The sequence below is a fragment of the Desulfuromonas svalbardensis genome (assembly GCF_055389415.1).
The window spans coordinates 516726-632068 of the sequence record NZ_AP042416.1 but is presented as its reverse complement, the minus strand read 5'-3'; the positions used below and the strand labels follow the sequence as shown (position 1 = coordinate 632068).

General features: G+C 45.5%; 89 protein-coding genes, 1 tRNA gene and 1 pseudogene (2 of these 91 cut by a window edge). 51 read left to right on the top strand and 40 right to left on the bottom strand.

The genetic code is table 11. From position 1 onward, the window contains the following. From ACZ5KY_RS02865 to ACZ5KY_RS02845, 5 genes are all read right to left on the bottom strand, one after another. Positions 1–20: the start of a type I restriction endonuclease subunit R gene (locus tag ACZ5KY_RS02865; protein ID WP_464242398.1), read on the bottom strand. Its footprint begins 2926 nt before the window's first position; the window shows 20 of its 2946 coding nt (coding positions 1–20); its start codon is at positions 18–20; the stop codon falls past the left edge of the window. A 114-nt stretch (positions 21–134) separates the two neighbouring features. Then, positions 135–1151 (bottom strand): virulence RhuM family protein, encoded by a 1017-nt coding sequence (locus ACZ5KY_RS02860; RefSeq protein ID WP_464242397.1) that lies wholly within the window; start codon positions 1149–1151, stop codon positions 135–137. A gap of 14 nt (positions 1152–1165) precedes the next feature. Next, positions 1166–2371 carry a restriction endonuclease subunit S gene (locus ACZ5KY_RS02855; protein WP_464242396.1) on the bottom strand — a complete coding sequence of 402 codons (1206 nt, stop codon included), beginning with the start codon at positions 2369–2371 and terminating at the stop codon, positions 1166–1168. After that, a complete protein-coding gene (locus ACZ5KY_RS02850; RefSeq protein ID WP_464242395.1) occupies positions 2368–3948 on the bottom strand; it encodes a type I restriction-modification system subunit M in 1581 nt (526 codons plus the stop codon). Before ACZ5KY_RS02850 ends, ACZ5KY_RS02855 begins: the two co-directional genes overlap by 4 nt. Before the next feature lie 397 nt (positions 3949–4345). Continuing rightward, positions 4346–4421 (bottom strand) — tRNA-Phe (locus ACZ5KY_RS02845). A gap of 442 nt (positions 4422–4863) precedes the next feature. Here ACZ5KY_RS02845 and aroF point away from each other — a divergent pair. The 8 genes from aroF (at position 4864) to ACZ5KY_RS02805 (ending at position 16810) form a co-directional block, all read left to right on the top strand. Continuing rightward, the gene (aroF, locus tag ACZ5KY_RS02840; protein WP_464242394.1) at positions 4864–5892 is read left to right on the top strand and encodes a 3-deoxy-7-phosphoheptulonate synthase; all 1029 of its coding nucleotides are present in this window, start codon (positions 4864–4866) and stop codon (positions 5890–5892) included. 19 nt (positions 5893–5911) lie between these two features. Continuing rightward, positions 5912–6211 (top strand): hypothetical protein, encoded by a 300-nt coding sequence (locus tag ACZ5KY_RS02835; RefSeq protein WP_464242393.1) that lies wholly within the window; start codon positions 5912–5914, stop codon positions 6209–6211. A 181-nt stretch (positions 6212–6392) separates the two neighbouring features. Then, positions 6393–7979, top strand: coding sequence for a phosphoglycerate dehydrogenase (gene serA, locus ACZ5KY_RS02830; RefSeq protein WP_464242392.1), 1587 nt, complete (start codon positions 6393–6395; stop codon positions 7977–7979). A gap of 154 nt (positions 7980–8133) precedes the next feature. Further along, the gene (locus ACZ5KY_RS02825) at positions 8134–9273 is read left to right on the top strand and encodes a patatin-like phospholipase family protein (protein WP_464242391.1); all 1140 of its coding nucleotides are present in this window, start codon (positions 8134–8136) and stop codon (positions 9271–9273) included. A 13-nt stretch (positions 9274–9286) separates the two neighbouring features. Beyond that, a complete protein-coding gene (locus ACZ5KY_RS02820; RefSeq protein WP_464242390.1) occupies positions 9287–11671 on the top strand; it encodes an acyl-CoA dehydrogenase in 2385 nt (794 codons plus the stop codon). A gap of 33 nt (positions 11672–11704) precedes the next feature. Continuing rightward, the gene (locus ACZ5KY_RS02815; RefSeq protein WP_464242389.1) at positions 11705–13033 is read left to right on the top strand and encodes an acetyl-CoA C-acetyltransferase; all 1329 of its coding nucleotides are present in this window, start codon (positions 11705–11707) and stop codon (positions 13031–13033) included. Continuing rightward, the gene (locus ACZ5KY_RS02810; RefSeq protein WP_464242388.1) at positions 13030–15003 is read left to right on the top strand and encodes a 3-hydroxyacyl-CoA dehydrogenase NAD-binding domain-containing protein; all 1974 of its coding nucleotides are present in this window, start codon (positions 13030–13032) and stop codon (positions 15001–15003) included. The genes ACZ5KY_RS02815 and ACZ5KY_RS02810 overlap by 4 nt, the downstream gene beginning before the upstream one ends. A 13-nt stretch (positions 15004–15016) precedes the next feature. Then, positions 15017–16810, top strand: coding sequence for an AMP-dependent synthetase/ligase (locus tag ACZ5KY_RS02805; protein ID WP_464242387.1), 1794 nt, complete (start codon positions 15017–15019; stop codon positions 16808–16810). 95 nt (positions 16811–16905) lie between these two features. Here the strand turns inward: ACZ5KY_RS02805 and ACZ5KY_RS02800 are convergent, their stop codons facing one another. The 7 genes from ACZ5KY_RS02800 to ACZ5KY_RS02770 all read right to left on the bottom strand — a co-directional run bounded on the left by ACZ5KY_RS02800 (position 16906) and on the right by ACZ5KY_RS02770 (position 24365). Continuing rightward, entirely contained in the window at positions 16906–17589 is a 684-nt protein-coding gene (locus tag ACZ5KY_RS02800) for an NAD(P)/FAD-dependent oxidoreductase (protein ID WP_464242386.1), read from the bottom strand. A gap of 138 nt (positions 17590–17727) precedes the next feature. Then, positions 17728–18567, bottom strand: a complete 840-nt coding sequence (locus tag ACZ5KY_RS02795) for a 1,4-dihydroxy-6-naphthoate synthase (RefSeq protein ID WP_464242385.1) — start codon at positions 18565–18567, stop codon at positions 17728–17730. 6 nt (positions 18568–18573) lie between these two features. Next, positions 18574–19341 carry a futalosine hydrolase gene (mqnB, locus tag ACZ5KY_RS02790; RefSeq protein WP_464242384.1) on the bottom strand — a complete coding sequence of 256 codons (768 nt, stop codon included), beginning with the start codon at positions 19339–19341 and terminating at the stop codon, positions 18574–18576. Next, on the bottom strand, positions 19338–20426 hold the full coding sequence (locus ACZ5KY_RS02785; RefSeq protein ID WP_464242383.1) for a hypothetical protein: 1089 nt from the start codon (positions 20424–20426) through the stop codon (positions 19338–19340). The genes mqnB and ACZ5KY_RS02785 overlap by 4 nt, the downstream gene beginning before the upstream one ends. Positions 20427–20590: 164 nt before the next feature. Next, positions 20591–21565: a methylmalonyl Co-A mutase-associated GTPase MeaB gene (gene meaB / locus ACZ5KY_RS02780; RefSeq protein WP_464242382.1), complete on the bottom strand. Its 975-nt coding sequence runs from the start codon at positions 21563–21565 to the stop codon at positions 20591–20593. Positions 21566–21650: 85 nt separating this feature from the next. Continuing rightward, positions 21651–23786 (bottom strand): methylmalonyl-CoA mutase, encoded by a 2136-nt coding sequence (scpA, locus tag ACZ5KY_RS02775; RefSeq protein WP_464242381.1) that lies wholly within the window; start codon positions 23784–23786, stop codon positions 21651–21653. A gap of 42 nt (positions 23787–23828) precedes the next feature. Then, entirely contained in the window at positions 23829–24365 is a 537-nt protein-coding gene (locus ACZ5KY_RS02770) for a cob(I)yrinic acid a,c-diamide adenosyltransferase (protein ID WP_464242380.1), read from the bottom strand. A gap of 530 nt (positions 24366–24895) precedes the next feature. On the opposite strand from ACZ5KY_RS02770, the gene ACZ5KY_RS02765 reads away from it, so the two are divergent. The 6 genes from ACZ5KY_RS02765 to ACZ5KY_RS02740 all read left to right on the top strand — a co-directional run bounded on the left by ACZ5KY_RS02765 (position 24896) and on the right by ACZ5KY_RS02740 (position 34935). Continuing rightward, entirely contained in the window at positions 24896–25456 is a 561-nt protein-coding gene (locus tag ACZ5KY_RS02765) for a helix-turn-helix domain-containing protein (protein WP_464242379.1), read from the top strand. A gap of 200 nt (positions 25457–25656) precedes the next feature. Further along, positions 25657–27381: an acyl-CoA carboxylase subunit beta gene (locus ACZ5KY_RS02760; protein WP_464242378.1), complete on the top strand. Its 1725-nt coding sequence runs from the start codon at positions 25657–25659 to the stop codon at positions 27379–27381. 69 nt (positions 27382–27450) lie between these two features. Next, positions 27451–30321 (top strand): biotin/lipoyl-containing protein, encoded by a 2871-nt coding sequence (locus tag ACZ5KY_RS02755; protein ID WP_464242377.1) that lies wholly within the window; start codon positions 27451–27453, stop codon positions 30319–30321. 136 nt (positions 30322–30457) lie between these two features. Continuing rightward, entirely contained in the window at positions 30458–30862 is a 405-nt protein-coding gene (gene mce / locus ACZ5KY_RS02750) for a methylmalonyl-CoA epimerase (protein WP_464242376.1), read from the top strand. 120 nt (positions 30863–30982) lie between these two features. After that, on the top strand, positions 30983–32323 hold the full coding sequence (locus tag ACZ5KY_RS02745) for a hypothetical protein (RefSeq protein ID WP_464242375.1): 1341 nt from the start codon (positions 30983–30985) through the stop codon (positions 32321–32323). Positions 32324–32553: 230 nt separating this feature from the next. Then, a complete protein-coding gene (locus tag ACZ5KY_RS02740) occupies positions 32554–34935 on the top strand; it encodes a peptidase U32 family protein (RefSeq protein ID WP_464242374.1) in 2382 nt (793 codons plus the stop codon). Positions 34936–35023: 88 nt separating this feature from the next. Here ACZ5KY_RS02740 and ACZ5KY_RS02735 read toward each other — a convergent pair whose 3' ends face one another. From ACZ5KY_RS02735 to ACZ5KY_RS02725, 3 genes are all read right to left on the bottom strand, one after another. After that, positions 35024–36352 (bottom strand): ammonium transporter, encoded by a 1329-nt coding sequence (locus tag ACZ5KY_RS02735; protein WP_464242373.1) that lies wholly within the window; start codon positions 36350–36352, stop codon positions 35024–35026. 277 nt (positions 36353–36629) lie between these two features. Continuing rightward, on the bottom strand, positions 36630–38225 hold the full coding sequence (locus tag ACZ5KY_RS02730; RefSeq protein ID WP_464242372.1) for a DUF445 family protein: 1596 nt from the start codon (positions 38223–38225) through the stop codon (positions 36630–36632). A 30-nt stretch (positions 38226–38255) separates the two neighbouring features. Further along, on the bottom strand, positions 38256–39989 hold the full coding sequence (locus ACZ5KY_RS02725; RefSeq protein WP_464242371.1) for a cation:proton antiporter domain-containing protein: 1734 nt from the start codon (positions 39987–39989) through the stop codon (positions 38256–38258). Between the two features lie 105 nt (positions 39990–40094). Here ACZ5KY_RS02725 and ACZ5KY_RS02720 point away from each other — a divergent pair, with 105 nt between their 5' ends. Further along, the gene (locus ACZ5KY_RS02720; RefSeq protein ID WP_464242370.1) at positions 40095–40685 is read left to right on the top strand and encodes a nitroreductase family protein; all 591 of its coding nucleotides are present in this window, start codon (positions 40095–40097) and stop codon (positions 40683–40685) included. Between the two features lie 55 nt (positions 40686–40740). On the opposite strand, the gene ACZ5KY_RS02715 is transcribed toward ACZ5KY_RS02720, so the two are convergent. From ACZ5KY_RS02715 to ACZ5KY_RS02665, 11 genes are all read right to left on the bottom strand, one after another. Continuing rightward, the gene (locus tag ACZ5KY_RS02715; RefSeq protein ID WP_464242369.1) at positions 40741–41259 is read right to left on the bottom strand and encodes a nitroreductase family protein; all 519 of its coding nucleotides are present in this window, start codon (positions 41257–41259) and stop codon (positions 40741–40743) included. A 317-nt stretch (positions 41260–41576) separates the two neighbouring features. Beyond that, on the bottom strand, positions 41577–41954 hold the full coding sequence (locus ACZ5KY_RS02710) for a hypothetical protein (RefSeq protein ID WP_464242368.1): 378 nt from the start codon (positions 41952–41954) through the stop codon (positions 41577–41579). 290 nt (positions 41955–42244) lie between these two features. Further along, positions 42245–43558 (bottom strand): sigma-54 interaction domain-containing protein, encoded by a 1314-nt coding sequence (locus ACZ5KY_RS02705; protein ID WP_464242367.1) that lies wholly within the window; start codon positions 43556–43558, stop codon positions 42245–42247. A gap of 106 nt (positions 43559–43664) precedes the next feature. After that, complete coding sequence (locus tag ACZ5KY_RS02700) at positions 43665–44462, bottom strand: class I SAM-dependent methyltransferase (protein WP_464242366.1); 798 nt, start codon at positions 44460–44462, stop codon at positions 43665–43667. 82 nt (positions 44463–44544) lie between these two features. After that, on the bottom strand, positions 44545–45819 hold the full coding sequence (locus ACZ5KY_RS02695) for a YifB family Mg chelatase-like AAA ATPase (RefSeq protein ID WP_464242365.1): 1275 nt from the start codon (positions 45817–45819) through the stop codon (positions 44545–44547). An 809-nt stretch (positions 45820–46628) separates the two neighbouring features. Next, a complete protein-coding gene (locus ACZ5KY_RS02690; protein ID WP_464242364.1) occupies positions 46629–48317 on the bottom strand; it encodes an ApeA N-terminal domain 1-containing protein in 1689 nt (562 codons plus the stop codon). Between the two features lie 262 nt (positions 48318–48579). Continuing rightward, positions 48580–52677: an NACHT domain-containing protein gene (locus ACZ5KY_RS02685; protein ID WP_464242363.1), complete on the bottom strand. Its 4098-nt coding sequence runs from the start codon at positions 52675–52677 to the stop codon at positions 48580–48582. Between the two features lie 208 nt (positions 52678–52885). Beyond that, positions 52886–54034: a patatin-like phospholipase family protein gene (locus ACZ5KY_RS02680; RefSeq protein WP_464242362.1), complete on the bottom strand. Its 1149-nt coding sequence runs from the start codon at positions 54032–54034 to the stop codon at positions 52886–52888. Further along, the gene (locus tag ACZ5KY_RS02675) at positions 54031–56304 is read right to left on the bottom strand and encodes a ThiF family adenylyltransferase (RefSeq protein ID WP_464242361.1); all 2274 of its coding nucleotides are present in this window, start codon (positions 56302–56304) and stop codon (positions 54031–54033) included. The genes ACZ5KY_RS02680 and ACZ5KY_RS02675 overlap by 4 nt, the downstream gene beginning before the upstream one ends. After that, a complete protein-coding gene (locus tag ACZ5KY_RS02670; RefSeq protein ID WP_464242360.1) occupies positions 56295–57437 on the bottom strand; it encodes a ComEC/Rec2 family competence protein in 1143 nt (380 codons plus the stop codon). The genes ACZ5KY_RS02675 and ACZ5KY_RS02670 overlap by 10 nt, the downstream gene beginning before the upstream one ends. 315 nt (positions 57438–57752) lie before the next feature. Continuing rightward, on the bottom strand, positions 57753–57986 hold the full coding sequence (locus tag ACZ5KY_RS02665) for a tyrosine-type recombinase/integrase (protein WP_464244616.1): 234 nt from the start codon (positions 57984–57986) through the stop codon (positions 57753–57755). Between the two features lie 319 nt (positions 57987–58305). Between ACZ5KY_RS02665 and ACZ5KY_RS02660 the strand changes: the two genes are divergently transcribed. Then, positions 58306–58806, top strand: coding sequence for a hypothetical protein (locus ACZ5KY_RS02660; RefSeq protein ID WP_464242359.1), 501 nt, complete (start codon positions 58306–58308; stop codon positions 58804–58806). 446 nt (positions 58807–59252) lie between these two features. Here the strand turns inward: ACZ5KY_RS02660 and ACZ5KY_RS02655 are convergent, their stop codons facing one another. Then, a complete protein-coding gene (locus ACZ5KY_RS02655; RefSeq protein ID WP_464242358.1) occupies positions 59253–60476 on the bottom strand; it encodes an SIR2 family protein in 1224 nt (407 codons plus the stop codon). An 83-nt stretch (positions 60477–60559) separates the two neighbouring features. Here ACZ5KY_RS02655 and ACZ5KY_RS02650 point away from each other — a divergent pair, with 83 nt between their 5' ends. The 3 genes from ACZ5KY_RS02650 to ACZ5KY_RS02640 are packed head-to-tail and all read left to right on the top strand — an operon-like array spanning position 60560 to position 62987. Next, on the top strand, positions 60560–60844 hold the full coding sequence (locus tag ACZ5KY_RS02650) for a helix-turn-helix domain-containing protein (RefSeq protein WP_464242357.1): 285 nt from the start codon (positions 60560–60562) through the stop codon (positions 60842–60844). A gap of 12 nt (positions 60845–60856) precedes the next feature. After that, positions 60857–62422, top strand: a complete 1566-nt coding sequence (locus ACZ5KY_RS02645; protein ID WP_464242356.1) for a B12-binding domain-containing radical SAM protein — start codon at positions 60857–60859, stop codon at positions 62420–62422. Next, positions 62397–62987, top strand: coding sequence for an AAA family ATPase (locus tag ACZ5KY_RS02640; protein ID WP_464242355.1), 591 nt, complete (start codon positions 62397–62399; stop codon positions 62985–62987). The genes ACZ5KY_RS02645 and ACZ5KY_RS02640 overlap by 26 nt, the downstream gene beginning before the upstream one ends. A 75-nt stretch (positions 62988–63062) precedes the next feature. Here ACZ5KY_RS02640 and ACZ5KY_RS02635 read toward each other — a convergent pair whose 3' ends face one another. Further along, a complete protein-coding gene (locus ACZ5KY_RS02635; protein WP_464242354.1) occupies positions 63063–63194 on the bottom strand; it encodes an IS3 family transposase in 132 nt (43 codons plus the stop codon). 583 nt (positions 63195–63777) lie between these two features. Continuing rightward, positions 63778–64764: an endonuclease/exonuclease/phosphatase family protein gene (locus ACZ5KY_RS02630; RefSeq protein ID WP_464242353.1), complete on the bottom strand. Its 987-nt coding sequence runs from the start codon at positions 64762–64764 to the stop codon at positions 63778–63780. A gap of 409 nt (positions 64765–65173) precedes the next feature. Here ACZ5KY_RS02630 and ACZ5KY_RS02625 point away from each other — a divergent pair, with 409 nt between their 5' ends. Then, a complete protein-coding gene (locus ACZ5KY_RS02625) occupies positions 65174–65857 on the top strand; it encodes a DNA-binding protein (RefSeq protein ID WP_464242352.1) in 684 nt (227 codons plus the stop codon). A 21-nt stretch (positions 65858–65878) separates the two neighbouring features. On the opposite strand, the gene ACZ5KY_RS02620 is transcribed toward ACZ5KY_RS02625, so the two are convergent. After that, the gene (locus ACZ5KY_RS02620) at positions 65879–66115 is read right to left on the bottom strand and encodes a helix-turn-helix domain-containing protein (protein ID WP_464242351.1); all 237 of its coding nucleotides are present in this window, start codon (positions 66113–66115) and stop codon (positions 65879–65881) included. 120 nt (positions 66116–66235) lie between these two features. On the opposite strand from ACZ5KY_RS02620, the gene ACZ5KY_RS02615 reads away from it, so the two are divergent. After that, on the top strand, positions 66236–66436 hold the full coding sequence (locus ACZ5KY_RS02615) for a hypothetical protein (protein WP_464242350.1): 201 nt from the start codon (positions 66236–66238) through the stop codon (positions 66434–66436). 318 nt (positions 66437–66754) lie between these two features. On the opposite strand, the gene gmtX is transcribed toward ACZ5KY_RS02615, so the two are convergent. From gmtX to trxB, 5 genes and pseudogenes are all read right to left on the bottom strand, one after another. Beyond that, entirely contained in the window at positions 66755–67402 is a 648-nt protein-coding gene (gene gmtX, locus ACZ5KY_RS02610; RefSeq protein ID WP_464242349.1) for a gamma-mobile-trio protein GmtX, read from the bottom strand. After that, on the bottom strand, positions 67399–71364 hold the full coding sequence (gene gmtZ, locus ACZ5KY_RS02605; RefSeq protein WP_464242348.1) for a gamma-mobile-trio integrase GmtZ: 3966 nt from the start codon (positions 71362–71364) through the stop codon (positions 67399–67401). The genes gmtX and gmtZ overlap by 4 nt, the downstream gene beginning before the upstream one ends. Beyond that, positions 71361–72722 (bottom strand): gamma-mobile-trio recombinase GmtY, encoded by a 1362-nt coding sequence (gene gmtY, locus ACZ5KY_RS02600; protein WP_464242347.1) that lies wholly within the window; start codon positions 72720–72722, stop codon positions 71361–71363. Before gmtY ends, gmtZ begins: the two co-directional genes overlap by 4 nt. 133 nt (positions 72723–72855) lie before the next feature. Continuing rightward, a pseudogene (locus ACZ5KY_RS02595) lies at positions 72856–73047 on the bottom strand (magnesium chelatase domain-containing protein); the annotation flags it as partial. 124 nt (positions 73048–73171) lie between these two features. Further along, the gene (gene trxB, locus ACZ5KY_RS02590) at positions 73172–74101 is read right to left on the bottom strand and encodes a thioredoxin-disulfide reductase (RefSeq protein WP_464242346.1); all 930 of its coding nucleotides are present in this window, start codon (positions 74099–74101) and stop codon (positions 73172–73174) included. 158 nt (positions 74102–74259) lie between these two features. On the opposite strand from trxB, the gene ACZ5KY_RS02585 reads away from it, so the two are divergent. Continuing rightward, entirely contained in the window at positions 74260–74628 is a 369-nt protein-coding gene (locus ACZ5KY_RS02585) for a hypothetical protein (protein ID WP_464242345.1), read from the top strand. A gap of 172 nt (positions 74629–74800) precedes the next feature. Here ACZ5KY_RS02585 and ACZ5KY_RS02580 read toward each other — a convergent pair whose 3' ends face one another. Continuing rightward, on the bottom strand, positions 74801–75592 hold the full coding sequence (locus ACZ5KY_RS02580) for a carbon-nitrogen family hydrolase (protein WP_464242344.1): 792 nt from the start codon (positions 75590–75592) through the stop codon (positions 74801–74803). A gap of 466 nt (positions 75593–76058) precedes the next feature. Here ACZ5KY_RS02580 and nhaD point away from each other — a divergent pair, with 466 nt between their 5' ends. The 14 genes from nhaD (at position 76059) to ACZ5KY_RS02510 (ending at position 90687) form a co-directional block, all read left to right on the top strand. After that, the gene (gene nhaD, locus ACZ5KY_RS02575) at positions 76059–77438 is read left to right on the top strand and encodes a sodium:proton antiporter NhaD (RefSeq protein ID WP_464244615.1); all 1380 of its coding nucleotides are present in this window, start codon (positions 76059–76061) and stop codon (positions 77436–77438) included. A gap of 81 nt (positions 77439–77519) precedes the next feature. Then, positions 77520–78665 (top strand): radical SAM family heme chaperone HemW, encoded by a 1146-nt coding sequence (gene hemW, locus ACZ5KY_RS02570; protein WP_464242343.1) that lies wholly within the window; start codon positions 77520–77522, stop codon positions 78663–78665. Between the two features lie 181 nt (positions 78666–78846). Further along, entirely contained in the window at positions 78847–79884 is a 1038-nt protein-coding gene (gene hrcA, locus ACZ5KY_RS02565) for a heat-inducible transcriptional repressor HrcA (protein ID WP_464242342.1), read from the top strand. Positions 79885–79933: 49 nt separating this feature from the next. Then, positions 79934–80521, top strand: a complete 588-nt coding sequence (gene grpE / locus ACZ5KY_RS02560; protein WP_464242341.1) for a nucleotide exchange factor GrpE — start codon at positions 79934–79936, stop codon at positions 80519–80521. 51 nt (positions 80522–80572) lie between these two features. Beyond that, positions 80573–82486, top strand: coding sequence for a molecular chaperone DnaK (dnaK, locus tag ACZ5KY_RS02555; protein WP_464242340.1), 1914 nt, complete (start codon positions 80573–80575; stop codon positions 82484–82486). A gap of 95 nt (positions 82487–82581) precedes the next feature. Continuing rightward, the gene (dnaJ, locus tag ACZ5KY_RS02550) at positions 82582–83703 is read left to right on the top strand and encodes a molecular chaperone DnaJ (RefSeq protein WP_464242339.1); all 1122 of its coding nucleotides are present in this window, start codon (positions 82582–82584) and stop codon (positions 83701–83703) included. A gap of 137 nt (positions 83704–83840) precedes the next feature. Further along, positions 83841–85814 carry an ABC transporter substrate-binding protein gene (locus ACZ5KY_RS02545; protein ID WP_464242338.1) on the top strand — a complete coding sequence of 658 codons (1974 nt, stop codon included), beginning with the start codon at positions 83841–83843 and terminating at the stop codon, positions 85812–85814. A gap of 8 nt (positions 85815–85822) precedes the next feature. Beyond that, entirely contained in the window at positions 85823–86929 is a 1107-nt protein-coding gene (locus tag ACZ5KY_RS02540; protein WP_464242337.1) for a YeeE/YedE thiosulfate transporter family protein, read from the top strand. Between the two features lie 10 nt (positions 86930–86939). Then, a complete protein-coding gene (locus tag ACZ5KY_RS02535; protein WP_464242336.1) occupies positions 86940–87173 on the top strand; it encodes a sulfurtransferase TusA family protein in 234 nt (77 codons plus the stop codon). A gap of 12 nt (positions 87174–87185) precedes the next feature. Next, a complete protein-coding gene (locus tag ACZ5KY_RS02530) occupies positions 87186–89894 on the top strand; it encodes a sensor domain-containing protein (protein WP_464242335.1) in 2709 nt (902 codons plus the stop codon). Position 89895: 1 nt separating this feature from the next. Then, on the top strand, positions 89896–90036 hold the full coding sequence (locus tag ACZ5KY_RS02525) for a hypothetical protein (RefSeq protein WP_464242334.1): 141 nt from the start codon (positions 89896–89898) through the stop codon (positions 90034–90036). 73 nt (positions 90037–90109) lie between these two features. Beyond that, positions 90110–90274: a sigma 54-interacting transcriptional regulator gene (locus ACZ5KY_RS02520; RefSeq protein WP_464242333.1), complete on the top strand. Its 165-nt coding sequence runs from the start codon at positions 90110–90112 to the stop codon at positions 90272–90274. Next, positions 90258–90431 (top strand): AAA-type ATPase lid domain-containing protein, encoded by a 174-nt coding sequence (locus tag ACZ5KY_RS02515; protein ID WP_464242332.1) that lies wholly within the window; start codon positions 90258–90260, stop codon positions 90429–90431. The genes ACZ5KY_RS02520 and ACZ5KY_RS02515 overlap by 17 nt, the downstream gene beginning before the upstream one ends. 133 nt (positions 90432–90564) lie before the next feature. Beyond that, positions 90565–90687, top strand: a complete 123-nt coding sequence (locus ACZ5KY_RS02510) for a helix-turn-helix domain-containing protein (protein WP_464244614.1) — start codon at positions 90565–90567, stop codon at positions 90685–90687. Between the two features lie 93 nt (positions 90688–90780). Here the strand turns inward: ACZ5KY_RS02510 and ACZ5KY_RS02505 are convergent, their stop codons facing one another. Then, positions 90781–93684 carry a putative bifunctional diguanylate cyclase/phosphodiesterase gene (locus tag ACZ5KY_RS02505; RefSeq protein WP_464242331.1) on the bottom strand — a complete coding sequence of 968 codons (2904 nt, stop codon included), beginning with the start codon at positions 93682–93684 and terminating at the stop codon, positions 90781–90783. A 12-nt stretch (positions 93685–93696) separates the two neighbouring features. Continuing rightward, positions 93697–94566: an ethylbenzene dehydrogenase-related protein gene (locus ACZ5KY_RS02500; protein WP_464242330.1), complete on the bottom strand. Its 870-nt coding sequence runs from the start codon at positions 94564–94566 to the stop codon at positions 93697–93699. Positions 94567–94876: 310 nt separating this feature from the next. Here ACZ5KY_RS02500 and clpB point away from each other — a divergent pair, with 310 nt between their 5' ends. The 7 genes from clpB to ACZ5KY_RS02465 all read left to right on the top strand — a co-directional run bounded on the left by clpB (position 94877) and on the right by ACZ5KY_RS02465 (position 104762). Next, positions 94877–97474, top strand: a complete 2598-nt coding sequence (gene clpB, locus ACZ5KY_RS02495) for an ATP-dependent chaperone ClpB (RefSeq protein WP_464242329.1) — start codon at positions 94877–94879, stop codon at positions 97472–97474. 86 nt (positions 97475–97560) lie between these two features. Then, the gene (locus ACZ5KY_RS02490; RefSeq protein ID WP_464242328.1) at positions 97561–98334 is read left to right on the top strand and encodes an amidohydrolase family protein; all 774 of its coding nucleotides are present in this window, start codon (positions 97561–97563) and stop codon (positions 98332–98334) included. Positions 98335–98415: 81 nt separating this feature from the next. Next, positions 98416–98979, top strand: a complete 564-nt coding sequence (locus tag ACZ5KY_RS02485) for a LysE family translocator (protein ID WP_464244613.1) — start codon at positions 98416–98418, stop codon at positions 98977–98979. A gap of 186 nt (positions 98980–99165) precedes the next feature. Beyond that, complete coding sequence (gene uvrB / locus ACZ5KY_RS02480) at positions 99166–101160, top strand: excinuclease ABC subunit UvrB (protein ID WP_464242327.1); 1995 nt, start codon at positions 99166–99168, stop codon at positions 101158–101160. 182 nt (positions 101161–101342) lie between these two features. Continuing rightward, positions 101343–102203: an NAD(P)-dependent oxidoreductase gene (locus ACZ5KY_RS02475; protein ID WP_464242326.1), complete on the top strand. Its 861-nt coding sequence runs from the start codon at positions 101343–101345 to the stop codon at positions 102201–102203. Between the two features lie 73 nt (positions 102204–102276). Continuing rightward, positions 102277–102972, top strand: a complete 696-nt coding sequence (locus ACZ5KY_RS02470) for a response regulator (protein WP_464242325.1) — start codon at positions 102277–102279, stop codon at positions 102970–102972. A 5-nt stretch (positions 102973–102977) separates the two neighbouring features. After that, on the top strand, positions 102978–104762 hold the full coding sequence (locus ACZ5KY_RS02465) for a HAMP domain-containing sensor histidine kinase (RefSeq protein ID WP_464242324.1): 1785 nt from the start codon (positions 102978–102980) through the stop codon (positions 104760–104762). Between the two features lie 23 nt (positions 104763–104785). Here the strand turns inward: ACZ5KY_RS02465 and ACZ5KY_RS02460 are convergent, their stop codons facing one another. Then, on the bottom strand, positions 104786–105694 hold the full coding sequence (locus ACZ5KY_RS02460; protein WP_464242323.1) for a putative 2-dehydropantoate 2-reductase: 909 nt from the start codon (positions 105692–105694) through the stop codon (positions 104786–104788). Positions 105695–105716: 22 nt separating this feature from the next. Next, positions 105717–106610 (bottom strand): tetratricopeptide repeat protein, encoded by an 894-nt coding sequence (locus ACZ5KY_RS02455; protein ID WP_464244612.1) that lies wholly within the window; start codon positions 106608–106610, stop codon positions 105717–105719. Positions 106611–106812: 202 nt separating this feature from the next. Here ACZ5KY_RS02455 and ACZ5KY_RS02450 point away from each other — a divergent pair, with 202 nt between their 5' ends. The 8 genes from ACZ5KY_RS02450 to ACZ5KY_RS02415 form a co-directional block, all read left to right on the top strand. Then, positions 106813–107301 carry a CarD family transcriptional regulator gene (locus ACZ5KY_RS02450; RefSeq protein WP_464242322.1) on the top strand — a complete coding sequence of 163 codons (489 nt, stop codon included), beginning with the start codon at positions 106813–106815 and terminating at the stop codon, positions 107299–107301. A gap of 98 nt (positions 107302–107399) precedes the next feature. After that, a complete protein-coding gene (ispD, locus tag ACZ5KY_RS02445) occupies positions 107400–108098 on the top strand; it encodes a 2-C-methyl-D-erythritol 4-phosphate cytidylyltransferase (RefSeq protein ID WP_464242321.1) in 699 nt (232 codons plus the stop codon). Between the two features lie 44 nt (positions 108099–108142). After that, entirely contained in the window at positions 108143–108652 is a 510-nt protein-coding gene (gene ispF, locus ACZ5KY_RS02440) for a 2-C-methyl-D-erythritol 2,4-cyclodiphosphate synthase (RefSeq protein WP_464244611.1), read from the top strand. Next, positions 108649–110316, top strand: coding sequence for a glutamine--tRNA ligase/YqeY domain fusion protein (locus ACZ5KY_RS02435; RefSeq protein ID WP_464242320.1), 1668 nt, complete (start codon positions 108649–108651; stop codon positions 110314–110316). Before ispF ends, ACZ5KY_RS02435 begins: the two co-directional genes overlap by 4 nt. 203 nt (positions 110317–110519) lie before the next feature. Next, positions 110520–111968 (top strand): cysteine--tRNA ligase, encoded by a 1449-nt coding sequence (cysS, locus tag ACZ5KY_RS02430; protein ID WP_464242319.1) that lies wholly within the window; start codon positions 110520–110522, stop codon positions 111966–111968. Positions 111969–112114: 146 nt separating this feature from the next. After that, positions 112115–112561, top strand: a complete 447-nt coding sequence (locus tag ACZ5KY_RS02425) for a CBS domain-containing protein (RefSeq protein WP_464242318.1) — start codon at positions 112115–112117, stop codon at positions 112559–112561. Between the two features lie 182 nt (positions 112562–112743). Next, positions 112744–113598 carry a putative metalloprotease CJM1_0395 family protein gene (locus ACZ5KY_RS02420; protein ID WP_464242317.1) on the top strand — a complete coding sequence of 285 codons (855 nt, stop codon included), beginning with the start codon at positions 112744–112746 and terminating at the stop codon, positions 113596–113598. A gap of 14 nt (positions 113599–113612) precedes the next feature. Next, positions 113613–115343, top strand: the 5' portion of a protein-coding gene (locus ACZ5KY_RS02415; protein ID WP_464242316.1) for a transporter substrate-binding domain-containing protein. Its footprint extends 42 nt past the window's final position; 1731 of the gene's 1773 nt are visible here — the first part of the coding sequence; the start codon lies at positions 113613–113615; its stop codon lies beyond the right edge, outside the window.

Genomic DNA, 115343 nt, shown 5'->3' with positions numbered 1-115343 from the left:
TGTTCTGGTTGGTGAGCCATAATTCTTTGTTCCCCCTACGGTTTTTTATCTGAAAATGTCTACCGAATGTCTAAAAAATATCTAAATGATAGGTTTAGACATTCAAAACACTCATTTTTATTGAATAAAATTAACTACTTATTGGTCTCGTTTTGTTTGCCGATGATCGATTCGATCTGAACGAGGTCGTGAATGTCTGCGTCCGTAGCCGCCTGTGTTAAGCGCGACTGCTGGTAGTTATCGTATTCCAACTCGGCACGTTCTTTCGCTATCTGATGCGATACTTTGCCCGCATGAGTCAAAATGTCACGATCATTCAGGGCTAAAAAGCCATCCAGTTTTTTTGTCCAATCGGCCATGTTCATGGCAATGCGGCGCATCGCTTGACCCTCGGCAAAAATAAGATATTGTTCCACCAAATTGTTCAACGCTTCTAGCTCGGGCTGCGTCAGGTAGTTTTTAGCATTCACCACATCTGCCTTGCGCACCTTGGTGCTGCGCCAATTGGTTAACCCCATATTGGTTTTATTGCTGTCGGCACGGTGATGAATAATTTCTGCCGCTGTTTGCCCCGTGATAGCCCAATGGATTTTGTTCTGCACTGTTTTAAAGAAATTAATGCTGATATCCAAGGTGGGGTCATAATCAACGCTGGTGGCGTAAATATCGGTAATTTTTTGGTAAAAGCGCTTTTCAGAAGTGCGGATGTCCTGAATGCGGCGCGTTAATTCGTCAAAATAGTCAAACGGTTGGTCAGGGTTTTTTAGCCGCTCATCATCGAGCACAAAGCCTTTCACAATCAATTCACTTAACTGGCGGGTTGCCCATTGGCGAAAACGGGTTGCCGTATGGCTATGTACCCGATACCCGACCGAGATGATGGCATCGAGGTTGTAATGTTTTAGGGTTCGTTTAACCTGCCGCTTACCTTCTGTTCGAACTACTAAGAAATCCTTAGTAGTTCGATTTTGCTCCAACTCACCGTCGTTATAAATGTTTTTTAGGTGCATTAGCACGTTTTCAGCGGTGGTGCAAAACAGTTGCGCCATCAGGCTTTGTGTCAGCCAAACAGTTTCGTCTTGAAAGCGAACATCTAACTTGGTTTCGCCATTTTCTGTCTGGTAGATAATAAATTGGGATTGATTCTCCAACGCAGTCACCTCCATTAGACAAACATCTGCTGTAGTAGCCCTTTTTTAAATTGTTCAGTTTGCTCAATTTGTTCGGCAACATGGGCGATTTTTATGTCGAGTGATTTTGCAAAAGAACCGATTTTTTTTTGTTCAGCATCGCACGGTATTGCTAATCTGATTTTTTTTAGTTCGTTAAAGGACAGTACTACTTGCGATGTACCGACGGCATAACGCCCAAAAACATTCTTGTAAAAGCGAGTAAGTTCGATGAAGAAATTTGTCTGGTCATTTTTCATTTTAAAAACAGGATAATATGTACTGATTATGCCAGTTTTTCCGAGGGTGTTAGCATTGAAAAAAAATTGCCTATCATCACTTCTAGAGCGGTAGGTGATAAAGCCTTCTGGGATGATATTAAATCCACAATTCGACTTTTCGCTAATTCTTCCTTCAGTGTAGTAGTCGGATTGTTTCATCAAACCAGTTCTAGCCGAGGTAAAGACTTCATATTCATTCTCAGCTTTTGATTTTTCTTTATATTCTTGGAATAAAGATTTCAATCGTGTTTCATTCCAATCAGGAAACGCATTGCCGTTGTCACCCTTAAAGCGCATTTTCTGGCTGAACAGTTGTTGCATTATCCCTTTTTTGTACTGCTGTAATAAGGTGTGTTTTTCCTTGAGTTGGCTGATTTTTTTGTCGATTGCAGAGAGGAAATCGGCGATTTTATCAACTTCACAGTCGCTCACTGGTATCTTGAGCTTTAGTAGCTTTAATTGGGTGGAATACAAATGAATGACAGATATGCCCTGTGCATAACGAGCAATATCTGTTTTTTTGCAATTATTTAAGTAATAGGCAAGGAAAGTACCATTCAAATCGGTACGTAGTATGTTGATGTCACCACCAAGGGCTACTCCATGTTTTTTAACGCAAGAAGCGGTGGAAATGTCTATTGCTGTTTCACCAGATGCTGGAATGATGACATCATTAGCTTGGCTTAGAAATAAAGCATCCTTACTAATATCAGTCCTAGATTTTATATCGAAAATAAGTTCACAGTAATGCGTGTATAGCTCACCATATCGAATACACTCTAGCTTGCCATTTTTTGTAATATCCGCTTTTGGGAGCCCTTTTCCTTTATGGAAAGTTGTAATTTCCCCGAGGGATTTCCTTATCCAAGATTTAGAAAATTCAGGGAACCGTAAAGATGGTATTGATTGCCTCTTGTTCATTTTGCCACCTTAAATGGTGCATCAATACCTAGTTCTTTACAAAAACTAGCAATAGTCTGATCTGTTGTCTGCATCTCTTGCTCAACTTTATCCAATTGCTCCGTTACTGCGGATAATTCAACCGCTTCTTCCTCTTCAAACGTATCGACATAACGGGGAATGTTGAGATTGTAGTCATTCTCTTCACCAATCTCATTCAGGCTGGCAACATAGGCAAACTTGTCGCTGTTTTCGCGTTTATCTACCGCAGATAAAATGCGTTGCAAATCTTCTTCACGCAGGTAGTTTTGGTTGGTGGCTTTGCCAAAGTGGTTGCTGGCATCGATAAAAAGCACATTGTCACTATGCTGACGCTGTTTTTTTAGCACCAGAATACAGGTGGGGATCGAGGTGCCGTAAAACACATTGGCGGGTAGACCAATCACCGTATCGAGACAGTTTTTCTGCTCAATCAGGTAGCGGCGAATATGCCCTTCGGCTGCACCACGAAACAGCACACCGTGGGGCAGGACTACGGCCATGGTGCCGTCTTCAGCTAGGTGATGCACCATGTGCTGAACAAAGGCAAAGTCGGCCTTGGAGGCTGGGGCCAATCTACCGTAATCGCCAAAGCGGTCATCTTGCATGAAGCTGGGCGAGTTGCTCCACTTGGCGGAAAAGGGCGGGTTAGCCACCACCGCTTCGAAGCGTTTATCTAAATGCTGTGGTTGTTCAAGGGTGTCATCTTGCTGAATATCGAAGCTACGATAATGCACTCCATGCAGAATCATATTCATCCGCGCTAGGTTGTAGGTACTGGGGTTTTTCTCTTGGCCGTAGAAACGACCGACAGCATTTTCTGCGTTTAACTCTTTGACAACGCGCAGCAGCAACGAGCCTGAGCCACAGGTGGGGTCGTAGACGTCACGCAACCGTTCTTTACCTCGGGTGACCAGTTTGGCAAGCAGCTTGGAGACCATGGGCGGGGTGTAAAACTCACCGGCTGTTTTACCCGCACCGCTGGCAAATTTTCCAATCAGGTATTCGTAGGCATCACCGAGAACATCAATTTCGGTTTCGCTGTGTAAAAAGTCGATGGCATCAAGATGTTCCAACACCTTGGCAATGATGTCATTACGTGCGTTAGGAGTTTTGCCGAGTTTGTTTGAGGTGAGGTCAATATCGTCAAATAGGCCGTTAAAGTCATCTTCGCTGGCAGCACCCATGGTGCTCTGCTCAATATGGCTGAGTACATCGCTTAATTCATCAAGAATAAAGCCGCCGTTTTTACCTTTTTCCGCTAATACATGAAACAGCTCTGCCGGTTTTAAAAAGTAGCCCAAGTGGTCAATGGCCTCGGTTTTCATTGCCGCAAGGTAGGATTTTCCATCATCGGTACTGTCATCTAAAGTGTCAAAGGCGATGCCATCTTCTCTAAGCAGCTCGTCAGCGTATAAATCCATCCGTTCGGAGAGGTATTTGTAAAAAATAAAGCCCAAAATGTAATCGCGAAACTCATCGGCACTCATGTTGCCACGCAAGGCATTGGCAATATTCCACAGTTGTTTTTCTAATTCTTTCTTGTGTTGCTGGACCATGTTGGTTTCCTTGCATAGTGTCGAATTTTGATTTTATAAGTCGAGCCGCATAATAGCACTCCAGCCGGTGCATTGGCATAATTTTAAGAACTTGTAGCGTCTGTTAATTCTTTTAGTCGGGACCATTGCAACAGAGTTAGTAAAAACCTCTGGAGATGATGCAAACAAGTGAAAGAATGTATGAAGCTCGACTTAGCTAGACAGGTAATGGTGTTATTGGCGTGGGATATGGCGACCGTCTTATCTTATCGTAGGTGTAGCTAAGTCGGTAAGCGTAACGCTGAGCTGCTAGAGCGGAGGTTGCTGAGGGGGCGGTAGTGGTGAAGTGGTTACATCAATGGTTACAGCACAAACAAAACAAGGGGTCAGCGAATAATCGCTAACCCCTTGGAATATATGGTGCCCAGACATGGAATCGAACCAAGGACACGAGGATTTTCAGTCCTCTGCTCTACCGACTGAGCTATCTGGGCATTGCGGAAAGAGTTATAACTCGCTGGCGTAGCTGTGTCAAGGGGTAATCTCACTTTTATGACAGAGGGGTGATATTTTTGTTGCAAGGCGTATCAAGCTGATTTACAGTGACTTCACTTGAACGACTAACAAACAGGAATTAACAAACTTATGTGCCATAATTTTTCCAGCTTTTTTAACTTTAACTTTTGGTGCGACTCATTTTTGTCGTCTGCCCGGGGTGGAGGTTTGCTGGTTTAACCATAAGCGAATTTTCAAAAATAGACCACGGGCAGACGTTAGACTTTCCGTGGTCTTTCTTTTTACACTTTTAATGGGGTGTGAACATGAATAGAAAAAGGCCGTCGGAAATTCTGACGGCCTTTTTGTTTTTACAAAAAGTGGGGATGGCCCAGTTCCGTGGCAGAACTTTAGTTCATGCAGGGGAAATAGGAGAAGACAATGATTATTGTAATGAAGCAGAAGATCTCGAAGGAACTGACTAAGGCTGTCGAAGCGCGTGTTCGTGAACTGGGTTATGAGCCACATGTGATTCATGGTGAAAAACGTGATGTGGTGGGTGCGGTCGGTGACGAGCGCGGTAAGATGGTGTTGCAGTCCATTGAATCGATGCCTGGCGTTGAGAAGGTGGTGCCGATTTTGAAACCGTATAAGTTAGCCAGTTTGGAAGTTTGCCCCGAGCCGAGCAAGGTGGAGTTGGCGCCAGGGTTGTTTATTGGTGGCGAAGAGCTGATTGTGATGGCTGGTCCCTGTGCTGTGGAAAGTGAAGAGCAGATTATTGCGACGGCTAAGGCGGTTAAGCTTGCCGGGGCAAAAGTCCTGCGCGGCGGTGCCTTTAAGCCACGTACCAGCCCTTATTCCTTCCAAGGTCTCGAAGAGGAAGGCCTTAAACTTCTCTGTAAGGCGCGCGAGATAACGGGTCTGCCAATCATCACTGAGGTGGTGAATCCACGTGATGTCGAGTTAGTGGCAGACTATGCTGATATCTTACAGGTGGGTGCGCGTAACATGCAAAACTTTGCTCTGTTGAAGATGTTAGGCAAGCTGGATAAGCCGATTCTACTTAAGCGCGGCATGTCAGCGACCATTCAAGAGTTCTTGATGAGTGCTGAATATATTTTGGCTGAGGGTAACCGGCGGGTGGTGCTGTGCGAGCGTGGTATTCGTACTTTTGAAACCGCGACACGCAACACCTTAGACCTTTCTGCTGTACCAGTACTCAAAGAGCAGACTCACTTGCCTGTTGTGATTGATCCATCTCATGCGACGGGGCATGTTAGCTTGGTGCCATCTATGAGTTATGCTTCGGTTGCTGCTGGATGTGATGGTTTAATCATTGAGGTGCATCCTGATCCTGAAAAAGCAGCCAGCGATGGCCCGCAGTCGTTGCGTCCAGAGGCCTTTGCCGTTATGATGAAAAAATTAAAAGCATTTGCTGAGGTGGCTGATCGTACGTTGCCGAACGCTTAATTCTCGTTGAGGGGTTGTTATGTATTTTGTTCCATTGTCGCAGTTAGAAAGTGTCGAGTTGATGGTCCACGCCTTGCGTGCCGCTTCGGGTGAGGTGGATTGTAAGCAGTGCCCCGTACGCAGAGTGTGTATGAAGCAGTGTTTGACCATTGCCGATTCGGTGCAATCGATGATTGACAACGGAACGTTACCAGCGTTGGATACTGAAGCTGAGCCAGAGCAGCACGCGCCGTTTCATGATGATCCCGCGCCAGAGCCGAAGAGCAAACCAGCGAAAAAGCCGACCGTGAGAAAAGGTCATCTTGAAGTGGTGAAATGATTTAGGATAAAAAAGCGACAGCCTGCTACCGACGGCTTTGTTGTTTAATCATTATCTTATGCAATACTGACAATTGACACAACGAAGGTAATCAATTTAGAATGCGCCGTTCACTGTATATTAGTGGGACAGCAGCTGTACTTTACTACACTCCGGTCAGTCGGGCCGGGAAGGAGCAACCATGAAGGTTATTATTACTGATGAGATCTCAGAAGCGGGATTACAAGCGCTGCATGAGGATGAACGTATTGAAGTTGATGTAAAACTTGGAATGACTGTCTCGGAGCTTCACCAAGTGATTGGTGGTTACGACGCGATCATTACCCGTAGTGGTACCTCCGTCGATGCCGCGTTGGTCGATTGTGCCACTAACCTGAAAATGGTCGCTCGTGCGGGTGTTGGCATCGATAATGTCGATGTCGATTATGCCAGCAGTAAGGGGATCATTGTTGTTAATGCCCCACTGGGAAACACCAACTCGGCTGCTGAGCACACCATGGCTCTGCTATTGTCGCTATGCCGCCACGTTCCTGTTGCCAATGCCAGCCTTAAGAGTGGCGCGTGGCAACGGGCACCGTTCACTGGCCGTGAATTGAAACACAAAACCATGGGCGTAATTGGCCTGGGTAAAGTTGGTGGTCGTGTTGCCTTACGTGGTAAAGCATTTGAGATGGACGTGATTGCCTATGACCCCTATATCTCTGAAAAACGGGGTACAGATCTTGGCGTTAAACTGGTGAGCTTGGAAGAGCTGATCCGTTATGCCGATGTTCTTACCGTGCATACACCACTGAATGATGAAACGCGTGGCATGATAACATCTGATCATTTCAGCCAAATGAAAGATGATATCATCGTTATCAACTGTGCGCGTGGTGGCATCATTGAAGAAGAAGCGATGCTGAAAGCATTGGAAAGCGGTAAAGTTGCTGGGGCGGGATTTGATGTGTGGAGTGCTGAGCCTCCTGCAAGTGAAACCCTTAAAGCCTTGATCGCTCATCCTAATATGGTGGTCACCCCTCACCTTGGTGCTAACACCTTTGAAGCGCAAAAGAATGTTGCGGTGGACGTGAGCCGTGAAATCATCAATTACATCGATGGTAAGCCGCTGGAAAATGCGGTTAATATTCCTAAATTTGATCCCGACTTGATGGAGCAAATGAAGCCATTTGTTGAGTTAGTTGGCAAGCTAGGCGAATTTATTAGTCAACTTGCTCCAGCAAACCCTGAGAAAATTACTTTTGAGTACAACGGTAAGCTGGCTCGTTTCGATTGCGCTCCATTGACCGTGTGTGGTTTGGCAGCGTTGTTGAATCGTCAGACTGAAGTCGATGTCAACATGGTGAACGCTCGCTTGACGGCGCGTAACATGGGTATTGCTGTGGAGGAGACACGAACCACTGAGTCGAATTCATTCTCAAACTTAGTCACCATCACCCTGTCATCGGCTTCGAGTACACGCACGATTGCTGGAACCATGTTTGATGGCACGGCTAAGATTGTTAAAATGCGTGATTACACCACCGATTTTCAGCCCGAAACACATATGTTGGTGATCAATTACGCAGACCGCCCAGGTATGCTGGGTAAGATTGGTACCATCCTCGGTGAGGCCAATGTCAATATCGGTAACATGAATCTTGGTCGTCGTGAAAAAGCGGGCGAAGCAATGGTGGTCTTCTCCGTTGATACCCCAGTTGATGACGCGACTCTTGAAAAAATCACCACGGCGTGTGATGCGCGCTTTATTAAGGCAATCCGTATGTAATACCACTGTACTCGGTGTACATATTAGCTAAAAGAGGCGACCTGCTATGATGCGGGTCGCCTTTTTTTGTTTGGCCTGAGTATTTAGTCTAGCGCGCCATTTACAGAGTTTTAAAACATGCTAACCTTAAATAGTAATCATTATTTGGGGGCGTATGGAAATTCAACAGGATGGTGAAAATAAAACAGCATTGGTTCTCGCTGGTGGTGGAATTCTTGGCGTTGCTTATGAAGTTGGTGCGCTCGCCGCATTGGATAAGCTTTTTGTCCGCCCGTTTGATAGCCGTTGTTTTGATCAGTATGTTGGTATCAGTGGTGGTTCTATTGTTGCTGCACTGATTGCCAATCAGGTGGCTGCTGGTGAAATTTATCGCGCCATGGCCAACAATGAAAAATCGGTGTTCAATTTTAGTCGTCGCGATATCTACGGCTTTGAAGGCTGGCGATTGTTAAGCGTTTTTGCCAGACTAATCCGCCACTCACCGGATATCCTCCACAGTTTTTATCGTAATCGCTGGTCGTTTAGACCCAATGATCTCTGGCATATGATTCAGGAACAGCTCCCTGCGGGGGTGTTTCAGATCAATAAGTTAGAACAATTCTTGCGGGCCTCATTTTATAAACAGGGGTTACGAAACGATTTCTCATCCCTACGCAACGATTTGTACATTCCAGCTTACGATCTTGATCGTGGTGAACGGCAGGTCTTTTGCCGTGATCAGCAAAGCTCCGTCTCGGTAACCATTAGTCAAGCGATTGCCGCGTCCTGTGCGATCTCATTTTTTTTCGAACCCTATCGAATTAATGGTCGTGATTACATTGATGCTCTAACTGGCCGAGTTGCCCATTTGGATATCGCCATTGAGCGCGGCGCGAAACTCATTGTGCTGATCAATCCACGAGTGCCAATGAAAAATGATAACGAACTGTTTTGTTTACCCACTCTGACATCAGGGCAATGTTCAAAAGTTTCAAGCCTTGGTGCAAGCTTTGCTTGGGAGCAAGCACAGCGGATAGAGTTGAAAGAGAAGTTGGATTTAGCTCTCGAAAACTGTCGGCTGAAACACCCTGAGGTCGATATTGTTGTCATCGAGCCGGGCAGTGATGAATCATTGATGTTTTTCCAAAATCCCATGGGTAATGCCGTTCGCAATCAAATTATGCAGCATGGATATATCACAACGTTAAGTAAGCTTTATCGAGAATACAGTACGTTACAGCCGTTGCTGGCCAAGCATAATATTCAAACCAGCGATCGATATCTGTCTGATCAGCCACCGGCCGTGCTGACTTAATCTGGAGGGTGTTATGTGGATTCTGTTTGTTTTGTTGTTTATCTGCGGTGGATTATTACTTGTATATGAGGCCTCACGTTGGTTGCATGCTGCCTTCGCGCTGGTTTTTGTTGGCTTGTTTAGTCTGATCTATCCCGGCTGGTTAGCATGGCCATTGATTGTCGTAGCACTGTTTATCGCATGTGTGGTGCTGGTCGACCCAATGCGGCAAATGTTAGTGAGTGGGCCAGTATTGAAAATATTTCGTAAGGTAAAGCCGCGACTGTCAGCGACTGAGCAAGCAGCGTTAGATGCCGGTGATGTGTGGTGGGATGGCGAACTGTTTAGTGGCCGGCCACAATGGGAACGCCTGTTGGCAACTCCGCCAGCTAGCCTTAGCGCAGAAGAGCAGGCGTTTGTTGATGGCCCCGTTGAGGAGTTGTGTCAGAAACTCGATGATTGGCAGATCTACCATGAATTGCATGATCTACCACCTGAAGTATGGCAGAGCATCAAACAAAGTGGTTTGTTTGGCATGATTATTCCCAAACGCTATGGCGGCTTGGAGTTGTCAGCGATGGCAAATTCGGCGGTGATCACCAAGTTGGCAGCGCGGAGCTTAACTGCTGCGGTAACGGTGATGGTGCCGAACTCCCTCGGACCTGCCGAGTTATTGCTCCATTACGGCACTAAGGAGCAGCAGGATAACTATCTACCGCGTTTAGCGACAGGAGAAGAGATTCCGTGTTTTGCTTTAACGGGACCACAGGCAGGCAGCGATGCCGCCTCGATCCCTGATTGCGGTGTTGTTTGTCATGGAGATTGGCAAGGTCAGCAGGTGGTGGGGATTCGGTTAAACTGGGAAAAACGCTACATTACCCTTGGCCCCGTGGCGACAGTTCTCGGTTTAGCATTTCAACTCGATGATCCTGATCAAATACTCAGTGACCAACAAACTCGTGGAATTACCTGCGCGCTGATCCCGACTGATACCGCAGGCATCGAGATCGGTACTCGCCATAATCCATTGAACGTGCCGTTTCAAGTCGGACCCAATTGGGGCCGCGACGTGTTTATCCCGTTGGAGATGGTGATTGGCGGCGAACAGGGGATCGGTCAGGGCTGGAAGATGTTGATGAATTGCTTGGCGGCAGGTCGGGCGGTGTCGTTGCCAGCATTGAGTACCGGAGCGGCGAAGTTAGTGACTCGATACAGCGGTGCCTATGCACGGGTGAGGCGGCAGTTTGGTTTACCTATTGGTCGTTTTGAAGGGGTCGAAGAGCGTTTGGCGGTGGTTGCCGGAACCTGCTGGCAGATGGATGCCGCACGCCGATTGACCTGTGCTGCGATCGATCAGGGGGCCAAACCGGCAGTCATATCAGCACTGGTGAAGCAGAACTTGACCGAGAAGATGCGGTTGGTGGTGAATCATGGCATGGATATCGAGGGTGGTAAGGCGATCTGTCTGGGGCCAAAGAACCATATTGGCCATGCCTATCAGGGCATTCCCATTGGTATTACGGTAGAGGGCGCAAATATCCTCACCCGTTCGATGATCATATTTGGCCAAGGATCGATCCGTTGCCATCCGTGGGTTCTTAAAGAGATGGCGGCCGCTGATTTAGAAGGTAAAGAAGCGGTGGTTGCTTTTGATCAGGCCTTCTTTGGCCATGTTCTGTTCAGCCTGCGCAATGCTGTATCGGCGCTGTTTTATGGTTTGACGGCGGGGTATTTAATCGGAGTTCCCGATTCCTCCTATCGGCGTTGGTATCAATGTGCCAGTCGTTTCAGTACCGCATTTGTGTTCACCAGTGATGTGTTGATGGCCACTTTTGGTGGTGGGTTAAAGTTACGCGAAAAACTTACTGGCCGCATGGCCGACATCCTGAGCGAATTATACTTGATCTCGGCGGTGCTGAAATATGGTGAAGAGCGTGGCTGTCCTGATGATGAGCAGTCACTGGTGGAGTGGAGTTGTCGCACCAGTTTGCGCCATATCCAAACGACGTTGTTGGAGATATTCGATAATTTACCCAGCCCTCTGGGCTGGTTACTACGGGCGCTTATTTTTCCTGTTGGCGCGCACTTCAAGGGACCAAGCGATCAACTCGGCCATAAGGTAGCAGCGATTATTTTAGCCCCCGGACCGGTACGTGACCGTTTAACGGAAGGATTAGCAGAAGCTGTTGACGAGGCAGACCCGTTAGCACAGTTGGAAAACGCGTTGCATTTGGCGGTAGCGGCAGATCCGCTAGAGAAGAAATTGCGCGATGCCGTCAAGCTCAAGCGTTTGACTAAACGAGAGTTAACTGATCTGCAGCGGGCGGTGGATTTACAGATTATCACTGATATTGAAAGAGAGTTGTTGATTAAGGCGCGTCAAGCGCGTGATCAAGTGATTCAGGTCGATGCCTTTTGATGTTGATATTACGCGTGTTAGAGGAGAATTTCGATGACAGTAGCCATGATAGATAAGAGATCGCAGTCCTTAACTGGGCGCACGGTTTATGTGGTCGATGGCGCACGAACGCCATTTATTAAGGCACAGGGTCGGCCTGGTCCGTTCAGCGCAGCGGATTTAGCCGTTGCAGTCGGTAAAGGGTTGTTGCAACGCCAGTCGTTTGCCGCCCCGCAGCTCGATGAAGTGATTGTCGGTTGCGTGATTCCTAGCGCAAAAGAGGTGAATGTCGCCCGGGTGATTTCACTGCGCTTAGGCTGTGGTGAACAGGTTCCTGCCTGGACGGTGCAACGCAATTGCGCCTCAGGGATGCAAGCACTGGCGACGGCAGCTGAACGAATTGCTGCGGGCTATTCGGATCTTATTTTAGCTGGTGGTACCGAATCAATGAGCCATGCACCGGTGATGCTTAATCCGCACATGGTTAATTGGTTAGCTGATTGGCGACAGGCGCGTCAGTTGACCTCGCGGCTGAAGTTATTGGGTCAGTTGCGCGCTAAACATCTGTGCCCTGAATTTGCGTTGTTGCAGGGCTTGACCGATCCGACCTCTGGCTTAGGGATGGGCCAAACGGCTGAAAACTTAGCCAGTCGTTTTCAGATTAGCCGCGAACAAATGGATCAGTTCTCTCTTGAAAGTCATCAAAAGTTAGCGACGGGTATTGACAGTGATCAATACTCAGAAATTATACCACTTTATACCGCGGATGGTCGCTGCATTAGCGCTGATGAAGGGCTGCGTCGCGATGGTGATACGGCAAGTTTAGCTCGCTTAAAACCAGCATTTGATCGTCCCTTCGGTCGTATCACCGCTGGTAATAGCGCGCAAATAACCGATGGAGCTGCTCTGTTACTGCTGGCCAGTGAAGATGCCGTTGAGCGTTACCAGTTACCAATTCTCGGCCAAATTGTTGATTGTGCTTGGGCTGGGTTAGCTCCCGAACAGATGGGGTTAGGCCCAGTGTACGCCATGGATCAGTTATTGAGTCGCCAAGCTAATCTTGTTGATATTGATCTGTGGGAGATTAATGAAGCCTTTGCCGCCCAGGTGTTGGCGTGTCTTGTTGCGTTGGCTGATGAGGCCTGGCAGCACCAGCATCTCGGTCAAGTGACGGTTGTGCCACCGATTGATCGGCAGAAACTTAATGTCGATGGTGGTTCAGTTGCCATCGGTCACCCTGTTGGTGCCAGTGGCGCGCGCATTGTGCTCCACCTTTTGAAGGCTTTGCACCAGCGCGGTGGTGGCAACGGTGTCGCTAGCCTGTGTATCGGTGGCGGTCAAGGCGGTGCGATGTTAGTCAGCACAGATGGAGGGCGATCATGAAGGGACTACATTATGACCACTGGCAATGGCAGTTAAGCGATCATTTGCTGACCTTGACCCTCGATCGCGCTGATAGTGCGGTCAATACCCTGTCGCGCGAGGTGTTGCAGGAATTGGGTGATATTATAAATATCATCACCGATCACGATATTGACGCCGTAGTGTTTACCTCTGCCAAGGAGGGTGGTTTTATTTTTGGTGCGGATATTAGTGAATTTAGCGATTTTGATGACTCAAGTGAAATACTGAACTACGTGTTACAGGGACAAGAGATTTTCTCCCGGATAGAACGGCTCAAGATGCCAACTTTTTGTGTGGTTGAAGGGCCGTGTCTTGGCGGCGGTCTCGAGCTTGCCCTCGCTTGTCGTTATCGCATCGCTGTTGAAAACAGTGCCACCGTTTTCGGCTTGCCTGAAGTCCGTTTAGGGATTCATCCCGGCCTGGGTGGTACGGTGCGGTTGATCAAACGGCTTGGGCCGCTGGCCGCCCTGAGCATGATGTTGAGTGGTCGGAGTCAACGCGCACGGCAGGCGGTCAAAAGTGGTTTGGTTGATGTAAGTGTGCCACGGCGGATGCTGAATGAGGCCGTGTGTCAGTTGGTTGCCAAACCGCCCCAGCAAAAACAACCGTCGTGGTGGTGTCAGTTACCCAATCAGGGCTGGTTGCGGCCATTGGTTAGCGTGGTATTAAAACGCAGTGTGGCTAAGCATGCGCCACGGCAGCATTACCCTGCACCCTATGCGTTGATAGATCTATGGCGTTGCTACGCTGGTGATCCTGAAGTGATGTATTTGGAAGAGGCACGCTCGGTGGCGAAATTGATCAGCTCGCCCTGTTCACGTAATCTGGTGCGGGTGTTTTTTTTACAGACTCGGATGAAGCAGGTAAAGCAAGAGTCGGCAACGATCAAGCGGATTCACGTGGTTGGCGCGGGGACAATGGGCCGAGATATCGCAGCGTGGTGCGCCTTGCAAGGGTTGCAGGTGACCATTCAGGAACCTAATGCTCAGGTGTTAGCAGCAGCACTGGCAACGGCGAATAAATTGTTTGCTAAAAAGCTCCGTTCGCCGTCATTGCGCCGTGCCGCAGCCGACCGTTTAACTGCCGATCCGTTCGGTGATGCGGTGTCGTTGGCCGATGTTGTCATTGAGGCCATTGTTGAAGACGCGGCAATCAAAAAGCAGGTCTATGCCCAGTTAGAGCCTAAGCTTAAGTCGGGAGCGATTCTGGCCAGTAACACCTCAAGTATTCCGTTGGAGGAGCTAGCCGCTGATCTCGAACAACCGCAGCGTTTTGTCGGCATCCACTTTTTCAATCCTGTCGCCAAAATGCCGTTGGTCGAAGTGGTGCAGGCTAAGAAAAGTTCAAAGTTAGCGTTGGCAACGGCGACCGCATTTGTTCAACAGATTAAACATCTGCCGCTGCCAGTGAAAAGCGCACCGGGTTTTCTCGTTAATCGAATTCTTATGCCGTACCTGATGGCCGCTGTTGAACTGGTTGAACAGGGCTACCGCCCACAACAGGTTGATAGAGCTGCCCTCGAATTTGGCATGCCGATGGGTCCGTTGCATTTAGCCGATACCGTCGGCATTGATATCTGTTTGTCGGTGGCCAAGGTGTTTGCCGAGCATTTTGATCGCCCTATTCCTGCGGTATTGGAACGGATGGTCGCAGCGGGCAACCTTGGTGTTAAGAGTGGTCGCGGATTTTATCCCTATCGTCGTGGTCAAAGACCTAAAGATCGCTGGCAATGGAAACGTTGGCGACGAGCAGGACGGGATGAAATATTAACCCGTTTACTCGATCCTCTTTTTTCTGAGGCGGATCGTTGTTTGGCCGAACAGGTGGTCAGTGATAGTGATTTGATTGATGCTGGAATGATTTTTGGGACAGGTTTTGCACCCTTTACTGGTGGCCCGATGCACTATCGGCAATCCCCCTCTTCATTACCAAAGACGGAACCATCATGATAGGAGATTGGCGATGAAAAGACAGGATCTGATTTCGATAGAGCAGGCCCAAACTCTAGCTGGGCTGTTTTGTTGCCGTGTTGAACACAGTTCTAATACGGTGGCCTATCGCTTTTACGACACAGCGCAAAACAATTGGACTCAGTACACTTGGAAACAGGTACAGCAACAGGCTGCACGGTGGCAGCACGCGATGCTGTCTGACGGGTTAAAGTGTGGTGATCGCGTTGCCGTGATGCTCAACAACAGTATCGAGTGGGTGCTATTTGATCTGGCAGCTACGGGACTCGGTTTGGTCACCGTACCGTTGTATGTTAATGATCGGCCAGAAAATTTTGCTCACATTCTTCAAGTCACGGGTGCACGTTTACTGGTTAGTGATGGCTCAGAGCAATGGCAACGCATTGAGAAGCTTGGTGATCGTATCGACGGTGTTGAACGAATTGTTACCTTGCGTACCGTATGTGAAGTTGATTGCGATCCGCGCTTACGTCAGTTGGATGATTGGTTGGTGGACGACAGCGCAGAGTATCAATCAGACCCCGTCGATTCAAACAGTTTGGCGACCATTGTTTTTACCTCAGGGACGACTGGGCAACCGAAAGGGGTGATGCTCAGTCATCGTAATCTACTCACCAATGCTGCGGCGGGTTTAATGCAGGTGCCTATTTACCCTGATGATCAGTTCTTATCATTTCTACCGCTATCGCATATGTTTGAACGTACGGCGGGATACATGATTCCCATTATGGCTGGCGCGTGCGTCGCCTTTGTCCGCTCTATTGACCAGTTGGCTGAAGACCTTCAGCAGATTCGACCGACTGTTCTGGTTGCAGTGCCACGTATTTTTGAGCGTATCTATAATAAGATGACCTTGAAGTTGGCCGATGAACCGTGGCGCGCGCAGAAAATTTTTAAATTGGCAGTATGGGCCGGTTGGTATCATTTTCAATATCATCGTCATCAAAGGCCGTGGGGCATTCAGTTGTTGATCTGGCCCTTGTTAAAGAGCTTGGTGGGACGAAAACTTGAACAACGTCTGGGTGGTCGGTTGCGCTTGGCGATTAGTGGCGGGGCGCCGCTGGCGCCAGTCATTGCTCAGACATTTATTGGCCTCGGGTTAAATGTGTTGCAGGGGTATGGCTTGACGGAAACCAGTCCTGTGATTTCCGTTAATACGTTGGAGGATAACTGTCCACTAAGTGTCGGTCGGCCACTTCCTGGTGTCGAGGTGAGAATTGGTGCCCATGATGAACTGTTGGTCCGTGGTGATAACCTGATGCTTGGTTATTGGCAAAGTGAAGAGAATATTATTGATGATAGGGGTTGGCTGCATACTGGTGATAAAGCGCGTATTGATGATCAAGGGCGAATTTTCATTACCGGTCGCCTAAAGGAGATCATTGTTCTCTCTAGTGGTGAGAAGGTCCCACCAGAGGATCTTCAATTAGCGATTGCCGTCGATCCACTATTTGAACAGGTGTTGGTGTTGGGTGAAAATAGGCCATTTCTAAGTGCCATTATTGTTGTTAACCCTAGCCAGTGGCGTTTGCTCAGTGGCAAGCTTGGTTTTGATGGCGATAATTCACAGGCGTTAAATTCAGCGCTTGCCCACAAGGAGATCTTGCAGCGGATTGGCTATCGTTTAAAAGAGTTTCCCGGTTACGCTAAGGTGAATCGAGTTTATGTGTCACTGACACCGTGGAGTATTGATTCAGGCCTCATTACAGCGACCCTAAAAGTGCGCCGCCAACCGATTATTGACCAATTTTCTGAACAGATAGAGCAGATGTATGTTGGCCATTGATTGGGTGTTCCGCTGGCAAGGATAGGTATTTTTAAATAAAAAAGCCCCGCGACCGTTAGGTTGCGAGGCTTTTTTTGTTTGTGGCTATTTTTCAATTAGGCAGGAAGATCGCCTTCAAATGTGTTAAGAACTTCCACTTTAAAGGCGTCGAAACCCATTTTGTCGATGAATTTTCCTAAACGACCTTTTTGATCGTTTTTAACAAACCATTTTACGACATGGTCAACGAGAGCCGTTGCTTGAGCTTGCTCAAGTTTATCGACAAGTAAAAAGGAGAGACGCGGTGCTGCGCCACCATTGCCGCCAACGCGAACGCTCCACCCTTTTGGGGTGCCGATGAGGCCAACATCTTTGATGCACACTTCAGAACAGTCATTGGCACAGCCTGAAACACCCATCTTGAATTTCCACGGTAGCTCCAAACCGTGATATTTCTTATCCATCTCTAAGCCAACGGTAACCGAATCTTGCTGGCCGCGTTTACAAAAAGTGGTGCCGGGGCAAATTTTGATCGAGCGCACACACATGCCGATGGCTGCGCCAACAGGTTGATCGAGATCTGTCCAGATCTCATCAAGTTGCTCCTCTTTGAGGCCGACAATCGCAATGCGTTGCGCGCTGGTTAATTTAATGCATTGAGCGTTGTATTTGTCAGCGACATTAGCGATGTTGCGTAATTGATCCGCCGAAGTAAGACCACCGGGAATATGGGGTGCAACAGCATAGGTTTCTTTGTCACGCTGTAGAATAGCACCTTTTTCTTGAATATCTTTTTTCATAACGTCCTCACTTTTGTCATAGTTTCATATGAAATTCAGTTTGCTTTTCCCATACCTCGGCACGATTGTCAAGGCTGTGCCCGTGTAACTGCGGCTGTTTTTGTCACGTTATATGATAAATGGTTGTCGTTTCAGTGCTTATGAATTAAATAAAGGCAGTGAACATTTAGGGATTAATTGTTGTTTCTCAGCACGCGCTAACAGCTCTTGAACCGCAGCAATCCCTTCATCGCCGAGATCAATTGAGAATGAATTGACATACAACTGAATGTGGTTGTGGGTGACGGTGTCGGAGAGTTCCTGAGCATGACTGCGGATGTAGTGTGTTGCAGCATCGGGATGCTGTTGGGCATAGCGTACGCTGGCACTGAGTGCTGAATCGATCGTATTGATCATCTCACTGGGGAGCTCGCGACGCGCTAAAATTCCACCGAGGGGGATAGGTAGACCGGTGAGTTGTTCCCACCATTGACCAAGATCGAGAACTCGATGGAGCCCTTGTTGTTGATAGGTAAAGCGAGATTCATGGATAATAACGCCCGCATCGGCTTCACCTCGATCTAATGCTGGAATGATTTGATCGAACGGGAGGCATTTTACCTGCTTAAAACCTTCACCATGAAGTTGTAGTAGCAGATGTGCGGTCGTTAGTTCACCAGGAATAAGAATGGTTTTGTCACGTAATTGTTCAATTGAGCAAGGTTGCTTGGCTACCAGTAGTGGCCCGCAGCCGCGGCCGAGTGCACCACCAGAGCGCAGCAATACGTAGCGATCACGTAAATGACCTAACGCATGGTACGAAATTTTAGTCAGATCAAGAGCGCTCGCCATCGCCAGCCGATTGAGGGTTTCAACATCCTCAAGTCGTTCGCTAAAAGAGATTCCGTCGCAAGGGACGAGGCCGTGAATCAAGGCGTTAAAAATAAAGGTATCGTTAGGGCAAGGAGAGTAGCCGAGGGTGAGCGTGGTGTCGGTCATATTAGGTTACTCTTTCTCTGGTGCAAAGCAGTGGATCACATAAAGGGCAGCGTGTTGAGCGCGCGTCATAGCGCCGACAAGGTCCCACTGCGCCATATTGCGATCTTCGACCATATTTGAAATAGCGCGAACCTCACTAAATGGGGTCTGATATTGAGCGCAGATTTGTGCTACGGCTGCGCCCTCCATGTTTTCAACAATACCTTGAGTCCGTTGGTAGAGCTGCTGGCCAGATAACGCCGTGCCGCTACAGGTAGAGACGGTAACAAAACTGCCTGTTTTGCATTGGAGTGAGTGCTGCTGTGCGTAAGGTGTAAGAACCGTATTGAACCGCTCAACCATTGTGCCGGTTGTCGGAAATCGGTTGAAAAAGCGTTGTTCTCCACATTGAACGATGGCAAAGCCGAGTTGCTCCATGTCGACAAAGCCCGTCGGTGTCAATACCCCCTCATCACCCATGATCTCTTCACTGGCAATGGCAAGATCGCCGAGTTTCAATCCCCCTTCAGGGTAGGCACCAGCACAACCGATCATCAACACATGACTCACCATAAAGTGGTTAAGTAGCAATGTTGTCGCCGCTGCAGCCGCTGCTTTGCCGATACCGCAGCAGGCAATTGCTAGATTTTGCGAGCCAATGAGTCCAGTGTGGACATTAAGGTGACCACATTGAATCGTTTGTGGTTGAATGAGGGCGCTGACAAGCTGATCGCTCTCAGCGGCAACTGCTGTCAGGATTAGCAGAGTCGGTTCCGTGGTTACTGGTGTCATCATTTGGTTGCAAACCAGCCGCTACGAATCAGGTCTCGGCGCAGTGTCACGCCTTGTTTGCGGGTCACGCCCCAGCGCCAAAAGGTTTGATCTGAGCGAGTTTCTGATGAACTATCGGGAATGTGACGCGATTTTTCAACCAGTTGATGTTTGAAAATCGTATCGGCACCATCAATAAACTTCAATAGTTTGGTGCGAATGACCTCTTCTGACTTGTCGGTGACGGTGGCAATGATATCGCGAACCTGTAGTCCCGATTCATAATCCTCTAGGGTTCCTTCAAAGCCTTGATTGCATTCTTTGACAAACTCTTTCCAATCGAGAAGCAGATGGATAAATTCATCATCACTTGACCAGTTCAGTTCAGCTTGCTGTTCAAGCAGATCTGAAATGTAATCCTGTTCTTTGCCCGAGAGGTAAAACTCTTCACCCGAAGTTGTGGATTGCATCTCAAACAGTTCCACCAGATCGCCGCAGTAGTTGACATAGTCAAGTTCTTCGGGGCTAAATTTTTTCAGATCATGGGGGAGCTGGCGAGAGTTAAGGCTAACGAGTGAAAGGTGGTCGTGGGCAAAGTCGGCTGGGAACAGCAGTTCATCCTTAAAGCGTAAGCCGTATTGGGTGAAGATGTTCATGGCGCGAATGTGGTTAGCGGTGAAACAGGTGAACGCTTTCTCTTCAGAGTAGAACAGTTCAGCCCCTTGGCGACTATTAGCCATACCAAAGCCGACAAAGCCATCGTGAATTAAACGACTTAAGTAGGGGGCGAGAATCTCAAGAATCTCGGCTGTTTCCATATAGGGCGAATAGAAAATCGTTGGCTCAGCAGGGGTGTCATCATCGACGTTGGTTATTCTGTCGGGATAATATTCAAGAACGAAAAAACTTTCATCTGTTAACAGCACAGCACAATCGTTGATGAGGTCGGGGAGTTTTTTAATGTCGATCAACGCGGCGAAGCGAAATGCATCTTTACACTCCTCAACGCGAGAGTAGCAAAAGCCTTGCTGAATATTGTATTCAGCTCTATTTTTTTCAGCTTCCCATACGCGTAAACCGCCGGGCTGTGGAAATGATAAAAGTGCCACTTGAAGTGTCTCAATCTATAAATTAAATGTGTCGTTATTGTTAAAGTGATGAGGAACAAATTCCATGCGCCAAGATAAGTCATTACGCAGTTGAAAGTCAACTGATGGCTCTGGTTGGCGAGGAAACTGAAAGTGGCGGATTATCGGTGGAGAATGTTGTGGTGCTAATGGCGGCGAAAGCGCTCAAGGAGGCGGTTGCAGGCGGCACTCGGGGTGGTGATGCCGTCGAGGACGGCTTGTTCTACTTGGGGTAGAAGGGGCTGAACATTTTTGTCGTGGATAAAAAGATCTTTTAGGTTGTCGTGAAGCATGGCCCACATCCATTCGCGGGCTTGTTGGCGTCGTTTTTCGTCGAATTCATGGTGTTGCTTCATGGTCGATTTGTACTCTTGTAGCATCTGCCAAACGGTATCGATCCCTTGATTGTGTAACGCACTACAGGTGTGGACGGGAACGGTCCAGTTTGCACTGCGTGGTCGTAAAATGTGCAGAGCGTTGCAGTATTGTTGTTTGGCGAGGTTGGCGCGGGTGATATTGTCACCATCGGCTTTATTGATGACGATAGCATCGGCGATCTCCATTACCCCTTTTTTGATCCCCTGTAATTCATCGCCAGCACCTGAGAGTTGCAGCAATAGAAAAAAGTCAACCATGGAGGAGACAGTGATCTCCGATTGACCAACGCCGACAGTTTCGACAATGATGATATCGTAACCGGCTGCTTCACATAGCAGCATGGTTTCGCGGGTTTTGCGGGCGACACCGCCGAGGGAATCGCCTGCGGGTGAGGGGCGAATGAAGGCGTTGTGGTCGCGGGAGAGGTCTTCCATGCGGGTTTTGTCGCCAAGGATACTGCCGCCTGAAATTTGTGATGATGGATCGACAGCCAGCACTGCAACCTTATGACCTTGTTGAGTGAGATGGAGACCAAAGGCTTCAATGAACGTACTTTTTCCCGCGCCAGGGACACCGGAGATGCCGATTCTCAGGCTGTTGCCCGTATCGGGGAGAAGTTGGTCGAGTAGAGGGGCGGCTTGTTGGACGTGTTCAGGCTTGCGGCTTTCGATGAGGGTGATCCCTTTAGCGAGGGCGCGAAGTTGGCCGTTGCGAATTCCCGTTGCAATCTGTTCGATATTCATGCCGCTGCCTTATTAGAAATGCCGATTGAAAATTGTCTTTTAAGATTAAAGTAGCCGGACGGTGTAAACACCGTCCGGCTGAATTTTATCGTTTTTCGAGAATGGCTGCAAGAGTTTCGCGAGCCGATTTGGTGATGGGCGTGCCAGGGCCAAAAATACGTGCGGCACCCGCAGCAAAAAGTTCATCATAATCTTGACGAGGAATAACCCCACCACAGACAACGGTGATATCATCCGCTCCTAATTTTTTCAATTCAGTAACCAGCTGTGGCACTAAGGTTTTATGCCCAGCGGCTAGGCTTGAAACACCTACGACGTGAACATCGTTCTCAACGGCCATTTTAGCCGCCTCTTCTGGAGTTTGGAACAGTGGGCCAACATCGACATCAAAACCAACATCCGCGTAGGCACTAGCAACCACTTTAGCGCCACGGTCGTGACCGTCCTGACCCATCTTAGCGATGAGAATGCGCGGGCGACGGCCCTCTTGCTCAGCAAAATCAGCAATCATTTTCTTCAGTTCAGTGAAGTCTTGATCATTTTCACACACCGATGCGTAAGCTCCTGAAACGAGTTTTATTTCAGCCTTATGGCGACCAAAGATCTTTTCCATGGCATCTGAAATTTCACCGACAGATGCGCGCAGACTAGCGGCCTTGATGCACAGGTCAAGTAAGTTACCGGCGCTATTCTCGCTCGCTTTGGTGATGGCGTCAAGTGCTGCTAGACAGGCGACCTCATCGCGGTTTTTACGCATGGTGTCAAGGCGCTTGATCTGTGATTCGCGTACGGCAGTGTTATCAATGTCGAGAACATCGATGGGGTCTTCTTCTGTCATCTGGTACTTGTTGACACCAACGATCACGTCGCGACCACTGTCGATAGAGGCTTGTTTTTTAGCTGCCGACTCTTCAATGCGTAGCTTAGGCATCCCCGACTCAATGGCCTTGGTCATGCCACCAAGTTCTTCGATCTCTTTGAGGATCACCCGTGCTTCTTTGATCAGCTCTGCTGTCAGCGATTCAACATAGTAAGAACCTGCGAGAGGATCGACCACATTGGTGATGCCGGTCTCTTCCTGAATCACCAACTGGGTATTACGAGCAATACGTGCCGAGTGGTCAGTGGGTAGAGAAATCGCCTCATCCAATGCATTGGTGTGTAACGATTGTGTGCCACCAAGAACTGCCGCCATTGCTTCAACCGTGGTGCGGATAACATTATTGTAAGGATCTTGCTCGGTTAAGCTCCAACCTGATGTCTGGCAGTGGGTACGCAGTGTTTTGGACTTAGGGTTTTGCGGATTGAACTGCTCCATCATCTCTGACCACAGGTAACGGGCAGCACGGAGTTTAGACGCTTCCATGAAAAAGTTCATGCCGATGGCAAAGAAAAATGAAAGTCGTGGCGCAAAAGCATCAATATCCAAGCCTTTTTTTATGGCTGCTTTGACGTATTCCAAACCGTCAGCCAAAGTAAAGGCCAACTCTAGCGCATTGTTGGCTCCTGCCTCTTGGATATGGTAACCCGAGATGGAGATAGAGTTGAATTTAGGCATCTTCTGACTGGTGTACTCGATGATGTCAGAGATGATTTTCATTGAAGGCTCAGGTGGATAGATGTAGGTGTTGCGCACCATGAACTCTTTGAGAATGTCATTTTGAATGGTACCAGCGAGCTTCTCTTGACTAACGCCTGATTCTTCAGCGGCAGCAATATACATGGCTAGAATGGGTAGGACTGCGCCATTCATGGTCATCGAAACTGAGACCTTATCGAGAGGGATATCGCCAAAGAGAATCTTCATATCTTCAATGGAGTCAATCGCTACGCCAGCCTTGCCGACATCACCAACAACACGCGGATGATCGGAGTCGTAACCACGGTGGGTTGCGAGGTCAAATGCTACCGATAAGCCTTGCTGCCCAGCGGCAAGATTGCGTTTGTAAAAAGCGTTAGACTCTTCAGCGGTAGAAAATCCCGCATACTGACGAACGGTCCAAGGCCGACCCGCATACATTGTAGCAACAGGGCCACGCAGGTAGGGTGGTAGGCCAGGCAGGGTGTTGAGGTGTTCAAGCCCTTCGATATCGGCAGCTGTGTACAACGGTTTGACACAGATCCCTTCGGGGGTATCCCATTTAAAATCAGACAGATCGTCTGTTTTTTTCTCTTTTTTGGCCTTGGCTTCCCATTCGGCCAGTGTCGGTTTGTTCGACATGGACTTTCCTTTCAGTGATAATGACATTACAAAAAAGTGAGTTTATGATTCGATTCCGATGCGAGCAGGCTGCCCAGCATCGTAATAGTGTTTAATGTCGCGCATCTCAGTAACGAGATCGGCCGCATCAATAAGTTGTTGCGGTGCATTACGGCCTGTGAGGACAAGCTCGGTATGAGGGGCCTTTTCGTCAATGAGGTTGAGAACATCATTGAGCTTAACTAAATTAAAATGGAGCGCATTAATAATCTCATCGAGAATAAGAAGGTCAAAATCTCCTGTGCTAGCGAGTACCGTTGCCTTTAGTAATGCTGCTTGAGCTAGATCGATATCTTCTTGTGCAGGATTTTTAAGTGATACAAAGCCTCGCCGCCCCACTTGCTCAACTGTCCAGTTTCCTCCCATGCGCTGCGCGCTGTGCATTTCTCCATAGTCTGGATCGTATTTCATGAAATGCATGATGTGGAGCGTTAAGCCACGGCCTGCAGCGCGGAAAGCAAGACCGAGCGCAGCGGTGGTTTTTCCCTTGCCGTTTCCGGTATAAATTTGCACACGGCCTTGTTGAAGTGCTGGAGTCATGACAGTTTAATTCTCATCCGTTGCTTCGGGTTGCCTTTATGTATTTGAGAGCACGTTTAAGATCAAATACAAAACAAGGGTTTAGCTGGTAAAATGCTTTTTTAAAATTGCTAAAAAGTTTTAGTGCGATGAAATATATCAGTGCTAATCACTCATTGTCAAGATCGATGACTTTGCCTTTGCGATGGATTTTTACCGTTTGAATGGTTCGTGATGACATTTTTTTGATGTATACACGCGAAATTTTCATAGAAGTGAGTGAACACGAAGATCTCCTGTTGCGGCGAGTTTGCGTCATTCGTGAGCTGTACCGCCCTGTGTGCTATGTGTACTTTTATGCGATTTGGGGCGTTCAGCCTGTAGCATAACGTGCTGAAAGTTAAGAGAAAGGCTGCTTTTTGCTCAAGATTTTTGAGATTTATTATGGGTAAAGGTTTTTATTGCTGATAAATAATTGAGTTGACAATTTTAGTCGCTTTGTTTTATATAATCTTGGGAATAAAACTGTTTTCTATTTTTGGGAGTGTGGTTTGGAGTACAATATTGGTGCGAAAATAAAAGAGCTTCGAAAGGCGCGTAAATTGACGTTGCAATCTGTGGCGACCGAGACGGGCTTTTCTCCAGCGTTGATTTCCCAAATCGAAAACAATAATGTTTCCCCTCCTATTGCGACCCTCTCAAAGCTTGCTCGCTTTTTCGATGTCAAAATCAGCCATTTTTTTGAAGAGGAAGAGGAAGTTCGTCGTTATGAGGTGGTTCGTGTTGAGGATCGCCGTGTTGTCAGCCGTGTTATCTCGAAAGCGGGCAAAGGGCATGGTTATACGTACGAAGCGTTATCTGTTCATAATCTCAACAAAAAAATGGAACCTTTTGTCGTTAGCGTGTCAGAGCGTAGTGATGACGAGACCATGTACAGTCATGAAGGTGAAGAGTTTATTTTAATTATTAGTGGTACCGCCGAGGTGCTTCTAGATGAAGAACGAATCAAGCTTGAAGCTGGGGATGCAATCTATTTTGACTCCTCCATGCGTCATCGACTCCTATCTTATGATGGTAGTGAAGTTCAGGTCTTGGCGATTGTGACACGTTAGACCCTATATTGACGCGCGTATAGGCTCAACCTAAACCCTCTGTCGAGTGGTTAAGGTGAATTGAAGTATTTCATGCATGCTCGGTCCGAGCATAAAATTTATCAAGTAGCTTAGTTTTATCGATAGAAGGTATAGGCCGGTTAGTGGCGAACGGGTGTTACTTTCCGAAATATCATTTTAATCAGTAAGGGGATGACGAAATGTCAAACAACGTATGTAAGCCTTCATTGACAAACCCTCTCGCACCTAAAGAGAATGTTGAATTTAACATTCCTGGCGAAATTGCGGGTCAAACAGGTGGTTATGAAGAGGTTATGAAGGAGGGGCACGATCTGATCGAGCGTCCAGTGAGATCAGTACCTGTTGGATCAATTGAAAAACAACACTTCAAGCAACGGATGACCGTTTGGGAGCGGATTAAAGTTCTCACTCAGAGTGAACCCAATATTTTATTCCAAAACTGGGGTAAAAACCTTGATGGTGCGTCGCTGGTCACAGGTATCTTAAATGTCGATGGCCGTGATGTGGCTGTTTATGGACATGATTTTACTGTTCGTGCCGGCTCCATTGATGCAACCAACGGTAGCAAGCTTGCTAAGCTGTTTAATATGGCGGGTGAAAAAGGGATTCCCGTTATTGGTATGAACGACTCGGCTGGTGCGTTTGTTCCTGCGGGCGTTGGTGGCTTGGATGGTTATGCTGAAGCTTTTACGGCGCTACGTAATATTAGTGGTGTTGTACCGAGTATCATGTGCATGTTTGGCTTTAACGCGGGTGGTGGTAGTTATCTGCCCCGTCAAGGTAGTTTCGTTATCCAACCTGAGAACACCTTCTTTGGCCTCACTGGCCCAGGCGTTGTTAAGTCCGTTCTCGGTGAAGATGTGACTCCCGATGAGTTAGGTGGGCCCAGAGTTCACGGTGCCACAGGCGTTGCTGACTTAACTGTCGGTGATGAGACCTCTGCCCTCCGTACTGCCCTGCGTTTACACAGTTACATACCTGACAACAATAGCGTCATGGCTCCCTATCAAAAGACCAGTGATCCTCTCGACCGTAAAACGTGGGAGATCAATACGTTATTGAAAAAGGCTTTTAACTCACCAACAGGGTTCAATACCCCTGTTGATGTTTCAATTATCATCCAACAAATTTGTGATCATGGTGATTACTTTGAGATGCAACCAGATCGTGCTCGCGAAGTTGTGACAGCATTCGGTCGTCTTGACGGCAATGTTGTTGGGTTCTGTGCCAACAACAGTGCGGTGTCTTCTGGTCAAATTGATTGCGATTCAGCGACAAAAATTGCTCGATTTGTCCGCTTCTGTAATATCTATAATATTCCAATTATCTTCATGGAAGATACAACAGGCTTCCTGCCAGGGCGTGAGCAAGAATCACGCGGTATCGTTCAAGCTGGTCGTTCAATGCTGGATTCAATCGTTGATGTGCGTACCCCACGGATTTTGCTGATTCTACGTAACGCTTACGGTGGTGCCTATGCATCGTACAACAACTATGCAACAGGCGCTGATCTGGTTCTGGCGTTACCAACAACCCGTCTTGCGGTTATGGGGCCAGCAGGTAAAGAGTTCGTTTACAAAAAAGAACTTCGTGCTGCACGTGGTTCTATTTCAGCCATGATCGCAAAAGGTGTTCAGGATCGTGTAGCGGCAGGTTCAAATGCTGTTGCGGCACAAAAAGATGCTGAAGCACAAGCGGCTGAGTGGTTACGTTTAGAGGAAGCGGCTTTAAATACTCGCTACGAAAAAGAGCTAATGAACCCTAAAGAAGGTCTGGCTCTTGGTTCGATCTCTTCGATTGTTATGCCAACGGATCTACGTAAAGTGTTGGGGACGAATATGAACTTCTTCCTCCGTCACTATAAGCCAGGTCCTATGCAGTCGGTTCAGCGTGAATTCCATTAATTAGTACAAGTGGAATCACTGTTGGTGAGCGATATATAAATAACCCCATGGTAAGTGGAGATAAAGCCCATGGCACAAGATAATTATAGTAATAACCCTCTGATCCACCGCGATCGCCGTTTGAGCCAATCCGATTCGGCGTGGGTGCGGTCTTTTTCGTGTGAAGAATTGAAGCCATTGATTGTTTGTCGTGGCCCAATTCGTAAAGAGTCAATGGATGTGTATGATGAGATGGGGATCAGCCATTATGGCATCCTGTTATCTGAAAAAGACTCCATCGTTTATCCAAATGCTCTGTCACCTGAGTTACGTAAGCTGACTGATAATAGCCGTGTTCATCGAGTGCCCGATTATTCTGGTGCATCGAAGGAAGAGCGTGTTGAGCGTATTATCCAAATCATCGGTATCGCTAAAGATAACGGTTACGACTCAATCTTCGCTGGTTACGGTTTCATGGCGGAAGATGATGAGTTTGTTGCTGCTATCGAAGATGCTGGTTTGAAATTTATCGGTCCTTGTGCGGCGACCCAGCGCGCAGCGGGTAAAAAAGATGAAGCGAAACGTACCGCATTGCAGGTTGATGTTTCGGTTACTCCGGGTATCGATAATGTTACAGCACGTACGTTAGTCAAGAAATATGAGACCCGCGAAGCATTGGTCGCACTCGTTAAATCGGAAGCACTTGATTGTGACGCTGATGTGGTTGCCAACGGGTCACTCACTCTTGAAGAGCTCGCCGACCAAATTCTGTTTTCATCTTACCGTAAGGGGATCGACCTCTTTTCAGTTGATGAACTCTGTGCTCAGGTTGAAGCAGAGTGTAGTGCCATGTTTAAAGGCTACCCCGGTGCGCGTATTCGCCTTAAGGCAATCGGCGGCGGTGGTGGTAAAGGGCAGCGGATTCTTGGCGAAGACCTCTTAGGAATCAAAGAGCCCAGTGCTGACCAAATTGCTCAAGCTGCAGCGGTTGCTCCTGGTCTCGTTCTTGAAATTTTCAACGAAGTTAAAACAAACGGCGTTGGTGATAACAAGAACGTTCTGGTTGAACTGAATATCGAACAAACCCGTCACAACGAGATTCAACTTCTTGGCAACGGTACATGGACGATTGCCCTCGGCGGTCGTGATTGCTCTCTGCAGATGCACGAGCAGAAATTACTTGAAATCTCAGTGACTCAAGAAGCCTTGGCGCTGGAAATCAACAAAGCTAAAGACGCTAACCTACCAATTCAAGTGAAGGCTCTTGAGTCTGACCTCATGGTTCTCAAGCGGATGGAAGCCGAATCGGAGCGTTTTGGTGAGGCGGTCAAACTTGATTCAGCGTCAACGTTTGAGTGTATTGTCGATGGTGAGCGTCACTACTTCATGGAAGTTAACACCCGTATTCAAGTTGAGCATCGTGTTACCGAGCTTGTTTATAACCTGAAATTTACCAATCCTGACAATGCTGATGATTTCTTCATTGTTGAATCGTTAGTTGAAGCGATGGCGTTGCTCGCTGAGCACAAAGAGCGCTTGCCTCGCCCCGAGCGTCAGCCCCGTTTTGGTGCTGCGGCTGAAGCGCGCTTGAATGCGACAGACGATTCCTTGTCTCCATCTGCTGGTGGTATGATCCACTACTGGTCAGATCCGATCGATGGTGAAGTTCGTGATGATCAAGGGATCTGCATGGCTAACCCTGATACGGGTCACTTTATGAAATATAAAGTAGCTGGTGCGTACGATTCCAACATCGCTCTGTTGTTGACCAACGGTCCTGATCGTGAAGAAAGCTACAAGCGTTTGGCGTGTGTGTTGCGTAGTACCACATTGCGCGGTGCTGATCTGGCGACTAATCTCGAATTTCATTACGGCTTGGTTAGCTGGTTCAAGGCCAATAATGTTATGGCAAAGCCGACCACTCGCTTTGTGGTCCCTTACTTGACTCTTGTCGGTAAATTGAAAGAGGAAGCTAATAAAGTTGACGTTGTCTACGCCTTCTTGCAGATGAAGAAGCATTATAAACAGAAATACACTGACAATCCGGAGGTTGAAAAAGCCGTTTCTGATGCGCTAGACCGCAAGGGGACTCTTCTTACCCGGCCTATGGAGCGCTTGCTTGGCGACCCACACCTACTCTCTGGTTGGTTGAGCTGGAACAAGAAGAATTTCAGAATCGAAAACGGTAAAGTTGTTTGGATTCGCAATCCTCTCGGCGTTCTTTTTGAGACCTATGTTTACATGCATATGGAGTGGAAAGAAAATGCTCCCGCTGCTGAGATGATTTGGTCTCACGATTATGAGCTTCTCGAAGGTTCTCTCAAATTCTACAAAGAGTTACGAATTAAGCTTGGTTTGACCAAAGCACAATTTGTTGAGCTTGATGAGATTATCCGTGGCGATGAGCCGCAACTCGGTTACGATGCTGAAATGTGGGCTAAAATTCAAGAGGCGCACTTTGGTTTCGAATTAGGCAATGAGCTCCTTGGCTTGCTGTTCATGATCGCGGAGAAAACAGGTTTCTACGATCTTAAAGTAGAAGACGATCTTGAGGTCACCATTCCTGAGTATCTGCATGATCCGAAGTTGCAAGCAGCGATGAAGAAGGTTTTGGTTCCACCGCCAGCAACAAAAGCTGATGAGGTTGTTACTCCAGGTGGCGGTATGTATTATGGCCAAGAAGCACCGGGTCTGCCGGCGTTTGTTACCAAGGGGATGCACTTTGAAAAAGGGCAGCCATTATTCATTCTCGAAGTGATGAAGATGTTTAATAAGGTTCCAGCACCATTCTCTGGAACCATTGATGAAATTCTCATCGAAGGTGGTGATGGTACCATCGTTTCTAAGGGACAACCGTTGTTTAAGGTCACTCCTGATGAGAAGTTTGTTGAGGTTGATCCGAAGAAAGTTAAGAAACAACGTCAAGCAACAACAATTGAGTTTTTGTCCGCAGTCATGTAGGCAGCACTCTCGATAGCAACACGATAAAGTGACCTCGCCCTTGTGGCGGGGTTTCTTTGTCTTAATTGTCAACATCAGAAATTCATTAAGGTGTAAAATATACCCTCTAACGCAAAACTAACTAGGAGTTCACACAATGGTAAAGAAAATAAACCATATTGGCATCGCGGTACACAGTATCGAAGAATCTGCTCCCCTTTATCGTGATGTTTACGGTATGCAAGATGAGGGTGTTGAGATCGTCGAAGAGCAAAAGGTTAAGGTTGCTTTTTTTGGTGTTGGCGAAAGCCGCATCGAACTCCTTGAGCCAACGAGTGATGACTCACCTGTGGCAAAGTTTATCGCCAAAAACGGTCCTGGTGTCCATCACATCGCCTACGAAGTCGATGATGTGTGTGCCGAGATCGAACGCTTAAAGGGCGAAGGGATTCGCCTCATCAATGACGTGCCACGCTGTGGTGCCCATCACACACAAATCGCTTTTTTGCACCCTAAAAGCAGTGGTGGGGTACTAACGGAGATGTGTCAAATGCAGCACTGATATTATGGCCTTTTGTCCTAGTGTTTGAGTTTGGTGCGGTAATTGCTCAAGTAAGGCTGCAATTATCTCAAGGTAGATGGTTGAATTTAATCAAGTGGAACCACTAGGAGGAAACAAAGGATGAAGAGAGTATTAGGGTTACTCGCACTGTTGTTAGTAGTGGCAGGGCCAGCATTTGCAGTTGAGTTTAGTTTTCATGGTGATTTGAGACACGAATTTCGTATTAATTCAAATCAGTCAGGGTTTACCGCAGCCAAAGAATTTGCCGCAAAACTAGACCCGACTCAAACAAAAATTAGTAATGATGATGTGAATGATAGCTTTGGCGTTGTTAAATATCGCTTATGGACTGCGGCGTCAAGTGATGATGGCGCAGTTAAAGGTGTCTTTGCTATTGAAGTGGGTGGCCTCCACTTTGGTGACAGTAATGCTGGTGCAGGTTTTTCAGGTGATGGAAAAAACATCGAAGCACGTTGGGCTTACACCGATTTTGCTCTAGCAGGCGGGCGCATGAGGATTGGACTGCAACCTGCTAGAATGAATAAGTTTTTGTGGAGCGAAACGGCGGCGGGTGTTGATTACCGTGTTGGCAATTTTGAAATTGCTTGGTTCCGTGGTTATGAAGTGGTGTCTGATGATAATGCATTTCAAGATCTCGATGCTCTGTATCTACGTTATAACTTCAAGCCTGCTGAGGGAACTAAGGTTGGCCTTTTCGCATTATGGCAAACAAGTGATGCTGCGAATGAATTTGATGCTGGTGAGACCATGGACGATCAAACTTGGAAGGTTAAGAAACTGACCGGTTATGATCTTGACCTCTACACCTTCGGTATTGATGGCGGTACAAAAGGGGACACTTTCTTTGCAAATTGGGACATTTTATACCAAACTGGACAGCTTATGGAGGCCTTGGACTTCGGTGGTTACCTTATTCATGTTGATCTTGGTACAAAAATTAACAAAGCAAAGATCACCTATACGTTTTGGTACACATCGGGTGATGATGATCGTGAAGATGACGATTTTGATGCCTATATCGCCACAGATGTTGATATTAATGCATCCTACGCATCGGTTGTTATGTTTGGCGGTTTGAATTCTGATCAATATTTCTCCGCGGACCCTTATATCCAAGACAAGGGTTTGATGATGAACCGCTTGGCTTATGACACCAAGGTTACCGATAAGTTAAAAGTTGGTGTGGCAGCTATGTACATGATGACTGCTGAAGACCTTGAGTATCAAGACAACACGGGTACTATTGATCACGCGGATGATGCCATCGGTTTTGAGATTGATGCATACGCGAGTTATAAAATCTATAACAGCCTTGAGTTCGCAATGGCTGCTGGTTACTTGATGACGGATGATGCTCTTGATTTCTATGAAGAGGATCATGATGGTTCTGCTGATGAGGACATTTATGTCATCACTTCACGCCTACGTTACCAGTTCTAAATTCTGCCCCACAATCAGTTTCATGTAAGCTGTAGCTGAACGTAATGAAATACCCCGTATCGATACCGATGCGGGGTTTTTTCGTGTGAACGAAGGGCGAAATGGGTACTAATTAGAACGATTACTGCAATGTGGTTTCAGCGGTGTTATACTTAAGGGCTTATAGAAGAATCACTACTACATGAAGCATGATTGTGTGTCGATGATATCGTCGTGCTGGAGAGATCACTGTGAAAGAGAAAAAACATAATAAATCGAAACGCCTTACTGCTGAACTCCTTGCCCCGGCAGGAAGTTTAGAGGCTTTCTTTGCCGCAATGGAATCGGGTGCTGATGCCGTTTATTGTGGTCTGCAATCCTTCTCAGCACGAGCGAAGGCTAAAAACTTTTCTCTTGATGATTTAAGCGCTATGACGCGATATGCCCATGAGCGTAAGCGTAAACTGTTCGTCACCATGAATACACTGGTGAAAGAGGAGGAGTTGCCGCTCCTGATCGACACCCTTGCTGCTGTTGAAGAGGCTGAGGTCGATGCGCTGATTATTCAAGATTTAGGTGTGTGGCGAACAGCTCGTGAACATTTCCCCAATTTGCCTCTCCATTCATCGACACAGATGACGGTGCATAATAGTGCTGGAGTGAAGCAGCTGGAACAGATGGGTTTTGAGCGAGCGGTGCTTGCCCGAGAACTCACCCTGGCTGAGATTCAACATATTCGCAGTCAAACGCAGATGGAGTTGGAGCATTTTATCCATGGCGCGTTGTGCTTTTGCTTCTCAGGGCAATGTTATTTCTCCTCCTACCTAGGTGGTAAAAGTGGTAATCGCGGCCGCTGTACACAACCCTGTCGCCGTCGTTATAACTATCGTGGTAAGCAGGGATACTACTTCTCACCCAACGACCTCTCTGCCATCGAACTGTTGCCTGAATTGCAAGAAGCTGGGGTCAGTAGTTTCAAAATCGAAGGGCGAATGAAGAGTGCGGAATATGTCTTCAATGTTGTTACAGCCTATCGGAAAATGATGGATGCGACACCAGCTCAACGGCCAGATGTTTTGAAAGAAGCACGTGTGCTGCTGAAGCAATCGTTTGGACGTACACCAACCAAAGGGTTTCTAGCTGGTACACAGCCAGCAGATCTTGCGACGCCCGCCTTAAGAGGGTCAACGGGTCGTTACCTCGGTGATGTAACTCGTAGTCAGGGCAATAAACTTTATTTTAAAAGCCGTGACTCACTTCATGTCGGTGATCGAATCCGAATTCAACCGGGGAGCGATAAGGTTGGCACGGCGTTCACGCTAAAGCAGTTATGGGCTGGATCGCGGGCTGTTAAAAAACTTGGTGTTGGACCTGCTTGCGTCACCAATCCATTCGGTGAAAAATTTAAAACGGGTGACGCGGTCTTTAAGGTTTCATCGCAACAAGCTTTTTCTATGAGTGATGCCGCCTGCCGACGCAAGTTGGGGCAGGTTAAAGTAAAAAAGCACCCTCTGGAATTATCGGTTCAGCTTGTCGAGCAACAACTTATTTTGGCTGCCAAAGTGGGTACGGTTACGTTGAATGCTTCGTACGATGTTGACGTTTATCCTGCATCGGATAGCCCGTTATCTGCCGAGGCACTTAAGCAGGTGTTTAGCCGCACCTCTGATGATCCGTTTGAGCTGGTTGAGTTGACCGCCGATGGCCTGCCTTGTGTGGTGATACCGCCTAAGCGATTAAAAGAGATTCGCCGCGATTTTTATCTTCACCTGCGTCAGGATCTTGACAAAGTGAAACGTGAAAAGCGCGACATTCAAAAGAAGCGCGCTAAGGTGGCCTTGTTAACGAAGAAGCCTTATCAGCGCCGGCAGCAGGAAGTTACCGTTGCTGTACGCGACGTGCGTGAGATGCGCACGCTAGAAAATCCTGATGTTGATCGCGTTCTGGTGCCACTTACTGCCGCGGTACTACATCGACGTTGGAAGGCGACCAGTCGTCAATGTTGCGGTGTCGTGTGGGATATCCCCTTTGTGATCTTCGATCAAGAATGGCGGACCATTCAGCAGGCCGTTCATTATCTCGTTGAGGCAGGTTTTACCCATTTTCGCTTGAACAATTTGAGTCATTTTAGATTGTTTAACAAGATGGACGGCTTGCACCTTGAGACCAGTTACCGACTTTTTTGTATGAATACACAAGCAATGTTGAGTTGGCAGGACTTAGGCGCAAGCTCGAGTGAATTATACATTGAGGATGAGCAAAGTAATCTTTCAGAACTGTTCAGTCGGGCAGGAACGTACCCTCTTCAGGCGATGGTTTATGGATCGATTCCACTGATCACATCGCGGATTCGTATTCCTGGAGTTAAAAGTGATTTGCCTTTGGTGTCAGATCGAGGGGATGAATATCGAGTGATCAATCGAGGTGGCTTAAGTGTGCTCCACTCGCAAACCGATTTTTCGTTGTGTGGTGAAATGAATCGCTTACAAGAGCTGGGTTGTGCTGGCTACCTCATTGATATTTCACATCTTGGGGCGTTAAGCACTGAAGGTCGGCGTGTTTTAGAGTCCGCACGTAGCCGTCGTGACCTTCCCAACACATCGAACTTTAATTTTGAAGCTGGAATCGATTGATTTAGCACTGACAATATAACAAAAAAAGGGGGGGGTGACAGAATTTCTGTCACCCCCCTTTTATAATTTGGTGAGAATTGACATCTTTTTATTGATTGAGAGTCGAATCCGTTAAGCCATAACCTTTTTCGCCGTGTAGAGCTTGATCCAAGCCTTCGATTTCACTTTGGGCATCAATACGAAAGCCAACGGTCTTCTCAACAAAAACGCACAACAGGTAGGTTACTGGAACAGCTAAGGCGATGGTAACGCCCATGCCGACAAGTTGCACCCCTAATTGGTCAAAAGCTCCCCAGCTGCCACCCGCCGCTTGGGCGGCACTATCCATCCAGCTTTGTCGGATAAAGAAGCATAGTAGCAGTACGCCGAGTCCACTGCCGACGCCGTGGATGCCAAAACAATCCAGGCTGTCATCGTAGCCAAATTTCATTTTCATCTTTAGTGCATAAAAGCAAACGAGTGACGATGCTGCGCCAAGGAACAATGCGCCTTTCGGTAAGACCACTGCTGCAGCCGGGGTGATCACAACGAGACCAGCGAGAATTCCTGAAGCAAAACCAAGAGCAGTGGCCTTTCGGAAGGCGAGAGCCTCAATGATGAGCCACGTTAAAGCGCCACTTGCTGCTGAAATTTGAGTCATGGTCAAAGCGCGGGCTGTGTCAAGGCCGCTTTGGAGAGTCGAACCAGCATTGAAACCAAACCAGCCAACCCAGAGTAATCCAGCGCCCATCATGGTCATAACCAGATTATTTGGATGCATGGGGCGATTCGGAAATCCTTTACGGGGGCCAATATAGATCGCCGCAACCAAGGCACTGGCACCAGCTGAAACATGGATAACCAACCCACCCGCCAGATCAATAACACCCGCTGCACCGTAATTAAACAACCAACCTTCAGGTGACCAAATCCAGTGACAGAGCGGGCAGTAGACAAAGAGAAACCATAGCGCGATAAACAGTGAATAGCCGCGCAAATATACACGTTCGGCAATTGCACCACTAATAAGCGCTGGAGTGATGATGGCGAATTTACCTTGAAACATCGCCATAATATATTCGGGAATACCATCGACGATGGTGTTGTCGATCCCTTGAAGAAAAAAGTAATCAGAGTTCCAACCGATCACACCACCGAGAATACTTTTGCCGAAAGTGAGGGAATAGCCGACGGCAACCCACAGTACTCCGATAATGGCTAGAGCAATATAGCTGTGCATCATAGTCGATAACACGTTTTTGGTACGAACTAAACCACCATAAAACATGGCTAATCCAGGGATCATCAGTAGCACTAAGGCGACGGACATCATCATCCATGCGGTGGTTCCAGTATCAACGGTAGAGCCGTTGGCCAGTACGGCTGATGGTGTGAGTAGGGCTGTGATAAAAAAGGATAGAGTGTAAATTTGCTTCATTACTTCCTCCTCGAAGTAAACTGAACCGCGTTGATCGTAGCGATACCTTTGTGGGCTACGTCGCGACATGTGGCATCGTTGCTTGGCGAATGTCTAATAAAAAGGTAGGAGACAGATATAGAAAAGCAAGTGCTGTGCCATGATTCTAAGTTACTGATTTAGTAGGAGCTAAACCAATTGTGACGTATTTTACTTCAGTTGCAAGGAACAATGTGCATGAAAAATAGGCAGCCGTGGTTGATAAATAGTCAGCGTTCAAACAGATCAACGGGCGTGGTTACCATTGTAAAAGAAACAAATTGAGCAGCCCGATCAGCATACCGAGGAGAGCGCCAAACAGGTTGATGTATTTAAATTGCTCTTTCATGATCCCCATCAAAAGATCTTCAACCTTGAGGATGTCAAGAGAATTGACTTTGTCTTCAACGATTCGACGAATATCGAGGGTATCGACTAATGGCGGGATCTCTTTTTTAAGAATGGTCACTAGCTGTTCAAATAAGCCATGTTGTAACTCTTCGCGTGCATCGCTGGGAAGTCGTGTCGCCAGCTCACCGAGGGGACGCTCGCTAATCCAATAGTTGATTTTTTGTTCTAACTCTTGATTAATGGTTTTTTGTAGAGACTCTGCTTGTAACAGTTGGATCACTGTTGCTGTAATTTGTTTGGCTAACGCAGGGGTGCTGTCATCGTTGCCGATTTGACGAATAAGTTCCGAAAATGGGCGATCTTTTATGCCATCAATGCTCCGTTCAAGCCAGGTCATGATCTGTTGTTGAGAATGTTGGCTTTGGACAAGGGAGACAGCATGCTGGCGGATAAACTGCTTCATTCCCGCCACTTTTTCGTACGGCATCTGTTCAAGGTAGCTGGATACTGGACGTTCTAGCCAACAATCTAGCCGTTCGCGCAGTGCTTTGGCTACATCTTGTTGAACTTTTTCTGACCTTAACCATTGGCGTAGTTCGTTGCTGGCGTTATCCATAAATTCAGGCAGGCGGGCGTACACTTTTTCCATGTCAAAAAGAGCGGCAACAATCGCTGACAGACCCTCAATCGAGTCGACAAAGCCATCAATCCCTTGGCGAACTTTCTTTTCAAGCTTATCGCGCATTTCAGGGTCATCAAGGGTTGTTGAAAAGTGTTTAAGTACCTGAGGGATCTCCTTCTCCAATTGATCAAGGAGTACATTTTGTAAATCTTGTGGCAGTAGCTGTCTGAGCGATTTTTTAGAGCGGATAACGTTTTCAGTTTGGTTGTCAATGAACTGACCAACCGTTTCGGCAACAGTGTCAGAGGCGAGCCATTGCTGTAGCCGTCGTTCAATATGGTCGCGACTCTGCTGATAGCGTTCCGGGGTGATGAAATAAGTGAGATCGTGCTGTAGAAATTGGTTTAATTGCTTGAGGACAAACTGGTTAAGTCGTTCCTCAAAGGCTTCGCTGGCAAGGGTGTTTCGCAGCGATTTAATAAATTTCCAGCGTAAACCATCAAGTAGTTCGTGAAAGCGGGGATGAAACCGTTTTGGCAGCAACGTGATGGCGGGACCAAGGGATTTTCCGATAAAGGAATCGAGTTTAATCGCAACGGCTTGCTGAAGCTTTTGTTGAAATACTGGTTTTTCTAACGCATTAGCGACGTCAGCAGTTGTCAAAAGGTGCGAGCCAACCATTTCACCCATTTTGCGTGCTAACTCGTGGCGTTGTGATGGAATAATTCCAGGTGTTAATGGGACACGTAGTCCAAAAATATGCCATGGATGGAGTGGCCGAAACAGCATTCGAATTGCAATGTAGTTGGTCACGTAGCCAATAATGGCGCCTAAAAGTGGTGGCAGAAGATAGGGCCAATAGGCGTGAAGCGTTTCGAGCATGATGGATCCTTAAGTAGAAAAAAGGGGGGGCTAGTCGATGTCAGTATCAAATGAGCGGAACGCTGCCAACACCTCATTTTGACGTAACACGCCGAGGAGTTGTTCGGGGTGCTCGGGGTCTAATACAGGGAAATAGCTGATGTGGCGATGGCGGCGCATGGTGACTAATGCTTCGCGTAAGGATTGATCGGGACCAAGAGCGCAATGGTTCGGTGCCAGCAAGTCACTTGCGACGATCAGTTTCGCCAATTCAGGTTCAAAAAGTAAGTTGCGAATCTCAGTATAGTCAATAATGCCAACAAAGCGGCCGGCGCCATCAACAACCGGGAAACGATCATATCGGCTGTGGGAGATAAAGCGCAGCAGCTTATTGAACGGGGTATCGTTGACGATGGTTTCGACGTTTTGGCGCATAATATGGCGGACTAAAATATCACCTGGGTCTTTGACATTGTGACCAGCGGGTAAGCCTAGCGACGAGCGAAAATGGTCGACGACATTGTGTAGCCCCTCAATCGCACCCTGAGGAGCGCGCTTGCGCAGTAAGGATAAAATCGGCACTTCGCCCGAAAGTACTAAGCCATGACGTACCGATAGTGGGCCAATCAGCTCAAAGACTACAACTGAACCAAGGATCACTGCTTCAATGAGGTGGCCACCTTGATCCCATTGATCGGCGAGTGTTGAAGCTAAGCCAATGGCGACTCCTGCTTGAGCCATGAGAGTCATACCAATGGTTTGTTGTTCGCGATGACTGAAGGATGCTAATCGTGCCCCCCAGCGAGCTCCCCACCATTTTCCGATTATGCGTAGAACAACATATGCCACCCCTAGTGAGCCGATGTGAAGCAGTGTTTCAATATGCAGGCTTGCTCCAGCAAGAACAAAAAAAGCGACATAAAGTGGGTAGTCGATCTGTTTGATTGCTGCATAGATTTGGTGCCAGCGAGGTGAACTGCTCGATAAAACAATGCCGAAGATAAGGTGGCAGAGCAAGGCGTTAATTTCAGTGATTTCACTTAATATGGAGATGGAGAAAAGGGCGCCAAGGACGATGCATTTAAATTCACTTGCTAATTCGAGTCGTTGACTCCATGTCGCAATGAGCAAGCCAATGCCGCCACCAATGAGAAGCGGACCCGTTAGGTGCCAAAGGAGTACTAAGTTGCCTTCTTCGGGCGAAAAAACCCAATGCATTGCACATAAAAATGCAATGACAGAGAGCAGGTTGTTGAGGCCGACGAGGGATAGTAAAGTTGATGTTGTTGGTCCCTCCGCCTCATATTCACGAATAACCATCATCGTTGCAGCGGGTGCTGTGGCGATGGCAATGACACCAAAAAACAGCCCCATCAATAGTGAGGTTTGAGCCAAAGTGAATGGCGTAATGGAGGTGTGAAGCCACCATTGATTTGTGGCTGCGCAGCCAAGTGAAACGAGGATAAACGTGAGTGAGGACTCGAAACCAGAGAGGACAAATATTCGCCAGCGTAAGCGGCGTATGCTCTCAAGGCGAAATTGACCGCCAACGTTCATCATGATTAGGGCGAGGGCAAGATTGGTCAGGGGTTGAAGGTTCTCGAGAGCAAGGGGGGAGATCGGTGCAGGATAACCAAAAATTTTGGCCGCAGAAGGACCGAGAATTAGCCCCGTGAGCAGGTAGCCCGTAACGCGTGGCACGTGTAGCAGTGCGGCAAGTCGCCCTCCGAGGAGGGCACCGATAAAAATAGCCATCAGTGCTAGTATGATGTGTAAATCGCCCATATGGTGAATTTTGAGAAGTAATTTTTGTTAAAAAAGTTTATATTAGTTAATGTCTTATTTTTTAATTTACTGTTCTTTTTTAATTCTACCATGTTAGGAGGGGTGATGCTGAAAGATTTATTGCAAAAGAATCGTAGCTATCGTCGTTTTCATCAAAATGAGCCAGTTAAGCCTGAGCAATTACGTTCTTTGGTCGATTTGACTCGTTCGTGTAGTGCCGCAGGAAACGTGCAGTCATTGCGTTACTTATTGTCGTTTGAGCCTCATCGCAATGAGCGTATTTTTGGCTATTTAGGCTGGGCAGGTTATCTGAAGGATTGGTCAGGTCCGCAAGAAGGCGAGAAACCCGCAGGTTATATTGTTGTTCTTGGCGATAAAACCCTGAGTGAAAATTTTGGTGCCGATCTTGGTATTTGTGCACAAACGATCTTGCTCGGTGCAGTCGAACAAGGCTTAGGTGGTTGCATGATTGCCGCGCTACAAAAGCAGCAGTTTCGTGAAGAGTTTAAAATCCCGACCCGTTTTGAAATCTTGCTGGTCATTGCTTTGGGCCGTCCCGCCGAAGAGGTACGCTTGGTGGATAAGGCTGAAGATGGGGATATCAAATATTGGCGTGATGCTGAGGGGGTTCATTTTGTCCCTAAGCGGACATTGGATCATCTTGTTTTAAATTGGTTGCCAACCGATAACGACTGATTTGTCGTAGTGATATGGAAAGGAGAGGGAGGTGATTGCAATCACCTCCCTTTTTTTATGTAAAATCTACAATATGATTCCAAGGTAGATCTTGTTTTAGATGAGGTTGTTTCTCTTCTGCAGGGTGGCCGATACCAATGATGGCAACAACCTGATGGTGTTCGCCAAGGTTTAGTAGTGAAGACACATAGTTCGATGCTGTGGTTGTTTCGTCGTGTGGACGTAATCGTATTTGAGCCCAGCAGCTTGCTAAGTCTAGCTCTGTCGCGGCAAGCTGTAGGCAGATTGCTGCTATTGAACAGTCTTCAACCCAGACATCCGAACGGCTTGTGTCTGCGCTGATCACCACTGCAAGGGGGCATTGGCCAAGAAAGGCGGCAGCATGCGGTTTGGCTTGTGCCAATTTAGTGATCAGATCATTTTGAGTGACGAAGTTGAATTGCCATGGATTGAGCCCACGTGATGTGGGGACGCGGATGGCGATCTCTTTAAGATGGTCAATCTGGTCAGAGCTAAGTGGCGAAGCTGTGAATTTGCGAATACTGCGTCGTTGGCTGAGCAGGTCAAGTAACATTATTTAGAATTCCTCTATGTTGTATAGGTTGATTGAGGCAAGTGTGCGCTGCACTGTAGGGTGATAATACGGTAGAGGATGTCCTGCCAATAGGCAACAGAATTTATTGAGTGAATAATTTTAACTGATAACAGTAGGGTGGCGTAGCTGGGAAGAAATTTGAAGGTAGAACGGTGAGGATAAAAGGTGGGGCAGGGCCATGACATAAGATCACATAAGATATAGAAAAAGGCCCTACCCGCGTATTACATAAACATAGTATAAAAATAATTCATTACAGTGCCAAGATAGCTCCCCTCTCAAAGCCCTCGGCAGATTTACATCGAAGGTGTTTCATTGCATATAATCATTTTAGTTTGGTCGAACCCAACGTGCTGGTTCTTATTGACCATTGCAGGTTGATCTTTCAGCCATTGCTGAAGAGTTGATTTAATGTTTCCGCTGATTCCCCATACTAGCCAAATTCCAATTTGTTGAAACTTCACTTGATGGTGGTGATGTATTCCCGAGCAGATCACACCTTTAATGCCCATTTTATGCAACCAACAACACACATCGAGTTCCTGGGGTGGACATAAACGTGTTGTCAGTGTTTCGACGCAGCGTTCTTCCAAATTGACTTTGGCAAAATAAAATTCATTGGCCTGATCAAAGCGCGGGAAAATACGATCATCGTAACTTGGAATCGCGATCATAATGGACTTGCCCGTTTTTGCATCAGTAGAAACCGTTTGGTTTCTGGTGTGAAATTGAACGCTACACATAGTATTGAAGTTATATTACAAGATAGGTGCCAAAAGTGTTGTCATGCAGGATTGGTAAAGAAATTAGCTAGTTAGCTTGATTGTGGGTGTGTGGTAATTTAATGAGGTTGTTGCATTTGCAACGTTTAGACAGCGATAAACTTTGAAAATGTTTGTAACTATTTAAAAAAACACGGAAATAAATTTACGTTGCACTGCATCGCCGTGCAACGTGTGCAGCACTATTGCGACATCTGATATTTTTTAATCCATCGCCACAGTGTTGTTCTGTCAATGCCAAGGTGTTTTGCAATCTGTTGACGATTGCCACGGTAGCGCTCAATGAGGTGCTGTAGTTCTTGGTGTGTGAGGGTTTTGCGCTGGGGGGACTGAAGTTCTTGGCTTACGGTAAAGGGTAGTTGCTCCAGTTTGATTTTGTTTTCACGGCATAGGATTACCGCTCGTTCGACCATGTTGAGCAGTTCGCGTACATTGCCCTCAAAGGGGTGTTGGAGTAGGTATGCCATCGCCTTAGAGCTAAATCCTTGAATTTTTTTGCCGTGTTTACTGCAAAACTTTTTTAAGCCCATGTCGAGTAGCAAGGGAACGTCCTCTCGGCGATCACGCAGGGCTGGAATTTTAAGGGTGATGATGTTGAGACGGTAGAATAGATCTTGACGGAATTTTTTTTTGTTGACGAGAATATTTAAATCGAGATGGCTGGCGGCAATAAAGCGAACGTCGGCGTGACGGGTTTCATCGCTGCCAAGAGGTTGGTATTCGTTGTTCTCTAACACGCGTAATAGTTTGACTTGTAATGCTAGCGGCAGGTCGCCAATCTCATCGAGAAAAAGGGTTCCGCCTTGAGCTAGAGACAGCCGCCCAGCACGGTCAGCAATGGCACCCGTATAAGCGCCGCGTTTAACGCCAAATATCTCTGCTTCGAGGAGTTGTTCTGGCAGGGCGCCACAATTAATTATGACTAATGGGCCATCTTTGCGTGGACTAAGATTGTGAAGGGCGTGAGCAAAAAGTTCTTTGCCGGTGCCGCTCTCGCCCTGGATCACTGCAGTGACATCGCTGTTGGCAACATCGGGCAAGATGTCGAACAGTTGTTGCATCTGTGGATTGCGGCTGATCATATTTTGAAAGCTGAAACTGTGCTGTACTTCGTTTGCTAACGCGCGTAATTGCGAGAGATCACGGAAGGTTTCGACACCACCAATGGCTTGCCCCGCTTCATTGCGTAATACTGAAGCGTTGACTGAAATTGGAATTTCTCGATTCTCATGATCAAGAAGATCAACTTCGCGGTTGGTAATATTGTGGCCCTTATCAAAGGCTTCCCGTAGTGGGCATTGATCAAAACATACATTGGTGCGAAACACTTCGCAGCACGGTTGTCCCATCGCTTCCGCTCGACTAAACCCAGTAATCTCTTCCGCAGCGCGATTAAATGACGTGATTCGCATCTCGTCATCAACAGTAAAAACACCGTCAGCAACACTGTCGAGAATCGTATGTAGGTGGAGTAAGTTATCTTGTGGTGAACTCATGTGGATCCTAACGTAAAGGTGAGTTAATCCCTCGCATTGATCATGTAACTGTAGAATTCTAGCATAAAATAGGGGCGTTTGTCGCAGTTAGGATCGTTCTTTGTTGTTACTTTTTTTGACAAGCAATTACATGCTTGTTCATAGCACGATGTAGGGCTGATCGGCCAATAACGGTAAATCCGTGTTCTTCAAGAAGCTGCCAAAGCTGATGTTGGGTGAAAATCTGCTTATGGCCAAAACGTTTGGCGGAATAGAGGCTGTTGAGCATCAACGGATTACGACCACGACTGAACCGGTACGACCATTCACTGAGACGGTAGGAGAAGGCTTCACGAGCGGGGGTGTCTAAAAAGAGAAAACCCTGTGGTTTGATCACGCGGCTCATAGCAGCAATGGTTTCGGCAGGGAAGTTTACATGCTCTAGGGTGTCCCACAGCGTTACGATATCAAAATGCTCTGCAAAGCCGTGTTGCCAGTACGGGCTGTCAATCAGTTCATGGTGTGGGGTGATGTCAAAGCGTTTATGGCAAAATTGGCGAAACAGCGGTTGCGGTTCTATGGCGCTTACCGTTGCTCCCGCATGGTGGAGTAGTGATGGAAAGACACCAGCACCGCAGCCTATGTCTAGGCAGGATGATCCTAACACCGTGGTGTGTTGCTGAACAAAATCAAGATTAAGGGTGAGTTGGCGGGTGTTTTGTGTCAATTGGCTTTCGATGTAGTGGTGCTCTTTTGTTGATAATGTACGAGAGGGTGTTTCACTATCATCAAGCACGTCGAGAACATTGGTGTAATGGAAATCACAATCTGAACAGGCGTAGAGCACCATGTTTTTTAGATTGTACTTTGGATAGCCGCTTGGTTTGCCACACTGTTTACACTGGTTGAAATCGTACACTGACACCGCCCTTCACCCTCGTTTTTAGGAATTAAAACGATAAACGGATTCTGGCTGAAACTCAAGTGTAATTGGCGGCTTAGTTCGTTTACGGTGCCCGGCGATCCAAACTACGATACTGAACCGCTTCAGCTAGGTGATGTTCGCAGATAGTTTCACTGCCAGCAAGGTCGGCAATGGTGCGCGCGACTTTAAGGATACGACTGTAGGTCCGTGCGGACAGGCCAAGTTTATCGGTAACAATGGCGAGAAGTTTTTCACCTGCACTGTCTACAGCACAATATTTACGGATATGCCGTGCTTGCATTTGAGCGTTGGCATGAACACCGCAACGTAAGAAGCGTTGCTCTTGATGGCTGCGTGCTTGTTCGACACGTTGACGAATCGCCTCACTGGATTCACCCTCGTTGGGGTTAGCTAACTCTTCATGGCAAATGCGCGGTACTTCGACGTGGAGGTCGATACGGTCGAGTAGTGGCCCCGACAAGCGGTTGCGGTAACGCTGGAGCATGGGTGGTGTGCAGGTGCATTCATGCTGACCATCGCCTAGGTAGCCGCACGGACAGGGGTTCATTGCTGCAACCATCATAAAAGATGCTGGAAAGGTTAAGCTCATAGCGGCGCGGCTAATACCCACTTGGCCATCCTCTAGCGGTTGCCGCAACATTTCGAGGACATTTTTTTTGAACTCGGGTAGTTCGTCTAAAAATAACACGCCATTATGCGCTAATGAAACTTCACCGGGGCGCGGAATGGTGCCGCCGCCAATCAGTCCGGCATCAGAAATAGTGTGATGGGGCGATCGAAAGGGTCGGGTATGGATGAGGGCGTCGCTCTTGGCTAATAGGCCTGAAATGGAATGGATTTTGGTTGTTTCAAGAGCTTCAGCGAAACGTAAATTGGGTAAAATGGATGGCAATCGGCGGGCGAGCATGGTCTTGCCGCTACCGGGTGGCCCCACCATCAGCATATTGTGGCTTCCAGCCGCAGCAACCTCAAGGGCGCGTTTTACGTGCTGTTGACCGCGAACTTCAGAAAAATCTTCACCGTTGCTCTGTCTTGATAGGGGGGCGGTGGTGTTGATCTCAGTTGGTTGGAGTGCCGTTTCACCATTGATAAAGGAGACAACTTGAGCGAGATCATGCACGGCGAAGATCGGTAGCCCTTGGACAACCGCACCTTCGGCAGCATTGTCGACGGGTAAGATCAAGCCGTCTAAGTCCCATTCTTTTGCGGCCACGGCTACGGCGAGGCAGCCGCGGACGGCTTTAATCCGGCCATCGAGAGACAGTTCCCCCATATAAAGATAGCGGTTTGCCTTTTCGCTGGCCACACCTGTGGCGGTCAGAATTCCCATGGCCATCGGCAGGTCGAGAGACGCGGCATCTTTGCGGATGTCGGCGGGGGCAAGATTAACAGTAAAGAAAGAAGTATCCCTATATTAAATACAATAAAGTACTATTTGCTGGGTAAGTAACTGATTTACTGGTTGTTTTTTTACAATATTTAATATTAAGCAGGAAAGACTATGCAATATTTTTAAACTTATTAACTACCTATCTTTCACAGCAGTTTCCCCTTAAATGTCTGGTTACTAACGCAAGAAACTCTACCGTTCAACTGTCTATGTATACTTGACACGGGAACTTACGGCCTGACAAATCGCCAAGTAGAGTGAAACTCGACGAATCGTGAACCATCTCTGCACGGTAGATTTTTAGTGTTTACTCCTCGCAGTTTAGACGAAAAATAGTTACGTCTGAATTGCGTTGATCTCCATAGCCTATTCACTGGAGATGTCTGCCAATAGCGGACCCTAAATCACAAGACACTAAACAAGCGCATTGAGAAAAAACTGCTCATGATTTCCTCGCAGGAAAATAATCTGTGGATAGAACACGATTACAAGACTAGGGTCTTGCCAGTATTTTCGGGAATTATTGAGTGTCGAAGGAGACAAGACTGGAACATGCGCTATCTAGAAATTCTGAAACAGCTCTGGCGTTCAGAGATAAAAAAAGCACCTCAATAATGGGACGCTACTTAACTCATTGAAGCTGGCAGTACAACGCCTACAAAAATGGTCAAACAAATCAACAGTTGAACGAGCAACTTCCAAAAATTGATAGACGAAAGTGACTTTTTACCTAAATTCTCTGCGGCCTCAAAACACTAAACCTCAATCGTCCTGCTTGGGTCCAGATAGAGCTGAAAACAATTTGAGGGATTTATTATGCAAGCACCATGGACCCGAACACAATCTAGTTCATTTTCTACATACAAGTTGCTAATATAACTTACTGATCCGGTGAAACCGCTCTCCATTTTGGATGCAACATATTGCTCAATTACCCTAGTATTACCTTCCCTTAGATCTTTATGCCATTCTTTGAACAGCATCGAATAGTTCTGACTAAATTGTGGCATTTCTGCCTCTTTATGGCAGACCAATACGACATCCCACCCTTCTCTTTCTTTAATATCGTCAAAGTCTTTATTCGATACTTGGACAAAAAGAACACCGCCAAGAACACGATCTAAGTGTTGAGTATCAACATCCGCACTCATTACAATTTTACTCAATGCTCCCCTGATGCAACGTAAATACTCTTCATCGTTCAATCCCCAATCGATGAAGGCATAGTAGGTTAACAATAGTAAAATTCTTCCAGAAACAATAAATGCCTCATTTAAATTATCGATATTTGGCGTTTCTCCGTGGGCGACGCAATCACGTATTCTCTTTATGAAGCTAAAGTCTTCAGGAGTAATATTGATAATCTTGATAATCTCTTCGTTAGTTTCTGATACTACCTTATGATATCGATCTCCAAATGATGCCTTTCTCTTACCTACTCTTTTTATTAATTTATTGACAGAATCTGGCAAAATATCACCATATGCATCTTCAAAATCGGCGACGTCCTTAGTTAGCTCATCGTTCCCAACTCTTGGGACAAAATCACCTTTTGTTTTGATATCTACATATTTATCCAACAAGCTTACATAACTTAAAATTTCGAAGTCCCAGAACCCCTTGTACCGATACATCTGCGCTAAGCGATTCCACACTTTATTTCTGATTGGACTACCGAAGTAACCATTAATAATCTCCTTCCACTTTCCTCTTAATCTCCCCGTATCCGCAAAACATTCCTTTGGATATCGGAATGGATACTTACCCCAATTTGATGTTGGAAAATAAGCATAGTGTTGCCGGTCTTCAATATCTCTTACCTGCACGGTTTCGATATCAATCCTGACACCCAGCAAAATTGAGAATAGGTCTGAGAGACCGTAACACAGGTTTTTTATCCTCTCCGCACTTAAGAAACCCTTCGATGGGATACATCTAAACACAATAACTTCACGAAGAAGCTTTTGATCTTCACTGCTCTCAGTTGAAAAGCCATAGTGGCTCGACAACCTGAATGGACCGTCAGGTGACTCGACCAAAATGTCAAATTCTTCTGTATTTACCTTATGCCACAACTCTCGACCATCAACATTAAAACTGTTATCCCTATTGAACCACTTTGACACACCGCGGAAAGCCACATCAATAGACTTAAACTCTGTATTCGGTACGGTTCCGTGAATTACAAAAGACGATAAAACTGTTTGACGAACAAATTCACAGTCAATCAATGTGAAAGTCTGTGTGCGGTTCCTACATTTCAATAAGTCGTATCGATCACCGTCGATTAATCTCATTTCCCCGCGCATAGGAGAATCAAAACTAAGCGCGGGCCACACTGTCGGGCCATACTTCAGCTCACCATGTGTGACCTCATTGCCATTGCTATCAAGCAGCAAAACATCTTCATCACATTTATTAGAAAAGCTAATCGTTTGACGCATTTTTCTCCACGCTTCAATTGAAATGATTATTCCTTAAAACAGTTTGTAACCAACCCTGTTTTAAAGCCATAGTTATGAGGCCCTGCCAAAGGGGAATTATTACCCAATAACACTTTCAGACCGGTAAGTTATTAGTGGAAATCCTGAGAAGTTCCTAGTTGTCGAGGTAAGATCTATTGTCGAAAATTTTGATTTTCGTCTCAAAACTCTACGAGTTCATGCAGATTCGTATTATTTGCAATATCGACAACTTAACCGCTAGTTATTTTAGACTACAATCTATTATGAGAGTAGAAACCAAACAACCCTCGCTCCGCTCCTGTTCAGCTTGTGCATCAAGGTCATTTTTGGCGGATTCAATATCTGTCCAATTTACTGTAGACCGCTGTCTACTTTTCTCCCAAGCTGGACACTCATACCAACCAAGAAGTAAAATTCCGGCTTCTGCCGTGCCACCTGTCATGTATTTATTGATAAGTTGGGCCCTAAGCGCACCTTTAGCAGAGCTATTCCAATTACATTTTACTTCTATGCATAAAGTTAGAACCTGCCCATTTCCATCAATAGCCTGAATCCAGAGATCCGTCCTTGATCCTGACTGCCCATCAGAATAAAGTTTCCGGCGGATCTGTACTTCCCTGTTAATTATAACTCCTGAAGACAGGGTAAGATTTAAATAGCGGGCTAAGTGATCAGAAAAATATTCCTCACCTCTTGGCTTAACCGTATCAGCAGAATCCCACAAATCCCCTATAGCAGGGATGTCTCCCTGCAAGTTGACTTGATAATCGTGCAATTTTTCCATTACCAAATCATGCAGATCTCCGACAGTACTTACCAAGCGACAGCCGCTACTATGCCTATCCCTTAAAGCTCTAATTTCACCAATTTTAAGCGCTGGGACCTTAGCCGCCTGTTCATTCCCCCTCGCATCCTTTATAGCGTTTTTGAGCCACTCCTCTTGTGGAAAAGCAGCGTAGATATTTCCCATTGCTTCCGTTGTGCCGTCAGAACCACCATCAACAAGGACTTTTAACAGTTGGTTCTGTAGGTCATGAATATTATCTAAAGCCTGTGGTGTATATGCCGTATCATACTCAGGTCTCGTACTAGAGGGATATACACCGTGAAGCCAGATATAAAAGTCAGCCATGATATCTGGGCCACATATCCACAATGCCTGCGAGACACTATCGTGTGAATTAGAAATACCCTCAATCCATTGACTGCCCCAGCTACTATCAACCTGTAGGGTTTTAATAATTTTTGGTCCATAAACTATCGGATTTAGCTTAAGACTTAGAAGCACATACTTGTTAAGTTGAACATCTGGAGTCGGATTCCACATACTGCCAATAAATGAATCCAGAGAAGAGAGGATCAGTCCGCCATATCCGCAGCTCTCAAGTTCAGAGAGAATGAAATAGCCTTTTTCGCTACCCAACTCAAAATCTAATGCTATTTCGAGTATTAATTGTGCCGATTCCTCAGAAAGTCGTTCTTTCCAGAAGTGTAAAATATGAATATGCCCTCTGGATACTTCCTGCGTAACCACCCTAGTCAGTGCCACTTCCGCAACCTCTGGGAAATTAAGTTGCAAAGTGTCGAATATGGGGGTCAAGATCTCCACAGATTCACTAATAAAGGCAACCTTGAGTAGTTCAACACTACATTTATCCCAAACAGAGGTAGGCAAATCACGGTACAGATTGGGTCGTAAATAAAACAGCAGAGTGAATGCTTCTGCTACTGAATTAATGGTCCGGTTAGGTGCCGTTGGCTCGACTGTGCCTTCACGTAAATAACGCCAAGCAAGATCAATTAAAACATCCTTACCTTCAGAATCAAGCTTCTTCCAGCCGGGAGATTGAGTAAGGTCAATTGAGCCAAACTCACACCTTCCATTTTCTGAATTCAACCATGCTGCAATACCAGGAAAAGAATTAGGTGCAATGTCTGGCTGGCTAAGAGTTGTTCTGATTTCCTGATCTATCTGTTCTTGTTTTTCTGTTTGCTTAGCCTCGTATTCAGCGTCCCTTGACTTCCATTCTGCATCTCTTTTACGAGCCTTTACAGCAGATTCTTCGACCAACAATTTAATCTGCTGAGTTGAATCGATTAAATCTGGACGCAGTTGATGAAGTGCGTCGATTTGTTTCGAAAATAGGTCATGATCAACTCTCCAGATCACAGCTTTGATGCATGTGATCCAACTTTCTAAATGAGTTGGTTCTGAATTATCAAGAGCCTTTGAAAAAAGCAAATCAATATCATCTGCACCATAGAGAGGATATTCTTGATATGGAATACGTGAAATCAGCCTATTATTACCGCCTTCTTGTAGCAGCGCCTCTAACACAGCAAACCGTGAGGTTACATCATTGGTAAATTCATCTTGAGATATAATAATATTATTCTGACTTGTCGTATATCTATCTTCCGCAAAAGGCGTGACATGCTCTTTCATTGTTATTCTATAGCCTAATGCTAATAGCGTACATATTTCAGGATTTAAAGCCCACCTCCAGCAGTAAGTGTAAACACAATTAGAAAGATTCCTCAAACTGCCGAATCGATTACTAGCTAAAAGGAATTCCAAACACCATTCGAGCAAAACCCTGGCATTACCAGCCTCAAGGACTGAAGATAAGGACCCCACTAAATCGTGACCTAAGAAATGGCTATATGGTCCGAAGTAATTGCCTTTTTGTGGTGCGACCAGAGTACCCGTAAGCTCCGAGATAGAAAGCGAATGTGGCCAGCAACATCGAAGAATATTTCCTCTAAGATCGTCCCGTGGATCATCTGAAAGGCGGATAGGTAACGCTTCCTTGAGTCTACTTTTCGCATTTTCATCATCAAGACGATAAACAGCATAAGATGCGTCAACTCGCTGAGAAAGTGAGAGCGCACTGTCTAACACTCTATCCGCCAGGATATTTGATAAATCTACACAAGAACACGCGACCGCAATCTCAATAGCGAACTCAATTTCTGCTGCAGATGAATTTTCATCTAATAACTTTTCCTGTAAAACTAAAGTGGTTTCTTGGCCCGCAAGCCGAAAAAGATGGTCAGCATAATTATCCCGCCTCTGACGATAACTGATTTCCTCGGATCTACTAATTAACGAAGAGCATAACTCTGCTTTACCAACAGCCTGAACAGCATCCGAGGACGATAGAAGTATTTCTGATTGAATCCCTGATAGCTCTTGAAGGAAACCGTAATTGGCTGCTGCTAGCCATGTTGCAATCCCAACTCGCGGTGGTGGCACACTCGTTCTATCTTGATTGAGCAATAATGCGGACCAGTGGTCAGCTGGTATAAACTGGGTAAATCCACGCGAACTGAGATAGTCTCGATAGGTGCCATGAGCAAAAGGGATTCGTCCATCGCCGCGGGTTGTGAACACGCCACGCTCAAGTGTTGCTCTAACAAGTTCAACCGGGAAGCCTTCCAATATGACATCAGAAAGACTAAGGCAATTTTCAGGGCAGTGACTTTCTTCACATATCCACACAGCTGTGCGATTTGTCAGAGTAAGACATAAAGCTATCCATGATGCGCAAGCAACAACATCGTCCAACGAGAAAGAGCTTAGTGAAGCCAACCACCTTGAAGGTGAAGGCGTTTCGTCACAGAGACGCTCTACCCCCAGGCCCCATAGGTCTGATTGGCCTATCTCCTCTAAACCATTAACCTTAAAAACAGACAGAGCAAGCTCGCATCCAATTGGTTTAGTACATAGCTCAACGATCCCAACTTGATACATCGCTGCAGTGAACAAGTCTCCATCAACATCATGACATTTTGCGATAGCGATGATGTTACTAAGCGATAGAGGAGCTAAGGAGTAGGTCGAAAGATGGGGGCATGCAGACTGAATAGCACGGATTGCCATAACATCGCGTGAAGCAATCCATACCTTTGTGCCCTCAGGAAACAAACGTATTTGACGTACTATAACATTTGCCAGATCTGTAGCCTCGTCCAGCCCATCGATGATGATAGCGGCAGGCGTATCCGGCAGGCTTTCATTTTTTTTGCGCCAAAAACTTGTAATCTCATCACGAAGTCCGGCAGGGTCTCCAGAGAAAAAGGATAATTCGACTAAATAGCTGACCTCATCAGGGAATATATTTTTTAGCTGACGCATGAGAGTTGATTTACCCATGCCACCCTCTGCCAGTAGGACTCCACCAGAAAGTTCGCTGATCTCATTGAGATTAATAAGATCCGTATATTTCCGAGAATCATCACTGAAATTTTGAAGCAAACCATTGCTGTTGATCGGTGGATTGCTGCCACTAGGGTAGAGAAAACGATCAACCATTTGATCTAAATTCAAAACTGTCACACTTCCTCCCGTCGATCTTTTACTCAAGCCATCGAACAAGCTCACCATAAATGATCATATTCTCAATGAACTTTTCCTGCTGAACCACAAGGCCTGCTGCAAAAAGATCAGCTACCGAAAAAAGGAGGAGTTGTCAAACCTCCCAACAAAAAATCACTAAATATTGTTCCAAAATATGTCGTGGCAACTTTTCGGGCAAAAAAACTCATCATTTTACTCCACATTTCAGATAAGCTATATCATTCCCTCTTGCAGTCTCATACCCATGTCTAACAAGTAGATCGAAATCCTGAACATCCATACGCTTTAACGTGGTTGGATATTCTATTGCAAACCTTATCTCCTCATCCGTTAACCATTCAACATCCAGTAATTCTTTTGCATTTAAACCATGGATCTGATCCTCAGGTCTAAACCCAATTTGCAAATATCTTCCCCGCTCTGGGCTGTCCACTAGATAGCCCACATAAGATCTCACTCTCAATGCTCGCGTTTGATCCATTGCAATATTAACTAGCTGCATAAGACGTCCTGGCCTCAACAAATTAGGCAGAGGCTTTCTTGCATATGGTGCACCTGCATCTGAAACTAACAGAAATTCGATTTGTGTTTCCTTGTCGAGCTTGAGCTTGCGACTACCTACATCAAAAAGAGGCTCTATCCCTAGATTGTCGTAAATGCCACCATCGTATAAATGGAGTTTTTTAAATTTGGGCTGAAATTGGACTTCTGAGTTTGATCCCCAGTTCTCACGCTTGCGCCAAACATATTTTTGTGTCTCCAAAGTTACTGGCCCGATTCCAACAGGAAATGCCGCAGACACAGCCATTGCTTTAGATAATTTCAAATGACTTGCATCGGCATATCCAATCTCATAATCGCCAAGTATTGACCCCTTAACCCTGAATCGTCTTCCTGACTCTGCAGTTGTACCATTGATAGACCAGATTGGATCGGAAGGCACGTCTTCAAGAGTGGCTGAGATCCCCCACAAACCTTCTATGCTCTGTGCTAATATATTTGCTCTAGAAAAAAAGAACCTCCAGTTCAAAGGATTTACGAGAAGTCTCAGCAGTGCATTCGCTTGCAACGATTTCCCAGTAAGCACATTTCGAACACTGGGTAGCACACTATTCAAGTAATCATTTGAGGAAGGCCACTTATATCCTGAATGATGGAATAAAAGGCCGACAAATAAACTTCCACCCGAAACAGTGGATAACTCCTTAATGTCCTTCAGTTGATCCTTTTCAGCTAACCACTTAAGAACACCCGCGTGAAAAGCTGCAGCTCGCACACCACCACCGGAGAGAGCCAACCCAATACAAGGTGCCTTTTCTTGCGAAGCATCATTCATGTCTGATACCTTACGGTGACAGAAAGTTCAGTATCAACACCAACTATCATCATTAGTGCAGGCATACCCTCTATGGCTAATACATCAGAGAGCTTTTCAATCAGAGTCCAATCTAAGGAACTGGGTTTTGCAGAAGAAGATTTCGGGTGACTATGCCACTCTCCAACGTAACCAACTATGTTGGCAGTTCGTTTGGCAATCTCTGTCAAAGCATCATCCAACCCTGCTATGCCACGAGTAAACCCAGAATAGTCAGCCTTACTGTCATAAGGAGCAGGCAAGACGTCAACAACATAGATAGTCTTCAACTTCTGATCAATATATCCGATAATTATGCCACCAGTTTCTTTAGGTAAATGATCTAAACGCATCTCCTTAAGCTGCTTCTTTATGTGCTGATCAAACACGACTGTCCAGCCGTCTGACTTTTCCTTTATTGTTGATGATACGGGTACTTCTTGTGCTATGAAGGATGAGTCAACATCACTTCCGGTCCAGACAGTAATTCTAGGATCAGGGATGCTTTGATGTAACCGGACTTGCTTAGTTAATATTGCTGCTGCCAATTGGATCGATTCATAAGAAATAACTGCCGTCATATCTCGACAACCAGCACCAACCGAGAAGCTCCCTTGATTGCCGGCTAAGTGTTGACTTCCCCACTCTGAATCAATTATTGCTCTATAATACTGTGGTTCCAGAGCATCTAGCCGAATATTTCGACTATCATCTTCAAAAAGCAATACAGCATCTCTCCCAGAAGGAGTAATAAAAACAGATACAGAGCGGGACACTTCATCAACCTGTGAAATTTCTCTCGGAACTTCTAACGTAGTAGTTGCATCAATGATTAATGATGATGAGTTCAAGGCTGTCATCACTTTTTCATTTGAAAAATTAGTTGCGCTGTCGTTTAAAGCATCGGCAACGTAGTGCCCGTCTTGGTAATTTCTTTCTACAATTTTTTTTACAACTTCAGCCTTAAAATGTCCTATATGACAATTTTTTGAAATATGCCTCATGATATTGTGTGCTTTGACAATATCTGGATCAATAAATGTCCAAGTCCCCCAACCTGATTTTGAAGCTAATTCGGCCATTGAACCACCAAGGGCACCTACACCCATCAAAGTACACTTGATATTTGAGGCATCATCTGACACTCCAGAATATTTTCTAGCTAGTGCTCTATCTACTTCGTTGCTGAGTTCTATTGGCAAAATTTCTTGCTGCACCCATTCATCATTGACAAGTTCTTCTCTTTGTCCAAGATTACAGACAGTATAATATCTCCCATCGGTAGGAGCTCGAAATAGCGAACCTGTTTTGATGCCTAGTCCGACCAAGTCTAAAGTAGTCAAAAATGCTTTTACTTCAATTTTTTCCGGAGTCGCGCCTTCATTTCTTAACAAAGGAACCCGAATAATAAGCAAGCACCTTTGTGTTGAATCTTGAACAAGTCCAACTTTCGCCTTTTCGTTGACAATCGCTACTAAGCGCTCAAAAAAAGGAACACCTCTGCTGCTATAGTGTTCATTTAATTTACCAAGAGTATTTGGGATCATATCAACAGTCCCATGTACGACTGCTGGTAGTTCGATATCTAACAATTCTATTTTCGAGAGGTTGAGATCACTTGCATCTTCTTTGCGAACAAATTTCCCTCTAATGACTTGAAAATCATCTCCAGAAGTCTTGATCGCAGAAAAAGTAAGAACCTGATCTCGATTAAGAATTGTCACTTCATAGTCTGGGGGCAACACTATCTCAAAGGGGCTATCGAAATATATATTCTCTAATGGCTGGTCTTCGCTATGGAGAGAATTCTTAGCTGTCTCAGCTAGCCACCAAAGAATTCGTTGTAGATGTTTCTGTGGCGTCCAACTTCTCTCAACAGCACTCCACGTCTGAAAATAAAGACAAAACGATACTGGCTCAGTTGGATGGACAGGATTCAGATGAAGAACATTTGGGAACCCTTTTCTAAGTGATCTGACTTCAGGAGTTTTCCCCTGGTGAAAAACAAGGGCAAGGGGCTCCCTAACCTTGATACCAATATCATTTCGAGACGGTACTTGGTCGTTAATACAGTCAACAACAACAACATCAGCCACCCCCCCACCATTAGGAGTCCATTTGCGCAGCTCAACAACCTCAAAACTGTTATGTTTGATGCATGCAAAGAGAGCTTGTCTGGCACTCTCTGTCACCAATAAATCAGGATTGTTATCTTGGTAAGGTTCACCAAATGAAATTAACTCTACTGGCATTTACCAGCCCTCGGTGCAGGGGTTAAAGTAATGATTTTAGCAGCTGGGATGGTTTTCCGTTCCAAACTGATGCCACGGTCTTCGATTTTAAAGATAATAGGTTCAGGCTTCTTGGTAGTTGGCTCTTCCATTGTGACAAGAAACTTTGCTCCACCGTTTTCACGAAGATGCCGTCCATAACAATTTTTAGCTTGGACATGCGGCGGCTGTACCTGATCATACGCAGCGGTTGTATTCTCAATTGGCTTGCTTGAGCTAACAATGTAGGCACCTTCATTTCCACACTGGAGCAGCTCTTTCACCAAAGGTTTTGGTTCTGTTTCCTTGCCACCCTTAACATCACTCAGAGTTAAGTAGCTGCAATGATGTGGCAAATGAAACAGGTCCCAACTCAAACGATCTTCGTTCTTGTGGTACTTGGATATATTGACAATATCTTCCAGAACGCTCCATTCAGAATCCCCTGTTGCAAAATAATCAAATCTATTGGTTCCGGGCTGGAAGCGAACATTGAAAATTAGAGCTGCGGGGTTTCTTAAAATATCACCATCATCTGAATGTTTAATGAACGGCGAATGACAGAAAAACTCGACTTCATCCTTGTCAAGACTAAATCCATCGACTACTTGCCCTGCATCAGTGATCAAATGTTTACGTGAATCAATAGTAAGATCATTCTCCTCCAACCAAGCCTTCAGTTTATCTGGTTTTGAAAAAACCCTGATATGCTCTCCCTTCTTAAGCCGATATCGTGCTTCTTGACGCCATATTACGAATTCTTCACTTTGTTCAGTATGTGAAGCGGTTTCAAGAATCATAGCTGCAGGGACCCAAAGCTCTTTAATTTTAATTCGACCATCACCTTGATATTTGGCAGCATGTTCTAATTCAAAAAATTCTGTGCTGTTTTCGATATGATCCTTATCGCCATGTGAAAAAGCAACAACATCGAAGTAATCCCTCTTTGAATCTTCGAGTTCGTTTCTGAGTTTTTCTTTCAGATTAATTTCAGGTTCAGCTCCAGTTTCAGTCTTTTTTTGATGACGAAAATCAAAAAGAATCCTTTTCCCATTATCCAAAACAATCTGACTTGTATCTCCGTTACCTACTGGATAAAAAATCACCTTATGCATTTAGCCCACCCTTAGTGTGATCAACTACAGACGCCTATGCACTTGCCAAATCAGTTAGACAACAGCATCGCCAATACATTAATCGATTAATATTTCCATTTATAAGCAACACAGTATTAAACTCAGCTTATAAATGCCAGAAAAAACAGAAAGAGGAATACGTCTCAGCCTATAGAGGCATAAACAGGGACTTCAAAGAATAAGTGATTTAGATAATGACGTTACTACGATGTCAAAACACCACATCTCAACTATCCGCAACACTGAGAACATGGTCTTTTTACCCGCCTGTTTCTTCGTGATTTGCTTTATCAATCATGAAGAAATCAGTGGAACAAAGTTAGGTGATTCAAGATGAGCATATCGTTCTGTTATCAGAATTGTGGAATGGACTAAGACACACCTTATTAGATGTAAATCGACACTATCGTTCACGAACTGACTGGCACAAACATGTCTTAAGGCGTGCGGTACAAACTGATTATTAGATTCAAAACCCATCTCAGAACGAGCATAATACCATGCTGTTGATACCTGAAGTGAGAGCAATACAGGCGGATATTTACTATTCAAAGAGCGAAATTGTTCCCTGTGCCTATATCGCGCGATTTGATATTTTTGTTAGGCGTCAGTGGTTATCTCTGTTCTTCGATGCCCATTTTTGTTGGAAATTTGTTGCGCAAGATTGAATTGTTGACACATCGTTATTGGTGTGTGAAATTATGTGTGCGTCTTGGGCACGCTAGCAGATCCGCATCGCGAAGCAAATGCAGCCCAGCACCGTCCCAATCTACACTCATATACGACGATTTAGCTTTGTAATATTTGAAGTTAGCGGATCAGCCCAAATGAAAGCTAAGGAGTTTATATGATGTTGCCTTACATTCTTGATTCACAAACCTTTATCGACAACTTAAAACGTGCCGCAAAAAAAGAAAAACGTGCGGTTGGTGTGCGCAGTCACAGCTATTATTTAGATCGAATCGCTTCCGTATCGGGTTTTCAATCATGGGCTTTGTTGCACAAAAAAATTGATAATTTTTACGGGTTCCAAATGGAATTTGCAAAGATTCGCCAAGCCATCAATACGCGAATAGCTAAAACCTTGCCACACGCTGCTCAAGATTATGTCATCCAAGACCTCAGGGCATATTTAAAATCTTTGTGTATTGAATATTCAGATTACTATCAACCTCACCCCTCAAGAGATAACTTAATTGACGTGAGAGAGGCGATACTGACCGCCTATGCAAAGGTTTATCCTGAGCTACTATTGCAAAATGCTATAAACGAGCTGGAAAAAAAGGGGCCGTGGATTGAAGACGATGAAATGATCGTTGAATACGACATTTTGGATAGTGGAAATTGAAGATCACAGCGGGCGTATTACAGCGCCCTCTATTTTTTTTAATTTGACCAAATCATGCAAAGGTATATTTTAGAAAAAATAAGCGTTAGACCATATCTGGCCTAACGCTTATTTTTTTGTGCTAAAAAAGTTAAGGCCCCGGGACTTCACCGTTCAAGACGGGAGAGGACTTCAGAGGCACTGCGTAAACTGGTTTATTCTTTAGTAACCTTTTCGTCAATATAAACAAAACTTAGCGTAGATCAATTTAAATATCTGATGTCTTTTTTTAAACTTAACAAAAAAGTAAATGTAATCATATCAAGCAAGCTGTTAGCTCGAAAAAATTATATCATGCTGAACAGTCCCGATGAAAAAATTCCTTTCACATCATACTGATACAGATATGGACTTTACTAAACAATGAGACTGAAACAGCTAATTGTAAGACTCTATGTCTTGGAGAATTATTTTCCATTCAACTCAGCTACTATTTTGTTATAAGAATGACAAGCAGAAAGCATTCCCCCGTACCAGATAGATAAAGGATATTCAGGGTTGCGAGAGATCTCGAATTCTCCATTTTTTTTGAGTTTATCAATGTCGGCTGCTATATGTTTGTATTCTTTAGATCCCATTTCACGACCATTAAACCGCAACGTCCCAAAAATATTATGCGACCACTGATCGCGTCGGAACTGGAGAGGATCTTCCCCATCTTTGGCGTAATCGACAACAACGATTTTACGGCCAGGCTTAATCTCTCGGTATAGATCAAAACATCGATTGATGTGCAAATCATTAAAGCCATATCCTAAAAACAGGACAGCATCGGCTTCCAATACCTTTTTCTCGATTTGAGAGTAGTAGGTCCTAAAGGGAGTTCCTAGGACCTGATTAGCCTTGTCATACCCTGCAATGATCGCCGATGTTGGCAGGTTTAATCCTTCAGTGGTAATAGTACTATTTCGTCCGCCAGCGTTTTTCTCAAAGGCGCTGGTTAGGTCGTCTTGCCAGTGGATAGCATGCATTCTCGTAGCACTTCCTTTTTGATTGAAATGTACGGAACCATGGACATGGTAACAAAATCTCCATTCATCGCGTGAATAGACGCTTACAGGACTGAAACAACCAGTTTCCGGGTCAAAGCCTGTAAAGAGATCGGGGAGCGTTTGTAAAATCAGATTATCGTAGTTCGTCGTAACAACACCTAGAACAAACTCTGAGTCAAGTTGAGACATAAAGGTTTTGAACGAATCAAAGTTAGCCCCATGTGTTTCTTCCACGGAAAGACATCTGCTACGAAATTCTTCAAGCAAACGATCAATAAGGTCGCAAGTCAGACTATGAAAGATAAAGCCTTTTGGATGTTTAAGCTCAAATCGAAAATGATTGATTTGAGGGAAACATTTAGGGTTAGCAAACGCACCCAAAGCATTCTTGCTCTGATTATCGTGGGTCAATGTGTCAAGCATGTAAAGAACATACAGGACTTCCTCAAAGTGTGATGACCTTCCTGTGTGCTGCTCAATTTCCTTCTTTACATAACTAAATAAGCTATTGCTCGAAGATTCAACCGGATAATCTTCTCTTGCCCAATGATGAAATAATTTATCTACAGCATTAACTGAAGGCATACCAAAGTCGATGGATGCTCCTGCGCCAGCAATAATCAATAGTTTCTTTTTCATCGGCTATCTCGCACCCTCCTTAGACATTTACATTAAAACACTTGCATATCCCTGTCGTTCTACCTATTTTTTAGCGTTTATTTGTGATTAGGAGGAACAGTGCAGATTCAAGTATCAACAAGACGAAGATATTAGTCTATAAACATTTTCGACTAAAGCAAAACATTCCGGTCACTCAAGCAGCTGCTAAGATAGGAATAACAGATGAGCATTACAAAATGATAGAGAACGGCTACCACATCCCGAGTATGGTTATGACAAGGAGAATTATTGAAGCTTTTAATATTAATATCGAAAGCTTATCTAACACATCATTAAGTAGCTGCAATGCTCCAGATAAGAGCGGTACAGGTCATTTCGCCATCTAAGCAGGAATTACTATGGAACATAAATCGGAAATCAGAAATCAGGCAATGGGGGGGCATTTGGATATCGGATTGATAGCTGTACCACTAATAGCAACTAAGAAAAAACAAGACCGCATCTTTCCATTTGCCTCGTCACTAAATTACGGCCTGCTCTCTATCGCCACACATCTTAATCGTCATGGTTTTTCTGCGAAAGTTTTTGATCCAAAAGAATGGCAGGCGGGATCCGCTGTTGGCCAAACCCTGGCATGGATTAGGGAAAATCAACCAAAGTATGTCGCGCTGTCGTGTATCAGCGGCTTTAGCTATCCAGCCTTTAAACTTATTGCAAAAGAAATCAGAAGAACGTTTCCAACTCTCCCAATTATCACAGGCGGAAAAGATCATCTCGCACTTATTGCAGAAAAAGCAATGGAGGAATGTCCTGAAATTGATGTGGTCGTCACTGGTGAAGGTGAATTAGCTCTTTTGGAAATCATGAAAAGAGGGATATCTAGCTCCTGCACAGAAGGCCTCAGAGGGTTACCTAATGTTCTTTCGCGTAATAAGGCTGAAAGTCTAGAAATTGGTTTTTCTCATAGCTTATTGGAACCCCAAAAGCTCATTCCACTCGATTTCACTCTTCATGAAAATTTCCTTGACCATCCCCCTTGCATTGAAGTTGGCAGAGGCTGTCCATATGGATGCCACTTCTGCCACAATGATCGAAATAAAATCCTAAAAAAAAGCCCCGAGGCGATTGTCGAAGAAGCCAAAGTGTTATCTGATCTGTACGGAGAAAGAGAGCTACTGTTATATTTCCAGACACCGATGTTTCTTATGTCCAATAAAAACTTATCACTGCTAAGCGATTTACGTACTTCCATGGGGCTGTCTTTTGAGTGGCGTACGCAAACCAGGGCGGACTATCTGCAACCAGAGAAAATTGACCTAATCGGCAAAGCGGGAGGAAGGGTCATTGATCTTGGCTTAGAAAGCGGCTCCCCAGAAATGTTGATGGCAATGGGTAAGACTGAAAATCCATCAAAATATCTTTCTATTACCAGTACAACATTACATGCAGCGGAAAAATCACGAGTCAAAATAAAGCTTAATATCTTATTTTATGCTGGAGAGCGTCGCAAAACATTACTAGAAACGTTCTGTTTTTTGGAAGACCATGCTGATCTTTCATGGACCCTTTCCGCTTACCCCCTCTTGATCTACCCAGGAAATGTTCTGGAAGACAGTATTACGCCTATACTTAAAAAACATGGTGGTTCTGTTTCTCAAACCGCAGAATGGAAAGATCGACATCTCGCTATTGTTAACCCAAGCAATGAGTTTTCCTATCAAGAAATGCAGAAAATTGGAACTTTATTTGGCAAGGCATTTCAGACATTCGATCAATATTTCGATGAAAGGCGGTACGGATATTACAGGCCTGGAACCACATATAAAGAATTTCTTGAGTGTACCAATGGTATCGATCTTGCCGACTTACCTTGCTCAATAGACAACGAAGACATGTTTCGGAACAGGCTCACTCTTAAATCAATACTGGAGAATGATAATGCGGATTGCGTTAACTGGTGCTAGCTCAACGGGGAAAACGACTCTTTTGAATGACTTATTAGCAACAATGACGTTTAAGAATGCAGTCATTGAGAGAAAGCAGCTAAACGTACGTGCGATACTTGATGATATGGGGCTGTGTGCCGATGCCGGGAGCGCAGAGCAAGTAAAGCTGAGGAGTTTTCAATGGACATTGCTTGAAAAAAAAATTCAGCAAGAAAATGAGGTTAAGTCCTATATTACAGATCGCTCTACAGTGGATATGGCATCCTATTGGATTATTCGTGACACAAAAGGAGACATTGATACTGAAGGAGAAAAATATCTGAGCGAATGTCGTTCTTATGCAGAAACGTTTGATGTGCATATCCATTTGCCGTTTGGCAAAATCCCATTCATTGAAGATGGGAAAAGGCCGACAGACATAGCCTATAATGAAAAATCTTGTGAAACGATAGTGTCACTTCTTAGGGAATGGGAATTACTGTATTTCAGTTTGGAAAAAACCGATCCCACGGAAAGAGTGCAAGAAGTTATACAGTTTTTAAATCAGAGGAAAATAGCAACAGTAAAGATTCTCGATATATAGATCCTATAAAGTGAGGCTGTATATGACAAATAGATTCAAGTGCTAGAGGATGAGCACTGGCAAGCCCCTATTTTATTAGACACTCAATAGTTTCCAATAGTACTGTTCTTCATACTCTATTGGCGGTATTTCACCATTGTTGCCATGTCGCCTGGATGAGTTGTAGTAAAGCTCAATATAATTGAAGATTTCAGACCGTTCTTCCACATCATACTGATGCAGAAAACGCTAAAGAGCAAATAAGCGGCAAGACCCTATCAACTTAGATTCTCAATTATTTTCTGAAATACTGTTTTCATGCTCAACAGGCGATATTCCCTCATGATTGCAACACCAAAGCGTCCTCTCTTTGAGGCTACTGCTCCATCGCCGAATCAGCACGTCACAGAGACCAACAAGACTTGCTTCGGTCCAACGCCATCCATCTGAGACCGAGACTTAAAATAACCACGCTAACAGTTAACCACCATGCCCAGGGATCTTTCATCAACCAAGCAAACAACAGCATAAAGGTTGGTCGAATGAAAATTGAGAATTTTAGCGGTTTATTTTGTCTGATTTGTTTACGACCAAAACGCCTATCGTTTGCTATCAGTAATCGAAAGATCACAACAAACAACATAAAAAATAAACAAGCCGCTGCCACAAATCGATATAAGATAAGCCAAGGCGACCAAGGCCAAATTAATTGTAAGGCTCCAAAGACAATCACAATGGTAAATATATTCACCCCATATGAATGGTTCATTTTCATCTATTAACCATTCCCGTAGCTGATACTATCAGCAACTCAATCATCATCCCTACCAACCAACATCTGAAACACCACTGGATGATGGTCCGAAAAATACTTCCTGAAGCTATTGTGTTGATATGGGTCCCCAGGATACTCCCCCATTGTTGATTCATCCCAATCATCACGCATCTCTTCAATCAAATTGACGACTGTGAATTGATATGCGCCATCAATATCATTCTGAGTATAAACAGGTCTATACAACACATGATCATAAGGTTTTGGTCCATTGACATTTGTGTTTGTAGCTAAGCAATTACCGTTCAGGGAAACAAATTCGCTAGGCATTGCTTCTTCGAGCTCATCACAATCTTCGATATTCATATCACCTAAAATTATGAAGTCTTTCTCATCAACATCTTTCACATCAATCCACCTAGAAATCGTATCCAATTCGTGAAGTCGTCGAATTGCATTGCGCCGTTCTTTTCCGGGCTGAAGATGGACAGAGATAAGAACAAAATCCAGATTCCCCTCTTTAGTTCGAAAGCTAAAGGCAAAGGGTACACGCTCAAAGTTTGGGTTATCGGAACGGTCACTATCAAGAAATCCATGCGGCAAATCATTTGCTACTTCGACAACTTCTGGTCTAAAGAACGTCACCCACCATTCTGTTGCCGAGCTATTCTTATGAATTTTTGAACCTGTTCCCGTATCCTCTTCTGATAGAACATAGCTGAATCCACGCGCCTCCATCTCTCCAAAGAACATCGCGGCCTCACTGTCACCTTTACGGGAATCACCATTCGGGTAGCTCCCAGAAAACGGAGGAGCAACCAATTCCTGAATAACGACGATATCATGATTTTTAATAATATCAGCCAAAGCCGAATTATGGCGAGCTGAGGAGTATCCTAGAAACTGAACATTGAACGAACAGATAGAAATGGTAGCGCTGCAAAATGCAACGACGGGAAGCAAAATAAATAATGTTAAAAAAAGAAAACTGAATATCCCCTTGATCGAACAGGTAATTTTCATTTGCTAAACTCCAAATAAACTTCCATGAATTAATAAAAAATACTCAGCTGCCACCTATCTCCATCTTGTCGGCACACTAAGCACTTTGCAATCAAAATTAAGGTAATAAATACCTAACTCCATGCATTTCTCACAATCCATATTGCACTACTAAGATAGTTTTCCCACAAGGACTCTTGGCTTTTGAAGGCAATATGAATAATATTGCGCCATAATATGTCAATCCGATTCCGTCGACACAAGCATTGACATATCTATATGGTATGACGGGCTCAAAAATGAGGCTTTATGGAAAGGGATACAGAATCAGAAATTTGTTGAGAGAAAATGTACCAAACCCAATGATATGATACGGTATCATGATATCTCATGCTATTTGCTGTGCCTACTTTCGATCTGGAGTTGTTTTATGAAGAAAATCGTTACATATGAAAATGTTGCCTTTGCATGCGCAAAACTCAAGGAAGACGGTGAAAAAATAACCGGCCGATCAGTTCTAGAAATGACAGGTGGGAGCTTTGGGACTGTCCTGAAGTACCTAAAACAGTGGAGGGAGCAAGGCGACAACGAGATGATCATCCCAACGCAGATTCCTGATTTTTTGGTAAAAGAAATCACGCAGGCACTGTGGCAAGCAACCAATGAAGGCAAGAGCTATGCTGAAAATCAAATTAAACGGTCTGCTGAAACCGAGAATGAGGCGATAAATGCTCTCCGTGCTTCAGAAAACAAGATATCGAAACTAGAAGAAACGCTGGAAGCATGTCGCGAAGAGCATCGCGCAAAACTTCAACAGTCGGAAACTCAAGTAGCCTTGCTTAGCGAAAAGGTCAGTGTGGCAAACAAGGAGGCAGAACGGCTAAATGCTGAACACGGCGTTAAAGTAAGGGAAATAAGTGGTCTTCAGATAAAAAATGCGGAACTTATGCAACAGGTCAGTTCTGCTGAAAAATCACTTGAAAAATCAGAAACTCGACTTGATGTGATGCAGGGAAGAATTGATCAGCTGATAAATAGCACTATTTGTTTGGAAAAAGAAAAGGCTATCGCGGAACTAAAATTTCAGGATTCCAGACAGTTCAACTTAGATTAGATTTTCTAGTGCTGGTTCACTTTAACTTCTAGGTTTCTCAGCCTGCTTCTCTACTTCAGCAACAATTTGAGATGGTGGAATTTTTAAAACTTTTGCGATTTTGAAAAGGCTCTTGAGGGAGGGCTGACGAAGCCCTCGTTCAAGAGCGGATATAAACGTCCTGTCTAAGCCACATTCTAACGCTAGGGATTCCTGTGAGATTTTCATCCTTGATCGATGTTCCCTTAGGACTAGTCCAAAAATTTTAGCAAGTTGCATAGGATCCCCTTTGACAGGCATCCTATTTTTAGCGCGACAAAGAGTCCACGGACTATAGTCTACAAAGATGGATGTTTTTTTGATAAGATAACTATCAATTCTTATCGAAAGGAATCCATTATGACAACTAAACGTATGACCGCGATTCTTCCGCTAGTTCTAGTGGACCGCGTAGACAACTATCTAAAGTCTCCAGCATCTGTTGCGAACAGCAAAACTAATTTGATTGAAAAAGCTCTGGTTGAATATCTAGATCGTGAGGAGATTATAGCCGAAGAGATGGAACAAATTCGTATGAGAATCAGGGGAGGTCTGTTTTGAAATGTATCGTCCATTTGTTTAGATAAAGAAGGAGGTGTCAATGATTAGGTTTGCTTACGTCCGATGTGCAAATATATCCCTCGGCAAGCAATCTATAAGATGTGCCAGGTATGGCATTGCTGACATTATTTCCACGATGCCACGACAAGACAATTTAGCGACTAGCATCCTTCCTGAAAGCGAAAACAGGTATTTACGGATATTTCAGAAACAATATCACTTAAAAGAAAACTATCGAAATCTTCGCGTTACGGTGGGAAAAACTACGTTAGGGTTGACAATGTTTTTTTGCTGAGAGCTCGCGAAATCGATAATGGTCTAGTTTGAAAAAATTGAAATTATTCTTTTTAGGGAAGTTCCATACCCAACTTTGAATATTGTTCTATTATTCTCATCAAGAATTCGCCCTCTTTCATCAATTGACCATCCCTTCATCGATAGAAGTTCTTCACTTATTGAATGCTTTAACGCAATAACTTCAGACTGAGTCAATTCGAGACATTTTTCGTGAGTACTGTTCCAAGCTATCGTATTTTCAGTTGATCGCATGTCTATTGTTACAGGTTTAAGATGCATGCGTAAGTTCGCCATCTCACTTTCTAACTTCTTTTTTTCGCAGTAAAGGTCCAGAACCATAACCTTAATTGATATGTCAAAAATACTTTCAATCCAATCCGGAATCTTTCTGTTTTTATTTTGATTGCATTTCGGACTTTTTCTCTCGTTTTCGATTTTCCAAATGCTTATGAGATCACGATATATTTTTCCCGTAGAATTTCTTATTGTGCCTGCTGCGGGCCCCCCTATTGCCGAGGAATGTTTCCCAATATGTGCAATTGTAAAATTCGGTGATGCCATCAATGCCTCTTTGTGGCACGCCTTATTAACAATGTCTAGACTGCGACACATCTTGGTTGAGCAGCCTTTTTTTAGCGCACTTACAAGCTCTTCAATTCTTGAATTCAATTTATGCCCTCACGTCGATTGTTTTCGAAAAGTGTAATCAGCTCTTGTTTTATTGGGGTCAACATATTGTCCTCATTCAAGTCAAAGTCGCTGATTTTCAAGCGGCCTTCAAATAATCCTTGAACCTTCTCCCAACTTTTCAATCTGGCCAGAAGCAATCTGGTCATTTGATTTCCAAGTATTAGCTGCTGATTTTCTGAGAGTGAAAACATAATGGGTTTAAACCCATTGTGTTTAACCATCATATCGATCAGTTGTGAGCGCCGCACGTTTGAATGCCTAGCAGAGCAAGACATAAAAATTTCTGCATTTTCACAAAGTTCAGAAAGCTGTCTAATTTCTGAGGTTGACTCCTCAAATGATAGCTTCAAGTCGTATTCATTACCATTTGTAATTAGTGCCAATGCATTTGACGGATTTTGTTCGTCCAGCTTAACCTTGTTGATTATCTCTATTGAGTTTTCAACTAGTCTGGTTACTGATATATAGTCGCATGCTAAAGCATCTACTTGCTCTGTTGCGGCTTCGAGTTCAGCATTGATTCGGCTCAATTCAGCAGTTTCATTAAACAGTGTACCTCCTTGATCACAATCGAACCTTTGTTCTTCCAGTTTTTTTTGCACTTCTTCTATCTCCAGCATTTTTCCAGTAGCTAGTTGAATGCTGTACGCAATCTCATTCCCAACAGCCTGAAGACCGGCTAAAAATACAGGGCCAGAAATAAAGAAGCGACATCTGGGGCAATTTCTTCTCCCTAGGTAGCCAGCTGGCACTGGACCATATGTCTTTGCAGCCGGAAGTGGTTCTCCTCCTTGATTACACAGCCCTCCGCCAACGGGACAGATACCAATGTCAGTAAACAAGAAAGACGATGCATTATGATTCTTGTCTAGTGAACTTAGGATTGTACTGTCATTGGCGACAAATGAAGGACTAAGTTCTTGAATGTTGAAATCTTCACACATTTTTCTTGCCCTATCTACACCTTTGTAAAATGCTTTTTTATGTGCCTCATTCATTTTTTCAGCAATTTCAGTTGCACCAATTTTTGTGTAATAAAGTGTCATCAAGATGCGTGAATGACCAACCAACTTTGATACGATATTTATATCAATATCCCCATCTAAAACGTAGGCAGTAATCAACGAAACTCTCAGTGTGTGCGGAGTGTATACTGATTTATATATACAGATGCCACCGCTGCTATTTAGCCTCTTCGAGGCTAATTGATCTACCTTTTCCTGAATCTGATAAAGCACTGCTGCTAAGGTAAAGTGGAAGCACTGTTTTGGATTGAGAGGCTCACATCTTTTTCCTAAGCTACTTGTACCTGCATTTCTAAATAAAAATGCTTGGTCTGAACGTCTTTCAAGTAGAGATTTGTCAACCTTCCCAGGAAGGCTGATTTCCTCCCATTTTGTTAATTTTTTTATTGGGTTATATTTCTCTTGCCAGTCTCTTAACCTAATTATCCAAGGTATAAGCTGTTCTGGAATCCAAGATGTTTTGTACCCCCCTTCTTTAAGGCAGTTGGAGGTTTTGTTTGTTGTAGCATATAGGCCGACAGCAAACTTCTCATTATCTACAGGGATTCTTCGCAGAACGCCCTGAGTTCTTCCTTTTTGTGCAAGAGGTGCCGTATTCTTGACCCATACGAACTTCTCATTTAAAATCTCCAGCCTATATTCGTCAGCTTCCCCGCTGTCAAGCCAAGATATTTGCTGTCCCCTTAAAGGAAAGCTGAGCAAAAAGAATAGAGAAATCGCCCTGACTGGGCTCCATATTTGGTAGGTATCAACCTTGCACTGCCTTTTGCCGAGAAATTTTTGAGATTTCTTTATGATTCTCCAGACACAATTATTATCATTTTCATCAATCAGGTCTTTACTTACATCATACCAGTCTAATTGTAGGAGGTCGTGCAAGTGCGGTAAAGATTTGAAGCTGCATGAGTCTGCTGGAAGCATCCATGACTTGGCCTTTTCAACAATGTGATAAGGTAGGCATTGTTTTGTAGTCTCTATCGGTTTATATTTGTCGTGCCATTTTACTTTTTTTATTGGATTTAGGTAGCCTGCTAGTGGGATAAATGATCCTGTATCATCATCGATATCACAGCAAGTTTTATTAAATATGCTGGAAAGAAATTCATGTAAATGGTTGTTGGCCACATCCGAATTTGTAAAATTTGCTTTAATATAATTTGTGATTTTTTTTACAGGATAATTGATTTCAAAGATTGCAGAAGGATTTGATAGCCTTTCATCTCCCATTATATAGTTAAAAATAAATTTTTTTATAACTGATGTCTTGACCGAAAGGTTTCTTCCTTTTGAGCAGAAGTCCTCTGCATAGAGTTTCCATTCTTTGTAAGAATCTGTTATTCCATCAAAATCACCAGGGCTGTGAAATACTTTTTTTGCGCCGGTATCAGTGTACCCTTTGACACAATAAAGACTTCTTAGTCTTGGATTCTTCTGTTTATGCTCATTGTATTGTGAGAAGTTTACTATTTCATTCTCTTTACAATATTCAATGATTTCATCTAGCTCTAAATATTTCAATCCTAGAAATTCTTTATATGTACGTATTTTATATCCCCTTCTCCCGTAGAACTGAATTGGGCCAGATGGCAATCTGGAGTCTTTTTTGTGTAACTCTTTATATTGTTCAACATTTTTTATTCCAAGAGCTATTGCCGAATTTCTGGCATCAATAGGATCTTCATAGAACGGTTTTAAAAAAGAAGGCCAGCTAATCCAATCTTTTGGATACTTGTCTTTTGGGACTGAATGCAACCTCGGATCTTGTTTATAATCCCTCACGTACTTAGCACGAGTGTTGAGATTTAAGGCAAAAGCAGCTGCAGACGCTTCAGAGTATGTTGGATAGTGGACAGTGAGTTCTGTACCTAGAAAATTTGCCCAATCTGTCCATTCGTTAGGGTAATGAACGGAGGGGACTCGACAGAGGCGGGGGTCGCGGTACCGTTGTTCGATATGTTGGGATTTGTGCTTTATGCCCAGATTTTTTGCAGCAGCACTAGCCTCTTTATATGTTTCATAATAGTTTGGTTTTTTCTGTAAAAATTCATCCCAACCTTGCCATGGTTCAGAATAGTATTCGTTAGGAGCGTAGGGAAGTTTTGGGTCTTCTTTGCGTTTCTTTCTATAATTGGCGCATGTAGAGATTCCCAAGAGAACCGCAGCTGAACTTGCGTCTTCAATGTTCGAATAAGGTGTTATTTTTGGTCGTGACAGGAAACTAGGCCAGTTTACCCATTTTGATTTATAGGTTCGGTATGGTTTTGACGGCAACAAGGGATCTTCTTTAAAGTGACGAGCATAGCCTTTCGGGTTTCTAATCCCAAGTCTAGAAACGGCCTCTTTCGCTTCGTTGATTGTCTTATAACAAGATTTTTTTCTTCTACCAAAAAAATCATACCACCCTGTCCACTCTTCCGAGAAGTATTTTTCTATGTAACTAGGTAAACGTGGGTCTTTATTGTAATAGCGATTGTACTCTTTACTTGTTGTGATCCCCAATGCTTCTACGGCTTTTTTTGCCTCACCTAACGTTTCATATTTATTGATTGGCGTAGTTGTTTCTAGGAAATCATACCAATTAGTCCAGTCGCTAACATATAAGATATTGGGATGAATTGTGAGGCGAGCGTCCTCTTTGTATCTTCTTTTATATTCTGACATACTTTTGATGCCGAGCGATAAGACCGCATCCTTCGCCATTTTGAATGTTTCATATTTTTGAGGTGGGACACCTTTCCCCAAAAAATCATACCAACTTATCCAATTACTCGAATATGTTCTAGATGGGTTGGAAGGAAGGCGAGTGTCCTCTTTATATCTTTTCATGTACTCAGATGTTGTTTTAATCTGGAGCCTGAGGATGATTTTTTTTACTTCCTTAAAATTTGCGGTGATATCGAGGTTTGTTTTATTCATATATTCAACTCGATAGTGTCATTGAAAGCTTTATTCATCGCTTCACTTATATCGGTAGGGCTTGGCGAAGTATATACTTCTTGAGAAAATAGTGATCGATGGTGCAAAACTTTACGAATTATCTCTTTGGGCATATTTGAATCTATTAGCCTTTTTCCTGTCGCATGCCTGTGTCCGTGAGGGGTCGTTCCATTTTCCTTTCTATGGACGAGCCCAATTCTTTCTACAGCAGTTTTATGTGCAACCATATATTTTTTGTAACTATAGGGAGAACCGTTGCGGTTGGTAAATGCGAATGGATGTAATGGCATCTTGCTTTTCGTTGGATGTATTCGTTGATGGTCTCGGTAAAAGCGCCAAAGTTTCATAAATATTTTTGCATGTTCATCTGCCCAGTAGACGTTGAAGTAGGAACCTTTTCTGTTTTCCAAAGTTGATCCTTTCCAGCCCGCCCGAAGAGCATGATTGGATGGGTATTTATTTCTAGGCAACATGCCAATATTTTTCAAATATGTATCTCGGCACATATCGGCATGGTCTGGTGCAGCTCCAATTTCGGGATGATAGACGCGAATAAGCGCTATGCTTGCATCCTTTGGGTGGGGGAGAATATCGCAGACCCAAATATGAAAACATTCTGAAAGTCGTAAACCGCCCCAATGCATCAACAATGTTATAAGTACGGCTCGTATATTCATATTATCCAGAAGGTGGCAAGAATTTATCCCCCGGTTAATAAATCCCTCAGTTATAAGTTTGTATAGTTTATCTTCCGGAAAAGATTTGGGTCTATCAATATCTATTGGTGGGGGGAGCCTTGTTCGATGTGTTCTTGAAAAAATTGCAGTGCGCTTTCCCGTGAACAAATGACCTAAGAAACAATTGTTTTTTTTATGATGATATGCCGCCCAAAATAGGCGTTTTTCGTGTGAGTTGGCCTGTCGCCAGGGGTTTAACAACTCAATCTCTTGATTGCTATTTTCATAAAGCCAATCGCTAAATTGGGTTATACAATTCAAGATTTGATTGGCATTTTCCGCTCTTCGGGGTTTCCATCTTAATCCGCTCGGGTCATCTCCGTTTAATCCTATTGTTCCTTCAAACACGCGTCTAGAAAACGTTCTGAACATTTCTTGAGGGCTAGCAAAGGTTCCCCAGTGTGCTTCGGAATATTCGATTAATAATTTGAACGAGTGAATTGTCTTTATTTGCCAAGAATTGGAACGATCAGCCTTATCTATTAAATATTTGACTATTGGAATAATTGGGCGATTGCTACTACTGAATAGCGTGGGAAGCCAAATCTCGGTGCCAGTGTTGTCCAAGATCACCTTAGTGTTCAGTCTATAAGTTGTCATACATCCCTCTCTTTATCTTATTTTAAGACAATATTATGGGGATATATCTGTCATGTGGCAACAACTTAAGATGCTGCCCGAGCACAATAATGTCTATTTCCTATAGTAATGTTACTTTTTCTTATGGGGATATAATGCGCCGAACTGGGAAATCATAGCCACTATTTTTTATCGCTGATTTAACGCGATCCTTACTCTCTTTCACTGCCCCTTCGGGGAGGCCAACTGTCGCAAATTGAGGTAACCCTTGCGTGACATCGACTTCAACTTCAACGGGATACGCATCAATGCCAATCAATGCGCCAGATAGAATATTAGCAAGCATGGTGATCCTGTCGGTTTAGTTTTAGATAAATAACATTAAGTTTTATTATAGACACAAAAAAACCGAAGCGGCAAGAATGACCGATTCGGCTTTTTTGGTAAATATAGTATTGAGGCGTTAAGTGTTACTCGTTTTCAGCCAGATATTTTTCAACCACCCACGCGGAGGTGGCGCCGTCGCCAACCGCAGTAGCGATCTGTTTCAGCACGCCATGGCGAACGTCGCCAGCAGCAAAGATACCGGGTACGGATGTTTGACATTGGAAGTCAGTGATGATGTAGCCGCTATCATCAAGGTCAACAACCCCTTGCAGGAAGCTGGTTTTGGGGGTGACACCGATGGCAACAAATAAACCCTGCGTTTCGAGCTTTGACTCTTCACCCGTCTGAGTATTTTTAAGATTAATGTGAGTCAGGCCGCTGTTGTCCCCTTCGCAGGATTCAATCGTGCTATTCCAAATCACTTCAATCTTATCATTGGCCTTGAGCCGTTCTTGTAAAACGCCTATCGCGCGTAATTGGTCGCGGCGATGAACAAGGTAGACTTTGCTGGCAAAGCGACTGAGGAACATTGCCTCTTCAACAGCGGTATCTCCGCCGCCGTTGATTGTAACAGTAGCATTGCGAAAAAAAGCACCATCACAGGTTGCGCAGTATGAAACACCGCGGCCAATGAGTTCTTTCTCTCCTGGAACACCAAGCTTTCGTGGTTCTGCACCTGTTGCAATGATCACTGAACGGGTGAGAATCTCTTTGTCGTCGACAATGAGACGTTTAATTTTCCCTTGATCATCAATTGATTGCACATCGCCTGTGGTAACCTGAAGGCCGAATTCTTGACAATGAGTTTGGAAGCGCTCCATTAGCTCAGGGCCAGTGATGCCACCGGGGAAACCGGGGTAGTTTTCAACTTCGGTCGTGATCATCACTTGACCACCAAGAATCATTTTTTCAATGAGCAACGTATTGAGGCGGGCGCGGGAACAATAGAGTCCTGCTGTGAGTCCTGCTGGACCGCCACCAATAATGACAACATCGTAAATTGTTTCTGACATGTGCTTTCCTCCAGTAAATCAAATCTGGTTCAGATGAATGGGTTGCGTTTTAATGTTAGCTGTGGAAAATTACCACACAGTTTAAACGTGTTGCTGATAGTCTATCAATGACAACCATTAATGGGTGGTTAAGCCCTATTGTGTTACGGAATCGAATTATGAAAAAAATGACCTTTGGCTTTATTTGGCTCGTTAGTTTTTTACTCTTATTATTGGTGTGTGACCAGTTTTTATTGCGCTATCCGGGCAAAGATTTGCCGGTGTTGAATGATTTCCAACAGTTTTATCAGGATTTCCGTCAGCGTCTTATAAAATTAGAAGCTAAAAGATCAACACCCGCAACAACTCCAATCACCACGGTGGAAGAGGTGTTAGCCGTTCGCGAGCAAGAGGTGACGCAAACGACAACGACAGAGGAAGAAACCCGTTATCTTTACTTGGATGAGGATGGGGCGTTAAACTTCGCTGACCGTTTCGATGAAATCCCCGCCGAATTTCGCCATAGTGCTAAACCTTTAGGTCAATGATATTAGCAGACGGTCGGACTTAACATGGACCTACTGCGAAATGGCCTGACTTGGCTCATATCTCCGATAATTATCGACAAATAGGCAGGCTATTCACTCTCAAATTATCGAAAATCTGGGCTCAAACAGTCTATTTCTCGCTACGGCCCGTCACGTCCGACAGCCTGCTAGGCTATGGCAGCGTGCCATATATTTCAGGCCGCCGATCATGAAAACATGGAATTTGAGAACGATATTTAATCATCTCTTCCCGTTCAAAAGTCGCGATCAATTCGGTATTCTCTTCACCGCTTTCAGCCAGCACATCGCCTCGGGCTGAAATCAACATACTCATACCAAAAAAATCAAGTTTCCCCTGAATGCCACAACAGTTGGCTGCCGCAATAAAAAGTTGATTTTCAATGGCGCGTGCTCTGAGTAGGGTGCGCCAGTGCTCTTGGCGTGGTTTTGGCCATTCCGCGGGCAAGCAGATGATGTCAGCTCCCTCTAGGGCCATTTTACGAAACAGCTCCGGGAAACGCAGGTCATAGCAGATTGCAACACCAAGGCGACCAATTGATGTTGGAACGACGCAGCAATGCTGTCCTGCTGAAAGAAAACGATCTTCACCCATGGTTGAAAAGAGGTGGATTTTGCGATACTTGCCAACTTGCTGGCCGTTGTCGATGACATAAAGGGTATTGTAAAGCGAGTCGCCAGCCTTTTCAGCTAAGCTGCCAACAATCACGATGTTGAGTTCAAGAGAGAGCGTTTGTAAGATGAGAAGGATGCGCGGAGTCTCTTCGGCCAGTTGCGCAAGATGGCGGTAGTCGTAGCCTGTGCTCCACATTTCGGGAAGAACAGCCAGTTGGGCACCGTTATTTGCGGCGCGCTTAATTCCAGCGGTCGCGGTTTCGAGGTTAGTTTTCACATCACCAAGAGAAATATTAAATTGTATAATTGAGGCGGTAACATCTTGTTTCATTGTTAATGAAATCCTAATAGCTAAGGGGGGATATTATATTATGTTTGGCTTATTATAGCCTATCGGAATTCGGTCCCGCAAGTGTTCAAAATAGCCGAATTTTTAACGTATACGTGATGGCGGTAATGAACAAACTATTTGTAATACCGTACATTTTTTATATACAGGATAAGTGGAAATACAAAACAGACATATTGTTCCAAATAGAGATTTGAAGTGTTGACACTCCACAACTCAGGTGATATTTAAATGTACTTTGGTTTGGTAGACCAAAATTATTTATGGGTTGTAGTTAAATTGTGGGCGGTATGTGTAAGTAGTTTGAACCCTTGTTTTGGCGTTCGATCTGCGAATGTAATGTAGTTTTTGGGTGGCCGATCTGATCTCAGATTTGATGCCGATGTTTCCTTAGTTTCTTTGTGTTCATTTGGGGGAAGTTTTGAAAAGTTTATTTACACTGTTGTTCATGTTGATGTCTGGTACTGCTTTTGCAAGTGAGGGTGGCGGTGCTGCAATCCCTGATCTGACTGGATCTGTATATGGGATTTTGGCATTAGTTCTCTTTGTTGGCGCGTATAGCTTGGTAATTATGGAAGAGCAATTACATCTGCGCAAAAGTAAGCCAGTTCTTTTGGCTGCTGGTGTGATCTGGGTGCTTGTTGCTTTGGCTTATAAGCATATTGATCCTATGGCACCGCACAATGCAATTAAGCATAATCTCATTGAGTACGCTGAATTGCTGCTGTTCTTGCTCGCAGCAATGACCTATATCAATGCCATGGAAGAGCGTAACGTGTTTCAAGCATTGCGTTCATGGTTAGTTTCTCGTGGGTTCTCACTGCGTGTCATCTTTTGGTTGACAGGTATTCTAGCTTTCTTGATCTCTCCCATTGCGGACAACCTCACCACAGCCTTATTGATGGGTGCCGTGGTTATGGCAGTTGGTGGTTCAAATCAAAAATTCGTGGTCATGGCATGTGTCAACGTTGTCGTTGGTGCCAATGCTGGTGGCGCATTCTCACCATTCGGTGATATTACAACGTTGATGGTTTGGCAAAAAGGGATGGTTGACTTTACTGAATTTTTTGCTCTGTTCCTCCCCTCATTGGTCAACTGGTTCATCCCTGCATTTATCATGAACTTTATGATCAGCAGGGAAAAGCCACAAGCTATTGACGAGATGGTTGCTATGCGATTTGGCGCAAAGCGAATTATCGTCTTGTTTTTATTGACCATTGTTACTGCTGTCTCGTTCCACAATTTTCTTCACTTGCCACCCGCAGCAGGCATGATGCTCGGTCTTGGTTATCTCGGTGCATTTTCCTACTACATCAAGAAAAAAGAGCATGCAGTACAGATGGCTGATAGCCCATTGAATATGACTGGTGAGCATTGCCAGCCGGGGTTCGATCTGTTCCGTAAAATTGCTCGAGCTGAGTGGGATACGTTACTGTTCTTCTACGGCGTTATCATGTGTGTTGGTGGTTTAGGTCAGTTTGGTTATCTAGCGATGGCTTCACAGGCGATGTACACTGAGCTTGGTGCATTTAATGCTAACGTCCTTGTTGGTATTTTGTCAGCGATTGTTGATAATATCCCAGTTATGTTTGCGGTATTAACTATGGAGCCCCATATGTCTCACGGTCACTGGCTGCTTGTTACCTTGACTGCGGGTGTTGGTGGTAGCTTGCTTTCAATCGGTTCAGCGGCAGGTGTTGCGCTAATGGGTTCGGCTCGTGGTATTTATACTTTCGGTCGTCACCTCAAGTACACTCCTATTATTGCTTTAGGTTATGTGGCAAGTATTGCCGTACATATGATGGTTAATGGCAGTCATTTCCACTAAGCGTTATTGAGTTTAATTGTTAGATTGCAGCGCCGAATCCTTTAGGGTTCGGCGCTGTTTTGTTTGTGTCTAGAGGGTGTAATGGCCAGTCTGTATTTACATATTCCGTTCTGCTTAAGCAAATGTCCGTATTGCGATTTTTATTCGTGTGAACCAAAAACGGGTGACATTGATCGTTATGTCGATGCGTTATGTATAGATTTAAAGACCTCTCGCGCCGCTTGTGGTGATGATGAAGGTTTTTCAGCACCGTTCACCAGCGTATTTTTTGGTGGCGGAACGCCGTCGTTGTTAAGTGCATCTCAGGTAGCGCGGTTACTTGAAGTGGCCGAAGATTCCTATGGTTTTGCTACCGATGCTGAGATCACCCTTGAAGCAAATCCCGGTACTGTTACTTCTGCAAGCTTGGGGGGGTATCGCAGTGCGGGGGTTAATCGATTGTCTCTGGGAGTTCAATCCTTTGATGACGCGCAATTGAAGTGGTTGGGTCGCCAACATGATTCAGCTCAAGCGCTGCAAGCCATTGAAGCAGCACGTAGCGTCGGTTTTGATCGTCTAAGTATTGATCTCATGTTTTCATTGCCCAACCAAACAGTGGAACAACTCCAGCAACAGTGCGAGTATGTCAAGCAGTTGGCCCCTGAACATCTGTCTATTTATGGTTTAACCATTGAAGATGAAACCCCCTTTGCCCACCAACAGCAAAAAAATCTATGGCAGATGCCCGATGATGAACAGTATCGCGACAGTTTTTTGCTGTTAGATGATCGCTTGACCAGTTTGGGCTATCGCCATTATGAGATTTCGAATTATGCGCAGCCTGATCATGAGTGTCGCCATAATGTTGGTTATTGGCGGCGGCAACCTTATTTAGGTATTGGCGCGGGTGCTCATAGCTTTATCGGTCGTGATTGGGGTGAGCGTTGGGCGTGCGAGCCTTCGATTGAAGGTTATCTTCAGTCGGTCCATGAAGGTGTTTCGCCGCGCACTAAAATTGAAGGATTTGATCAGCAGCAAGCAATGTTTGAAACGGTTTATTTGCTGTTGCGTTGTCGCGAAGGGGTTAATGAAGTCGATTTTCATCGCCACTACGGTCAATCTTTTGCAGCAGTCTACGCAACGGCCATCGGTCAATGCGCTCCGTATCTTTCCCTAAATAATGGTTGTTGGTGTCTCTCGGTAGAGGGTTGGTTGCTCTACAACTATCTGATCGAAAACTTTCTGTAAATAGAGGCTGTTTTTTACGCTCGCGGCCCTTGACAAAGGGTAGGGGCGTTGTTACCTTCTCTTCTGTTAGCACTCGCATCTCTTGAGTGCTAAGTTTGTCTGTTGGCCGGCTTGACTGGCTTATTTGTTTTTACAACCAGACGGCGAAGAGGCTGTGTGGTTTTATGCTGGGATCGCGAATATGGAACTCAATGAACGCAGTCTGAGCATTCTCGATGCAATTGTCGAAGGGCACATTGCTTCCGGTGAGCCGATAGGCTCTCGCACCATCGCTAAACGACAAAAACTACAATTGTCGCCAGCGACGGTACGAAATGTCATGGCGGATCTTGAAGAGATGGGTTATCTCATCTCCCCCCATACCTCTGCTGGTCGTATTCCAACGGACAAAGGCTATCGTTTTTATGTCGATACGCTGTTGCAGGTGCGCAATCTAAGTCAAGACGAACGCAGCAAAATTGAAGCGCAATGCCGTACGGGAAATTTAAGAACACAAGAGATGTTGCAACAGGCTGGACGTATTTTATCCGATATGTCAAATCATACAGGGATTGTTCTTGCCCCACGATTTGTGTCGACGGTCTTCCGCCATATTGAATTTGTTCCGCTCAGCCAAGGCCGTTTGTTGGTGATTTTTGTTTCGAAATCAGGGGTAGTGCAAAATAAGATTATTGAGTTGGATGGTGCGATGCCTACAACTCAAGAGCTTCAACATATTACCAATTATCTCAATGAAGAACTCAGTGGCCTGACAATACAGGAAGTTCGCACAAAAATCGTTGACCAGATGAAGCAAGAGAAAAACTTGTATAATAAAATGGTCAGCGGCGCGTTGAATTTTTCGCAAGAGGTTTTTAGCGGCGACATTGAAGATGATGTGATCATTGAGGGCGCGGCAAACATTTTAAACCAGCCGGAGTTTTCCGATCGCGATAGCATGAAGCGGTTGTTTAATGCCTTTGAGCAAAAGAGTAATTTGATCCATCTGTTAGATAAGAGTCAGCAAGCACAAGGGGTGCAGATTTATATCGGCAGTCAATCCGAATATCAGGAGTTTGAAGGCTGTAGTTTGATCACTGCTAACTATACAAACGGTAAGCAGAGTTTAGGCAGTCTAGGGGTGATTGGCCCGAGTCGGATGAAGTACTCACAGGTGGTTGCTGTGGTCGATTATACCGCACAACTGGTTAGTCGTGCGTTGGAACTTGAATCAGAATAAATGAAATTTAAGATATGCCTGAAAAAGGCAAACGAGGAGATTGGTGATCGTGACAGAAACAAAAATTCCTGAAGTGAATGAAGAAGTGAAAACAGAGGCAACGGTAGAGGGTGATGTCGTTGTTGAAGAAACCCAAGTTGAAGTGCTTTCACCTGAAGAGGCATTGCAAGCTGAATTAGCAACGTGTCAAGAAGAGGTGGAGAAGCAAAAGGACCTTTATCTGCGCAACCGCGCCGAAAACGAGAATTTTCGTCGCCGGATGCAACGTGAAAAAGAGGAGCTGGCTAAGTTTGCGAATGAGTCAATTCTGCGTGAAATACTTCCCGTTATTGATAATTTAGAGCGCGCTGTGAGTCACGCTAAGGAAACTGAAGGTGATGCATCCACATTGGTTGAAGGGGTCGAGATGACTCTTAGCCAATTCCAGAGTGTTTTGAGTAAATTTAATGTCTCAGTTGTTGACGCTAAAGGAACTCCTTTCGACCCTGCTTGTCATGAAGCGATGGGCCAAATAGAGCGCGATGATTGTGATGCCAATACCGTTGTTGAAGTGATGCAAGGTGGCTATATGTTAAACGGACGCTTGTTGCGCCCGGCACTGGTAATGGTGTCTAAAGCCCCTGCGGTAGCTGAATAAAATAGAAACGTAACGTACTACAATTAACCAACCTGATAAGGAGAAATTGTCATGGGTAAAGTCATAGGTATTGATTTAGGAACAACAAATTCATGTGTATCGGTCATGGAGGGCGGAGAGCCAACTGTTATCGCCAATGCTGAAGGTTCACGCACCACCCCTTCAATGATCGCTTTTGCTGAAAACGGTGAGCGCTTAGTTGGCACGCAGGCCAAGCGTCAAGCGGTTACCAACCCAGAGAACACACTGTTTGCCATCAAGCGTTTGATCGGCCGTAAGTTCGACTCAGAAGCAGTGCAAAAAGATATTGCAATTAGCCCATTTAATATTATGAAGGCCGATAACGGAGATGCGTGGGTTGAATCGCGTGGCAAGCAATACAGTGCGCCTGAAATCTCAGCAATGGTACTGCAAAAGATGAAGCAAGCGGCTATTGATTATCTTGGTGAAGAAGTGACTGAGGCGGTAATTACCGTTCCTGCATACTTTAACGATTCTCAACGTCAAGCCACTAAAGATGCGGGCAAGATCGCTGGTCTTGAAGTGTTGCGTATCATCAACGAGCCTACTGCCGCGGCACTGGCTTACGGTATGGATAAAGACGGCGATGAGACGATCGCAGTATTTGACCTTGGTGGCGGTACTTTTGACGTATCAATCCTTGAGTTGGGCGATGGTGTTTTCGAAGTTAAGTCAACCAACGGTGATACGTTCCTTGGTGGTGAAGACTTTGACCAACGCATTATTGATTACATTGCCGATGAGTTTAATAAAGAGCAAGGGATCGATCTTCGTGGCGACAAAATGGCGCTACAGCGTTTGAAAGAAGCAGCTGAAAAAGCCAAGTGTGAGTTGTCTTCCTCAATGGAAACCGACATCAACCTGCCATTTATCACTGCGGATCAAAGTGGTCCTAAGCACATGAACCTAAAGTTGAGCCGTGCAAAGCTCGAGAGCATTTGTGGCGATCTTCTTGCACGTCTCGAAGCACCATGCCGTACAGCTCTTAAGGATGCGGGCCTTAACGCTTCCGATATCGACGAAGTTATTTTGGTCGGTGGTATGATCCGTATGCCAGCAGTACATGCAAAGGTTGAAGCGATTTTTGGCAAGGCACCAAACAAAGGTGTTAACCCTGATGAGGTTGTTTCAATCGGCGCTGCTATTCAAGGTGGCGTTCTTAAAGGTGACGTGAAGGATGTTCTGCTTCTTGACGTAACGCCTCTTTCCCTCGGTATCGAAACACTTGGTGGCGTTCTAACCAAATTGATCGACAAAAACACCACCATCCCTTGCAAGAAGAGTCAAATCTTCTCTACCGCAGCGGATAATCAACCTGCGGTATCAGTTCATGCTCTTCAGGGCGAGCGCGAGATGGCGGCTGATAACAAAACCATTGGTCGTTTTGAATTGACCGATATTCCACCAGCACCACGCGGTGTGCCTCAAGTTGAAGTTACTTTTGACCTTGATGCGAATGGTATTATTAGCGTGTCGGCCAAAGATATGGGCACAGGCAAAGAGCAAACAATCAAAATCACATCCTCTTCAGGCCTAAGTGATGAAGAGATTGAGAAGATGGTTAAGGATGCTGAGCTTCACGCTGACGATGATAAGAAAAAGCGTGAGCTGATTGAAGCGAAAAATCAAGCGGATAGCTTGGTTTACAGCACCGAGAAATCACTCAAGGACAATGCTGATAAGGTTGATGATGAGACCAAGGCGGCGATCGAGTCGGCTCTTGAAGAGTTGAAAAAAGTGATGGAAGGTGATGATGTCGAGGCGATCAACAAGGCCGTTGAGGTTCTATCACAAGCTTCTCACAAATTAGCTGAGGCCATGTATGCTGAAGCTCAAGCCGATGCGGGTGCTGCTGGTGAAGAGGCTGGCGCAACAGAAGAGCCTGCTGCCGACGATGATGTTGTTGACGCTGAGTTCGAAGAAGTGGACGACGAAAAGAAGTAAGTGTAAATAGAGTGGATTGACGGACGGGGCCTGTAGTGGGCTCCGTTCGTTGTTAACAATACGCAAGGCCCGACTCGCTACAGAGGATCTAAATTTTGTCAAAACGTGATTATTATGAAGTGCTTGGTGTTAATCGTAATGCCAGCGACGCTGAAATTAAAAAAGCCTATCGTCAGTTAGCTGTTAAGCATCACCCCGATAAAAATCCTGGTGATAAAAAAGCTGAAGAGCAGTTTAAGGTGTTATCTGAGGCCTATGCGGTTCTCTCTGATGGTCAAAAACGGGCAACTTACGATCAATACGGCCATGCTGGCGTTGATGGTAGTGCTGGCGGTGGATACTCTTCAGGTGGTTTTGGCGGTAGTCCTTTCGAAGATATCTTCGGTGATATTTTTGGCGACATCTTCAATGGTGGCGGTGGTGGCTCACGTCGTAGTCGCGGTCAACGCGGTGACGATCTGCGTTACAACCTGACTATCTCCTTTGAAGAAGCTGCGTTCGGTACTGAAACAACGGTTAAGCTTCCACGTCATCATAGCTGTGAAGCCTGTGGTGGTAGTGGTGCCAAAGAGGGCACTAGCCCAGAAACCTGTTCCACATGTCGAGGTGCGGGTCAAGTTCGCTATCAACAGGGGTTTTTCCAGATGACACGCCCTTGCCCTGATTGTGGTGGCAGTGGTAGTCAAATCAGTGATCCATGTCCTGATTGCCGTGGCACCGGGCGAGTGAAAGAGAAGCGTAATCTAGCTTTAAAGGTTCCCGCAGGTGTTGAAACGGGAATCCGCTTGAAATTAACCGGCGAAGGTGAAAGTGGTACCCATGGTGGTCCTGCTGGTGATCTGTACGTGGTGATTACCGTTGAAGATCATTCGATCTTCAGCCGTGAAGGACGCAATGTTATCTGTGATACGCCGATCTCATTCACTCAGGCTACTCTTGGTTGTGAAATTGAAGTGCCAACTCTTGAAGGCCGTGTGAAGATGAAAGTTTCTGCAGGAACCCAGTCGGGTAAAGTGATGAAGCTTTCAGGAAAAGGAATTCCAGATCTGCAAGGGCATCGCCGTGGTGATCAACTGGTGGTGATTCGAGTTGAAACTCCGACTCAATTGACGGCTCGGCAAAAAGAGTTGTTGGAGGAGTTTGCTAAAGAGGGTGGCGAGTCCGTCAACCCTATCAGCAAGGGTTTTTTCGAAAAAGTTAAAGAGATGTTTGATTAATTTCATGGTGCCAATATTTAATTGACTCATTAATTGATCAATTCATGTGTTAAAGTAAACAGCTATATGTCCTCAATGGACATGTAGCTGTTTTCGTTTCGTCTTATACCATGCTTGCTGTTGATGAAAGAGTCATTATGTCTAGGTTTATCCCGTTTATTCTGTTGGTATTGTGCGCTGTTGGTGTGCCTGAAATGAGTATAGCTGTGGAGCTTATGTCAACGCCACAAGCTAGGTATTCTTTGCAGCCAGCTAAAACATATTATGCAGCGGGAGAGACTGAAGCCGCGCTGTCAACATTGCGCCGCTATATCATTGAGAGTCCGGAGAGTCCAAACTTACCCGAGGCCTATACTCTTATTGGCCGTATTCTTCTTGATCAACAACGCAATAGCGATGCTCTTTTTTATCTGCAACGCATTGACGTTGATCAGCGTACGGCAGAGTCGTCGTTATTGATTGTTATTGCTTTACAAAAAGAGCAGCAAATGGAATTGGCTGCAGATTCGCTTGCGACCCTTACTGCCGATCAGTTTTCGGGTGAAGAACAGACACGTTACTACCAGTTGAAAATAGAAGATTTGCTCTTTCGCCAGCAACCGCTGCAAGCTCTCGTTATATTGCGTACGGCACTACAGCAGGCCGCACAATCCGATCAAACCCAACTTTTCGATCAATCTCAACAGATTTTAAAACAACTTGATGAAGCTGAAGTTGCTGAAGTTGGTTTCATGTTTGCCGAAACTGAAATCAATGATGTTTTTTCACTCTTTAACGCTCAAAAGGCCCTCGATCAGGGGGATGAAGCACTTGCGCGTCAAATTGCAGAACCACTTATTTCATGTGCTCAGATATTGTCGGCCAAGATTGGTGCCGCTAACGTCTTGGATCAGGTCTATCGTCACCCATGGCAACAACGGGCCGTTGGTGTGGTGTTGCCGTTGAGTGGCCGTTACGCACCGTTTGGAGAGCTGGTTCGACAAGGGATAGAGTTAGCAATTTCTGAATCGATGACACAGTCGGTTCGCTTTATTTATCGCGATAGTCAGGCCGATGCTCAACAGGCTGCCCAAGCGGTTAACGAGTTGGTGAATGGTGATCGCGTTATGGCTGTTATTGGACCATTGATGGGAGATGCCGCTCAGGAATCGATCGCTATTGCTGAGGCAGCAAAAGTACCGTTGTTGACGCTTTCGCATCGTCAAGGGTTACCGGAACAAGGGGAGTATATCTTTCGCAACTCTCTGACCACTCAACAACAGGTCGACCTACTCGCCGATTACGCTATTGAAGAATTAGGTTTAAATACCTATGCCATTTTGGCTCCAGATTCACGTGCTGGGCAGGAATTTTCCCAGCAGTTTGCTGTAGCTATTGAGAACCGTGGTGGCCAGATTATGTACCGGATGACATTTGCCGAACAGGCGACTGACTTTCGCCGTAAATTGTTGTTAATGAAAGGGGAAGACCCCGATGCGCCACAAGTAGACCACGATAAAGCTGTTGTTGAGGCAACAGATGGTGTACAGGATAAGGTTGAGGACCAGCCTGATTGGTTGCCAACGGTTGATTTCGAAGCATTATTTATCCCTGCTTATGCTGAAAGCATCGCCCTTATCGCACCGCAACTTGCTTATTATGGCATCGAGAATGTGCAACTAATTGGCATCAACGGCTGGAATTCACCGAGCCTTATGCAGCAAGCTGGACGTTATACCCGCGGTGCAATTTTTACAGATGGATTTAATGCTCAAAGTGAAGAGACACAAGTTGTGAACTTTGTTGAGCAGTACAAGAGTCGCTTCTCTGAAACGCCTTCGATCCTTGAAGCGCAAGCCTATGATTGTGCAAAAATAATAATAACGCAACTTGGTCAACCTGGATTAACCACTTCCGCTATGTTGCAACAGGCTTTGTTGTCGTTAGAACATTTTGACGGGGTGACCGGAATTCAGGGGTTTGATGAACTTGGCGAGGCCGAACGGCAACCCGTTCTGTTGAAGATGGGACGTCGTCAATTAGAGCGGATCCATTGGGTCGGCGCTCCCGAACTCGTTCCAGAGGTTGAGGGCTTTAAAATCCTTGATTCATACCGCATCAATGAAAGATAGTGGTGCTGATGAATGATGGTTATCTGATCGTTACTATATTCGGAGTGCTCGCAGGATTGATTATGGGGCATGTCATGTTCCGTGCAGATTATTGTATGGTTGGTATGCTGCGTGATCTGTTTATGTTTCGAAGCACGGTAATGGTTCGATTTCTCGTGTTGCAAATTGTTTTGAGCATGGTGTTGTTAGAGATCGCACATGCTTTTGGAGTCTTATCATATTATCCGTCATTGTTGATGGGGCCTGCAAACCTGAGTAGTGTGGTAGGTGGTTTCATCTTCGGTATTGGTATGGTGTTGTCTGGAAGTTGCGTGGTTGGTTGTTTGTATAAAACAGGAGCGGGCAGTGTTTTAGGCCTTTGTACTGTTGTAGCGATGATCTTTGGCGCGTTAGTATTTGTTGAAGTTGCACCGTTGTGGGGGCACGTGAAGCTGGATTTGCAAGTGAGCCAACAATCAACGTTACCACAGTCGTTGTCCCTTGCGAGTGGTTGGCTGGTCTGGCCAAGTTTTCTGTTGCTGTTGCCATTATTGTGGCGGTGGTATCAAAGTGGGAAATTGCAGTTAAAAGAACGAACTGAGGGATTTATTCAACCTTGGAAAGCTGCTGTTGTTTTCTCTTTTGTTGTCCTGGCAGCGTGTTTTTTTACAGGAATGCCTGTTGGTATTACCACCTGTTATGTGAAAATAGGTTCTTGGTTTGAGCAGATGTTTTTTCCTGCTCATGTGGCGACAACTGCCTATTTTAACAAAGTTGTGTTAAGCTATGTTCCAATGTTTAGTACAGAAATGATTAGTGGCGGAGCTGGGCCGCGTTTAGATGCAATTGCGGCCTTGCAACTGTCTGTGATTATTGGCATAGTGCTAGGAGCATTCTTTTCAGCACTTAAGATCGGTGAGTTTCGCTTAAGGTTTCGAGTTCCAGTGGAACAATATATTTTGGTCGTTGTTGGTGGTGGACTTGTTGGTTTTGGTGCACGAATGGCACCAGGGTGTAATGTGTGGCATGTTTTTGGCGGGGTTCCACTGCTTGCGTGGAATTCATTGTTCTTTGTTTTTGGGTTGCTTGCAGGTACGTGGCTAGGCAGTAAAGTGCTGTTGTCGCGAATGAAGTGAGGATTCTAAGATGGAAACAATCGAGTTTGATAATTGTGGACAGCTTTGCCCTTCTACTTTGCTAACGGCGCTTCGTGAAGTCAATGCACATCGCGAGAAATTGCAGCAAGGGACCCACCAGTTGATCATTAAGACTGATGCCCGCGATGCGACACGAACGATCCCTGATGCAGTTGAAAACATGGGCTATCAGGTTGAAATATTGAAACAAGATGGCTTTTACGTGCTCCGAATTTATAAATAATGGCGATGGATGATGGTGACAGCAAAATCTGATATTCCTGCTCCAAGTGACTGGTTGAAGAACGAGTTAGAACGTCTTCAGCAGGAAAACGTACGCCTTAAATTGGAAAATGAGAAAACCGCAACCTATGTGCGAGCGAAAGTTGATCAACTGCTCAAAATCATGGGGACGTTGCCACTGCGTCAGGAAGAACTTGACGATGAGACATTACTCTCTCTTGATCCTATCGGCATTGTTGGTGACAGCTTTTCTCAGGTGCTAGATCATTTACACCAAACTAATGATGAACTCATTGTTGCGCGTGATGAACTTCGAGCGATATTTGATGCAACGGGTGCTGCAATTATCGTTCTTGATCAAGAGTTAAATCTTCATTCATGCAACTCTCAGTCCATTGAACGCTTTGCGATGAACCGTGAAACGTGTGTTGGTCTGCCATTAAGGGATGCCATCCCAGACTGTGCAGAACTTCTTGACGATGCTTTTATTACCCAACTGACCACTTCTCCTGCCGAGTTTGTTTCAAGCTCACCCCCTGTTGAATTAGAAACTTGTTTTCGTGATTACTGTTACCACCTTATTGCTTCTCCTGTACGTGATTCAAATGATCACCCGTGGTTTTATGTATTGGTGTTCAGTGACATCACCGAGCGAAAAAAGACTGAAGAATCACTTATTGAAGCTGAAACACGGTTAACGGCAATCCTCAATACGATGATGGCAGGGGTGATGATTATTGATCCCGAAACGCATCGGATTGTTGATGTCAACCATATGGCTGCAACCATTATTGGTGACCCGCCAGAAAAAATAATTGGTTCCGTTTGTCATCGCTATGTGTGTCCCTCGGCCAACGGCCAATGTCCAATTACCGATTTGAATCAAGTGATTGATAACTCAGATCGCACTCTTCTTAATTCCTCAAAAGAACGAATTCCGATTCTGAAAACAGCCACCATGATTGAACTCTCGGGTAAATCTTTTATCCTTGAGAGTTTTATCGATATTCAAGCGCGTAAATTGGCTGAAAAAGCATTGTCTGAGAGTGAAAACCGTTATCGTTCCCTTTATTCATCGATGAAGGAGGGGATGTTGATTGGTGAATTGGTCAATTCTGCTGCGGGTTTTGCAACCGATTACGTGATTGTAGATCTTAATCAGGCCTGTGCGAAAATGGTTGATGAGAATATTGATGAGTTGATTGGAGTGAGAGCGTCTTCATGGTATGAGGACGGAGTGATCACTAACTTACAAATTATTGAATCCGTGGTGGATACTGGAATTCCTCAAGAATATGAACTGCGATTAAATCAGTTAGGTAAGATTTTTCATGTGTCGTTGTCTCGACCTGAAAAGGGGCAATTTGCAGCAATTATTAATGACATAACCGACAGCAAAAAAGCACAAAAAGAGATTGAGCGTCTTGCGTACTATGACACGTTAACTGGATTACCCAATCGAGTGTTGATTAAGGACCGCCTTCAGCAGGCGATGGCACAAGCAGATCGCACTCGTGGTCTGGTTGGTGTGTTGGCGCTAGATCTAGACCAATTTAAAAAGATTAATGATTCACTCGGTGTTGGTTGCGGTGATCAAATGCTTATAAAGATTGCTGAGCGATTAAATACGCATTTGCGTCAAGGTGATAGCGTTGCGCGAATGGGCGGAGATGAATTTGTCATCGTCTTAAGTAACATTAAAACGCAAAATGATATCGCAGCAGCGGCGGGTAAAGTGTTGGACTTATTGTGTGAACCAGTGGCAATCGACGACCATGACCTTGTGTGTACGGGTAGCCTTGGTATCGCCATGTATCCGATGGATGCCGATGAAGTCGATCTGTTGCTTAAAAACGCTGATACTGCCCAGTATCAAGCCAAGGAAGCGGGGCGTAATCTTTATCAGTTTTATTCACCAGATATGAACACTCGCGCCTTTGAACGCCTGTTTCTTGATTCAGATTTGCATCGAGCCATTGAGCGTGGTGAATTAGAGGTATATTACCAGCCGCAAATCAGTCTTAAACAGGGAGATATTATTGGTATCGAAGCCTTGTTGCGTTGGAATCACAAAGAAAAAGGTCAGATCTCACCAGCCGTCTTTATTCCGTTGGCTGAAGAGACTGATCTGATCCTTGAGATAGGTAAGTGGGTTCTTGACCATGCTTGCCAACAAGGACAAAAATGGCGCGAAGCGGGTCATGGAGATCTTCGGGTGGCCGTTAATTTATCAGCTCGTCAATTTCGTTCTGATCTGCCAAATATTGTCGCCTCAGCGCTTCAAGTCAGTGGTTTTCCTCCCTATTTGCTCGAATTAGAGTTAACCGAAGGTTTATTGATGGATAAGCCAGAGATGGCACGAGTTATCCTCAATCAATTACAAGATTTAGGTGTTAGTTTGTCTATTGATGACTTTGGCACGGGTTACTCATCGTTGAGCTATTTGAAGCACTTCCCCCTCAATCGATTGAAGATTGACCGCTCCTTTGTTAAGGATTTGAGTGTCGATTCAGACGACGCAACCATTGTTGAGGCGATTATTGCTCTGGCGCACGGGTTACGGTTACATGTGGTCGCTGAAGGGGTTGAGACCGTGGCGCAACTCGAATTTATGAAAGCTCACCAGTGCGATGAAGTTCAGGGCTTTCTTATGGCTCGGCCCATGACAGCAACAGCTTTCATTCAGTTTTTGCAGGACTATAACCCACTCAGCATAGGCTGATATGAGTGATACAACGTCGTCAATGCTTCCGATGCGCACGCCAGATCTCGAACTTCAGCAAACTGCTGAAGGGTTGGTGGGTGGTCTCGATTGCGTAGATCTGGCGCTCCTCGTTACAATCTCTTCCACGACAATTTTATGATTTAGCAAATGAAGTTAAGGGGCAGTCCTCGCCACTGCATAACGTTTATTTACGTTTAGACATAGGCGGTGTGATGCGTGAATTTCATACTGCTGTGGTGCGAGCTGGTGAAACAGGAACGGGGAAGGAGTTGGTAACCCGAGCTATTCACGCTGAAAGTCCCCGTTCATCACAACCCTATATCACTCTCAATTGCAGCGCCATTGCTTGTTGCCGATTTCATGCAGCAACTCAGTGATCGCTACCAGCGACACGTAGAACGCTTAACCCCTGAAGCCATGTCTTTGTTGCAAGCCTATTTGTGTCCAGGAAATGTGAGCGAGTTGCGTAATGAGATTGAGCGGGTGTTTGTTGAAAACTACTCTGAGGTGATTGGTGCTCGTGCTTTTGCCTAATGGATTCGCGAACGGCAGGTGTTTATTCAATCACCGGTGGCTGATAACTAACCCACGCCAGAATCAACGTTGATTTTGCCCTATCGGCCAGAAGCGAAACAGCCAACGCAACCTTTAACAGCAGAGCGTATTCATCAAGCCTACGGCATGTGATGGCAACCATAGTGCCGCAGCACGTGCTCTTGGTGTTCACCGTGCGACACTCTATCGTCATTTATCGCGTCTTGATATGTCCAGAGGTGATCTTCAGTTCTAGAAACTGAAATTTCATTAACAGCGTGGATCTTTTTGTTTGATGGGTATCATCATGCTGTTTAAGAACCATAGGTGTTGCGTACGGCAATAGAAATTAAGTGCGTTGGCTTTTTGACTCAGATATCCGTGGCTGTTTAAGGTGCAGCTGTTGTGCGAAAATCTCAAGGTCCTGTTGTGGAACAGGAGGGCTGTAGAGAAAGCCTTGCAAGCTTTGGCAGTTTAATTTAGCGAGAAAATGTTGTTGTTCGGTGGTTTCTACCCCTTCGGCGACCAGTTCAATTCCCATATGCGTTGCCATGGCAATAATGGTTTCCACCAGACGCATATCCTCTTTATCGGTAGGAATATCTTTTATAAAACTTCGATCAATTTTTAGAGTTTGAACTTGGAAATTCTTCAATTGGGTCAGAGAAGAATAACCCGTACCAAAATCATCGAGAGCGATCCGGATTCCCATCTTTTTCAGTTCATCAAGAACGTAGCGCGTTCGAGTTAGGTCCTGCATCATCGATGATTCAGTAATCTCAATTTCGATGTTTAGTGGATCCACTCCACTTTCATCCAGAGCTGAATTGATAATGTCGAGCAGTTTTAGGTCTGAAAACTGTCGCGGAGAAACGTTGACCGAAAAACGACAGTCTTCGTGACCGGCTTGCTGACAAAAGCGATAGGCGTAGTTAAACGCCTGTCGTAAAACCTGCTCACCCAATTTTAAAATGAGACCTGTCTCTTCGCACAATGGGATAAATTCATTAGGGGGAACGAATCCTTTTTTGGGATTATTCCACCGAACTAAGGCTTCCGCACCAAGGAGGCGACTACCATCAATATTCAATTGCGGTTGATAGTAGACGAGAAATTCATCGTGTTGCAAACCCTTGCGAATATCCTCTTCAAGGGAGATGCGGCGCTTAATCTCTTCATCCATAGATGCCGAGAAGGTGCTCAGGGTGTTTTTGCCCAGATCTTTCGCTGCATACATGGCAATGTCAGCATTTTTCAGTAACTCATTGGTGGTCTTCCCGTTATCTGGATAAATGGCGACACCAATACTTGCCGTGGTACGAATCTCGTGTTCTTCAAGGCAGAGCGGTTCGTTTAAGAGTGAAAGTAAGCGATTTGCCATTGGATAAATGGTGTTTAATGAGTCGATATTGCTTAGAATAATAATAAATTCATCACCACCTAGCCGACAGACTGAATCTTCATCTCTGAATGTATCAAGAAGTAATTGAGCTACAGCGATTAATAGTTTGTCGCCAAAGGCGTGACCAAGGCTGTCGTTTACATTTTTGAAATTATCGAGATCTAGGAAGAGAACGCCCACTTTATGGTCGTGGCGCTGGGCCTGGTTTATGGCAATTTTAAGTCGATCAGCCATCAACATCCGGTTCGGTAAGCCCGTCAAGGAATCGTGTAGCGCTTGGTGGCGCATCAGTTTCTCTTGTTCTTTAATCTTGCGGAGATCATGAAAAATGGAAATGAAGCCATTTGATTCACCACGAAGGCTTTCGAAGGTTGAGATGGTCGCCCATGTGGGAATATCTTGCCCATCTATCCTGGTTAAAGGGAGCTCCCCTTCCCACAGAGATGTTGAATCGGCAGATTTTCGGTGTCGACTTCCCGTTTTAAGCATCTCAGCTGTCAGTAGTTTAGGTTGACGACCATAGATTTCAGTGCCCGAAAAGCCAGTTAGGCGTTCGAACTCAGGGTTGACCTTGATGATTCTCCCTTCACTATCCATAACTAAAATAGCTTCTAAGGCATTGTGAAACACTTGGTCCATGAGCAACAATTGATCATTCGTTTGTTGTAGCTCAGTCGTGCGTTCGCTAACACGCTGTTCAAGTTTTGCATGGGCTTGGTGAAGTTGCTGCTGATTCACGCTGATGTTATCAGCCATATTGTTAAATCGCTCTGCCAAAAAACCGATCTGATCTTTGGTTTTACTATTTATCCGGTATGCAAAATTACCCTGAATATATTCATGTAGGCCAATAACAATCTTCTCGAGTCTTTTATGGAGAAGCGAGCTAAGGGCTAAGGTGAAGATGATGGCCAATAAAATACTTATCGCCGACAGGGTGGAAAATTTTATCTTTCCAACTTGTGCCGTGGTGGCAATAACTTGAGCATCAAGTTGAAGGCGTTGTTTCTCTAGTTTAACGAGATAGGTAAGGGCACTCTGAACACCATCCCAAGCTTTATTTAGTTCGGCAATTTCATCGACAAGGTAAGATAAATTTGGATCGTACTCCCACAAGTTGTAGATCCCAGGGAGGTTGATTTTTAATTTCTTAACGGATTTGCGAAGCTGAGTCATTTGCGTGCAGCATTCAGAACTGTCACAGGTCGAGGTGCTTTGATCTTCAAATTGATTCAGTTCTAATTCAAGATTAGTGAGTAGTGAAACGATAATTTTGGGTTGATGTGTTGGTGTGCTTTTGAGCTGTTGATACGTAGAATCAATTGTTAGAAGTATGTGCTCTAGAGTTCCAATTTTCTGGATGGCGTCAGGGTCGCTGTCGTAAGTAAAGTCGAAAAGTATCATCTGAACCTGAAAGAGTTGCGCTAGCTCTTGTTCAATCTGCTGTTCAAGCAGTTGTAGGTCGGAGTTAAATTCCTGACGTGCTTGATGGTAAAAAGGCAGAGCAGTTAGTATGATCTGGCTGTGGATCTCAATGTTCTTTAGGTGTGGTTGGATTTGTGGTGGAAAGTTGTTTTTTGCAATGTTACGTCGTAGCCCGTGGATGATTTTTTCCAGGTTACCAGTGTTAACAAAGATATCGGTGGTATCATAAACAAAGAGGGAATAAGCTTCATGGCTTGCTCTCTCCATGTGTGCAAGAACCTCTAAGCGAGCTGGCACCTGTTTGTTTAGTGTTTGAATGCTCTCTTGGTCAATATTAATCTGATGAAGGGCAATAAAGATCATTGCCAGTTGGATCAAAATCAATATGCTGAGACCGATATTTTTTACCCAGTGATATGGAATCATGTATATTTTGCTTTATTTAAAGGTCAACGATAACAGCTCAGAAGTGTCACCGCAGCCATATAGGGGTTGTTGGCTTTCAGGTTCTTGATCTCGCCCAGCGATCTCAAAGCGACTAACACCAAAGAGATAGTTGTTGCTTGTATCCATTTGAACATCGTCAAGATTTCCAGTATTGAGCAGGCGAGAAAACTCAATGGTCCACACGCCATTTTCCCACTGCCCCTTTGCGCGAATATCTGCGCGACTTCCCGACGTCTGTGTTTGGCGATACTTTGTAACGCAGTCGCCAACATACTCTGTTTGAAGACTTGGCATGTAGGCGCTCTCTCCCGTATCGGCATTACGGCGTAGGTAAAACACTTTGCCAGATGCCGAAATGATTTGTTGGCTCTGCTTATTACGCGTTGTAGTGTAATACTGAATTTTATCATCAGCATAGCCTGCATGGTCGGTACGAGAAGCTTTCCAAAACCAAATGTCGGCGCGATAGGGGCGGTCAGCGTTTAAGGATAGGTCGTTGTTGTGGGTTGACATATTCCATTTTAAAACCAAAACATCTTCGCGGGTTGGTCCATCGTAATAACTTTCTGTCTCGTTATTCCAGATTAGCGCTCGATGCAGGCGATCCTCAGTTGTGTCCGGGTAGGTTGCTAACAGATAGATACGATCAGCGTCATAACAGGCCTTGAGGGTGATATCGATATTCGCGTGTTGATCGTGAACGACGATTGCGTCGTGGTCCGCCCACATCGTCTCCGTAATCATACCGTCAATTGTTGGTGCTTGATCCGTTCTGGTAGCGAAAAAAGGTGTGCTATTGCTGGCGAAACAGATGTTGCAAAAGATGAGAATTGTGACGCAACTAAGAATAAGAGGTCGCATGGTCTCTCCTCGGTGAAGGTTTAATGGCTAGTATCCGGGACTTAATGGTGGTGGACAAGAAGATTAGCTGCGCTATTAGTACCACATATTTAGCCTTTTCCCCGCCCCAATCGTGCTGCGACGTTGCAGGTGTCGCAGTGATATAAAATATGTAACGTCGCAGTGACAATGGGAAAAAGTTGGTTAAACTGTAACTGTCTGTAGTTTAGTGGTTTTATTGGTTGGTCTAGCTTTTGAAGTGTATTGAGTCATTATCCGCGTAAGAAAATGATGTTAAAATCATGATGACTTAATTTTTAAGGAGTTCACGATGGAACGAGATCAAATGACACGCAATAGTCAACAGGCCTTACAGCAGGCGCAACAGTTAGCCAAACAGCTAGGCCATACTGAGGTTGACGCTGAACACCTTTTGATTGCCCTATTGGAGCAAGGTGATGGCTTGGTGCCGCGTTTGCTGGAGAAAATGGGTGTTACCCTGCCATCGCTACGAGCCGAGCTGCAAGGCCTGATTGATAAAAAGGCGCAGGTGAGTGGTGGCGAGCAGAAGGTTTATCTGTCGCAACAACTTGATCGTATTTTAACTCAGGCGCAGCGGCAAGCCGAAGGGCTGAAAGATGAATATATCAGCGTTGAGCATCTGCTGTTGGCTTTAGTAACAGAAGATAAAAAAAGTGATGTTGGTCGTATTCTGATTGCGAACAATGTGACGGGTAAATCAATTTTACAGGCGCTCGAGTCGGTACGTGGTCACCAACGTGTTACCAGTGAAGACCCAGAATCCACCTATGAGGTGTTGGAAAAATATGGTCAAGACCTTGTTGCTGCGGTGCGCGCAGGGAAACTCGATCCTGTCATTGGTCGCGATGAAGAGATCCGCCGTGTTATCCGAATTCTATCGCGCAAAACAAAAAACAACCCAGTGCTCATTGGTGAACCCGGTGTTGGTAAAACAGCTATTGTGGAAGGGCTAGCCCAGCGGATCGTGCGTGGAGATGTCCCCGATGGCATGCGCGATAAAACGATCTTTGCCCTCGATATGGGAGCCCTGATCGCTGGGGCAAAATATCGCGGTGAGTTTGAGGAGCGTCTTAAGGCGGTGCTCAACGAGATCCGTGGTAGTGAGGGGAAAATCCTGTTGTTTATTGATGAATTGCACACCATCGTTGGCGCGGGGAAAACCGAAGGGTCGATGGATGCGGGCAATATGCTCAAACCGCTGTTAGCGCGAGGTGAACTGCACTGCATTGGCGCGACCACTCTCAACGAGTATCGTGATCATCTCGAAAAAGACGCCGCCTTGGAGCGCCGTTTCCAACCTGTCTTGGTTCAGCAGCCTACCGTTGAGGATAGCATCAGTATTCTGCGTGGTTTGAAAGAACGCTTCGAAGTTCATCACGGTGTGCAGATTCAGGATCAGGCTCTGGTTGCAGCGGCAACCCTGAGTCAACGTTATATCTCTGAGCGTTTTTTGCCCGATAAGGCGATTGACCTCGTCGATGAAGCCTGCGCCATGATCCGCACTGAGATCGATTCGATGCCAGCGGCGATGGATAGTGCGTCTCGCCGCGTGATGCAGTTAGAGATTGAGGAGGCGGCACTGGTGAAAGAATCCGATGTCGCGAGCAAGGATCGGTTGAAAAATCTCCAAGCTGAACTGGCCGAACAAAAGCATATTGTCGATACCTTTAAGGCGCAGTGGGATGTGGAAAAGTCGGCCCTGAATGAGGTGCACCAGTTACGCGAACAGATCGAACAAGCGGGTCATCAATTGGAGGCTGCCGAGCGTGATTATGATCTCAATACCGCAGCCGAAATTCGTCATGGCCGCCTGCCGCAACTGGAGCAACAACTGCAACAATTGGAAGCCACGGCAGCCGCACGACCCGAAGGGCAACGCTTGCTCCATGAGTGTGTTAGTGCCGATGAGATAGCTGACATTGTCGCCAAGTGGACGGGAATCCCCGTCGAACGGATGCTCGAAGGGGAGCGGGAAAAACTGCTTAAATTGGATGAGCATCTCCATCAGCGGGTGATCGGTCAACACGAGGCGGTACAGTTAGTCAGCGATGCGGTGATCCGCGCCCGTGCGGGGATTAAAGACCCGGGGCGACCAATGGGTTCATTTATTTTCCTCGGTCCCACTGGGGTGGGAAAAACTGAGTTAGCGAAAGCATTAGCGGCATCACTGTTTGATAGTGAAGAGCATATGATCCGCATTGATATGTCGGAATACATGGAGAAACATAGTGTCAGTCGTTTGGTTGGCGCACCACCGGGATATGTCGGATATGATGAAGGGGGCCAACTCACCGAGGCGGTCCGTCGTCGCCCTTACGCCGTGGTGTTGTTCGATGAGATAGAAAAAGCGCACCCCGATATCTTCAATGTATTGTTGCAGATCATGGATGATGGACGTATCACCGATTCCCATGGCCGCACCGTCGATTTTAAAAATACAGTGATTATTATGACCTCTAACATTGGCTCAGAATTTTTACTTCAGGATGAGGGTGAAGGTGAGATTAGTGAGACAGCCCGCGATGCCGTACTTGGTCAGTTGCGCCATCATTTCCGCCCTGAATTTTTGAATCGCGTTGATGATACGGTGCTGTTTCATCCCCTACGCCGCGATCAACTCGCCCAGATTATCGATTTACAGGTGCAAGAGTTGCAACAACGACTCAGTGACCGCCGTATCGAGATCAACTTGACCTCTGAAGCCAAGCAGTTAGTGTGTGATCGATCTTATGATCCCCATTACGGCGCACGGCCACTGAAACGTTATTTACAGCACCAGCTTGAAACGAAGATGGGTCGCGCAATCATCGCTGGTGAAATAGTTGATGATAGCCGCGTTGAGGTTGGCGTGACGAATGGGGAGTTGAGTTTGACTGTGTTCCCCTAATGTAAACGGCGGGGCATTAAAATCAAGTGAAAGGGAGTGGGTGTATTCCTGCTCCCTTTTTTTGTAAGAAATGAAGGGTAGGGACTGTGACGAAAATTGATCAATTCAAAGTGTTCGATAGTCATTTTCACATTATTGATCATCACTTTCCCGTTGTCGAAAATCAGGGATATCTACCACCAAATTTTAGCGTCGCGGACTATCGAGAGCAGACTAAGCATTATAATATTATCGGTGGTGCGGTTGTGTCCGGATCGTTTCAGGCTTTTGATCAAACCTATCTTCTTGCAGCGTTAAAGCAATTGGGGCCAAACTTTGTCGGCGTCACCCAGTTGCCAGAATCGGTGACCGATGATGAGCTTTTGCGTTTAAATCAAGCCGGAGTTCGGGCGGCACGCTTTAATTTAAAACGTGGTGGTTCGCAGGGGGTTGCAACATTGAAACACTTTGCCAGTCGAGTGCATGAAGTGGTGGGGTGGCATGTCGAGCTTTATGTCGATGCTAACGATCTCCCTGATCTGCGCCCCATACTCATATCCTTGCCTCGTGTCAGTATCGATCACCTTGGCTTATCTGGGGCAGGGCTGCCAGCTCTTCTCAAGCTGGTTGAACAAGGGGTGTTTGTCAAAGCGACAGGCTTTAGTCGTGTTGATTTTGATGTAACTTCAGCGCTCCAGCAGATCTTTCACATCAATCCAAATGCCCTTGTTTTTGGTACTGATCTTCCTTCGACACGCGCGCCACAACCCTATAGTGATGCCGATTTTTTTCGCGTTATTGACGCTGTTGGCGAAGAGTTAGCACAAAAAGTATTTTACCAAAACGCATTGAACCTCTATGATCTGCACTCTGAAGATTAAATTGGAACGTAGTGTTAGTGTTGTCATTGAAAGGTATTTCCGTTGTTACATGTGAATGGTGAAATAGTGGTGTTGTGGTTGGTGACACTGTTGCCCGTCGTTATTAGCCCAGGACCTGCAAATATTCTCTATGCCGCCTCGGGTAGTTCGTTTGGTGTTCGGGGAACCGTACCCTTTTGGTTGGCGACAAACTTAACCAGTGTTTTTCAAACGTTGGCCGTCGGTTTTGGTCTCGATTTTCTCCTGACAACCTATCCTCAGTCCGTCGTTGTGATTAAACAGGTTGGTATCCTGTTTTTACTTTATCTTGGGTTTAAGTTTTTTAAAATGTCGAACAGTTTGGCCGAGACATTTAAACCGCTGACGTTTAAGGATGGCGTAATTGTTGAGATTCTAAATGTGAAATATTTATTGGTACCAACAATCATGTTCTCGCAATTCTATACCCCTGTTGCCGGTGAGTACGGGCAGATTTTTTTGTTAACCTTTGCCCTCGTCTCGCTCACATTAGCCACTAGTATGTTGTGGATTCTAGGTGGTCGTTCTCTGGCCTTATTGGTCGCTAAAAAAGATTCGCAAAGAGCGCAGGGGTTGATTTTCGGTTCGTTGCTGTGCGTTACGGCGGTGTGGTTGTATTTGAGCTAAACCAAGGTTGTTTGACATTGTTGTCCATTGAAAGCCGCTTAATTGTAATTGATTGAGTGGCTTTTCTGTTATGGCGCTACACTGAACCCTATTGGTGGCAACAGGGGAAGTATGGTAGTTTAGACAGTGTTTAGCTGGTGATTAACTGCACACATGGGGTGTGCACTGTGACTGAGAAAGAATCAAATGGCGAAGTTCGTTTTAAAATCAGAGTTTGAACCCGCCGGCGATCAACCGACGGCTATAGCCGAGCTGGTTGAAGGGGTTAACGATGATGCCCGGCATCAGGTGTTGCTCGGTGTAACGGGCAGCGGTAAAACTTTTACCATGGCCAATGTCATTGAACAGACTCAGCGACCCGCCCTGATATTAGCTCACAATAAAACCCTCGCCGCGCAATTGTACGGTGAGTTTCGCGAGCTGTTTCCCAATAATGCCGTCGAGTATTTTGTCTCCTATTACGATTACTATCAACCCGAAGCCTATGTTTCCAGTACCGATACCTTTATTGACAAAGATTCCTCGATCAATGAAGAGATCGATAAACTGCGGCATAGTGCCACGCGCAGCCTGTTAACGCGGCGCGATGTGATTATTGTTGCCTCGGTATCGTGTATCTATGGCCTGGGTTCACCGGAAGCCTATTTTGGTATGCTGGTCGACTTAGAGGTCGGGATGGAGCTTGATCGCAATGCGCTGTTGCAGAAGTTGGTTGATATCCAATATCAGCGTAATGATACTGATTTTCACCGTGGCACCTTTCGCGTGCGCGGCGATAGTGTTGAGATCTTTCCCGCCTATGAAGAAGATCTTGCCTTACGGATCGAATTCTTTGGTGATGAGATCGATGCCATTAGCGAAATTGATCCGCTACGTGGCATTGTTATCGATAAAGTGGCAAAAACCAGTATTTTCCCCGCCAGTCACTATGTAGCGACTCGGCAAACGCTGAAAAATGCGATCAAAAAAATTCAGGATGAGTTGCAGCAACGGATCACCTATTTTCGTGAGCGTAATCAATTGGTGGAAGCGCAACGGATTGAGCAGCGCACCATGTTTGATATTGAGGTGATGGAGGAGATGGGCTATTGCCAGGGGATCGAAAACTATTCGCGCTATATGGATGGCCGCGATGTGGGCGAGGCCCCAGCAACCCTATTCGATTATTTCCCCGATGATGCTTTACTGTTTATCGACGAAAGTCATGTCAGTGTTTCGCAGGTGGGGGCGATGTATCGTGGCGATCGCTCACGTAAGGAGAATTTGGTTGGTTATGGTTTTCGTCTGCCTTCAGCGTTGGACAACCGACCGCTTAAATTTGAAGAGTTTGAGGGTAAAGATCTCCAAACGGTCTATGTTTCGGCAACGCCTGCGGATTACGAGCTCGAAAAAGCACATGGCGTGGTGGTAGAACAAATTGTTCGGCCAACCGGCTTGCTAGATCCGCCGATCGAGGTTCGTCCCGCCCAGCAACAGGTGGATGATTTAGTTCACGAAATTCATGCCACTGTGGCGATCCAGGCGCGAGTTTTGGTGACCACCATGACCAAGCGGATGGCGGAGGACCTTACTACTTATTTGCAAGAGTTGGGGATTCGGGTGCGCTATCTGCACTCCGATATTGACACCGTTGAACGGGTGGAGATCATTCGCAATTTACGCCTAGGGGAGTTCGATGTGTTGATCGGCATCAACTTGTTGCGTGAGGGGTTGGATATCCCTGAGGTGGCGTTGGTGGCCATTTTGGATGCCGACAAAGAGGGCTTTTTGCGCAGCGCCCGCGCCTTGATTCAGAGTTGTGGTCGTGCGGCACGGAATTTAAATGGACGGGTGATTATGTATGCCGACCGGGTGACGAAATCGATGAAAGCGTGCATTGATGAAACGGAACGGCGTCGGGTACATCAACAAGCATACAATGAAGAGCATGGCATTACGCCACGTTCGATATCTAAATCGATGCGCACTATTCTTGATGACCTTAAGGGTGATAGCGGTGAACTGTTGAAGGTTGCCGAAGAGTTGGCGGCTTGGAAAAATCCAGCCCAGTTGCGTAAAGAGATCAAGCTGATTCGCAAGCAGATGTTGGCCGCAGCGGCTGAACTTAACTTTGAAAAAGCGGCAGAGTTACGCGATCAATTGTTGCGGTTGGAAAAACAGGAGTTGGGCTTGACGGATTAGTGCCTGACTTCTGTTGTGAGTTGCTTCGTTTGAGTTTTACGTTCCATGTGGACTCAGGTCTTGATTTCGTTCAACGTTGGCACTTGACTTTCCGCACTCAAGACCTGAGTGCTCATGGGATTGGTCGTTTGCGAATATCTAACAGTTTTAAATAATATGGTGTTTATAAAGGAGTATTTGTGATGGCAAAATATGGCTTTATTGGTACGGGATTAATGGGCAACGCGATGGCGTTAAATCTGCTCAATGCAGGACATGAACTCACGGTTTTTAATCGCGATGCCAGTAAGTGTAAAAATCTCGTTGAAGCTGGAGCGAAACAAGTGGGCACCTCCCTCGAAGTGGTTGCCGCAGCAGATATCACTTTTTGTATGGTTTCCGACCCGCAAGCGGCATTGTCGGTATGTTTTTCCCCTCATGGTGTGATTCAAGGGATTAGCCAAGGCAAGTGCTATGTCGATATGTCGACGGTTGATCCGCAAACAGCGGAGAAGATTGGTATCTCGGTGCAAGCGCGCGGTGGTCTGTATCTTGAAGCTCCGGTATCGGGCTCGTTGCAACCCGCTAAAGATGGTCAGTTGGTCATTATGGCTGCGGGTGATCAGGCTCTGTGGCAGAAGGTGCAACCTGCCTTTGAGGTGATGGCCAAGAAAAGTGTGTTCCTCGGCGAAATCGGTGCCGCAGCCAGCATGAAACTAGCGGTTAACATGATGATGGGCAGCATGATGTCGGCGTTCGGTGAAGCAATGAGCCTTGTCGATTCGTGCGACCTCAAAGGGCAAGACTTTCTCGATATCCTCAGCGAGGGTGCGTTGGCCTGTCCGATGTACGCTGGCAAGGGTGCCGCAATGTTGGCGGAGAATTACAGCGCCAATTTCCCCCTCAAGCACTTACAAAAAGACCTCCGTTTAGCGATTCAAATTGGCGATGACAAACAGGTGCCTTTACCCTCGGTTGCCACTGCGAATGAGGCGTTTAAGCGCGCCTGTCAGCAAGGCTTGGCCGATGAAGATATGTGTGCCGTGGTAAAAACGGTGAAATAAAAGAAAAAATCTCCCGTTCTCATCAATTCCTAACGTTTGAGGCGTTTAAGTATCTTGAAAGGATGGATATTCGATGAATAAAACAATACTGATTGTTGAGGACGAAGAAGATATTCTTGCCCTGGTGCACTATAATCTCAGTCGCGAAGGGTATAAGGTTGTGACGGCTACCAGCGGTGAAGAGGGTGTGCGTGTCGCTCAGGAAACGCAACCCGACTTAGTGCTTTTAGATTTAATGCTGCCGGGGATGAATGGTCTTGAGGTGTGTCAGACGCTCAAGAACGATGCTGCTTTGCGTGAAATTCCTGTCATCATGTTAACTGCTAAGGGGGAGGAGTCTGACATCGTTGCTGGGCTTGAGATCGGTGCCTCCGATTATGTGACCAAACCTTTTAGCACTAAGGTGTTGTTGGCACGCGTGGCAGCTGTTTTGCGGCGCTATTGTGACGATGAGTCTGAACACGAGATCAATGCTGAAACGGTGATTGAAAGCCATGGCTTAGTGATTCATCCGGGCCGAAACGAGGTGTTGGTTGAAGGGCGTGCGGTTGATCTCACCTATACCGAATTTCGTGTGCTCCATTTTCTTGCCAGCCGTCCGGGCTGGGTATTTACCCGTTATCAGATCGTGAATGCCGTTCGTGGTGAAGATTATTCGGTGACCGACCGTGCCGTGGATGTTCAAATTGTTGGCTTACGACGCAAATTGGGTAACGCTGGTCATTGCATCGAAACAGTGCGCGGTGTTGGTTACCGCTTCAAGGATTGACTCCCATGCAAAAAAATCGTTCCCGCCGCCTTTTATGGCAGATCTATCCTGTTTTTTTCCTCGTAACGGTTGTCGCAATCATTGCAGTGTCGTGGTATTTCTCGTCAGCTCTTAAAGAATTTCATCATCAGGATAGTGTTGCTTCGTTACGCGCTCGCGCTGAATTGATCGCATTTCAAGTGCAGGATCCTATTCGGACTCAGTCATGGAATGAACTCAATCAGCTGTGTCGCGAAGCAGGAGTGAAAATCTCGACGCGGATCACCATTCTTCTGCCGAGTGGTCAGGTTGTTGGTGATACCCGTGAAGAACCCGCACGGATGGAAAACCATGCGGCGCGACCTGAGGTGGTTGAGGCTCTAAGTGGACAAGTGGGAACCTCCAGCCGTTTTAGTCGTACTCTGCAAAAAGAGATGATGTATTTAGCCGTTCCGGTACTAAGTGATGGAGCTGTGGTTGGTGTTGTCCGAACAGCAATGGCGGTGGATGCTGTCGAAGCGCGCATGGGTGTGTTGCGTGAGCGTGTTGTGGCTGGCGGAATGATTGTCAGCATTCTCGTTGCGTTACTGAGTCTTGTGATTTCGCGGCGCATTAGTCGCCCTCTTGAGCAGATTAAGCAAGAGGCTGAACGCTACGCACAAGGGGACTTTGAGCATCACTTACGGGTGAGTGGTTCAAGTGAAATTGTCGCCTTAGCTCAAGCTCTGAACGAGATGGCGGTGCAACTTAATGATCGCATTACCACGATTGATAAACAGCGTAATGAGCAGGATTCGGTTCTGTGCAGTATGGTGGAAGGGGTGATTGCAATTGACTCCAATCAAAACGTATTGCGGATTAATCCTGCCGCAGCGCGATTGCTCGATGTTGATGTTCAGGGTGTGGTCGGTTTAAGTGTTCAACGGGTGGTGCGCAAAGCGGAGTTACTCGATTTTATCACCAATACCATGGGTAGCGAAGTGGCCATCGAAGAAGATATGGTGTTGTTTTCAGGTGAGGCTGAGATGTGTATTCAGGCTCATGGCACCATGTTGCGCGGTGGCAACGGTGAGAGTATTGGGGCTTTGGTTGTCTTTAACGACCTGACCCGTATTCGTCGTCTTGAAACCATGCGTCGTGATTTTGTCGCCAATGTTTCACATGAATTAAAAACGCCTATTACTGCCATCAAAGGGTTTGTTGAAACGTTGCTTGATGGTGCGCTGGATGATCGCAAGAATTCTAAAGATTTTTTACATATCATCGAGCGTCAAGTGGAGCGTTTGAGTATCATCATTGAAGACTTGATGAGCCTTTCTCGGATCGAACAGGGGGAGGAGAAGCAGCACTTCGAGCTTGAGCCTAGTAATCTTGTCACGATTGTCGATGAGGCGATTAGCGACTGCACGATGCTCGCTACTCAGATGGGGATCACCATCGAACCATCGAAGTGCGGTACACTAACCGTCGCCCTAAACGGCGCGTTGCTCGAACAGGCGCTAACAAACTTAATTGATAATGCCATTAAATATAGTGCTGAAGGTTCGACGGTGTTAGTGAGTTGCAGGGAGCGTTCGGGGATGGCTGAGGTTCGCGTTATTGATCAAGGCTGCGGTATTGAGGCCGAGCATTTACCGCGACTCTTTGAACGCTTTTACCGGGTCGATAGGGCTCGTAGCCGCAAGGCCGGCGGCAGTGGTCTTGGCCTCGCAATCGTAAAACATATTGTTCAGATTCATCATGGCGATGTTAGCGTCGAAAGTATCCCCGGTCAGGGGAGTCAATTCGTGATCCGTTTGCCGTTAGTGTAAATCCATTGCTTTACCGCCAAGGTCTATTTCTCACCGAGGCTGAGTAGGCTGTGCAGCATGGTGGTTTGTGGCATTGACACCCCTTGTTGGGCCGCATGCTGCAATGGTGTCGCGTAGATCGATGCTAATTCGAGGGCACGCAGTTGCTGGCGATCGATCATCATACTTGGTTGGTAGTTGCCCATCCCCTCGGTGAGGTGAATGAGTTGTGTTGCAAAGTCATTGGCGATGGGGGTGCTGAGACCTTGAGCGTTGGCCGCCAGAATGACTTCGTCCATCAGTGTTTTTATCAGCTCGCGGCTGGGTGGATGGTTGAGCAGTTGGTCGGTGGTGCATTGTGTTAGTGCGCACAATCCATTAAAGGGGATGTTCCACACCAGTTTTTCCCAGCGGGCCTTCTTTAGGTCGGCCACGGCTTCACACGGAACTCCTGAGCGTTTAAACCGTTCTTCCAGTGCACATGCTCGTGACGATAATCCCTCTGAAAACTCCCCTAGTCTAATTTTACCCTGGCCTAAATGATGAACAGTTCCCGGCTCGCCACGGTTCGAACACAAAAATGCGACACCGCCTAAAATCCGTTTCACGCCAAATAGTGTGGCAAGTTGCTCCTCGTTGCCGAGTCCATTTTGCAAAGTCAGAATCGCTGTTGTTTCATGTAAGAGGGGGCGAATCAATGGTTCCATGTCGTGGTTGTCAAATGTTTTGAGGCCAATGATTACTGTGTCAACGGTGGGCATGTCAGTCGAAGAGGCGTACCCATTTACCTTGTCGAGATGAAAATCACCGTTGGCAGAGGTGATGGAGAGCCCGCCTTTTTTGACCGCAGCAAGATCGCGGCGCATCAGGAAATGAACCTCTTCACCAGCGTGTTGCAGCATGGCACCGTAGTACAGCCCTAACGCTCCTGATCCTATAATAGCAATAGACATAATGTCTCCTGTCTGACCTTAGTTAGAAATGGCCTGTCATTTGAAAGCCAGTGGTCTTGTCATCAAGTAGTAGAGAAAAGTTACATTGCTCAATCAGCCGTGAAAGAGCTGATTGTTGCAGATCGCGATTGTATTTATGAACACTGTTCATGGCATTATAAATATTACCACCGTACCAACCCGCCTCAAAAAAGAGCAAAATTCCACCGACAACATGATTGCCAGTTTTGATCGATTGTATTCCACCACCTAAAAAAGCAGCATTAAGAAGTAGCGACATGCCCGCTTCACGATAGCGACCAGCATAAAGTTGACCACTTCCAGGAAGGATTGCTGATAATCCCCCTGCAAGTTTTGGTGACTTTAACGGCAGTTTGCTTAGTTGTAAAAAATCATCATTATTGAGCAATGAATGATCTGAAAGTTGCTGTTCATCATTGATCAGTTGATCGTATTCACCCAGAGAGGCAAGTGACCACAGACGTAAATCGGTTTGATGGTTTAAGAGTTGTGGTGACTTCTGGCTGGTATTGAGCTCACTGAGGCGTTCAAGGGTGCGGCTGAAATTGTGCTGTTTGTAGGCCGTTTCAGCATAAAGCACCGCAGCGTAATCACTCTCGGGGCTGTGTGGATACAGTTGAATGAGTGCTGTTAATGCTTTCTCGCCACTGTCCCATTGCTCGCCATGAAGAAAGCAACGCGCCATATTTAGTTGGGCACGGGCTGCTTCGGGATGATTCGGTTGGTAATGCAGGAATCGTTTGTACTCGGTTACCGCGCGATAATAATCGCTCTCCTGATACAGTGAATCTGCAAAGCTTAACTCAGAATGGCGAGACCCTTCACTAAGGGCAAAGCTCGGTGTGGCAGGGCTTAGGAAGAGTAAAGAGAGAGATAAGGTTAGGGCGAAAATCACATTCAAGGTTGGCAGCTCCGTAGCAAATTTTGTCAGGCTAACATAGCAGTTACCTTGAATCCAGTATTAAATGGAAGGGTTTTGGCCGTTGCCTTGACGTAGGAGGGTGATTGTAGTACAGTTAGAGACTGTCGCAAAGCTAAGGTATTCGGATGCCTGCTTAAGGTTTATTGCGACGGTGTCATAACTTACGGGGTGTCTCATGTTGTTTAGCATTGGTGATAAAGCTGTCTACCCAGCTCAAGGCGTAGGAATTATAGAAGCAATCGAGACCAAAGAGTTTTCAGGAGAAAAGCACGATTTTTACGTCATGCGTATTTGTGACAGTGATATGATCATCATGGTACCAACGAAAAATGTGGCCCAAGTTGGTATGCGTTGTTTGGTTGCTAAGGAACAGATCCAAGAGGTTTACGATGTCTTGGAAGATAAAGAAGCACCGATCGGCAATATCTCCTCATGGAGTCGTCGTCAGCGCGACTATACTGAAAAAATTAAATCAGGTGATCTGCTCTGTGTTGCAGCGGTATTGCGTGAGTTGTATATAATTAGTGTTGGCAAAGAGCTGTCGTATGGTGAAAAAAAAGTGATGGAACTTGCGCGGCGCTTAGTCGTTAAAGAGATGGCTTTTGCTGAAGATGTTGAAGAAGACCAGATTGGCCTACGGGTTGATAAAGTTTTTAATCGTTGATAAGGCAGGTTTTTTGAGTGTAAAGAGGACCAGGTTGTCATAGACCTGGTCTTTTTTGTTTTTGCTCGAGACCTCTTAGCACCCTATGTGAATATGTTATGAGTGTTATTGTACTGATTCCAGCAGCAGGTCTCGGCCGCCGTATGGGTGGGACTGTTAGCAAGCAATATTTAAGTCTCGATGGTCGGCCCATCTTAGCCCACACTGTCGCCCTGTTTGATTCTCATCCTCGTGTTGACCATATCTACATTATTGCTCCCGAAAATCAGCGTGATTTTTGTCAACGCGATTGCATCGAACCATACAATTTTAAAAAAGTACGTGATATTATTATTGGCGGCGCTCAGCGGCAAGATTCTGTTCGCAATGGCGTTGTCGCTTGTGGCGGTTCGTTTGGCGATACGATAATTATCCACGATGGGGTTCGCCCGCTCTATGATAGCGCGCATCTTGATGTTGTTCTTGATGAAGTCGAGCGCTCTGGCTCCTGTGTTGTTGGGGTTCCTGTGAAAGATACCATTAAGCGTGTTCAGCAGGGTTGTATCGTTGAGACACCACCTCGGGAAGAATTATGGGCTGCGCAAACGCCCCAAGCATTTCGTTATCAATTGATCTTTGCGGCGCACCATGAAGCTCAGCAGCAAGGTTACTGTGGTACGGATGATGCCTCGTTGTTGGAATGGCAGGGAAAGACGGTAACGATGGTTGAGGGCAGTTATCGAAATATAAAAATTACCACCCCCGAGGATCTGCATATTGCAGAGGCTTTTTTAGCGGTGGTTCAGGTTCGTTCGTAAGAGTACTGCCGCCAATCGAAGATGGAGAGAGATTAATGGTTGCGATGAGAATTGGCCACGGCTACGATGTTCATTGTTTGGTCGGCGAGAGGAAATTGATTCTCGGTGGTGTTGAAATCCCGCATTCCTTGGGTTTGCTGGGACATTCCGATGCGGATGTTTTACTCCATGCCATTTGTGATGCTATTTTAGGTGCTTTGGGCGCAGGTGATATCGGTCAACATTTTCCCGATAATGATGCACAATTTAAGGGAATTTCGAGTCTGAAACTGTTAAAAAGAGTGGTTGAACTTGCCGCTGAGTCGGGGTGGACTGTGGGCAACCTTGATACGACATTGATCGCCCAGCAACCAAAGTTAGCACCCCATTTGGCAAAGATGGTTGAAAATATTTCTTGCTGTTGCAATGTGTCACCATCGCAGATTAACGTGAAGGCGACCACCACTGAGCAGCTTGGTTTTGAAGGAAGGCGGGAGGGGATCTCGGCCCATGCCGTGGTTATTCTTGTCTCACAAACAGTTGAATCTGAACGAAAGGTTGTTGCACAGCTATGAGTACTGAGCCGCAAACAAAAGACTTTATTCGCAACATTGTTGCCGAAGATCTTAAAAATAATAAAAATGATGGTCGTTTAGTTACCCGTTTTCCACCGGAGCCTAATGGTTATCTCCATATTGGTCATGCGAAGTCGATCTGTCTAAATTTTGGTGTTGCAGAAGAGCAGGGGGGCGTGTGTCATCTCCGCTTTGATGACACCAATCCTGTTAAAGAAGAGACCGAATTTATCGATGCCATTAAAACCGATGTCAGTTGGTTAGGTTTTGATTGGGGTGAAAACGAGTATTTCACTTCAAGCTATTTTGAGCAGTTGTATCAATTTGCCACCCAACTTATTGGTGCTGGCAAGGCGTATGTGGATGATCTAAGTGGTGAAGAGATGCGTAAAATGCGCGGCACGTTGACTCAGGCTGGCACCAACAGCCCCTGTCGTGAGCGCAGTGTTGAGGAAAATCTTGACCTGTTTTCGCGGATGCGCAACGGTGAATTTGGTGATGGAGAAAAAGTTTTGCGCGCTAAGATCGACATGGCCGCGCCGAACATGAACCTTCGTGATCCAGCTATGTACCGTATTTTGCATGCGCATCATCATCGCACTGGCAATGAGTGGTGTATCTACCCCATGTATGACTTTGCTCACGGCCAATCTGATTCGATTGAGCAGGTTACCCACTCAATTTGCACCCTTGAATTTGCTGATCATCGGCCATTATACGATTGGTTTATTGAGCAATTGGGTATATTTGCCCCACGCCAATATGAATTTGCCCGCCTCAACCTCGGCTACACGGTGATGAGCAAGCGTAAATTGCAACAATTGGTCGCGCAAAAGCTCGTTTCGGGCTGGGATGATCCTCGTATGCCAACACTTGTCGGTATGCGCCGCCGTGGTTTTCCTGCACGGGCGATCCGAACCTTTTGCGAACGCATTGGCGTTGGCAAAAGCGATAGTTGGATCGACATGAGTGTTTTGGAAGATTGTGTCCGCGAACAACTTAACGAAACGGCTCCACGGGCTATGTGTGTTGTTGATCCAATTAAAGTTGTCATTACCGATTACCCCGAAGGCCAAGAGCAAATACTTGATGCTCCCGTTCATCCGCAACAGCCGGAAATGGGTCGCCGTCAAATTCCGTTTAGTCGCGAACTGTATATTGAGCGTAATGACTTCATGGAAGATCCACCGAAGAAGTTCTTCCGTCTCGGTCCTGGCCGCGAAGTGCGTTTGCGCAACAGTTATGTCATAAAATGTAATGATTTCATTTGTGATGAACAGGGTAAAATTATTGAACTGCATTGTACTCATGATACTGCAACATTAGGCGCAGCCCCCGAAGGACGCAAGGTTAAGGGGATTGTTCACTGGGTGTCACAATCTCACGCGTTAAAAGTTGAAGTACGTCAGTATGATCGCTTGTTCAATGTCGAAAGTCCTGGGGCGAGCAAAGAGGGCGTCGATTTTATCGATGAGATGAACCCCGATTCAATGGATATCATCCCCTGCTGTTACGCTGAACCAAGTTTGGCAAACGCTGAAATTGGCGTGCCATATCAGTTCGAACGGTTGGGATACTTTTGCGCGGATAGCGAATCCAAACCTGATGCGCTGGTGTTTAACCGCACGGTGACGTTACGTGATGCTTGGCAAAAAGCGAAGTAGGGTTCATCTGTTCCTTGTGAGTGTTGGTGATCTGTCGGCGGGTGGTAATTCAAGACCCAGATGGAGATTGCTTCCAACGCTTTCGCTTAACTTGCAGCACTCACCATCTGGAGCTTGAAACATTGGTGTGAGTACTTTGAGTTGATTTAAATTTGAACATATTGAAACTATAAAATTGAGATTAATTTAGGAAAGAGGTCAACATGAGCTTGCGCGTATATAATACCCTAAAAGGGCAAAAAGAGCCGTTTGAAACACTAGAGCCCGGCAAAGTTGGCATGTATGTTTGTGGTGTCACTGTTTATGATTACTGTCATATTGGCCATGCGCGCGCGAACATTGTTTTCGATATTATCTACCGTTATCTCCAGTTTAGTGATTACGAAGTGACCTATGTGCGTAATTATACCGATGTTGACGATAAGATTATCAATCGGGCTAACGAGCGCGGAATCACCAGTCAAGCCTTGTCTGAAGAGTTTATTCGTGCGTTTGACGAAGATATGGGTCGCCTCGGTCTTAAAAAACCAACTGTAGAGCCGAAAGCCACCGAGCATATTTCACATATTATCGCACTCGTTGAGCGCCTAATTGCCAAAGATAAAGCCTACGCTAGTGATGGTGATGTCTATTTTGCCGTTGATAATTTCGATGAGTATCTCAAACTGAGTAAGCGTAATCTTGATGATATGCAAGCTGGAGCTCGAATTGCCGTTGGTGATAAAAAACGTAATCCGATGGATTTTGCTCTATGGAAAGCCGCTAAACCTGATGAGCCATCTTGGGAATCTCCTTGGGGTAAGGGCCGTCCGGGGTGGCATATCGAATGTTCAGCGATGGGGATGGAGTACCTCGGGGAATCATTTGATATTCACGGCGGCGGTAAAGACCTCGTTTTTCCTCATCATGAAAATGAGATCGCTCAAAGTGAGGCGGCAACAGGTAAGCCATTTGTCAAATATTGGTTACACAATGGTTTTGTCAACGTCAACAAAGAGAAGATGAGTAAGTCGCTGGGTAACTTTTTCACCATCCGCGACATCTTAGAAACATACGATGCTGAAATCGTCCGTTTTTTCATCCTTTCGGCGCACTATCGTTCGCCCATCGACTTTTCAGACCAGAATCTCAAAGAGTCACGCTTAGGATTGACCCGTTTTTATGAAGGGTTGCAAGCTGCTGCGGAAGTATTGGCCGAATGCACGGTCGATGAAGGCACTACGGCAACAGATGGTGACGAGTTAGAGCAAAAATTTCGCGAAGCGATGGATGATGACTTCAATACCGCTTTGGCCATCGGTCACCTGTTCGAAGGTATTCGCACCATGAACCGCTTGATGGCGACCAAAAAGTTCCGCAAAAAAGCGGATCTTGTTGCATCGGTTCGCGCGTTGTATCACACTTTCCTCAAATTAGGTGGTGTCATCGGGATGTTTGGTTCAGAGCCAAAACAGTGGCTAGAACAGCAAAACCTTGCTGGTTTGGCTGAGCTTGGAATGGAGGTCGCGCAGGTTGACGCAGCGATTGCTGAGCGTTTGCAAGCCCGTCAAGATAAAGACTTTACTCGTTCCGATGAGATTCGTGACGAGTTAGCTGAAAAAGGGGTGTTGCTCCTTGATGGGGCTGCGGGTACAGTGTGGAAGATTAAGTAGGTTATTTTAAAAATGTAAAATAAAGGCCATCTTTTGGAAAGATCAGAAGATGGCTTTTGTGTATAATTAATTCACTCAAGGGGACGACTGTTGCGTCGTTGTACACTCAGTAGAGGATAAAGCGATGCTGTGAGGGAGGGGATAGTGTGAAAATAGAACAAATAATGAGTACCAGATTGGTGACCGTTGAATTAGATGATTCTCTGTCGGTTGTAAAAGAGTTGTTCGATCATGCAGGGTTTCATCACTTGCTCGTTGTTGAGGACGATCGCTTGCGGGGGGTGATCTCAGACCGCGACCTTTTAAAAGCGTTAAGCCCAACCCTTGGTACTGCTGCTGAAAAGGTGAGTGATCGAGATGGTTTGAAGAAGAAGGTTCATCAAGTCATGTCGCGTAAACTCATATGTTTGGAGTTGGGTGCGACGGTTGTTAGTGCTGTATCACTTTTTAATGCGAATACAGTCTCTTGCATTCCCGTTATCGATAGTTTTGGTTGTCCTGTAGGGATTGTGAGTTGGCGCGATATTATGAAACGACTGATTCTTGATGACTGCGGTGTTTGTATCAGACCGCTAGATGATGAGACTAAGTAGTTGTAACAACAGGAACAAAATTCAGTGATAGATAGAACTTGTTGTGGCGGCGGGTAAAATGATGACTGGACTAGCTAACTCTCTAATTAACTGGTAGAATAAAATTATTGAAACACGATTTGTTTTCACTGGATTACGTCGTTATGGTCGCTAAATAGGCTTGTAGACGAGGAGATATCAACATGGATATCAGCTCCCAACAATTAAATACAGCACTATTGCTTCCGTCAGAGTCGGTTCAGCGGTATCAAAAACAAGCTCAAAATGGGATTGTTGATGGCACAACTTCTGGGTCGGCTGCTGCTGAAGGAGTTTCTTCGCAGGCTAAGCGCGAGACGGTTGATCAGGTTCGGTTAAGTCCTGCTGCCCGTCAAGCCTATGAGGTTTCAAGCGATCCGGCCAAAGCGACCAATGCTGAAGCAAAGCAACAGGCTGAAAGTGATGTGTCAGAAACTCCTACGGATCAACCTGTTACACCAAATCGTGCTGTGAGTGCATATCAACAACAGACCAATGTCGCTGATGAGGACCAAGGTCAAGGTTCTGGACAACCAAGCAGCAGTCAACCTGATTCAGTTCGTTTATCTCCTGAGGCACAGCAGAAAGTAGTTGAACTCTCTCAGCGTGATCAAGAGGTTCAGGTTCACGAAGCCGCACATGCTGCGGTGGGTGGCCAGTATGCGGGAGCACCAAGCCTATCATATGAAACAGGGCCAGATGGGAAACGTTACGCCGTCGCGGGTGAAGTGAATATTGATGTCGGTGAAGTAGCGGGCGACCCTGCTGCAACAATGAAAAAAGCCGATGTAATTCGCTCGGCTGCATTAGCTCCAGCCCAGCCCTCATCACAAGATCGTAATATCGCTGCTAGTGCTGCGCAAATGAAAGCAACGGCTCAGGCTGAGTTGATGGCTGAGACGGCTGCGGCAGGATCCCAGATTGTTGAGAATTCTATTTCAACTGGATCGTTTTCTCCTTCGGCTAATAATAAGCCCGCCGAGGTACCATCTGTTTCCTTCAGTGGTGCTGTCGCTTAGTGGGGTGACCTGTTTTGCGAAAAGTTGATTCTGCAATTCTCAAATCACGATTAAGTCTCGCACTATATTTACTCCTGCCCTTTTTGTGGCTCATCATCCCACACTCTTGTTTTGCTCAACCTCAATTAGCCTCGCCAGCGATCACTTCTCCTGTCGTAATTGTTGGTGGCGATCATGCTTACCCTCCTTATGAATTTGTTGATGACGACGGTTTGCCGACCGGTTTTATTGTTGATTTGACCTACGCCATTGCCGAAGTGATGGGTTTTCAGGTGGAAATTCGCCTCGGTGATTGGCACGAGATGCGCCGCTCACTTAAAGAGGGTGAGGTGGATATTCTTCAAGGGGTCGCCTATATCGAAGAGCGACTTGAAGAGCTTGATTTTACACCACCACACAGTACCATCTATCAGTCTATCTGGACCCGAACTGGCTCGCCGATTAAAACATTGCAGGATCTCCATGATAAAGAGGTGATCGTGATGCGCGACAGTGTGATGCACGAGTTTATGGTCTCTCAGATGCCAAAAGTGACGTTGATCGCCACCAACTCTTTGAGGGATGCGTTACAACTCCTTGCCTCGGGGAAGCATCATTGTGCGTTAGTTTCAAAACTACCGGGTGAGTATTTGAAACGTGAAGGTGGGTTGACGAACATTCAACCTATTGCCAAGTCATTGGTGGAGCAGCCCTATAGCTATGCAGTACGTAAAGGTAACCATGCACTCGTGGAACGGTTTAGTAATGGTCTGGTGATTCTCAAAGAGTCGGGACGCTATCAGCAGATCTATAACAAATGGCTCGGAGTATTGGAGCCGCCCCGTTTGTCGTGGCAACGGGTGCTTGAATATAGTGCGTTAGTGGTCGTTCCGTTGTTGATGATTCTAGCCGCAACCGTATTGTGGTCGCGAACTCTGAAGATCAAGGTTGATGAACGTACAGCGCAGTTATCGCAGGAAGTTAAAGAGCGTAAGCGCGCGGTTGAGGAATTACAGTTACGCCAAAAGCAGTTATTGCAAGCCGACAAGATGACCTCACTGGGAATTCTTGTTTCAGGCGTTGCCCATGAGATTAATAATCCCAATGGTCTGATCACTCTAAACTTGCCACTGATCAGCCGTGCTTGGTCTGATTCCTTGCCTATTTTGGAACAACACTATGATCAACATGGCGATTTTAAACTGGGTTGGCTGAATTATTCTCGCATGCGCGATGAAATTCCCGAATTACTGTCCGAGATGCAGGATTGTAGTCGGAGCATAAAAAGTATTGTCGAAGACTTAAAAGATTTTGCCCGCCGCGATGATGAGCCGGTGACCGAGAGCGTTGATGTCAATGCTGTGGTGGAAACAGCGAGCCGGTTGTTGGATAATCAGATTAAAAAAATGACCCGCCATTTTCATCTCCAACTCGCTTCATCCTTGCCGATGGTTTATGGTCGCGCCCAGCGTTTAGAGCAGGTTGTCATTAATTTGTTGCTCAATGCGTGTCAGGCTCTTGATGGTCCCGAACAAGGGATTTGGCTCTCTACCCGCTATGAAGCGGAGGGCCGTTCGGTGGTGATTGAGGTGCGAGATGAGGGCTGCGGTGTCGAGGAGAGTCAGTTGCCGTTCATGATTGATCCGTTTTTCACTACCAAACGTGAAAAAGGTGGCACGGGTTTGGGGCTATCGGTGTCGGCCGGTATTGTCGAAAATCATGGTGGCCGATTAGAGTTTGACAGTACGGTTGGTGAGGGGTTATGT

What these genes read in the sequence shown, in the direction of transcription:
- ACZ5KY_RS02810 (WP_464242388.1), top strand. Translation starts at nt 13,030, where the DNA reads ATGAAGGGACTACATTATGACCACTGGCAATGGCAGTTAAGCGATCAT.
- ACZ5KY_RS02725 (WP_464242371.1), bottom strand. Translation starts at nt 39,989, where the DNA reads ATGGGCGATTTACACATCATACTAGCACTGATGGCTATTTTTATCGGT.
- ACZ5KY_RS02680 (WP_464242362.1), bottom strand. Translation starts at nt 54,034, where the DNA reads ATGAATGATGCTTCGCAAGAAAAGGCACCTTGTATTGGGTTGGCTCTC.
- ACZ5KY_RS02675 (WP_464242361.1), bottom strand. Translation starts at nt 56,304, where the DNA reads ATGCCAGTAGAGTTAATTTCATTTGGTGAACCTTACCAAGATAACAAT.
- ACZ5KY_RS02820 (WP_464242390.1), top strand. Translation starts at nt 9,287, where the DNA reads ATGTGGATTCTGTTTGTTTTGTTGTTTATCTGCGGTGGATTATTACTT.
- ACZ5KY_RS02655 (WP_464242358.1), bottom strand. Translation starts at nt 60,476, where the DNA reads ATGAAAAAGAAACTATTGATTATTGCTGGCGCAGGAGCATCCATCGAC.
- ACZ5KY_RS02715 (WP_464242369.1), bottom strand. Translation starts at nt 41,259, where the DNA reads ATGTTACTTGACCTGCTCAGCCAACGACGCAGTATTCGCAAATTCACA.
- ACZ5KY_RS02640 (WP_464242355.1), top strand. Translation starts at nt 62,397, where the DNA reads ATGCGGATTGCGTTAACTGGTGCTAGCTCAACGGGGAAAACGACTCTT.
- ACZ5KY_RS02535 (WP_464242336.1), top strand. Translation starts at nt 86,940, where the DNA reads ATGGAAACAATCGAGTTTGATAATTGTGGACAGCTTTGCCCTTCTACT.
- ACZ5KY_RS02745 (WP_464242375.1), top strand. Translation starts at nt 30,983, where the DNA reads ATGAAGAGAGTATTAGGGTTACTCGCACTGTTGTTAGTAGTGGCAGGG.
- ACZ5KY_RS02670 (WP_464242360.1), bottom strand. Translation starts at nt 57,437, where the DNA reads ATGCATAAGGTGATTTTTTATCCAGTAGGTAACGGAGATACAAGTCAG.
- ACZ5KY_RS02475 (WP_464242326.1), top strand. Translation starts at nt 101,343, where the DNA reads ATGGCAAAATATGGCTTTATTGGTACGGGATTAATGGGCAACGCGATG.
- mqnB (WP_464242384.1), bottom strand. Translation starts at nt 19,341, where the DNA reads ATGATGACACCAGTAACCACGGAACCGACTCTGCTAATCCTGACAGCA.
- ACZ5KY_RS02730 (WP_464242372.1), bottom strand. Translation starts at nt 38,225, where the DNA reads ATGCTCGAAACGCTTCACGCCTATTGGCCCTATCTTCTGCCACCACTT.
- meaB (WP_464242382.1), bottom strand. Translation starts at nt 21,565, where the DNA reads ATGAATATCGAACAGATTGCAACGGGAATTCGCAACGGCCAACTTCGC.
- clpB (WP_464242329.1), top strand. Translation starts at nt 94,877, where the DNA reads ATGGAACGAGATCAAATGACACGCAATAGTCAACAGGCCTTACAGCAG.
- ACZ5KY_RS02855 (WP_464242396.1), bottom strand. Translation starts at nt 2,371, where the DNA reads ATGAACAAGAGGCAATCAATACCATCTTTACGGTTCCCTGAATTTTCT.
- ACZ5KY_RS02620 (WP_464242351.1), bottom strand. Translation starts at nt 66,115, where the DNA reads ATGCAACTTGCTAAAATTTTTGGACTAGTCCTAAGGGAACATCGATCA.
- ACZ5KY_RS02615 (WP_464242350.1), top strand. Translation starts at nt 66,236, where the DNA reads ATGACAACTAAACGTATGACCGCGATTCTTCCGCTAGTTCTAGTGGAC.
- hrcA (WP_464242342.1), top strand. Translation starts at nt 78,847, where the DNA reads ATGGAACTCAATGAACGCAGTCTGAGCATTCTCGATGCAATTGTCGAA.
- ACZ5KY_RS02505 (WP_464242331.1), bottom strand. Translation starts at nt 93,684, where the DNA reads ATGATTCCATATCACTGGGTAAAAAATATCGGTCTCAGCATATTGATT.
- serA (WP_464242392.1), top strand. Translation starts at nt 6,393, where the DNA reads ATGAAGGTTATTATTACTGATGAGATCTCAGAAGCGGGATTACAAGCG.
- aroF (WP_464242394.1), top strand. Translation starts at nt 4,864, where the DNA reads ATGATTATTGTAATGAAGCAGAAGATCTCGAAGGAACTGACTAAGGCT.
- ACZ5KY_RS02465 (WP_464242324.1), top strand. Translation starts at nt 102,978, where the DNA reads ATGCAAAAAAATCGTTCCCGCCGCCTTTTATGGCAGATCTATCCTGTT.
- ACZ5KY_RS02530 (WP_464242335.1), top strand. Translation starts at nt 87,186, where the DNA reads ATGGTGACAGCAAAATCTGATATTCCTGCTCCAAGTGACTGGTTGAAG.
- trxB (WP_464242346.1), bottom strand. Translation starts at nt 74,101, where the DNA reads ATGTCAGAAACAATTTACGATGTTGTCATTATTGGTGGCGGTCCAGCA.
- ACZ5KY_RS02420 (WP_464242317.1), top strand. Translation starts at nt 112,744, where the DNA reads ATGGATATCAGCTCCCAACAATTAAATACAGCACTATTGCTTCCGTCA.
- gmtZ (WP_464242348.1), bottom strand. Translation starts at nt 71,364, where the DNA reads ATGAATAAAACAAACCTCGATATCACCGCAAATTTTAAGGAAGTAAAA.
- ACZ5KY_RS02460 (WP_464242323.1), bottom strand. Translation starts at nt 105,694, where the DNA reads ATGTCTATTGCTATTATAGGATCAGGAGCGTTAGGGCTGTACTACGGT.
- ACZ5KY_RS02660 (WP_464242359.1), top strand. Translation starts at nt 58,306, where the DNA reads ATGATGTTGCCTTACATTCTTGATTCACAAACCTTTATCGACAACTTA.
- ACZ5KY_RS02735 (WP_464242373.1), bottom strand. Translation starts at nt 36,352, where the DNA reads ATGAAGCAAATTTACACTCTATCCTTTTTTATCACAGCCCTACTCACA.
- ACZ5KY_RS02755 (WP_464242377.1), top strand. Translation starts at nt 27,451, where the DNA reads ATGGCACAAGATAATTATAGTAATAACCCTCTGATCCACCGCGATCGC.
- ACZ5KY_RS02800 (WP_464242386.1), bottom strand. Translation starts at nt 17,589, where the DNA reads ATGAAAAAAGATATTCAAGAAAAAGGTGCTATTCTACAGCGTGACAAA.
- ACZ5KY_RS02500 (WP_464242330.1), bottom strand. Translation starts at nt 94,566, where the DNA reads ATGCGACCTCTTATTCTTAGTTGCGTCACAATTCTCATCTTTTGCAAC.
- ACZ5KY_RS02710 (WP_464242368.1), bottom strand. Translation starts at nt 41,954, where the DNA reads ATGATCGCGATTCCAAGTTACGATGATCGTATTTTCCCGCGCTTTGAT.
- ACZ5KY_RS02520 (WP_464242333.1), top strand. Translation starts at nt 90,110, where the DNA reads ATGCGTGAATTTCATACTGCTGTGGTGCGAGCTGGTGAAACAGGAACG.
- ACZ5KY_RS02770 (WP_464242380.1), bottom strand. Translation starts at nt 24,365, where the DNA reads ATGACTCCAGCACTTCAACAAGGCCGTGTGCAAATTTATACCGGAAAC.
- ACZ5KY_RS02705 (WP_464242367.1), bottom strand. Translation starts at nt 43,558, where the DNA reads ATGAGTTCACCACAAGATAACTTACTCCACCTACATACGATTCTCGAC.
- ACZ5KY_RS02645 (WP_464242356.1), top strand. Translation starts at nt 60,857, where the DNA reads ATGGAACATAAATCGGAAATCAGAAATCAGGCAATGGGGGGGCATTTG.
- ACZ5KY_RS02630 (WP_464242353.1), bottom strand. Translation starts at nt 64,764, where the DNA reads ATGAAAATTACCTGTTCGATCAAGGGGATATTCAGTTTTCTTTTTTTA.
- ACZ5KY_RS02690 (WP_464242364.1), bottom strand. Translation starts at nt 48,317, where the DNA reads ATGCGTCAAACGATTAGCTTTTCTAATAAATGTGATGAAGATGTTTTG.
- ACZ5KY_RS02580 (WP_464242344.1), bottom strand. Translation starts at nt 75,592, where the DNA reads ATGAAACAAGATGTTACCGCCTCAATTATACAATTTAATATTTCTCTT.
- gmtY (WP_464242347.1), bottom strand. Translation starts at nt 72,722, where the DNA reads ATGACAACTTATAGACTGAACACTAAGGTGATCTTGGACAACACTGGC.
- ACZ5KY_RS02695 (WP_464242365.1), bottom strand. Translation starts at nt 45,819, where the DNA reads ATGGCCATGGGAATTCTGACCGCCACAGGTGTGGCCAGCGAAAAGGCA.
- ACZ5KY_RS02795 (WP_464242385.1), bottom strand. Translation starts at nt 18,567, where the DNA reads ATGACCGACACCACGCTCACCCTCGGCTACTCTCCTTGCCCTAACGAT.
- mce (WP_464242376.1), top strand. Translation starts at nt 30,458, where the DNA reads ATGGTAAAGAAAATAAACCATATTGGCATCGCGGTACACAGTATCGAA.
- ACZ5KY_RS02825 (WP_464242391.1), top strand. Translation starts at nt 8,134, where the DNA reads ATGGAAATTCAACAGGATGGTGAAAATAAAACAGCATTGGTTCTCGCT.
- ACZ5KY_RS02435 (WP_464242320.1), top strand. Translation starts at nt 108,649, where the DNA reads ATGAGTACTGAGCCGCAAACAAAAGACTTTATTCGCAACATTGTTGCC.
- ACZ5KY_RS02850 (WP_464242395.1), bottom strand. Translation starts at nt 3,948, where the DNA reads ATGGTCCAGCAACACAAGAAAGAATTAGAAAAACAACTGTGGAATATT.
- ACZ5KY_RS02525 (WP_464242334.1), top strand. Translation starts at nt 89,896, where the DNA reads ATGAGTGATACAACGTCGTCAATGCTTCCGATGCGCACGCCAGATCTC.
- ACZ5KY_RS02760 (WP_464242378.1), top strand. Translation starts at nt 25,657, where the DNA reads ATGTCAAACAACGTATGTAAGCCTTCATTGACAAACCCTCTCGCACCT.
- ACZ5KY_RS02625 (WP_464242352.1), top strand. Translation starts at nt 65,174, where the DNA reads ATGAAGAAAATCGTTACATATGAAAATGTTGCCTTTGCATGCGCAAAA.
- ACZ5KY_RS02585 (WP_464242345.1), top strand. Translation starts at nt 74,260, where the DNA reads ATGAAAAAAATGACCTTTGGCTTTATTTGGCTCGTTAGTTTTTTACTC.
- ispD (WP_464242321.1), top strand. Translation starts at nt 107,400, where the DNA reads ATGAGTGTTATTGTACTGATTCCAGCAGCAGGTCTCGGCCGCCGTATG.
- dnaK (WP_464242340.1), top strand. Translation starts at nt 80,573, where the DNA reads ATGGGTAAAGTCATAGGTATTGATTTAGGAACAACAAATTCATGTGTA.
- scpA (WP_464242381.1), bottom strand. Translation starts at nt 23,786, where the DNA reads ATGTCGAACAAACCGACACTGGCCGAATGGGAAGCCAAGGCCAAAAAA.
- uvrB (WP_464242327.1), top strand. Translation starts at nt 99,166, where the DNA reads ATGGCGAAGTTCGTTTTAAAATCAGAGTTTGAACCCGCCGGCGATCAA.
- ACZ5KY_RS02835 (WP_464242393.1), top strand. Translation starts at nt 5,912, where the DNA reads ATGTATTTTGTTCCATTGTCGCAGTTAGAAAGTGTCGAGTTGATGGTC.
- ispF (WP_464244611.1), top strand. Translation starts at nt 108,143, where the DNA reads ATGAGAATTGGCCACGGCTACGATGTTCATTGTTTGGTCGGCGAGAGG.
- ACZ5KY_RS02450 (WP_464242322.1), top strand. Translation starts at nt 106,813, where the DNA reads ATGTTGTTTAGCATTGGTGATAAAGCTGTCTACCCAGCTCAAGGCGTA.
- nhaD (WP_464244615.1), top strand. Translation starts at nt 76,059, where the DNA reads ATGTTGATGTCTGGTACTGCTTTTGCAAGTGAGGGTGGCGGTGCTGCA.
- ACZ5KY_RS02470 (WP_464242325.1), top strand. Translation starts at nt 102,277, where the DNA reads ATGAATAAAACAATACTGATTGTTGAGGACGAAGAAGATATTCTTGCC.
- ACZ5KY_RS02545 (WP_464242338.1), top strand. Translation starts at nt 83,841, where the DNA reads ATGTCTAGGTTTATCCCGTTTATTCTGTTGGTATTGTGCGCTGTTGGT.
- cysS (WP_464242319.1), top strand. Translation starts at nt 110,520, where the DNA reads ATGAGCTTGCGCGTATATAATACCCTAAAAGGGCAAAAAGAGCCGTTT.
- ACZ5KY_RS02815 (WP_464242389.1), top strand. Translation starts at nt 11,705, where the DNA reads ATGACAGTAGCCATGATAGATAAGAGATCGCAGTCCTTAACTGGGCGC.
- ACZ5KY_RS02540 (WP_464242337.1), top strand. Translation starts at nt 85,823, where the DNA reads ATGAATGATGGTTATCTGATCGTTACTATATTCGGAGTGCTCGCAGGA.
- hemW (WP_464242343.1), top strand. Translation starts at nt 77,520, where the DNA reads ATGGCCAGTCTGTATTTACATATTCCGTTCTGCTTAAGCAAATGTCCG.
- ACZ5KY_RS02805 (WP_464242387.1), top strand. Translation starts at nt 15,017, where the DNA reads ATGAAAAGACAGGATCTGATTTCGATAGAGCAGGCCCAAACTCTAGCT.
- ACZ5KY_RS02515 (WP_464242332.1), top strand. Translation starts at nt 90,258, where the DNA reads ATGCAGCAACTCAGTGATCGCTACCAGCGACACGTAGAACGCTTAACC.
- ACZ5KY_RS02720 (WP_464242370.1), top strand. Translation starts at nt 40,095, where the DNA reads ATGCTGAAAGATTTATTGCAAAAGAATCGTAGCTATCGTCGTTTTCAT.